Genomic DNA, 82,232 nt, shown 5'->3' on the forward strand with positions numbered 1-82,232 from the left:
CCGGGGCGGCACCGGCACCTGCCGGCGCCTCGCTCGCAGGAGCGGGGGCCTCGGGCTGCGCCGGCGCCGCGGGCGGCGGCTCGGCGGCCGAGGGCGGCGGCGCGTTCGGATCGGCGAGGAGCAGCTCCGCGCCGCAGTGCGGGCAGATCTGGCGGCCGAAGCGGTCGGTCTGGAACGTGCCCTGGCACCGGGCGCAGCGAGCGATCATGCCGCGAGCTTACCGCGGCGCGCGCCGGGGCGGTGAAAGTCGGCCGAGACGCCGTCAGGGACCGACGCTCACTCGCGCAGCGCGCGGACCTCGTCCACGTTCACGCTGCCGCGGGTGCGGTAGATGGCGATGACCACCGCGAGCCCGACCGCCGCCTCCGCCGCCGCGACCGCGATGACGAAGAAGGCGATGGCGTGCCCGCCGATGTTCCCCGACTGCCGCGCGAACGCGAGGAACGTGAGGTTCGCCGCGTTGAGCATCAGCTCGACGCTCATCATCACGATGAGCGCGTTGCGCTTCAGGAGGACGCCGGAGAGGCCGATGGTGAAGAGGACCGCGGCGAGCCAGAGGTACCAGGTGACGGGGACCATGGCTCAGATCCTCTCCTTCGCGACGACGACCGCACCGACGATGGCGACGAGGAGCAACAGGCTCGTCACCTCGAAGGGCAGCAGGAACTCGGTGTAGAGCACCTGCCCTACCGCCTTCACCGTGCCGAAGCGGTCCGGCTGGGCGAGCGTCGACATGGCCGCGTCGGGCACGCGGGCGATGGCGGAGGCGAGCACGGCGAGGAGCGAGACCGCGCCGAGCACGCCCACGTACTGCATCGCCCTGCGGCGCTCGCGCTGCGGGTGCTCCTCGTCGAGCGACAGGAGCATGATGACGAACAGGAAGAGCACCATCACCGCGCCCGCGTACACCAGGATCTGCATGAACGCGATGAGGTGCGCGGCGAGGAGGACGTAGAGCCCGGCCATGAAGAAGAAGGCCGCGACGAGGTTCATCGCCGCGTACACCGGGCTCCGCGCGACCACCACGCCGAGCGCGGTGACGACGAGGGGGATGGCGAAGATCCAGAAGCAGACGAGCTCGGCCGTGATTTGCATCGCCTAGTACCTCACCCCGCCCACCACCGCCGGGCGAGAGGACTGATCGAGACCCCAGCCGTGGTCGCCGTACGGGCAGCGCCGCTCCTCGACGTGGCGCAGGAACTCGTCGCGGAACTTCTTCACGAACGACTGCACCGGCATCGAGGCGGCGTCACCGAGCGCGCAGATGGTCTGCCCGCCGATGTTGCCCGCCACCTGCTCGAGCTTGGCGACGTCCTCGGCGGTGGCGTGGCCGTGCTCGATCTTCTCGACGATGCCCTCCATCCACGAGGTGCCCTCGCGGCAGGGGGTGCACTGCCCGCAGCTCTCCTCCGCGTAGAACTTGGAGATGCGGGCGAGCGCGCGGACCATGCAGGTCGAGTCGTCGAACACGATGACGCCGCCGGAGCCGGACATCGAGCCGGCCGCCTTCACCGCGTCGAACTCGAGCGAGATGTCGATCTCGTCGCCGCGCAGCACCGGGGAGGAGGAGCCGCCGGGGATGACGGCCTTGATCTTCCGGCCGCCGACGACCCCGCCGCAGTCCTCCATGATGAGCTTCTTCAGGTTGTAGGCGACCGGCTTCTCGAAGACGCCCGGCCGGTTCACGTGGCCGGAGACGCCGAAGAGCCGGGTGCCGCCCGACTTGCCCACGCCGAGCGCGGCGAACGCGTCGCCGCCGTTCGCGACGATCCAGGGGACGTTCGCGATGGTCTCGACGTTGTTGATGATGGTGGGCTTGCCCCACAGGCCGACGATCGCCGGGAACGGGGGCTTGAGGCGGGGGTAGCCCTTCTTGCCCTCGAGCGACTCGAGCAGCGCCGACTCCTCGCCGCAGATGTACGCGCCCGCGCCGCGGTGCACGACGATCTCGAGGTCGAAGTCCTTCTTCCCGAGGAGCCGCGAGCCGAGGATGCCGGCCGCGCGCGCCTCCTCGACCGCCGCCTCGAGGATGCGCGCCTGCTTCGCGAACTCGCCGCGGATGTAGACGTAGGCGGCGTGGATGTCGAGCGCGTAGCAGGTGATGGCGATCCCCTCGATCAGCATGTGGGGATCGTGCTCGATGATGTAGCGGTCCTTGAACGTGCCCGGCTCGGACTCGTCCGCGTTCACCGTGAGGTAACGGGGACGGACGTCCTTCGGGAGGAACGTCCACTTGAGCCCGGTCGCGAAGCCGGCGCCGCCGCGGCCGCGGAGGTTCGACTTCTTCACCTCGTCGACGACGGCGGCGGGCTCCATGCCGAGCGCCTTGTCGAGCGCGGCGTAGCCGCCGTCCGCGCGGTAGGTGCGCAGCGCGGCGGAGTCGGGCTTCCCCCAGCGCTTCGTCAGGATGAGCGTCTCGCTCACTCGAGCCTCCCCAGGATCTCCTCGACCTTCTTCGGGTCGAGCCGCTCGTGCATCTCCTCGTCCACGAGCATCGCCGGGGCGGTGCCGCAGGCGCCGAGGCACTCGACCTCGCGCAGCGTGAAGCGCCCGTCCGACGAGGTGCCGCCGTTCGCGACCCCGAGCTTGTGCTTGAGGTACTCGAACAGCCGGTCGCCGCCGGTGAGGCAGCACGAGACGTTCGTGCACACCTCCACGAGGTGGCGGCCGATCGGCGCGGTGTGGAACATCACGTAGAACGTGGCCACCTCCTCCGCGCGCGCCGGCGAGGTGCCGAGCCGGTCGGCGGCGAGCCGCTGAACCGCGGGGGAGAGGTAGCCGAAGACTTCCTGGCCGAGGCGGAGGGCCGGCAGCATCGCCGCGGCCTTTCGATCGGGCGGGTAGCGACGAAGGACCTCCGCGAGCTCACGGTCGAAGTGCTCGACCTTTTCCCGCGGCAGTTCTTCGGCCGTCCCGACGAGTGGTGGATTCGTCATAGAGGTCCGATGAAGGCAGGGCGTAAAGCGCGGGCGAGGCTAGTGAGCACATGTAAGATTGTCAAGGAGATCCGCCGCTGTATACTCGACCGCTCCGGATGGAAATCGGTCGAGAAAAGCGTCGCGATCCCCGCGTCCCGCTCGTGCTCCGTGTGGATTACCCAGGCATGCAGCAGGCCGTCCGGGACGTCACGGAGAACGTGTCGGCCGGCGGGCTCTTCATACGCACGGATCGGTCCCTGCGCGAGGGCGATCGCGTCCCGCTGCAGGTGAGCTTCCCCGGGCTGCTCGAGCCCGTGGAGGTCGAGGTGGAGGTCGTGCGCACGCGCGCCGCCGCCAAGGACCAGCCGCGGGGGGTCGCGGTCAAGATCCCCATCGACCGGGTGGACGACCGGCACAAGCTCGCGCGCATCGCCGAGACCGCCCGCACCGGCAGCGGCAAGGCGAAGCGCACCTACCGCGTGCTGGTGGTCGAGGACAACGCGCGGGTGGTCGAGATGTACCAGTACGCCCTCCGGAAGCTCCGCTCGGAGGGGGACGGCGTGGACGTCGCCGTCGAGTACGCGCCGAACGGCCACGAGGCGCTGGCCCGGCTCGTCGAGCCGCCCCGCGTCGACCTCGTCATGGCGGACCTGTACATGCCGGTCATGGACGGCTTCACGCTCGTCGAGCGGATGCGGGCCGATCCGGCGCTGGCCGGGACGCCCATCGTCATCATCAGCGCCGGCGGGCCCGACGCGCGCGACCGCGCCGCCGAGCTCGGCATCGACGTGTACCTCCAGAAGCCGGTCCAGTTCGCCGACATCATCGCGACGGTCCGCACGCTGCTGCGGATCCGCTGAAGGTCACGACCCTCGCCTGATCCGGCCTCGCGGCGCGGCGCTCACGGCACGAGCCGCTTGCGCATCACCACGTGCGGGATGCCGGCCTCCTCGAAGCGCTCGCCGGCGCGCGCGTACCCCGCCCGCGCGTAGAACGCCTCCACGTAGCACTGGGCGTGCAGCTCGATCTCGGCGAGCCCCTCGGCGCGCGCCCGCTCCTCGAGCGCGGCGAGGAGCTGCTCGCCCACGCCCAGGCGGCGGTGCCCGCGCTCCACCGCCATGCGCCCGACGCGCCCGACGCCGCCCGCCTGCCGCACGAGGCGGCCGGTGCCGACGCAGCGCGCGCCCTCGAGCGCGACGACGTGGAAGGCCGCGTCGTCGTGCTCGTCGCGCTCCAGCTCGACGGGCACCCGCTGCTCGCCGACGAACACGTCGTGGCGCAGGGCGTACGCCTGCTCGCGCAGGGCCGGGGTGTCGGCGGGGACGACGACGACGCTCATCGCTGCTCTCCCTCGGGGCGGCGCCCTGGATTCACGCCGGGTGATGACCGGAAAAAGCGACGCCCGCCGAGCCGCAGGGCCAGGCGGGCGCCGAGGACCTCGATCGAGGAAGGGCTACTTCTTGCCCTTCTTGTTGAAGATGTCCTTCAGGCCCTTGGCGGGCGTGATCTTGATGGCGGTGCGAGCCGGGATCTTGATCTGCTCGCCCGTCGCCGGGTTGCGGCCGATGCGCGCCTTGCGATCGACGAGCTTCACCGCGCCCAGGCCGCCGAGCGGGATCTTCCCCTCGCCCTTCAGCCGCTTCGTCACGACCTCCTCGACCGCCGTGAACACCTGACGGACCTGGGCCTTCGACAGCTGCGCGCCCTCGGCCACCGCCTGGAAGAACTGAGCCTGCGTCATGTTGGAAAGCCCTCCTGTCGACCGCCCGCCCAGGGCGGCGAATGGCTCGGAGATATCGCTTCCCGATCCCCCCGTCAACTTCACGCCGTCACGATCGGCCTGAAAAACGGGCCGATCGTGACGATCGATCCCGCTCCAGGGAGGGAGCCGTGCCACACCCTCAGCGGAAGGCGGCGACGATCTCGAAGACGATGAGGAGGATGATGGCGAGCTCGAGGAGCTCGCTCCGGCTCGTGTCGGCGGCGTCGCCGATGAGGTCGTTCACCTCGGCGAGGAGCCGCTGCTTGCGCAGGACCGTCTCCTGCCAGGCCGGGAGCCGGAAGCGGCGGACCGCGCTCTGGTAGAGCCGCGCGAGGTAGAAGTCCCCCACGATTTTCACTGCGTTTTCGAGCCTTTCCACCATCTCGGAGAGCTCGAGCAGGAGGGCGGCGGTGCGGCGCTGCAGGCCGCGGTACCGGCGGGTGAAGATGTTCGCGACCGGGCTCCCGCCCCGCTCGATCTCGTCGTAGATGAGGTGCAGCTCGCGGTCGAGGAGCGCGTCGTAATAGCGCAGCTCGAGCAGGTGGGCGGTCGCGAACTCCAGCAGGTCGGGGATGTCCTCCACCCCCGAAGGCTCCACCACGAGCGCGCTGTTCCAGTGCACCACCGCGAGGTCGTCCTCCAGGTAGGTGTAGTGGTGGGAGAGCACCTCCTGGCGCTCGGCGGTCGAGAGGCGGACCGGGCTCGTCTCGCCGAGGAGCAGCTCCGCCACGGGGGCGCTGGCGAGCAGCTCCTGGGCGCGGAGGGGTCCGTCCGCGAAGCGGCGCACGAAGAAGATCTGGTAGCTCTCGAGGCCGTCCCAGCGGTGCGGCCGCTCGAGCGCGCCGCCCAGGGCGCGGCAGAGCTCCTCCGCCTCGCGCCGCGCCCCCTGGTCGATCTCCGGCGGCGGCGAGACGAACAGCTCCTCCGCGAGCCCGACGAGCTCCTCGAGCGCGGTGCCGGGCGCGATGGGCAGCTTGTAGAGGATCGAGACGACGCCGTAGTCGAAGACGTGCGCGCTCGCCTCGGCGGTGCGCGCGCCGCGGGAGCGGAGCGGGGCCTCGCGCGCGCCGAGCGCGACGCGCAGCGGTGGGCGCGGCAGCTCGAGCGCGGTCGCGGACTGCGCGCCGGTGAGGCGCGCGCGCGACTTGGGCGCCGCCATCGCCACCTCGACGGCGCGCTCCGCGGCGGCGAGGTCGATCGCGTCCGCGACGTCGAAGAGGCGGTACACGTGGACGCTGCCGTCCGCGATGACGAAGCGCTCGGGGTTCGCCGCCATGCGCGCCCGAGCTTATGCACGCTCGGGCCGCGCGGTGCGCCCGACGCGCGGCGCCGCCCCGATTGAGCGCGCTCACCTCGGGCTTCGGGAGCTCCGGCGGCTCAGGCGCCGACGACGCGCAGGGGCGGCGCGGGGGTGCGCTTCGGGAAGGCGACGAGGTACTCGCCCGAGAAGCACGCGTCGCAGTACGTGGCGCGGTCCTCGCCGATGGCGGCGTAGAGGCCGGGCAGCGAGAGGTAGCCGAGCGAGTCCGCGGTGACGTAGGTCGCGATGTCCTCGATCGAGTGCGTGCTCGCGATGAGCTCCTGCCGCGTGGGCGTGTCGATGCCGTAGTAGCAGGGCCAGGCGGTGGGCGGCGAGCTGATGCGGAGGTGGACCTCCGTCGCGCCGGCCGCGCGGATCATCTTCACGATCTTGCGGCTCGTCGTGCCGCGCACGACCGAGTCGTCCACCACCACCACGCGCTTGCCGGCGAGCACCCCGCGGAGCGCGTTCAGCTTGAGCTTCACGCCGAAGTGCCGGATCGACTGCTGCGGCTCGATGAACGTGCGGCCGACGTAGTGCGAGCGGACGAGCCCCATCGCGAAGGGGATCCCCGCCTTCTCGGCGTAGCCGATGGCGGCGGGCACGCCCGAGTCCGGCACCGGGATGACGAGGTCCGCCGGCACGGGGTGCTCCTCGGCGAGCCGCTTGCCGAAGGCGTGGCGCACCTCGTAGACCGACTTGCCGAACAGCACCGAGTCCGGCCGCGCGAAGTAGATGTGCTCGAAGACGCAGCGGCCGAGCCGGGAGGGCGGCTGGGCGGGGAAGAGCCGCTCGCTGCGGAGCCCGGAGCCGTCGACGATGATGAGCTCGCCCGGCTCCACCTCGCGGACGTACTCCGCCTCGATGAGGTCGAGGGCGGTCGTCTCGCTCGCGAGCACCCAGCTGCCCTTGAGCCTGCCGAGCACGAGCGGGCGGAAGCCCATCGGATCGCGCGCGGCGACGAGCGCCTTGGGCGAGAGGAAGAGCATCGAGTAGGCGCCCGTCACGCGCCAGAGCGCCTCGCGCACCGCGCCGACGAGCTGCTCGACCGAGCCGGGCGCGCCCGGCGCGCGCGCGCGGGCGAGGAGGTGGACGATCACCTCGGTGTCGGTGGAGGCCTGGAAGATCGAGCCGTCGCGCTCGAGATCGGCGCGCAGCGCCTCGGCGTTCACGAGGTTGCCGTTGTGCGCGACCGCGACCGCGCCGCCCTGGTACTGCACGGCGAGCGGCTGCGCGTTCTTCACGTGCGAGCCGCCGGCGGTCGAGTAGCGGACGTGCCCGATGGCGGCGCCGCCCTTGAGGCGCGCGATGGTCTCGGCGGTGAACACGTCCGCCACGAGCCCCATGTCGCGGTGGACGTGCAGGGTCTCGCCGTCGGTCGCGACGATCCCGGCCGACTCCTGCCCGCGGTGCTGCAGCGCGTGCAGCCCCAGGTAGGCGTAGTTCGACGCCTCCTCGGACTGGCCGAGCGCCCAGATCCCGAAGACCCCGCACTCGTCCTTCATCTTGTCGTAGACGGCGTCGTACCCCATGAGGCGCCGGAGTATAACGATGCACGCTTGAAAAAGCTGCCCGCCACCCGCGCGCTGCGCGGCGCCGCGATGGCCCTCGCCATCCCCGTGATCGTGCTGGCGATCGCGTCGCTCCCGTGGCGGCCGGAGCGGCCCGAGGAGCCGGCGCGCATCGCCGTCGCCCCCTGCGGAGCGGGCGCCCTCTCGGCAGGCGTGGGAGAGGCCGCCTTCACCCTTCCGGCCGAGGCGCCCATCGCCGGCTTCGCACGCCTGCGCTGGACGAGCGAGGGAGTCCGCGACCCGGTGGGCGCCCGCGCGCTCGTCCTGGGCGCGCCGGGCTGCAGGATCGCGCTCGCGTCCGCGGAGCTGCTCGTCGTCCCCGAGGAGCTCGAGGCCGCCGTCCGCGCGCGCGTCGAGGACCTCGGCCTCGACGGCCTCGTCCTCGCGGCGACGCACACGCACGCCGGGCCGGGCGGCTACTGGGACAACCTGCTCGGCGAGCGCCTCGGCGCGGCACCCTACGAGCCGCGCATGCGCGAGGCGGTCGTCGCGGGGATCGCGGAGGCGATCCGGCGCGCCGCGGGCGCCCTCACCCCCGTCGAGGTCCAGCTCGCGCGCGGGCGGGCGGAGGCGCTCGTGCGGGGCCGCGGGGGCGGGCCGAAGGACGCGCGGCTCCTCGCCGTGCGGCTCGCGCGGCGGGGCGGCGCGCCGCTCGCCGAGCTGACGGTGCTCGCCGCGCATCCCACCACGCTCGGAAAGCGGAACCGGCTCATCTCCGGCGACTGGCCGGGCCGCTTCCTGCACGAGGACGCGGCGGGCGCGGGCGTGCGGCTCTTCTTCCAGGGAGCGCTCGGGGATCAGTCGGTGGCGCTGCCCGAAGGCGGCCCGGTGACGCCGGAGCGCTACGCGGACGCCCTCTCACGCACGGTGGAGGCGCTCCGCTTCGAGCGCGTCGCCTCCCCGGCGCTCGGCTTCGCGACGGGCGAGGTGGTCCTCCCGGCGCCCGCGCCCGGAGCGCTGCCGGCGATCCTCCGCTCCGCGGCGGGCAACCTCGCCTACCGCGCGGTCCCGGCGCGCGCCCCGCTGTCCGCGCTGCGCCTCGGCCAGGTGGTGCTCGCGTTCGTTCCGGGCGAGCCGGTGGCCGAGGTGGGGGAGGCATGGCGCGCCGAGGCGGGTCCCGGCACGGAGATCGTCTCGCTCGCCGGTGGCTACGTGGGCTACGTGGACACGCCCGAGCAGATCGCGGCGCGCCGCGGCGAGGCGGTGCGCACGTACTACGGTCCGGAGCTCGCCGCGCGGCTCGGCCACGGGATCGAGGCGGCGGTGGCCGCGGTGCGCGCCGATCCTGCCGTGCGGGGCGAGGCGCCGCTGCGGCGCGACGCGGGAGCCGAGGCGGCCGCCCGGGCCGCCGGCGAGCGCTGACTACCTCCGCGAGGAGCCGAGCGCGGGCAGGACCTCGAAGGCCGGGTCCCTGGGCACGCGCCGCATCGCCTCGGCGAGCGCCGCGGGCGCGGGGACGAGCTTGCGGGTGTTGAGATCCATCCACCCGCCCGCGACGATGATGCTCGCGGCCTGCTTGCCGTTCGGCTTCCAGAGGTCGTGGCGGAGCTTCCACTTCGCGCCCTCGGGCGAGAGGCCGAGCTGGACGAAGTCCACCGCGACCGTCTCGCCGGCGCGGATCTCGCGCAGGTACTCGATCTCCTCGCTGAGCAGCACCGGGCCGAGGTGCAGCTCCCCGAAGTGCTCGTAGCTGAAGCCGTTCGCGGTCAGGTACGCCATGCGCGTCTCGATGGCGTACTCGCTGTACATCGTGTTCCGCACGTGGCCGTTCATGTCGCAGTCGCCCCAGCGGACGGTGAAGGTCTGGGTGTAGCGGTCCATGGTGAGCTCCTCCGGGCGCGGCGGAGCCGCGGCGGCGGGCGTTGTAACTCGAGCGCGCTCGGGCCGCGCGCGCCGGGCGGGACGCGGGTCAGAAGCTGAAGGCGACGGCGGCGGGCTCCGGGCTCCGATCCCAGGACATCCAGCCGAGCGCGCCGGCGGCGGCGGCCAGCGCGACGCCGAACCCCGCCGAGACGTAGGCGTTCCGCTGCGCCGCGTCGGCGTCGCGCCTGAGGGCGTAGTAGCGCGCCGGGTCCGCGCCGGACTTGAACGTCGGCGGATCGCCGACGACCATCGCGTCCGCGTCGCTCGACTTGCCCGAGGCCGAGAGGCCCTGCTGGACGGCGACCGCGGCGAGCACCACGGCCGCCGCGCCCGAGGCGATCGCGGTGGGGCGCATCCAGGCGGCGCGCCGCGGCCGGAGGGTGAGGGCCGCGGCCGGCGGATCACTCGAGATCGCCGGGGGAGTGAAGGCGAGCGAGGCGCTCGCGGGCGTCGGCCGCGCGGCCCTCGGGTCGGGCGTCGCGGAACCCAGCGCGGCCACGGGGCGAGCGGGCGATGGGGACGGAGGTGGCGGCGTGCCGCCCTCGAGCGCGGCCGGCTTGCCCGCAGCCGTCGCTGCCGCGGCGGCAGCCCGTTTCGGCTGCTGGGCCGCCGTGACCGGCGCCGGCTGCGGAGCGGGCTGCGCCGCTGCGGATGGCGACGGGGCCGGCACCGGCGCCGGAGACGCGACGATGAGCGGCGCGGGCGGCTGGCGAGGCAGGTCGGGCGTGCGATCCTTCACGTCGCGCGACGACTGGCCGGTGAGCAGGAAAGACGCGAGCGCGCCGAGGTTCACCGCGGGCACGCTGCCGGCCACCATCCGGACGCTCCCCTCGCGCAGGAGCGCCCCGCGACGGACGTCGTAGATGGAGCCGAGCAGGAACTGGGCGCCGCCCTCCACCACGCGGCTCGCGACCACGAGCTTGTCCACGCCGAGCCAGGCGCCCCCGCGGATGATGCCGTACGCCCGCTGTTCGGGCGCGAGCGCGAGGCCCGGCCCGGCGTTCACGCGGATCGCGTCGGCGAGGGCGAAGTCGAGCACCACGGTGCGATCCTCGGCCTCGAGGTCGACGGTGAAGCTCGGGACCCGCAACGCGTCCGCCGCGCCGCCGATCCGGTACGCGCCGGCGGGCAGCGAGACCGCGACGGGAGCCGGCCCCATGTTGCGACCGTTCACGTAGACGACGCCGGACCTGCCCTCGGCGAGGACGGTCAGCCGGCGCTTCGGAAGCGCCCGGACCTTCGCCTTCACCTCCTCGAACCTGCGCCGGTACCCCGGGGAGTACTGGTCGGGATCCGGCTGGAGCGTGGGCTCCATCCGCGCGAGCTTCAGGAGCGCGGCCTGGGCGTCGCGCTCCATCCCGATCGTCGCGGCGGCGTGGGCGAGGCGGAGCAGCGCCCGCGTCCACTGCGCGTAGGCGTCGTCGCTCTCCGGGAGGCTCTCCAGGTCCTCGACGATGGCGCGGAGCGTCCGCACCGCGCTCTCGAACTCGCCGTTCTGGTACACGGCGAGCGCGCCGCCGTAGGCTCGGTCGAGCTCGGAGAGGGTGGCGTTCGACGCCTGGCCGAGGAGCCGCGCGCGCATGGTCGGCACGTCCACCACGCCGCCGATGCGATCGCGGCAAGCGGCGCGGAGCTGGTGCGCGAGCTCGGCGAGGTCGGCGTCCGGCCCGCCCGGCGGATCGGCGACGGAGATGACGCCGAGCCGCTCGGAGGCGCCCGCGCCGAGCGCGAACAGGGCGCCGGCGAGGGCGAGGACCCCGCGCGCGTTCACGGCTGCGTCCCCGCGTTGTTGGTGTTTCGCGGGTCGTGGAATGCCTTCGGCCAGGGCGCGGAGGTGTCGAGCTCGCCGTCCACGATCACGGCGTACAGCTTCCCGTCTGCCCCCGCCACGTAGGCGGTGCTCATCACTGCGCCCGCGGGCTGACCGGGGGGCGTGTAGATGTTGGCTGGCTGGAGCGCCGCTCCCGCGGCGGACAGCTTCACCGACCAGGCGATGCTGCCGTCGGACTCGCGGATCGCATAGAGGCGGCCGGTCGAGGTGGGGACGATCAGATGGGTGGATGGACCGCTCACGACCATTGGGATCGTGGGGACACCCTCTAACGGAGAACTTTCGGCCCACGGGGGCGTCGAACCGCGACTAAATCGTCGCAGCTTCGCGCCCTGGTCGCCTAACACGACGCTTCCATCCCCCAGCACGATCGGGCCTGAAGCGTTCGCACCCGCGGTCGTTACCTGCGCGGTGACCGCCTCAGCGGTCGTGTAGTTAACCTTGCCCGCTGCATCAACAGTCCAGATTCCGTCCAATGCATCAACTGCGGGCGGCGCCGTGACTAGAGATCCCACTGTTGGTTTAGCAGGTGCTGGCGCAACTCCGGTCCAGTTCGGTCGAAGCGAGCCACTGGCGAGAACAGAAAAGCTCTCCAGCACTGATGTCGCGACGACGATTACGTCGCCATTCGTGAGCACAACGGGTGGAGCAGTCACAGACGCTGACGCAGACGGCAAGCTGCAAAACCCTGTTGCATCGGCAACAGCCAGCGTCCCAGCGGGAGTTCCCGCCACCAAGCGCTCGGAACTGCCTTGCACTAGCGCAGGCGAGCTTTGCACTGCGTCACCGGTGGCGCATGAGTTCGGGCGCAGTTCGCCAACGGGATCTGCTGAATACACGACCCCTGCCCACGAGCCGAACCACACGTTTCCAGTGCTTGTTGCGGGAGCGGCGGTGACGAACGCATTTCCAGCAGTGATTGACCATGCTTTAGCGCCATCGCTTCGAAGTCCCACCAGCTGCTCGGTCGTTCTCGAGAGCCCTACGAGGACCAGTCCGCCCTCGTGAACCGCCGCCGGACTCATCGGCACGCCGGCGTCGTAGACCCACCTCAACCTCGTCACCTCCACCGGCACCGCCTCTGCGCTGCCCTCGTTCCGGGCGCCGTCGCGCGCGACGACGCTCACGACCACCGGCCGCGCGTAGGCCTCGAAGGGCCAGTCGCGGAGAGGGAGCTCCGCGACCCAGCGGCCTCCGGCCGCGGTCATCGCGATCTTGCGCGCCCCGGAGTCGAGGTCGAGCGCCGCCTCGACGGTCGCGAGCTCCTTGTCCTCGGTGACCGTGGCCTCGACCCGCAGGACGCCATCGCGCACGCACGGGGTCGTCGCGCACGAGGCGGTGACCAGGGAGACCGCCGGCCGGACCGCGTCCGCCCAGCAGACGCTCCCGTCGGAGGTCCGCGCGCAGTACTGGCCCGACGGGCAGCTCGCGCTGGTGGCGCACGCGGCGCGGTCCTCGACCGAGCTGCACGCGAGGGCCAGCGCCGCGGCGGAGATGACGATGAGCCTCATGGGATGTCCCCTCAGAAGACGAAGCGCCAGGTGAGCCCGGCGGCGATCGCGGCGCCCCCTGCTGCGAAAGAGATGCCGCTCCAGCGGCGCCGGTCTTCCCAGGTCTGGCGCGAGCGCGTGTAGGAGGCCGGGTCGCCGGCGGCGTTCGCCTCGTCCGCCGCGGAGCGGGCGGAGAAGGCGAGGAGGGTCCCGGCGGCCACCGCGGCGACACCGGCACCCACGGTCGTCCACGCGGCGACGCGCGCCGGGCTCGGGCCGGGCGGGGGCGGGAGCGTCCGGACGAGCTCTCGAAGGGCGTTCCGCAGCGGCTTCACTGCGTCCGCGCCCGGAGCCACGTCGAGCGTGCGACGCGCCCGCTCGGTCTCGCTCGCCGCGTCCGCGAGCACGAGGACGTAGCGGCTCCCTTCCGCCCGCCCCTCGGCCCCGGCGGCGATCGCGTAGGGGAGCCCGGCACGGCGGGCGGCGCGGGCGCCCTCGGCGACGTCCTCGCACGCGACCCCGTAGTCGAGGAACTTCCCGGCCTTGCGAGCGGCCTCGGCGATCGCGTCCCCGCGCGCCAGCACCGGGTCCCCGCCCACGCGCGGGCGGCACAGGAGGAGGCGGTCCCCGCTCGCGCCGGCGAGCAGCGCGAGGGTCAGCGTGAGCGCTCCGGACAGAGCCATGTCGGGCGGTGCCTCCGGGGTGGATGAGACGGATCGTGGATTTTCGAGCAGCCGCGCCGCGACTGCAAGTGATGTGCGCCGGGAGTGACGAGCGACCCATCGGCGCGTCGGCGCACCTGTGTCCCCGTGTCGGACCGGACCGGCCGCGCCGCGGACCCTCGCCCCTCGACGAAGCGCGCCGGACGCGGTGCGGGCGCTGGAACGATCGTCGCATTGGCGCGCCTCGATTGAACCCACCCTCGGCGAACCTTTACTCTTCGTCGTTCCAGCCGACGCTCTCCGGAGAACAGAGATGCCGACCCACCGCACAGCGGTCCCCGCGCTCAACGTCGCGCTTCCCCTCGCGCTCGCGACCGCGCTCGCCTGCTCGCAGGGCGGGCCCGCCCCCATCACCTGCGACACGACCGAGTCGTGCCCGCCCGCCTCGCGGTGCCTCGCGCGCGCGTGCGTCGCCGACGCGGCGCCGCTCGCCCGCATCAGCCCGCTGAGCGTCGTCCAGGCGAACGACGTGGTCACCCTCGACGGCTCTCGCAGCTCGGACCCGGACGCGCCGGAGGACGCGGTCGTCGCGTACGCGTGGACGGTCCGCGCCGTGGATGCGCCGTGCGAGCCTCCCGTCGTCGCGGGCACCACCGCCACCACCCCGGTGCGGTTCGCCTGCCCCGGGCGCTACGAGGTCTCGCTCGTCGTGGCGGACGAGCTCTCCGTCCAGAGCGCGCCCGCGAGCGCGCTCGTTGAGGTCGCCCCGCGCTCCGGCGCGCCCCTCGTGACCGCTGGCGCCGACGTCGCGGTGGACCACCGGTGCGAGGGCGAGCCGATCACGTGCCGGCCGGTCACCGAGCTCGGCGGCGCGGTCGCGCTCTCCGCGACCTCGGCCGTCGCCGGCGCGAGCTTCCACTGGACGGTCGAGCCGCCAGCGGGGCACGCGCTCGACGCCCAGCGGCGCGCGATCTTCGAGCCGGGGCCCGACGCCGCCAGGCCCACCGTGCGCATCGAGACGGACGGCACCGCCATCGCGGGTGACTGGGTGCTGCGCGTGGAGGCCCGGGACGAGGCCGGCGTGATCGGCGTCGCGGCCACGCGCCTCAGCATCGGAAACGCGCCGCCGGTGGTGACGGAGGCGATCCCCGTCTTCAACCACGCCTTCGACGCGGCCTCGTCGCGGTTCTCCGCGCATGGCGCGATCGGCGTCCTCGCGGAGGATCCCGACGGCGACCCGCTCGAGGGGCGGACCGTCGCGGGGCATCACGTCGGCGACGGCGCGGCGACGTTCCAGGTCGAGGACCTCGGCGACCGCGCCGCCTTCAGCATCGAGCTGCCGTACACCGCCCCCGCGGACGCGCTCCTCCTCATCGGCGGGGAGGGTCTCGAGCGGGCCATCACGTTCTCGGTTCGCGACGTGAACGGCGCCGAGACGAGCGAGACCTGGCCCGTCGTCATCGGCAACCGGCCGCCCGAGGTCGCCTGGGCCGCGACGGTCGTGTCCCCGCAGCACGTGTACGACGCGGCGGCCGGGGAGTACCGCGCCTCCGCCAAGCTGAGCCAGTGGCGGGATCCGGACGGCGATCCCATGGCGCAGGGAGATCCGACGGGGGACGCGGTCTGCCCGAGCTACGTCCTCGACGCCTCCGGCATGGTGGTGATCCAGTGCACCCTCGCCTCGGCGGTCGCCGCCGTCGCCGGCAACTTCGTGGGCGCGCACGACATCCAGCAGCGGGTCCGGGACCCCTGGGAGTCCGCTCCCGTCGCGAGCGTCGCGCAGATCCAGATCCAGAACCGTGCCCCCGTCTTCACGAAGAACGCCTTCGGCCTCGGCGCCCAGTGCGTCGAGACCGCGACCTGCTGTCGCTGGGAGTACGGCCAGTGCCTCGTCAACGAGCTCGCCGTCTCGAGCGCCAGCGGGACCGTGACGGACTTCGTGACCGATCCGGACGGTGATCCGGTGGAGTGGACCGTGAGCCAGACGGGCCAGACCCAGGTCTGCCTCGCCTCCCAGTGCGCCCTGGAGGTCTCGTTCGCCGCAGGTCAGACGTGCTCGGAGAGCACCAGCCGCACCTACACGATGAGCGCGACCGACGGGGCCGCGACCACGCCGGCCACCTTCGTGATCACCCGCTCGTGCGCGTGGTGAGCCGCTTCCGCTCGAGCACCGCGTCCGCCGCCTCCGCCACCCGCTCCGCCCCGAGCGCCTTCTCGAGCACCTCGTCCGCGCCCGCGGCGCGGAGCCGGGGGGCGAGCTCGGGGTCGGAGCGGCCGGTCACCGCGACCACCGCGAGCTCGGTCTCGCCGCCGGCCTCGCGGATGGTGCGCACGAACGCCTCGCCGTCCATCCCGGGCATGCAGGCGTCGGTGAGCAGCAGGTCGAGGGTGAGGAGCTCGTCGGCGAGCGCCCGCAGGCCCTCCGCGCCGTCGGCGGCGGTCACCACCTCGTAGCCGCGGGCCGCGAGCGCGTCGCCCAGCATCCGGCGGTGGAGCGCGTCGTCGTCCACCACGAGCGCGCGGCGCGGGCGGGCGGTGAGCTGGACGATGGCCGCGTAGAGGCGCGCCTCCTCCGCGGGCTCGAGCTGGAAGCGCACGCCCATGCCCTCGTCGCTCACGTAGGCCACGGTGGCGCGGGTGTGGAGGTCGCCGCCGTCCGGCAGCCGGATCGCGAGCGCGACGGGCGCGCCCACCGCCGCCGGGCTCGCGGTGCGCACGAACGCTCCGCCCTGGGAGAGGTTCTCCACGAAGTCCTGCTCGAGCTCGGCGCCGGTCTCGTAGGCGAGCGTCGCGCAGGCGATGGCGGAGGCCGCCTCGGCCGGGCGGAGCGCGATCCGGCCGAGCACCTTCACCGGCGCGTGGACCTCGAGCCGCGGGGCGGAGCGCGAGATCTCCCACTGCGACGGCGCGGGCGGCGCGACGTGCGCGGCCAGCGCGGCGGCGAGGGCGGGCGGCGCGGGCTCGACCGCGAGCGTGTAGCCGGCGGGCGCCCCGGAGGTGGCCGCCGCCGGGGAGCGCACGGCCGCCACCCGGGCGCGGCCCTCCACCTGACGGGCGAGGCCCGGCACGCGCACGGCGAGGACGAGCTCGTCGCCCTGGGGCGGCGCCATCGGCGAGGGGACGAAGAGCGCCGCTGCGGCGGGGTCGTAGCTCGCGCCCGCGGCGGCCGCGCCGGCGAGGTCGAGCACGAGCGCGGGCCGCTCGCCGGGGCTCCGCCGCCGGAGCGCGGGCGCGCCGGCGTCGGTGAAGAACGCGGCGGTCGCGAGGTAGAGCTCGGCGCCGGCGACGTCGGCGAGCCTGGGCTCGCAGGCGGCGAGGAGCGTCTTCAGCTCGTCGAGGTCGCCGGGCGGGATCTGGCCGATGTCGCTCGCGCGCCCCCCGGCGCGCGCGGCCCAGAACGCGAGCCGCTCGCTCGCGCCGGGAGGCGCGGAGGCCGGCGAGAAGCGCAGGAGCACGATCAGCCGGCGCGAGGAGGGGTCGAGCCCGAGGTCGCAGGCGTCCAGGGCGGCGCCGAGGAGCTGCGGCAGCGCCAGCACGAAGCGCTCGGCGGCGAGGAGCCGCTCGCCGGTGGCGCGCTCGAAGATGCAGAGGTGGTCGGCGGTGCTCATCCGTGCGGGGTCGAGGCGTGGCGCTCCTGCAACCCGGGCGCCGGGTCGAGACGCCCGCGATCCGGGCGTCCTGCCGCGGGTCGCCGCCGCGCGGGGTCGCAGCATACCCGACCCCGCGCCCCGGGGTGCAAGCGCGGACTGATCACCGTCTCTAGCTCAACGGCTCCTGCGGCTCGCGCGCGACGAGCGAGGCGGCGGCGTGGCCCACGTCGCGCCGGAGCACGGCGGGGATGCCGTCGCGCCAGGCTTTGGCGAGCTCGGCGACGGGCACCGAGAGCGCCCCCTGGATCTCGAGCGTGTCGCCGCCCACCGCGCCGAGCCGGATGACCGGCGCGCCGCACTCCTGGGCGAGCGCCACGAAGCGGGCCGCGCTCTCCTTCGGCATCGACACGAGGATGCGGCTCGCGTCCTCGCCGAACAGGACGAAGTCCTTCCGCGCGGGGAACGGCACGCGCACCGCCGCGCCGATCCAGGGCGTCGTCTCGGCGCCGGCGGGCACGCCCTGCATCATGCAGCACTCGGCGAGCGCGACGGCCAGGCCGCCGTCGGAGCAGTCGTGCGCGGACGAGAGCAGCCCCTCGCGGACGGCGCGGCGCACCGTCTCCTGCACCGCCTTCTCCCTCGCGAGGTCGAGCGCGGGCGGGCGGCCCGCCTCCCTGCCGTGCTCGGCGGCGAGGTACTCGGAGCCGCCCACCTCGCCCTGCAGCGTGCCGACGAGCGCGATGACGTCGCCGGCGTTCTTGAACGCGCTCGAGCAGGTCCTCTCGACGTCGGGGACGAGGCCGACCATGCCGATGGTGGGCGTGGGCAGGATCCCCTGGCCCTCGGTCTCGTTGTAGAGCGAGACGTTGCCGGACACGACGGGCGTCCCGAGCGCGCGGCAGGCGTCGCCGATGCCCCGCACGCACTCCGCGAACTGCCACATGATCTCCGGCTTCTCGGGGTTGCCGAAGTTGAGGCAGTCGGTGATGGCGATGGGCTCGCCGCCGACGCAGGCGATGTTGCGGGCGCACTCGGCGACCGCGTGCGCTGCGCCGAGGTGTGGGTCGAGGAAGCAGTAGCGGCCGTTCGCGCCGACCGAGATGGCGACGGCCTTCTTCGCGTGGCGCGCGTCGCCCGTGGCGATCCGCACCACCGCCGCGTCTCCGCCCGGCCGCACCGCGCCGACGAGCCGGACCATGTGGTCGTACTGCTGGTAGACCCACTCCTTGGACGCGATGGTGGGACGGGCGAGGAGGCGGAGCAGCGTGGCGCCGAGGTCGGCGGGCTCGGGGAGCGTCGAGAGGTCGAAGGCGTGCAGATCGGGGAGCGCCGGGTGCGGCTTCATCGGGCGCTGGTACTTCGGCGCGCCCTCGGTGAGCGGGTCCACCGGCAGATCGGCGACGAGCTTCCCCTGCCAGTGCGCGCGCCAGCGGCCGGTGTCGGTCACCCGCCCGACCACGGCGACGTCGAGGTCCCACTTGGTGCAGATGCGGCGGACCACGTCCTCCTTGCCCTCGGCCGCGACGAGGAGCATTCGCTCCTGGGACTCGGAGAGGAGGATCTCGTACGGCGTCATGCCCTCCTCGCGGAGCGGCACCTGGTCGAGGAAGAGGTCGAGGCCGTTGCCGGCGCGGCCGGCCATCTCGACGGACGAGGAGGTGAAGCCGGCGGCGCCCATGTCCTGGATGCCGACCACCGCGTCCGTCTGGAAGAGCTCGAGGCACGCCTCGAGCAGCAGCTTCTCCATGAACGGGTCGCCCACCTGCACCGTCGGGCGCTTCTCCTCGGTGGAGGCGTCGAACTCGGCGGAGGCCATGGTCGCGCCGTGGATGCCGTCGCGGCCGGTCTTGGCGCCGATGTACATGACGGGGTTGCCGACGCCCGCCGCGGTGCCGAGGAAGATCTTGTCGGCCGGGAGGATGCCCAGCGTGAACGCGTTCACGAGGCAGTTCCCGTTGTAGCTCGGGTGGAACATCACCTCGCCCGCCACCGTCGGCACGCCCATGCAGTTGCCGTAGCCGCCGATGCCGGCGACGACGCCCTCGAGGAGGTAGGCGGTCTTCGGGTGGCTGGGATCGCCGAAGCGCAGCGAGTTCGCCGAGGCGATGGGGCGGGCGCCCATGGTGAAGACGTCGCGGAGGATGCCGCCCACGCCGGTCGCCGCGCCCTGGTACGGCTCGATGTAGCTCGGGTGGTTGTGGCTCTCCATCTTGAACGCGGCGGCGAGCCCGTCGCCGAGGTCCACCACGCCCGCGTTCTCGCCGGGGCCCTGGAGCACGCGCGGCCCGGAGGTGGGGAACGTCTTGAGGTGCACCCGCGAGGACTTGTACGAGCAGTGCTCGCTCCACATCACCGAGAACACGCCGAGCTCGGTCAGGTTCGGCTCGCGGCCGAGGTGGCGCTTCACCTCGTCGTACTCGGCCTGCGTGAGCCCGTGCTGGGCGACCACTTCCGGCGTGATCTTCTCGGTCATGAGGCGGCGGATTCTAGACGGCGGTCCATGATTCCGAAACCGTCAAGGAGCGAGGCGTGCCCGCTTCGTGACGGGAGGCGCCCGGGCGCGCCCCGCGGGCGCCCGCCCGGACGGCAGCCGGAGGAGGCGTCGCCAGGATCGGTAGGCGGGCCTCAGGGGGCGGCGGGGGGGCAGCTCACGGTCGCGCCGTCCGTGGCCGTGACCTCGCAGACGCCGCCGCCGACGTTCTCGAGCGCGGCCCCGCCGCTCAGCGTGCCCGTCACCCGCTCGTCCACGTGCAGCTCCGCGCGGGCGCCGCCGCCGAGCTCGACCGAGGCGTCGGTGACGCGGTACTCGCGCGCGTCGAGGTGGGCGCCGCCGCCCTGGCCGCCGGCGAGCCGGACCGAGAGCGCGGCGCCGCCCGCTCCGCTCAGGCGCATGTCCGCGCCGTCGTCGGCGTCCACCGCGAAGGCGTCGGTCGCGGCGCCGCTCACCGTGGCGTAGCAGGAGTCGGTCGCGGCGAGGAAGCGAAACACCGGCACCGAGACCACCACGCGCATCGGGTGGGTGGAGTCGAAGGACGACAGCGTGGAGCGGACCTCGAGCACCTGGCCGTGCACCGGGTCCGTCTTCACCGAGGTCGAGATGTGCTGCAGCAGGTTCTCGTCGCCGCTCACCGCCACGCGCTGGGGAGTGACGCCGGCCGTCACCTCCGCCTGGATCCCATCCTCGACGCGGAGACCCTCGAACCCGCCGACCTGGCGCGTCTCCTCGCGGAGGACGCCGTTGCCTTTCACGTAGGGGTCGCAGCCGAGGAGGACCGCGACGAGCGCCGGCAGGAGGGCGGCAGCACGGCGGGCATGCGGGCGGCGAGCGGGTGTCGCGCCCCGACGACGGCGCGCCCCCACGGCACGCCCCGGGGCGGCGCTCGAGGCGCGCGCGGAGGAAGTGGACCGCGGGATCCCGAGGAGATGCGCGCCAGCGTTCACGATCGACGCTCCCCGGCGGCTCCCGTCGCGCGGGAGCGTGCCGTCTCTCAGGATAGCTGCAACATGCTCGCCGGAGAATTCCTCCTCTGCCCGTCCCCGCGAGAAGCCTCCGGGACGGGCGCACGGCGCGGCGCGAGGTGGGAGCGCGTGGGGAAGCCGATGACGCCGAAAGGAGGCGCGCGGCGGTGGGGCAGGAGCGTCGCGCCGAAGGATCCGCGCGCGGTGCAAGGGATACGCCCCGAGGCGACGGCGAGCGCGGCTCAGCGGGGCGTCGCGGGCTCGCGCACGGCGAGCGGGCGCGCGACCTCCAGCGTCTCGCCCACCGCGAGCACGCGCACCCGCTCCGGCGGGAGGCCTCTCCGGACGCGCTCCGCCTCGACGCGCCGCGGCGGCTCGTCGAGCGGCTCGTCGGCGAGCTTGAAGGTGCCCCAGTGCATCGCGACGAAGGCGCGGGCGCCGAGGTCCTCGAAGGCCTGGAGCGCCTGCTCGGGGTCCATGTGCTGCCGGAGCATGAACCAGCCCGGGTCGTAGGCGCCGATCGGGAGGAGGGCCGCGTCGATGCCCGGGAAGCGCTCGCCGATCTCCCGGAACCCCGCGAAGTACGCGCTGTCGCCCGAGTGGTACACGGTCGCGGTGCTGCCCTCGACGACGAAGCCGCCCCACAGCGTCGCGTTGGTGTCGAGCGGCCCGCGCCGGCTCCAGTGGTGTGCGGGGACGAAGGTGACCCGCACGGCACCGACCCGCGTCGAGCGCCACCAGCCGAGCTCGGTCGCGGGGAGACCGCGCGCCTCGAGCCAGCGCGCGAGCCCGAGGCCGGCGACGACGGGCGCCCCGACCGAGCGCAGCGTGGGGAGATCGAGGTGGTCGTAGTGGTTGTGCGTGACGAGCTGCGCGTCGATGGGGGGGAGGTCCTCGAGCGGCACGCCGGGCGGGACGTTCCGGACGATGCCCCCGAAGATCGCGGGCCGGAGCGCCGGATCGACGAGGAGCGACACGCCGTCGAGCTGGACGAGGAAGCTCGCGTGGCCGAGCCAGGTGAGCCGTGCGGGCTCGCCCTCCGCGGGCGGGCGGGCGAGACGCGCGCGATCGGCCGCGACGGTGAGGACGGAGCCCCGCTCCGGGGCGCGCCTCCGCTTGCCGGTGAGCCGGTCCCAGACTGCCCAGCGCAGGACGGTCGCGAGCCCGACGGGGCGCGAGCCGTCGAGGTTCACGAACCGTCCTGCTCGATCGTGCGGCTGCTCGAAGGCGGAGATGGGCATGGCGACTACATAGCAGCGGACGCGAGCGGGCGACGGCGCTCGAGCCACCTCCTGGGTCCTCGCGCCCGCGCCCCGGGCCCTCGCCTGCCAGCGGCCGGCGGCTCGGGCGAGCGGCGCCGCTACAGGGCGAGCAGGAGCTTCGTCATGTCGTAGCGGTGATCGCCGCGCTCGCAGACGGGCACCGGCGAGGCGGGGAGGCGCAGCCGCTCGATCATCCGGTTGTAGCCCAGGTCCATGAGCGTCCGGAGGTTCACCGCGTCGTGCAGGTTGTACTCGACCAAGGTGCGGAGCGCGGCCGCGTCGCCGCGGAGGTGCAGGCGCCACAGCCGGATGGCGTCGCGACCGTCCAGGCCGTCGAGGCTCGCGGCGCGCCCGACGCCCGTCTCCTTCTCGAGGAGCTTCAGGCCGCCCTTGTGGCCGAGCCGCGCCCAGAGATGGCGGAGGTCCACGTGCGCGCGCGGCGGGCGCCAGCCGGGGAAGGCGCTCCGCAGGATGGGAACGTCGAAGGAGAGGCCGTTGAACGTGACGAGGAGCTTCCACTCCGCCGTCGCGTCGGGGAAGTCGTCGAGATCGCGGCCCGCCAGGAACACGCGCGGGCCGTGGCGATCGAGGATGCCGACGGCGGTGACGGCCTCGCCGTCCGTCTCGATGTCGAGGAACGCCGCGTCGGCGGCGAACGCGGCGTAGAGCCGCCAGCGCTCTGCGCGCGGGAGCATCGCCGCGAGGGTCTCCGCGTCGCCGCGCGCGAGCGCGTCGCGCGCGAGGGCGAGCGCGTCGCGCAGCCGCGCGTCGGTGCGGGCGGAGAGGGCGACGGCGGGCGGCGCGGGGAACTCGTCCCAGGTGCGCACGCCCTTCGTCCAGAGCTTCGACTCGAGCCAGGGGCCGATGCCGGGGGCGAGCCGGAAGGTGCTGCGGATCAAGCGGTTCGGTCCGTGCGAGGGGTTCGGGTGAGGGCCCTCCGCGCCGCAGCGGGCGGGACGCGGAGGCGGGCGAGCTTACGCGCGGAGGCGAGGTCAGTGCAAAGCGGCCGCGGCCGGGAGGACCACGCGGAAGGTGCTGCCCTGGCCGAGCTGGCTCGACACGTCGACGCGGCCCCCGTGGGCCTGCACGAGGAGGCGGGTGATGTAGAGCCCGAGCCCGAGCCCCTCCGGCTGGCGAGCCCCGCGCGCCCGGAAGAAGCGCTCGAACACGTGAGGGACGTCCTCCGGCGCGATCCCGACGCCCCGGTCCGTCACCACGATCGCGACGCCCTCCGGATCCGCCGCGACCTCCAGGGTGACTTCCCCCTGCGGCGGCGAGTACTTGAGGGCGTTCGTGAGGAGGTTCAGGACGATGCGCTCGAGCCGCTGCGGATCGGCCTGCGCGCGCGGGACGTCCGGGTGGACGACGAGCTTCACGCGGTCCGTGTCGAGGGCGCCGCGGAAGCGTTCGAGGAGCTCCGGCACGAGCTCCGCGAGGTCCACGGGCTCGAGGGAAAGGTGCAGCTGCCGGTCCTCGAGCAGGGTCGCCTCGACGAGGTCCTGGATCATGCTGCTCATCCGCTCGCAGCTCTTCAGGATCGCGTTCGTCCGCGCCTCGACCCTCGGGGCGTCCTCGGGGTGCCGGCGGAGCAGGTGGGCCTGGTTGAAGATCGCGTTCAGCGGCGTCCGCAGGTCGTGCGAGATCATCCGCACGAGGTCGTCGCGCGCCTGCTCCATCTCGTGCAGCGCGGTCTCGTCGGAGAAGGTGAGCACCGCGCCGACGATCGAGAGGTCGGGGCCGCGCACGGGGGCGGCGCTCGCGAGGACCCAGACCGACTCACCGCGGTACTCGACGCGCAGGTGCAGGCTGCGGACGGTCTCCCCCCGCAGCGCGCGGGCGACGGGCGTCTCCTCGAGGCGCATGAGCCGGCCGTCGGGGGTGTAGACGCGGAGCGCGCCGAACCGCTCAGCGAGATCCGGGGAGGCCTCGTCGGGCGCGTAGCCGAGCCTCCTCGTCGCCGTCTCGTTCATGCGGACGATCTCGCCGTCGCGGTCGTAGAGGATGAGGCCGTCCGCGATCGCGTTCACGGCCGCGTCGAGCTCCCCGGCGCGACGGAGCGCGGCCTCCGCCGCCTGCTCCGCGGCGAGCCGCGCCTCCCACGCCTCGGAGGTCTCCCAGGCCGAGAGGAGGAGCGCGAGGCCCCGGCGCCACGGGACGCGCTTCACCTGCACCGAGAAGCGCCGCGAGACCCCCGCGAACGGCACCACGTAGTCGTCCACGCACAGGGCGGCGCCGGTCGCGAGCACGTTGTGGAGCGCCGGCACGACGACGGGATCGCCCGTAGGCCAGACGTCCGCGAAGCGCTGCCCGACGGGATCGACGTCGGGCCGCGTGAGCGCGCGGCACGCCACGTTCACGTGATCGACGACGAGCTCCGGGCCGACGAGCAGCATGAGCGCGACGGGCGACGCGTCGAACACCGCCTCGAGCATCGAGACGCTGATCCCGTTCCGGAGGATGTCCCCCAGCGCGGGGACGAGCCGACGCCCCGAGTCCTCGCCCGTCGTCCCCATCGTTCCGTGGCCCCCGCCGAAACCGAACCTATGGCGGCGGGTCGAGCTTGACGCGGCCCCCTGCGGAGTGCGGCGGAGCGCGCAGTTACGGCAATTCCTGCGCGCGCTCCCAGGCGCTGCGCCACGCGCCGCTCGCCTCGGCGTGCGACAGGAACCGCGCGTAGAACGGGTGGCGCGCAACCGTCGCGCCGTCGCCGACCACGACGAGCTTCACGCGCGCTCGAGTGAGCGCCACGTTCATGCGACGCACGTCCGCGAGAAAGCCGACCTCACCGGTCTCGTTCGCCCGCACGAGGGAGACCACGACCGCGTCCTTCTCTCGCCCCTGGAAGCCGTCCACCGTGTCGACCTCGAGCCCGCGATCCAGGTGCGCGGCGAGGAGCTGACGGAGGCGCTGCACCTGCGCGTCGTACGGCGAGATCACCGCCACCTCCGCGGGGTCGAGCCCCCGCGCGAGCAGCGCCTCCACCTCGGCGGCGACGAGCGCCGCCTCGCCCGCGTTCTGCTTCGAGTCGGAGCCTTCCGGCGTCTCCTCCTCGAAGCCGCGACCTGACGTGTCCACGACCTCGAGCGGCGCTCCGTCGATCGCGCGCTCGGCGACGGCGGGGTGCGCGCGCAGGGCCCCACCGTAGAGCGCCTCCGAGGGGAACGCCATGATGCGTGCGTTCATCCGGTGCTGCTCGGCCAGCGTGACCTTGACGGCGTCGCCGTGCACAGCGACAAGCCGCTCGAACAGCGACACGCCGAGCCCGCCCGCCTGCGCCGCCGCGGAGAGCACCGTGGGCGGGAGCTGGAGGTGATCGCCCGCGAGCACCGCCCGCTCGGCGCGGAGGAGGGCGAGGTACAGGGCGGGTTCCACCGCCTGTGTGGCCTCGTCCGCGACCGCGAGGGTGAACCTTCGGCGGGCCAGCGCGGGGGCGTCGAGGCCGGTGAGCGTCGCGAGCACCACGTCGGCGCGATCGAGCACCTCGGCCTCGGCGCGGGCTTCGAGGGCGCGCGCCTCGGCGAACAGGGCGCGCGCGTCGCGCTCCTTCTCGCGCGAGGCGCTGTAGCGGCCGGGGCCGCGCTGCTGGCGCCGCTTCGCCGCCGAGCGCCTGAGCGCGATGGCTTCCTCCACGAGGCCCTTCGCGATGCGCGCGGCCTCGTGGGCCTCCGCCTGCGCCTCCAGCGTGTGGGCGAGCACGGCGGGGAGCACGCGCGCCGGGTGGCCGACCCGCACGCACGCGAGCCCGGCGGCCGCGAGCCGCTCGACGAGATTGTCGACCGCGAGGTTGGAGGGTGCGGTGGCGAGCACCTTCTCGCCCCGCGCCACGGCCCGCCGGATGACCTCGACGAGCACGGTCGTCTTGCCCGTCCCGGGCGGACCGTGCACGAGGGCCAGGTCGACCGCCCGGTCCGCGAGGTCGAGCGCCGCCGCCTGCTCCGCGTTGAGCGGGCCCGGCAGGTCGGGCCCCCGCGCCGCTCGCTCGAATCGCGGGGGCGTTCCCGAGAGCACGCCGTGCCAGCGCCGCCCGGCGGGATCATCCCGGAGGCGCGCGAGGCCGCCGGCGAGCCGCTCCCACGTCACCGGAGAGGGCTCGAGCTCGAGCACCACGCGCCCATCCGTCGCCCAGTCGGGCGGGGGCTCGTCGAACGCCACCGAAAGGGACGCGCGGGTCCGGCGCGCCACCACCCCGCGCGGCGCGTCGGGCCGCTCCTCGCGCCGCAGCGTGACGGACACGAGGCTGCCGACTCCGACGCGCGCGCCGCCGAGCGGGCGCCCCCCCGGGCGGGCGTAGGTGACGAGCGCTCGCCCGGCGAGCGCCGCCTCCTCGATCGCCTCGACGTCCGCGAGGGCGAGCCCGCGCGCCTCCCGTTCCGCGAGGCCGAGGCGGCGGCGGGCGTCGTCGAGGCGGGCGCGCTCCTCCTCGCGCTCGGCAGCGAGGAGGGAGGACAGGTGGTCGAGGTGGTGCGCGAGATCCAAGGCTCTCCTATTATCCGCCGCGATGCCCGCCGACTGCGTCCTCTGGTTCGACGCGCGCTGCTCCACGAGCCGGCGCGCCCTGGAGCTCCTGCGGGAACGGGGCGTCGAGCCCGAGCTCCGCCGCTTCCTCGAGGAGCCGCCCACGGTCGAGGAGATAGGCGCGCTGCTCCGGCTGCTAGGGGCACCCCCTCACGCGCTCGCCCGTACGGACGCCGACGAGTACCAGGCGCTCCGCCTCTCGGAGCGCACGCCGGCCGAAGAGCTCATCCGCGCCCTCGCCCAGCACCCGCGGATCCTCGACCGCCCCATCGTCGTGTCCGGTGAACGCGCCGTGGTGGCGAGGCCGCCGGAGCGGGTCGGGGAGCTCTTTCCCCTCGCCCCCCACGGGGGGTGAATTCGCAACGGGGCTCAACGCACCCGGGTCCGCCTACACCTGCGTGGAATGTCGGATGCGTCGCGGCGAAGCTAGCGGGAGTATTTGAGCATTTCGGCAGGCGTACACCGTCTCCGGCCCGCACCGTTCATGCATCCCAGCCGGGTCGGTGACCGACCCGCTACCCTCCAACGTCCGGCGTCTTCCGGTCGCACGCGCACCGGACCTGCTCATGGGCAACCCGGGGGCGCTGTTCGACGCGCTCTCCGCGGCCTCACCGGACGGTTTCCTCATCTCGTCCGCCGACGGACGGCTGCTCGCGGCGAACGAGCGGCTCTTCGAGCTGTGGGGGATTCCCGCGGGGGAGCGCGCCGAGATCCGCGACCTCGGTGACACGGTGCTGGCCCGCCAGGCGCTGCGACATGCGTTCGCGCGCCGCGCGGCGTCCGAGCTCGATTGCCTGAGCCTTCGCGATCCCACCGCGGCGTACACGGACGAGATCGTGCTCCGCGACGGGCGCGTCCTCGAGCGGCACGTCGCGCCGGCGCTCGGCCCGCACGGCGCGATGGAGGCCCGGGTCGTGGTCTTCCACGACATCACCCGGTGCAGGCGAGACGAGACCGAGCTGCGCGACCGCGTCGCTCAGGAGGCGGCGCTCGCGTCCCTGGGCGAGCTCGCCGTGAACGCCGAGAGCGTCACGGCGCTCCTGCACGTGGTCTGTGCCACGGCCGCGGAGCTCCTCGCGCTCGACGCGGCCGCGGTGGTCGAGGCGGGGCCGGCGGGCACGACGGTCCTCGCCGCCGCGGGGCTCGAGGGCGACGTCCGCCACGTGGCGCTCCCGGCGGCCGACCCGCGGGGCCGGCCGGGCGGCCACCTCGCTCCGCTCGGCTTCGTGGCGGCGCTCGAGGTGGCGCTGCCGGGACGGGACGGACCTGCGCGCGTGCTCGGCGCGTACGCGCGGGCCCCGCGGGCGTTCTCGCTCGAGCACGAGCGGTTCCTCGCCACCGCGGCGAGCGTCCTCGCGTCGGCGCTCGCCCGCTCCGACGCGGAGCAGGAGCTCCTCGCGCAGGAGCGCCAGCTCCGCGCCGTCTTCGACGGCGCGCGGGACCCGATGCTCATCGTGGACGAAGGCGGGGCGATCGTGGGCGCGAACGCCGCGAGCTGCGCCCTGCTCGGCGCGACCCGCGCGGCGCTCGCCGGGCGGTCGCTCGACGAGGTCGCGACGCCCACGGCGTCCCGGGCAGGCGGGTCGGGCTGGCGCGCGCTCCTCGCGGCCGGCGGCGACCGCGGCGAGGCGGAGCTCGAGGCCGGCGGGCGCCGCCGACAGGTCGAGGTCACCGTCACGCCGGGGATCCTCCCCGGACGCGCGCTCGTGGCCCTGCGCGACGTCACCGAGACCCGCCTGCTCCACACCCGGCTCGCGCTCGCGGATCGCCTCGCGTCGGTGGGGACGCTCGCGGCGGGCGTCGCGCACGAGCTCAACAACCCGCTCGCCTACGTGAGCGCGAACCTGGCCTTCCTCTCCGACCGGCTGGAGCGCGTCGGCCGCCTCCTCACCGGCGCGCCGCCGTCGCCGTCCGACGCGGAGCTCGCGCGCCAGCTCCAGGACGCGGTGAGCGAGGCGCGCGACGGCGCCCAGCGCATGCGCGTCATCGTCCGCGATCTGCGCACCTTCTCGCGCGGCGAGAACGACCGCTCCGGCCCGGTGGACCTCGCGCCGGTGATCGAGTCCTGCATCAACATGGCGCGAGCGGAGATCCGGCGGCGCGCGCGGCTCACCCGCGACCTCGCGCCCGTGCCACCCGTCCACGGCAACGCCGCCCGGCTCGGGCAGGTGTTCCTGAACCTGCTCGTCAACGCGGCGCAGGCCATCGCGGAGGGCGCGCCGGAGCGGAACGAGATCCGCGTCGTCACCCGGACGCGCCCCGATGGCCGGGTGGCCGTGGAGGTGCGCGACACGGGCTGCGGGATCGCCGCGGAGCACCTGCCGCGCGTGTTCGATCCGTTCTTCACGACGAAGCCCCCGGGCGTGGGCACCGGGCTCGGCCTCTCCATCTGCCACGGGATCGTGACCGGGCTCGGCGGCGCGCTCGAGGTGGAGAGCACGCCCGGCGCCGGCGCGATCTTCCGCGTCGTCCTCCCGAGCTCGCCCGCGCCTGCTGCTGCGGCGGCGGCGTCCGGGACGCCGGGGACGGCGCCGGGGGTCCGCCCGCGCGCGCGGATCCTGGTCGTCGACGACGAGCCGCTCGTCGCGACGGTGCTCCAGCGCACGCTGCAGCCCGATCACGAGGTGGTCGTGGCGGGGGCCGCGCGGCAGGCCCTCGCGCAGCTCGAGCGCGGCGAGCGCTTCGACGCGATCCTCTGCGACCTCCTCATGCCGGAGATGAGCGGGATGGACCTGCACCGCGCCCTCGTCGCGGCGCGCGATCCGCACGCCCGGCGCATGCTCTTCCTCACCGGCGGCGCGTTCACCGCGTCCGCCCGCGTCTTCCTCGACGCGTCGGGCGCCGACTGCCTCGAGAAACCGTTCGAGCTCGAGGCGCTCCGCGCCGCGATCGCGCGGCTCCTCGCCGGCGCAGCGGCTGCCTGCTGACGGGACGCGATCAGAACGCCACGCGCACGCCGAGCGGGAGCGGCACGAGGGTGACGCGCTCGGGCGTGCCGACCTCCGCGTCGCGCTCGCGCGGGTGCAGGAGGCGCGGGGCGGCGATGCCGATGGCGGTGCCGACGGCGGCGCCCGTGACGACGTCGGACAGGTAGTGCTTGTCCGCGGCGACCCGGAAGTAAGCGACGCCGCTCGCGAGGGCCATCCCCACGCCCCACACCCACGGCGCGCTCCGGTAGCCGCGCAGGCTCGACACCGTCCCCGCCGCGGCGGCGAAGGAGAACGCGAGCGAGCTGTGGCCGGAGTAGAACGAGAGCTGGTCGTCGGGATCGGGCTTCCGCACGGGCTCGGGGTAGTTCCCGTAGCGCACGAAGGGCCGCTCGCGGCCCACCGACAGCTTCACGATCTGGTTCACGTCCGCGGCGAGCGCCACCGCCTCCACCACGAACAGCGCGTCGAGGAGCGCGTCGCGCCGGGAGTCCGCCACGAGCGCGAACTGCGCGAGCGCCGCCGCGGGCACCACCCCGAACGCGAGCACGTCCGAGGCGGTGCGGGCCTGCTTGCCGTAGCCCCACACGAGCAGCTGCCGCGCCTCGCGGTCGAAGGCGGGCGGATCGCACCAGCGGCAGGTGGTGGGCGCGAGGTGCGACTTCGCGAGCTCCGTCCCGAACCAGACGACGCTCGCTCCGGCCGTGAGCGGGACGTCGAGGGCGAGGTCGTAGTGGAGCGCGTGGGGTGCGGCGCGAGCGGGGAGCGGCGCCGCGACGGCGGCGGCGAGCGCGAGGGCGGCGGCGCGGGCGGCGAGCATGCGCAGAGGCTATCATCGCCGGGATCCCCATGCCGCCCACGCCCGACGGCGGCGGACCGCCCGGCGATCCGCCCTTCGACGATCCGGTCCCGATCCCCCTCGAGGGGACGCTCGATCTGCACACGTTCCGGCCTTCCGAGGTCGGCGCGCTCGTCCCCGAATGGCTCGAGGCGTGCCGCGCGGCCGGGCTGCTCGAGCTCCGCATCGTTCACGGAAAGGGAACCGGCGCCCTCCGCCGCTCGGTCGAGGCCATCCTGGCGCGGCACCCGGCGGTCGCCGCCTTCCGCGCGGCCGACGAGGGCGCGGGGGGCTGGGGCGCGACGCTCGTGTCGCTCTCGCCGTCGCCTTCTCGCGCCGATCGCGGCGAGGAGTGATCAGCCCGAGCGGGCGGCGCCGAGCGCAGCCTCGGCCTCGGCGAGCGCCGCCTCGAGCCGGGACCCATCCGGCCCGCTCCCCTGCGCGAGGTCCGGGGCGCCGCCGCCCTTGCCGGAGAGCGCGGCCGCCGCAGCCCGGACGAGCTCCCCGAGGTGCGGGCCCTCGCCTCGGGGCCGCGCGAAGGCGAGGTGCGCGCGACCATCCTCGACGGCGCCGACGAGCGCCACGCGCCCCGACGCCGCGAGCGCCGCCGCCACGGCCTTCACGAACGCGGCGGCGCCCGGCGCGGGCGGGACCACCACGGCCCGCACCACGCCGCCGGCCTTCGCGGCGAGCCGCTCCGCCTCGACCGCGGCGAGCGCCAGCGTGAGCCGCTCCGCCTCCTTGCGCCGCGCCGCCCCGTCCTCGGCCGCGCGGGCCGCCACCGCCGGCAGCTCCGCCGGCGCGCAGCGGAGCGCGCGCGCCGCCTCGCCGAGCCGGCTCCGCGCCTGCGAGAGCGCGGCGACGACGCGCCCGCCGCAGACGAACTCGACGCGCGACCCGGCGCCCCACTTCTGCGAGCCGAGCACCGCGATCGCGCCGACCTCGCCCGTGCGCCGCGGGTGCGTCCCGCCGCACGGCGAGGCGTCCAGGATCTCCCCGCCGGCGGCAGGATCGGAGACGACGACGACTCGCGCACCCTTGGTCGGCGCCTTGCGCAGCGGCAGCGCTGCGAGCTCCTCCGCCGAGAGCTCCCTCGCCACCACCGGCAGGTCGCGGAAGACGAGGTCGTTCGCGGCCGCCTCCACCGCGCGCAGCGCGTCGTCGCCGAGCGCGGCGACGTCGAGGTCGATCGTGCAGGTGACCTCGCCGAGGTGAAACGAGAGCGTGCGCGCGCCGCGCGTCGCCTCGAAGGCCGCCGAGAGGAGGTGCTGACCGTGGTGCTGCTGGACGTGGTCGCGCCGGCGCGCGCCGTCCACGCGGCAGGCGACCGGGCCCGCGGGCGCCGGCCCGTCGAGGACGTGGAGGATCTCGCCGCCGTCGTCCTGCACGTCCACGACCGGCACGCCGCCGATCGTGCCGCGGTCGGCGGGCTGGCCGCCGCCCTCGGGGTAGAAGGCCGTGCGGTCGAGGAGGACGGCGGTGCGCCCCGAGTGCGGGCGGGTGGAGGTGACGGTCGCCTCGAACTCGAGGAGACCGCTGTCGGCGAGGTAGAGGCGCTCGGTCACGGAAGGAGTCTAACCGGGAGGGGCTCCGCGGAGCGGAACGGTGACCAGGGTATGGGCATGAAGCTCTCCATCCACGCGAACCGCATCTCGCTCCCGAAGGACGTCGCCGCCTTCATCGTGAAGCACGTCACGCGCCCGCTCGCGCGCGTGTACGACGACCAGGCCGCGGAGCTCTCCATCCACTTCTCCGATTCCCGTCCGAAGCAGGGCGGCGTGGACAAGACCTGCCGCCTCTCCTTCCGGATGCCCGGCGCGCGCACCCTCCACGTCGAGAGCGTGCAGGAGGATCTCTACAAGGCGCTCCTCGACGCCTCCGAGCGCCTGAAGCGGCACGTGAGGAAGCAGGTCGACCGGATGCGCGCGACCTCCCGCAAGCCGATGCACCGCCCGCTCGGGCGCACCTGGCGCGAGCGCTCCACGCGCGGCGGCGTCACGCCGGACGGCGATCCGGCGGCGCTCTGAAGCAGCTCTGAAGCGAGAGCGTCCTCTCCGCATCTCACCCGAATCCGCGTCGTTTGTCGCGGAGGGCACGCCGTCGTCGTCTTCGTCTGCTGTGCCCCTCGGGCGCCGATTTCGGCGAGGCCGTCCCGCTGAGGATACGGGCGCCGCTCGGCGGCAATTTGCGCAGAAGCTCAAACGCCCGAAAGAGCCACGGCGAACACGCCTGCGGAGCCCTGTTCGAGCAGGTGCGCATGTGCACGCTGCCATACACGGTGAGCGTGCACTTCGCGGGGATGACGACATGATGGAAGGGCCGCGCGCGTGGGGGGCAGCCGCGCTCGTCTTCGTGTGGACGCTCGCGGCGTGTGACGCGCTGCGAGAACCGGCGCAGCGTCCCTGCGGTTTGACCTTGACCGGGCCGGCCTGGGTGGTCGAGGGCGATCCCGTGCGCATCGCGATCGCCTGCGCCACGGGGCGCGAGCTCCCATCCGACCCCGCGATCGCGGGACTTCCGCCGGGCGCGGAGGTCGACGCCTCGGCCGGGGAGATCCGCTGGACGACCGGGCCCGCGGACGCGGGCGTCTACGAGATCGCCGCGAGCGTGCCCATCGAGCCCATTGAGAAGAAGTTCACGCTCGGCGTCGCGGACAGGTTCGACGCTTCCGGGAACACCCCGCCGGACCCCGCGCGCTATACGGAGGAGTACGGCCTTCCGGTGTTCCACCTGTCAGTGCCGGGGGTCATCTCGGATCTGGAGTACACGCCGGCGGTGCTCACGTACCGCGGGCACACCTTCGACGTGCAGGTGAAGTACCGCGGAAACAAGTCCCTGCTCTTTCCGAAGAAGAGCTTCACGATCGATTTCCCGAACGAGCTCTTCAGCGACCCCGTCCTCGGGTTCTTCGATCGCAAGAAGGTGCTGCTCGTCACGACCTTCGACGATCAGAGCTACCTCCGCGATCGCCTCGTGCTCGATCTCTGGAAGAAGCTAGGCGGCCCGATCTGGGTGCAAACCGCGAGCGCGGTGCTCTTCCTGAACGGCGAGTACTTCGGGCTGTACACGATGAGCGAGAAGATCGCCGGACAGGTGCTCTCGAGAGGGGGGCTCGACGGTGACGCGAACCTGTACATGGCGAAGCATCGCACCGCGAACTTCTACCCGTACGACTCCGCCGGGCTGCCGAAGACCACGTGGCACGACGGGTACACAAAGGAGGAGGGATTCCCCCTGGACGGCGAGCCCGGCGCCTACGACGACCTCGACGCGTTCGTCCGGTTCGTGGTCGAGTCCGACGACGCGACGTTCGCGGCGCTGCTTCCCGGGCTCATCGATGTCGACGAGTACCGCCAATGGTGGGCACTCGTGATGCTAACCCTTGCTATCGATTCAGCAAACCACAACAGCTTCCACTACCACGACCCAGCGGGAGGGCCTTGGCGCACGGCGGTGTGGGACTGCGCGCAGGCCCTGGGAGGAATCCTCCGGTTTCCGCCGAGCACGGCCACCGAGTTCACGCCCGACAACAACCTATTCCGGCGCCTCCTGCTCCCTCCCTTCGAGCAGGCGACGCGGGCGCGGCTCGGCGACCTCGTGCAGCAGGTCCCCGTCACTGACGTGCTCGCCATGATCGACGACTACACTCATCAGCACGACGAGGCCGCGCGGCGGGACCAGTTGCGCTGGAACGCCGAGCAGGTGGCGTACTTCAGCAGCGTGTACGGGCGGACGGGCTGGGGGTACGACGAGGAGATCGCCTACGTGCGGCAGTGGGTGCGTGATCGATGGGCATACCTGCAGTCGACGTACTGAGGATCGCGACGGGTCCCGCCGCTACGCGCTCGCCTTCGCCGGCCCGAGCAGCCGCCGCACGTGCCCGAGCAGCGCCTCGCTCGTGAACGGCTTCTGGATGAGCTCCACGTCGCCGTCGCGGAGCCGGTCCTCGACGAGCGCGTCCTCGGTGTGGCCGGTCATGAAGAGCACCTTCAGGCCCGGCTGCTCGCCCTGGAGCACCTCGGCGAGCTCCGCGCCGGTCATGCGCGGCATGACGAGATCGGCGAGGAGGAGATCCACCCGCGCGCCCCGGGCGCGGGCTGCCTCGAGCGCCTCGGCGCCGTTGCGACCCGCGACCACGTGATAGCCGCTGCCGACGAGGACGCGCCCGAGCAGGACGCGCAGCGCGTCCTCGTCCTCGGCGAGCACGACGGTCTCCCCGAGCCCGCGCGGCGCCGCCGCCGCGACCGGAGCGTGCGCGCGCCCGACCTGCTCCACGCCCACCGGCAGGAACACGGTGAACGTGGCGCCCCGGCCCGGCCGCGACTCGACGCGGATCGCACCGCCCGCCTGGCGCACGATGCCGTAGACGGTGGCGAGCCCGAGCCCGGTGCCGGTCTCCTTGGTGGTGAAGAACGGGTCGAAGATCCGCGAGCGGACCTCGTCGTTCATGCCGCAGCCGCCGTCCCTCACCGAGAGCGTCACGTAGCGTCCGGCCGGGATGGGGAGATCCCGCGGCGCCTCCGCGAGCTCGGCGTTCGCGGTCTCGATGACGAGCGGGCCGCCTTCGGGCATCGCGTCGCGCGCGTTCACGGCGAGGTTCAGGAGCACCTGGGCGAGCTGGTCCGCGTCCGCGAGCACGGGCCAGGGGGCGTCCTGGAGCCGCGTCGTGAGCTCGATCCGCTCGCCGATGGCGCGCGAGAGGAGGCGGCCGAGGTCCTGCACGACCTTGTTGAGGGAGAGGACCTCCGGGCGGAGCAGCTTCTTGCGCGAGAGCGTGAGGAGCTGCCGGGTCACCCCCGCCGCGCGGTGCGCCGCCTCGATGATCCCCTCCGCGCTCTCGCGCGAGCGCAGGTCTCCGGCGGGGAGATCGCGCATGAGCAGCTCGGAGTAGCCGAGGATCACGGCGAGCACGTTCGAGAAGTCGTGCGCGACGCCGCCCGCGAGCCGCCCCACCGCCTCCATCTTCTGCGCCTGGCGCAGGTTCTGCTCGAGCGCGCGGCGCTCCTCCTCCGCGCGCTCCCGCTCCGAGACGTCGCGGATCGAGAGCACCCGCAGCGCGCGGTCCTGGAGGGGAAGCTCACCGGCGGTGAGCTCGACCGGGAGCTCGGAGCCGTCGGCCCGGCGGTGGCGCGACGGGACCGAGCGCGCGCCGGGCGCGGGCAGCGCCGCCGGGTCGCCGCCCTCCGCCGCGAGCAGCTCCGAGAAGCGGCGGGCGCGCAGCGCGTCGCGCGCCTCGCCGTAGAGCCGCTCGGCGGCGGGGTTCGCGTCGTCGATCTGGCCGCTCGCGCTGTCCACGAGGAGGATCGCGTCGGAGGACGTCTCGAACACGCCGCGGTGGAGCGCCTCGCTCTGGACCAGCCGCACGAGGAGGTCGCGCTGCTCGCGCCGCATCCGGCCCTTGTCGATCGCGTTCTGCACCTTGAGGTTCAGCGCGTCGTAGTCGGAGACCGGCTTCGTCACGTAGTCGAAGGCGCCGATCTGGACGGCCGCGATGGCGGAGTCGATCGAGGCGTAGCCGGTGACGAGGATGACCTCCGCATCGGGCTTCGCCGCCTTGAGGCCGCGGGCGACGTCGAGCCCCGAGCCGTCGCCCAGGTTCTTGTCGATGATGGCGACGTCGATCTCGCGCGCCTCCCGGGCGATGGCGAGCGCCTCGCGCACGGAGCCGGCGAGCAGGAGCCGGCGGCCCTCGCCCTCCAGGAAGCGCCGGAAGACGTCCAGGATCACCGGCTCGTCATCGACGATCAGGATCGTCGCCATGCGACCTCTCCCGGCCGAGCCGGACTCCCACGGAGAACGTGAACGCCGGCAGGGCGCCGCGCCCCGCCGCGAGGAGCGCCGCCTCCACGAACGGCATGCCCCGCTGCTGCGGCCTGCCCAGGCCGAGCGAGAGCCTCCCGCCCGGCGCCGCCCCGGCGTCGCCCGGACGCGACGACTCGAGCACCAGGCCCGCGCTGCCGGCGACCCAGGCGGTGAGGCCGCCGAGCTCGCGCCGCGCGCTCACGCCGGCGAGGAGCCCGCCGGCGCTGGAGGTGATCTCGACCTCCTCGCCGTCGCCCGCGAGCTCGCGCCGGCGCCGCTGGCCCATCCACTCGGCCTCGAGGCGCAGGGACAGCAGGAGCCCGGCGGGCGCGCTCGCCAGGTCGCGCTCGAGCGCGAGGCCGACCCGGGGCCCGAGCGCGCCCCCGCGCCCCGCGGCGACGCCGGCGGCGAGGAGGAGCCCGTCGCGGCCGCGCGGCGGGACGAGCACGAGCGTCTTGCGAGAGCGCACGTCGCCTGCCGCGAACGCGAGGGAGTCCTCGCTGCGCGCCGCCACCATCGGCGGCAGGTAGCGCACGCGGTAGACGCCCTCGCCGGCCGGCGCGACCTCGAGGACCTTGCCTCGCGCGGCGGTGACGACGGGCGCCTGAGTCACCGGGTTCCCGTAGCGATCCTGCACGGTGGCGCGGAGCGTCGCCTCGCGAACCCCGTCGGCCACGATGACGCGTTCCTCGACCCGCGCGCTCGCCGGCGGCCCCGGCAAGAGCGGGAGGGCGCGCGAGCCGGAGAGCCCCTCCGCCTCGGCGCGAGCGGTGACGAGCACCTCGCGGCGGCTCCCGAACTTCTGCGGCACCTCGAGCCGCGCCTCGTGGACGCCGGGGGCGCGCTCCACCGGGCGGGAGATCGTTCCGCCCTCGGCCCCGAGGGTCACGGCGCCGCCCGGGGTGGGGTTCCCCGCCGCGTCGACCATGCGCGCGGTGACGACCACCTCCGCCGGCGCATCCCCGTCGGCCACGAACGCCTCGCGGTCGAAGGCGAGCGCCACCGCGGCGGCGCGCCCGGGCACGACCCCCACGCGGACGAGCGCCTTCGACGCGGGCGCCCCTGCGAGCCGCACCGCGAGCCGCTCCTCGCCGGCCGGGCCGGGCGGGAGCGTCCAGAGCACCTCGTACGCGCCGGCCTCGCGCGCCGACACCGACACCGAGCCGCGCGACGGCTCGACCACCGGCACGTCCCCTCGCCGCGCCGCGCCGTGCGGCGCGACGACGTACGCGACGACGCGCACCTGCTCCTGCCGGTCCGCCTGCACCGTGGCGCGGAGCGCGACGGCGTGGACGAGCGGCGTCTCCGGGACGTGCAGGTCGATGGGCCGGAAGCCGTGGTGCGCCTCGTGCACGCCGGGCGGCACGACGACCGGGATGACGGCGAGCCCGTCCTCGCCCACGATCCTGGGGCCGAAGGCGCGGTCGCCGATGCGCAGGGTGATGCTCTGGCCGGGACTCGCCCGTACCTTCGCGTCGCCCTGGCCGTAGAGCGGGAGCGCCATCCAGCCGTCGAGCGGGCCGGCGGCGCCGCGGGCGGTCGCGGCGATGATCGCGACCTGCGGGAAGCGCTCGGCGGGCGGACGGTAGCGCGCGGCGAACCCGCCGTTCGGGAGCCGGCGAACCCCCTCCACCCGCCCGGCGCTCGCGCTGAGGGTGAGCTCCTCGACCTCCGGCGGCGCCCAGATCCGAAGCTCCGCCGTGCCGTCCTGCCCGAGCACGAGGCGGGTCGGCCGGACGCTGAGCTTGAGCGCGCCGCCGCCGGCCGGGGCGCCTCCCTCGGCGGCGCGCGCACCAGGCGCCGCGCGCGCGGGTGCCGCCGTCGCGAGCAGCACGCTCGCGACCACCCACAGGAGGGCGTGCACCCCCGGCTCAGCGCGTCGCGGGAGGGCCATTCCAGTCGATCTCGACCGACTCGATCCCTTCCTCGGGTGGGCAGCGCGCCGCCTTCGGCTCGGCCCGCGCGCCCTTGCGGCCGTGCTTCTCGGTCGCGGAGGGCTCGCGGCTCGTCCTGCACCCGCGCGCAGCCTCCGCCCGCTGCGACGCGACCTTCGCGAGCACGCCGGCGGTGACCTCCTCCGGCGCGCCCTCCGGCGCGTGCCAGCGGGCGGGCGGCTCTTCCGGACGCGGTCCGCTCGGCGCGGAGGCCGTCGCAGCGGGGGCCGTCGCGGCGGGCTGCTCCGCCACGGCGGTCGCGGGCTCGACCGTCTCGGTGAGCCGCGCGACCCCCACCACCATGCCGGCGAGGGTCGCGCCGGCGGCGAAGCCCGCCATGACCCGGAGGGCGGTCACGGCGCACCTCCGCCGGCCGAGGCCGGCACCACCACGCAGAACTCGGTCACGGCCCAGGGCAAGCGGGCGGGATCCTCCTCAGGCACGAGGTACACCCGTCCGCCGTCCTGCGCCATCAGGCTACGCGCGATGTGGAGGCCGAGCCCCGTCCCCTTGCCCGGCGCCTTCGTGGTGAAGCGCGCCTCGAAGATGCGCGGGCGCGCCTCGGAGGGGACGCCGGCGCCTTCGTCGGAGACGCGGACCTCGACCGCGCTCGCGCCCTGCTCCAGCACGCGCACCTCGACACGCGCGCCCGGGGCGTCCTCGATCGCGTCGAGCGCGTTCGCGAGGAGGTTCGTCGCGGCGTGGACGAGGGCGGTGGGGCGACCGAAGCCCGCGAGCCGGCCGGGCCCGAGGGCGAGCGCGAAGCGCGGCCCGAGCGGCCGCACGCGGTGGGCGAGGAGCTCCACCGAGCGGCCCACCACCGGGCCGACCTCGAACGGCTCGGGCACTGACCCCTGCGGCCGCAGGAGCTCCTCGTACCCGCTCACGATCTCGGCGATGCGCGCGACCTGCCCGCGCAGCATCCGCCACTCCTCGACGGCCTCGAGCGAGCTCCCCAGGCTCCGCTCGAGCAGCGTCAGGGCGGCCTCCGCGCCCATGAGCGGCTGCTTGAGCTCGTGCAGGAGCCCGGGCGCGAAGAGCTCCGCGTCGAGGCCCACCACCACGTCGTCCGTCCCGCGTGGCATCGAGCTCCTTCAGGCGAGGTGCGCCGCCGTGGCGGCCGGGAGGAGGACGGTGACAGCGGCGCCGGCCCCCTCCTCGCTCTCGACGAGGATCTTTCCTCGGTGCGCCTCGACGATGCTGTGCGACACCGATAACCCGAGACCCACGCGGCCCGCCTGGTCCTTCGTGGTGAAGAAGGGATCGAAGATCCGCTCGCGGAGGCCGGCCGGGATGCCCTTTCCCGTGTCCGCGACGCGCAGCCGGATGGCCTCACCGTCGATCGAGCCGAGCGACACCTCGAGCGTGCCGCCGCGGGGCATGGCGTTTATCGCGTTCTCGACGAGGTGCGCGACCACCTGCTGGAGCTGGACCACGTCGCCCTGCGCGTCGGGGAGCGGCTCGTCGAAGCGGGCGCGGACCGCGATGCCGGCCGCCCGCAGGCGATCCTCGTAGAGGTCGAGCGCGGCGCGCACCGGCCGCACGAGCGAGAACCGCTGGCCCTGGGCGGACCGCTCCTGGTCCGCGAAGCTGCGCAGGTCCTCGATGACGCGGGCGACGCGCGCCGCCTGCTCCTGCGCGTTCGCGATGAGCTCGCCCTGGGGGGAGCCGGGACCGAGCTGCTTCCTCACGATGGCGAGGTACCCGGTGATCGCGGTCATCGGGTTGTTGAGCTCGTGGGCGATGCCGGCGCCGAGGGAGCCCAGCGCGGCGAGGCGGCGCGTGCGGAGGATCTGATCCTGCGCGGCCTTGAGCTCGGCCGTGCGCTCCTCGACCCGCGCCTGCAGCTCGCGGTTCCAGCCGCGGATCTCCTCGTCGCGGCGCCGGATCTCGGCGGTCATCCGTCCGAAGGCGCGCCCCAGCTCGGCGATCTCGTCTCGGCCGCGCGCCTCGACGGGCGTGCCGTAGTCGCCCGCCGCGATGGCCGCGGCGGCGGACGAGAGCCGCTGCACCGGCCGCGTGACCCGCCGCGCGAGGAGCGTCCCCACCGCGAGCGCGAGCAGGATGGCGAGGCCGGCGATCGTGACGGTGTAGGCGCCGAGGTTCTGCGCCGCGGCGAAGGCGACGGTCGCCGGCTGCGCCACGACCGCGCCCCAGCCGTACGTCCCCACCGGCGCGAAGGCGGCGAGCCATCGCCGGCCGTCCGCGCGCTGGACGAGCCGCGAGAGGGCGCCGGTCCGCGCGGATCCGAGCTCGGGCAGCGCCTTCTCCTCCCGTGCGATGCGTCCGTCCGGCTCCCCGTGCGCCAAAAGCTCCCCGCGCCCGTCCACGAGGTAGGCGACGCCCGCGCCCTTGCGCGTGAGCGCGGACACCCGGGTCGCGACGTCGGTGAGGACGATCTCGGCGGCGAGGGTGCGCGTCGGCTCGAGGCGCAGCGCGACCGCGAGGCGCGGGACGCCGTCCGCGCCACGGTAGGGCTGGGACAGCTCGAGCCTCCCGACCTCGGCGGGCGGCGCGGGCAGGCGCCGCGCGAAGGAGTCGAGCGCGTCGTCCGTGACCTGGACGCGGCCCGCGAGGGGCGCATCCTCGGGACGGGCGTCGGCGGGCGAGCGCGGGACCGGTACGAAGATGGGCCCGGCCACGGGGGACTTGTCGTCGTCGACGATGGCGAGGATCGAGAGGAACGGGAGCTGCCGGTACTGGAGCCCGAGGATGTTGCGGAGCTCGGAGCGCGAGTAGACGTCGAGCGGCAGCACCGCGCTCGTGGAGAGCCGCAGGTTCTCGAGCGCCCCCGAGACGAACCGCTCGGTGAAGAGGGCCAGATCCTCCGCCGACTGCTCCTGCATGCGCCCGACGGTCCGCTGCAGCTCGGCCCGGCTCACCGTGTACGAGGCGATGCCGAGCAGGGCGACCGGAAGGACGCCAACGGCGAGGAGCAGGAGGCCGATCTTGGCGGCGAATCGCATGTGCGGTGACAGGCCCTCGGGTGAGCGCGTGCGCGCCCGGGTCGGGAACGCGAGGCGGAGCGATCCTGTTCCGGCGTCCCGCCCTCCCGGGACGTCCAATATGAAAGGTCACCGCACGAGCGAGCAAGCCTCTGGGTGGTGGGATGGCCTACATGCGGCCACTCATCCCCGGAAAAACACTCGGTTTCCCGCTTCAGAACCACCCCGTTAGGGGGATGATGTTTTGAGCGCCAAGGGCCGGGCGCGGCACGGCTCCGTTGGACTGCCGTGCGAGGTCGAGTATGGTTCGCGCGCCTTGCCGCACCCCGGAGCCCTTCCATGACACTGCTCGAGAAGCTGATGCCGAAGTCGGACGACTTCTTCTCCGACTTCGAGGCCCAGGCGGCCACCGTGGTGGAGGGAGCGAAGCTCCTGAAGGCGCTCCTCGACGACTTCACGGACGTGCCGGCGAAGGTCCAGGCCATCAAGGACGTCGAGCACCGCGCGGACGACATCACCCACCGCGCCTTCGCCCGGCTGCACACCCAGTTCATCACGCCCTTCGATCGCACCGAGATCCACCGCCTGCTGTCGCGCATCGACGACGTGCTCGACCTCGCCGACGCCGCGGCGGAACGGCTCGGGCTCTACGATCTCGACCAGGTGCTCCCCGACGCGCGCGACCTCGCCGCGGTGCTCGTCGCCCAGTCGGAGAAGATGCGCGAGGCGGTGGCCGGACTGCGGGACATGAAGAAGAACCCCGGCAGGATCCTGGAGGCGTGCAAGGAGATGAACGTCCTCGAGAACCAGGCCGACACGCTCACGCGCCGCACCATGGCGAAGCTCTTCAAGCGCGGCAACGACCCGCTCACGGTCATGAAGTGGAAGGAGATCATCGATCTCATCGAGACCGCCACGGACCGCGCCGAGGACGTCGCGAACGTGCTCGAGGGCGTCGTCCTCGAGCACGCCTAGCGCAGAACGCCGCACGATCAGCCCCCCTCCATGCTCCTCCCCATCGTCGTCGGGCTCATCCTCGTCGCCCTCGCGTTCGACTTCCTCAACGGCTTCCACGACGCCGCGAACTCGATCGCGACCGTCGTCTCGACGCGCGTGCTCTCGCCGCTGTGGGCCGTGGCGTGGGCCGCGTTCTTCAACTTCATCTCCGCGGCGCCCGTGCTGTGGGGCGTCGAGCTCAAGGTCGCCGCGACCATGGGCAAGGGCATCGTGCAGTTCGACCAGCTCCGCACCCACGGGACGCCCCTCGTCCTCACCGTGATCTTTGCCGCGCTGATGGGCGCGATCGTCTGGAACCTCCTCACCTGGTGGTGGGGGCTGCCGTCCTCGTCCTCGCACGCGCTCGCTGGCGGCATGATCGGCGCCGCCCTCCCGCCGCTCGGCGTCGGGGGCCTCATCGGCTCGGGCATCGCCAAGATCGCGGCGTTCATCGTGCTGTCGCCGCTCATCGGCATGGTGCTCGGCTCGCTGATGATGGTCCTCACCGCCTGGGTGGTGCGGAAGAGCACGCCCGCGCGCGTCGACCACTGGTTCCGCCGGCTGCAGCTCGTGTCGGCCGGCATCTTCAGCTACAGCCACGGCACGAACGACGCGCAGAAGGTCATGGGGATCATCTCGGTCGTGCTGTACGGCACGATCTGGGCGGACCGCGTCTCGGCCGCGGACGTGGCGCACAAGTTCCCGGTGCCGTTCTGGGTCGTGCTCGCCTGCCACGCCGCCATCGCGCTCGGCACGATGTTCGGCGGCTGGCGCATCGTGCGGACGATGGGCCACAACCTGACGAAGCTCCAGCCCATCGGCGGCTTCTGCGCCGAGACGGGCGGCGGCGTCACCATCCTCGCCCTCGCCCACTACGGCATCCCGGTCTCGACGACGCACACCATCACCGGCGCGATCGTCGGGGTGGGCTCGACGAAGGGCACGCGGGCGGTGCGCTGGGGCGTGGCCGGGCGGATCGTCTGGGCCTGGATCCTGACCATCCCCGCCTCGGCGGTGGTGGCCGCGATCGTCTTCTTCCTGACGCACGCGATCGTCAGGGCGCTCTCGTAGACGACGTCTCCGCGCGGCACCGGCAGCCGGTGCCCGCCGCGGCGGCGATCCCGCTCGGCGGATTTCGCCTCAGCTGCGCGATCGCGAGGCGAGCATGCCGCACGCGGCGTGCTCGTCCTGCCCGCCCGAGTAGCGCCGCACGATGGGCTGCCCCGGCAGCGCGCGCCCGAGCGCGTCGCGGAACGCGTTCCACTCCGCCTCGTCGGGCGGGCGGTAGCGTCCGCTCGCGTCGTTCACGGCGATGGGGTTCAGCCGCACCGGGATGCCGGCGAGGAGCTGGCCGAGCGCGGCGGCGTCCTCCTCGCCCGTGTTCACCCCGGAGATCATGACGTACTCGAGCGTCACGCGGCCGCGCCTCGCGGCGTGCTCGCGGATCGCCTCCACGAGCTCGTCGAGCGGGAACCCGAGCTCGATGGGCATGAGCGCGCGCCGCTTCCAGGGGATCGCGGCGTTGAGCGAGACGCACAGCCGGAACTTGTGCCCCTCCGCCGTGTAGCGGCGGATCATGGGCACCACCCCGGCCGTGGAGATCGAGATGCGCCGCGCGTCGATGCGCCCGCCGGCCGGGTCGCACAGCGTGTAGGCCGCGTCGAGCACCGCGTCGTAGTTGAGGAACGGCTCTCCCTGGCCCATGAAGACGACGCCGGTGACGGGGCGGACGGCGTCCGCGCGGACGTGGAGGAGCTGCGCCACGATCTCCCAGGCGCGCAGGGAGCGCACGAGCCCGAGCGCGCCGGTCGCGCAGAAGGCGCAGGCGAGGGCGCAGCCCGCCTGGGAGGAGAGGCAGACCGTGTGGTGCGTGTCGTAGAGCGGGATGCGCACCGCCTCGACGCGCGCGCCGTCCGGCAGCTCGAAGAGGTAGCGGCGGAAGCCGTCCCTGGCGTCGACGGTCGTGACGCGGCGCAGCTCGCCGGGCGTGGTGAGCGCCTCGACCCGATCGAGCACCGCGCGCCGGACGTTGCGCGCCGAGCGGAGCGGCGCGCCCCGGCCGATCACCGCGCCGGTGATGCGCCGGGCGTCGTCGAGGGCGATGCCGGCCCGCGTCGCGAGGGCGCGGCTGTCCTGGCCGAGGAGGTGGAGCACGCGGCGCACCATAGCCCAACTCCGGCCGGCGGGAGCCCTCGCCCGGGCGAGAGGTCTCCCCCTCGGCGGCTCGTGGCTTCCGGCCGGCGGACCGATCCCGGACGCGGGGCGAGGACACGCTCAGGGCCGCCCGCGGCGGACGCTCCGCCACGCGCCCGGCGCGCGGCTCACGAAGGCGTTCCCCTCGAGGGCGAAGCGCCACGGCCGCTCCGCCCACGGGCCGGCGTAATCCACGTTCACGCGGCGCGCGGCGATGATCGGCTCCCGGGGCGACGGCGCGTCGAGCACGAACAGGTCGTCTCCGGTGAGCTCGCGGCCGTTGTCGTGCTCGCGCCGGATGCCGAGGGCGCGGCAGAGGTTGCCCGGGCCGCGCGTCGAGTGGAGGCAGCCCTCGACCGGCTCGCCCGCGCGGAGCAGCACCGCGGAGGGGAACCCCTCTCCGCCGGTGACCACGTTCATGCAGTGGCTCGTGCCGTAGATGAGGTAGACGTAGGCGACGCCGGGCGGCCCGAACATGACAGCGGCGCGGCGCGTCGGGCCGAAGCGGGCGTGGGATGCCAGGTCGTCCGGGCCGTGATACGCCTCGGTCTCCACGATGCGCGCGGCGCGACGCACTCCGCCGTCACAGTGGACGAGCACCTTCCCGAGCAGGTCGCGCGCCACCTCGCGCGTGTCGCGGGCGTAGAACTCCCGGTCGAGCTTCATCAGGTGCGCCGACGGTACCAGCCCGGGACCGGCGGGCGTCAAGCGCCCCCCGCGGATGACCCGGCGACGTTCGGGTAGAGCCCGTCGCGAGGCGCACGATGGCCTCGCCGAGGGCAGAGGCGTGCGCCGCAGCAGGGATCACCCCAAGCGGACAGCGCCGCTACTTTCCCGGGACGGCTCCGGTGGTGCGCGCTAGGCTCCCTCCTCGCCGTGCGGCCCCTCGCGATCATCCTCGTCGTCGCGGCTCTGGGAGCCGCCGGGAGCGCCCGCGCCGAGCGCGATGGCCCGAGCGCCGCCCGGGCCGGGCCGGCGCCGGCCGCGGGCCTCTCGCAGGAGGAGCCGCAGCCGCAGCAGCCGCCGTCCGAGCCGCCGCCGGCGAGCGGCGAGACCTACGTCACCGGCGACGACCGGGACTTCGAGCCGGAGGTGCCCGCGCGCTCGCTCGCGCTCGGCCCCGTCCCCCGCGGCGGGATGATCGCGTCCCTCGATCTCGGCTGGCTCCGCAGCGGTCTCCGCGCGGACATCGGGCTCGCGAGCTGGCTGAACCTCGTGCTGCGCGCCGACTCGCTCCTGCTGTACGAGCGGTTCGGCGGCCAGAACGGAATCTACGCCGGCCTGCGCACGTCCTTCACGCCGCAGGGGACGGTGCGCGGGAGCGCGGAGCTCACCGTTGGTCAGATATTCGTCCCGGCCGACGTCGCCACGGCCAACCTGACCGCGATCCGCGGCTCCGTCGCCGCGGGGCTGGTGCTCGACTGGGCCACCTTCTACGGGCGCGCGGACGTCCGCTGGCTGTCCGGCACGCAGCGGGCCGGGCCGGGCTGGGTCCACGACGCGGAGCTCGGCGTGGGCGTGGAGCGCGCGATCGGGAGGTTCATCCTTGGCGCCGAGGGCTTCGTGTGGGCCAGGCCGGGCCTCTCGAAGCTCGGCCAGTGGAGGCTCCGTGCCGGGTTCGCGATCTAGCGCCGCCGCGCTGTCCCTCGGCCTGGCCCTCGCGGCCTGCCAGACGCGCGACGTCGAGACGAGGCCGTTCCACGTGGAGGTCGCGCGCTCGGACGCGGGGAGCTTCCTCCTCGACGCGCGGGCCGCCTTCCGCTTCACCGGGACCGGCGCGCTGCTCGAGCCGACGGTGCTGCGCGTGGCGGGCGTCGTGCCGGAGGGGGGCGGTGAACCCTTCGACGTGACGCTGAGCTTCCGCGCCGACGCGACGGGCGGGCTCGCGTACCCGGCGCAGTTCGACGGCGCGCAGCTCACGGTGACGCTCCTCTCCGATCCCGCCGGCAAGGGCCCCGTGGGCGAGCCGCTCAACTACCCCGGCTTCCGCATCGAGACGACCGGGGTCCTCGCGGCGGACGTGCGCCAGTTCGCGGTCGTGGAGTCCGCCTACGAGGGCGAGAGCGGCACGGACGCGATCCTCGTCGGGCCGCTCGAGATCCGGGTCCGCGACGACTGGACCGAGTTCGAGCCCGCGGAGTGCGGCCCCGTCTACTACGACTTCCTCGAGGTGACCGGCGACGACGAGGTCATCAGCCTGAGCCGTGGGGAAAGAGGCGACCTGTCGATCGCCGCGCCGGACCCGGAGCGGTGGACCGTCCTGCACGCCCTCTCCTGGCACCGGCGCGGAACTTGCGGGAACCAGGCAGAAGCCTGGACGCAGTTCGCCGCCTGGCGCTAAACGATGTCCCCATGCGCCGCGCCAAGATCGTCGCCACCCTAGGTCCCGCCTCGTCCGATCCCGACGTCCTCCAGCGCCTGCTCGGCGCGGGGGTGGACGTCGCGCGGCTCAACTTCTCGCACGGGCACCACGAGGATCACGCCCAGATGCTCGATCGCATCCGCACGGCCTCGCGGCACCTCGGCCGCGCGGTCGCGGTGCTGCAGGATCTCCAGGGCCCGAAGATCCGCACCGGCCCGCTCGCCGTCGGGCGAGAGGGCGTCCGGCTGGAGCCCGGGGCGGAGATCGAGATCACCACCGAGGCCGAGGTGAAGGGCGACGCGCACCGCGTCTCCACCACGTACTCGCACCTCGCCGAGGACGTCCGGCCGGGCGACCGGCTGCTCGTGGACGACGGCCTCATCGAGCTGCGGGTCCTCGGGACGGACGGCGTGCGGGCCCGCTGCGAGGTGGTGGAGGGCGGCATCCTGCGCGAGCACAAGGGCATCAACCTGCCCGGCGTGACGCTGCGTGCCGAGGCGCTCTCCGACAAGGACCGCGCCGACATCGCCTTCGGGCTCGCCCACGGCGTGGACGCGGTGGCGCTCTCGTTCGTGCGCTCCGCGGACGACGTGCGCGCCTGCCGCGACGAGATGGAGCGCGCCGGCCGCATCGTGCCGGTCATCGCGAAGATCGAGAAGCCGGAGGCGCTCGGGGCGATCGACGCGATCATCGAGGCCGCCGACGGCGTCATGGTCGCCCGCGGCGACCTCGGCGTGGAGATCCTCCCCGAGCGCGTGCCGCTCCTCCAGAAGGACATCTGCCGCCGCGCCAACATCGCGGGGAAGCCGGTCATCATCGCCACGCAGATGCTCGAGTCCATGATCGAGCACCCCCGGCCGACGCGCGCCGAGGCCTCCGACGTGGCGAACGCGGTGTGGGACGGCGCGGACGCGGTGATGCTCTCGGCCGAGTCCGCGAGCGGCCGCTTCCCCGTGAACGCCGTGCAGATGATGGACCGCATCGTGCGCGAGGCGGAGACGAGCCCCTCGACGACCGGGGTCTTCGACGTCCCGCGCGGCCCCGCGCCCTTCAACCTCGTCACCTCCGCCGCCGCCTGCGAGGCGGCCGAGGCCGCCGGCGCCGTTGCGATCTGCTGCTTCACCCTCTCCGGCACCACCGCGCGGCTCCTCTCGCACTTCCGGCCGCGCGTGCCGATCATCGCCTTCTCGCCCGACCAGTCGATCCGGCGCAGGCTCGCGCTCTACTGGGGCGTCGTGCCGCGCATCATGGAGCCGGTGAAGAGCGCGGACCTCATGGCCGAGCTCGTCTCCGACCGGCTGCTCGAGGAGGGCGTCGTGAGCCCCGGCGACCGCGTCGTCCTCGTCCACGGCTCACCGCTCGGCATCACCGGCGCCACGAACTCCATCCGCCTGCACGAGATCACGCACCCCTCGGACCGCGGCCCGGCCCAGCGCTACCGCGTGCCCATCTAGCACCCAGGGAGATCCTCGACGACATGGCCTCTCCGACCCCCGCCGCGCCCATCCCCGCCGCCGGCCTCCCCGCCCTGCAGCGCGCGCTCGCCGAGGCGAAGCTCGACGCCTGGCTGCTCTACGACTTCCACGGCCAGAACCCGACCGCGGTGAGCGCGGTGGGGCTCGAGGGCCACATGCTCACCCGGCGCTGGTTCTACCTCGTGCCCGCGGCGAGCGAGGCCGTGGCGCTCGTGCACGCCATCGAGCTCGGCTCCTTCCCACCCGAGATCCCCGGGCGGCGCGAGAAGTACGCCTCCTGGGCCTCACTGCTCGACGCGCTCGGGCGGCTCCTCGGGGCCCTTCGGCCCGGCGCGCGCGTGGCGATGGAGTACTTCCCGAAGGGGGCCATTCCGTACCTCTCGCGCGTCGACGCGGGGACGCTGGAGCTCGTGCGCACGTTCGGCGTGGAGGTCGTCTCCTCGGCGGAGCTCGTCCAGCGCTTCCTGTGCCGCTGGGACGCGGCGCAGGTGGAGAGCCACCGCCGCGCGCTCGCCGCGATCGACGCCGCGAAGGACGCCGCCTTCGCGCGCATCGGCGAGGCGCACCGCGCCGGCGAGACGCTGCTCGAGACGGACGTGCAGGCGTTCCTCATGGAGCGCTTCGCCGCCGCCGGGCTCGAGACGGACCACCCGCCCATCGTGGCGGTGAACGCCCACGCGGGCGATCCGCACTACGAGCCCTCGGAGCGGACGCCGACGCCCATCCGCCCGGGCGACCTCGTGCTCATCGACCTGTGGGCCCGCGGCACGGGCCCCCGCGACGTGTACGCGGACATCACCTGGGTCGGCTACTGCGGCGAGCGGCCCCCGGAGCGGCTGGAGCGGATCTTCCGCGTCACCGCCGACGCCCGCGACGCGGGGCTCGCGGCGCTCGAGCGCGCCCACCGCGAGGGCAAGACGCTGCAGGGCTGGGAGGTCGACCGCGTCGTCCGCGATCACATCGCCGCTCAGGGCTTCGGCGAGAAGTTCGTCCACCGCACGGGACACTCCATCGGCCTGTCGGTCCACGGCGACGGCGCGAACCTCGACGACCTCGAGACCCACGACACCCGCCCGCTCGTGCCCGGGCTCGGCTTCTCGATCGAGCCCGGCATCTACCTGCCGGAGGAGGGGCTCGGCGTGCGCAGCGAGATCGACGTGTTCCTCGCCGACGACGGGCCGAAGGTGTTCTCCAAGATCCAGCGGGAGCTCGTGCGGATCCGATGACCGCCTCGCCCGCCTCCGTCGCCACCGCGGTCGTCCTGTTCCGCGACGGGCCCGCCGGCCGCGAGGTGTTCCTCGTGCGCCGCGGCGTGGAGCGGCGCTTCGCGGCGGGGTTTCACGCGTTCCCGGGCGGGCGGCTCGATCCGGAGGACACGGAGCTGGAGGTCCCCGGGCACGCGGGCGAGGCGGCCGCGCTCGTCGCCTGCGCGGCCCGCGAGCTCTTCGAGGAGACGGGGGTGCTCCTCGCGCGCCGCGCGGGCGAGGCGCCGTCTCGGGCGGAGCTCGCCGAGGGACGGCGCGCGGTGCTCGACGGGACGCTCCCGTTCCGCGCCTTCCTCGAGCGGCACCGCCTCGCCCTCGACCCCGCTCGCCTCGCCCCCGCCGGCCGCTGGATCACCCCACCGCACCTGCCGCTCCGCTACGACGCGCGCCTCTTCCTCGTCCGGCTCGCGTCGCACGACGCTCCGGAGGTGTGGGCGGGCGAGCTCGCGGCCGGTGCGCTCGTCCCGGTGGCGCGGGCGCTCCGCCGCTGGGCCGCGGGCGAGCTGCTCCTCCACCCGCCGAACCTCCACGCGCTGCGGGTGCTCGCGCGCCCGGGCGAGCCGTCCCTCGCGGCGCTCTCGGCGCCGCCGCACTGCGACGCGTTCGTCTCCCGGCGCATCGAGTTCCAGGAGGGCTTCTTCCTCGCCGCGCTGCGCACGCCCACGATCCCGCCGGCGACGCACACGAACGCCTGGCTCGTCCCGGCCGGCGACGGGCTCGCAGTCGTCGATCCCGGCGCGTCCGATCCGGCGGAGCAGGCGGCGCTCCTCGCAATGCTCGACGCGCTCGCCGCGGAGGGGCGGCCGCCGCGCGCGGTGTGGCTCACGCACGTCCACCCCGACCACACCGGTGCGGTCGCCCGCGTGGCGGAGCGCTACGGCGTGCCCGTCCTCGGCCACCGGCTCGCCGCCGGGCGCGTGCCGGGAGGCGTCGAGGTGCGCCCGGTGCGCGACGGGGAGCTGCTCGGCGGCCGCTTCCGGGTCCTCGAGACGCCCGGCCACGCGCGCGAGCACCTCGCCTTCCTCGACGAGGACACCGGCGCGCTCGTGTGCGGCGACATGGTCTCGACCCTGTCGACCATCGTCATCGACCCGCCGGAGGGCGACATGGCCGAGTACGAGCGGCAGCTCGAGCGGCTCCGCGCGCTCGGGCCCCGCACGCTCTACCCGGCGCACGGGCCGCCCGCGCCCGCGGCGCCGGAGCGGCTCGGCGCCTACCTCGCGCATCGCCACGCGCGCGAGGCGCTCATCGCCGCTGCGCTCGACGAGGCCCCTCGCTCGCTCTCCGCGGTCACGGCGCTCGCCTACGCGGACACCCCGCCCGCGGCGCTCCCCCTCGCCGAGCGCAGCTGCCTCGCCGCGCTCCAGAAGCTCGCGTCCGAGGGGAGGGTCACGCAGACGGGGGAGGGCTGGCGGAGAGCCTGATCGCGGATTTCCGAGCGGCACCTCGGGAATGCCACGCGCACCCACCGCCAGAATTCCCCAAACCCCCGAAATTCCGCACGGGGGAACGGGCACGTGCGTTGCAGCCGGACGGTCCCATGCTCCCCCGCGCGTCAGCCGCCCGCGTCGGTCTCCTGCTGGTGTCGGCCTTCCTGGTCGGCGGCGCCTCGACAGAGGTGGCGGTCCGGACACACGGGGCGATCGCCCGCGCCCGCGCCGAGCGCGAGATCGGCTCGGCAGGCCAGCTCGTCGCGCTGGAGCTCAGGGATCCGAGCGGCGAGGTCGTGGCCCGCCCGCGGATCATCGCCCCCGCCGGCAAGGCCGCCGAGGTGGTGCTTCACGAGCCCGGCGAGGCGGGCGCGGTGCGCGTCGCGTTCCGGGTCGAGGCGGTGCGGGACGCGACGGGCGACATCTCGCTCGCGTACGCCCTGTGGGTGCCGGGACACGACGTGAAGGCGAGCGGGACCGTGCAGCTCACGCCGGGGGTCGAGCAGCGGATCGCGCTCGCGGACGGCGCGCTCGTCGCGACCTGGCTCGCCGTGCCGGTCCCCTCGGCCGCGCTCGACGCCTACCTCGAGAGCGAGTCCGCGCCCCGGCGCGTGACGCGCAGGGATAGCTGAGCTTCCGGTAGCGAGGGCGCGGCACGGCGGCGGCTCGAGCCGTCGCCGGCGCATCCGTCGGGGAGAGGTGCCGCGGTCACGGACCCGCGGCCCCGGAGAGATCACACCCGGGCGGCGGAGGATGGCGCTGTTCGCGGGGTGATCGCCAACCGCCGACCCTCGTTCAGCGCTCGCCCTCGATCGCCTTGGCCTCGCTCTCGAGCTGCGCCGCGTCTGCGAGCACGAGGCGGAGGCGGTGCGCGAGGAGCTGCCGCTGCTCGACGAGCACGCGGAGCCGGCGGTGGCGCTCCGGATCCTGCCCGGTCGTGAGCGAGGCGCCGAACTGGGCCATGCGCAGCTCGTTGCTCGCGGTGGTGATGCGGATGTCGAGCGCGTGGATCGCCGCCGCGAGGCGGTCGGCCTCGTCGCGGGCGGCGTCGGCCCGCTCGCGCAGCTCGTCGGGAGAGGGCGGCAGCGCCGTCGGCAGCGCGCCCTCGCGCTGGAGCTCCGCCTCGATGGCGCCGGCGACCTCCTGCGCGCGCACGAGCAGCCGCTCCAGCTCGCGGCGCACGTTCTCGCCGTGGATCTGGCGGAGCTTCAGCTCCTGGATCCGGCCGGCGAGGGCGTCGAGCTCCGCGCGATGCGCCTCGAGCTCGGGAGGCGCGCAGAGGAGCAGGGCGAGGGCGAGGCCTTCGAACATCCGCGGGTCTGGAGAGCAACCCACGTGCCCGCGCGCGTCTCGCCCCGGATCAAGCACTTACACGCCGCGCGCGGGGCCGGAGTTGCGCAAAGCCGTCGGAAGCCTCGGAAATCCGTCACGCACCCGTCACGCGCCCGGGGGATGCCGGGGCGCCTCGTCCGCGCCTCGTCAGGGCGTGAGCGACGGCACCCCGTACTCGCCGCTGCCGACGAGGCTCCCGCGCTCGTCCCAGCTGCGCCAGGTGCCGCACTGGACGCCGCCGCAGCGGCGGCCCTCGGTGCGCTTCGCGCCCGACGGCCAGTAGGCGACGAAGCGCCCGTGCGGGACTCCGTCCCGCCACTCCGCCTCCTCCTCGCGCGCGCCGGAGGGGCCGAACACCGTCCAGAGCCCCGTCTTCGCGCCGTCCGCGTAGCTCCCCGCGACCGCCACACCCCCGCCGCGGTGATGCTCGACGAAGGCGCCGTCGCGCTTGCCCGCGCGGAACCGCTCCTCGACCCACAGCCCGCCGTCGTCGTAGTAGCGGCGCGCCGGCCCCTCGCGGCGCGGCTGCCCCGCCGCGTCCTTCGCCTCGCACCACTCCTCGAAGCCCTCCGGCGGCGCGAGGCCGCGGTGCTCCGCGCCGGGCGGACACTCGAGCGGCGCGGCGGCGAGCGCGAGCGCCAGGGCGAGCGCGGTCACTTCAGAGCTCCTCGGCCTTCTCGCCGGCCTTCACGATCCCGTACTTCTCGAGCTTGTAGTAGAGCGCCGAGGGCTTGATGCCGAGGAGCCGCGCGGTCTCCGCCTTCACGCCGCGCGCCTTCTCGTAGGCGGCGAGGATGAGCTGCCGCTCGAGGTCCTCGAGGATGTCGGTGAGGCTCCGATCGCCGCTCGGCACCGGGAGCGAGGGCGCGGGGGGCGCACGGCGCACGCCCTCGGGGAGATCGCGCGGCCGGACCACCTCGCCCTCCGCGAAGACGAGCGCCTGCTCGATGACGTTCTCGAGCTCGCGCACGTTGCCCGGCCAGCGGTGGCGGCGGAGCAGCTCCACCGCCTCGGGCGCGAGCCCCGTCACGGCGCGGCCCATGCGCGGCGCCAGCCGGCCCACGAAGAACCGCGCGAGCTCCTCGACGTCGCCGGGCCGGTCGCGCAGGGGCGGCAGCACGATGGGCACCACGTTGAGCCGGTAGTAGAGGTCCTCGCGGAACCGGCCGCTCTCGACCATCTGCGCGAGGTCGCGGTTCGTGGCGGAGACGACGCGGACGTCCACCTCCACCGTCTCCTCGCCGCCCACCCGCTCGAACTGGCGCTCCTGCAGGACGCGCAGGAGCTTCACCTGCACGGCGGGCGGGATCTCGCCCACCTCGTCGAGGAACAGCGTGCCGCCGTTCGCGAGCTCGAACCGGCCGAGCTTGCGGCGGATGGCGCCGGTGAAGGCGCCCTTCTCGTGGCCGAACAGCTCGGACTCGAGCAGGCCCTCGGGGATGGCGGCGCAGGAGATCGACACGAACGGCTGCTCGCGGCGCGGGCTCCCGTCGTGGATGGCCCGCGCGACGAGCTCCTTGCCGGTGCCGGACTCGCCGAGCACGAGCACCGTCGCGCCGGTGGCGGCGACCTTGCGCACCTGATCGAGCACGCGCCGCATCGGCTCGGAGCTGCCCACGAGGCCGTGGGAGCGATCGCGCCCGAGATCCTCCTCGAGCGCCTCGGCCCGGGCGCGGGCGTTGCGCGCGCCCTTGCGCTCGCGCGCGATCTCGATGGCCTTCTCCACGCGGGCGCGGAGCACCTCCGGCGAGAACGGCTTCTCGATGAAGTCGATCGCCCCTTCGCGCATCGCCTCGACCGCGACGGCGATGGTGCCGTGCGCGGAGACGACGAGCACCGTCGCGTCCGGATCCGCCTCCCGCAGCCGGCGCACCACCTGGATCCCGTCCACCGGGACCATGCGCAGGTCGGTGACCACCACCTCGGCGGGCTTCTTGCGGTAGGCGGCGATCGCCTCGGCGCCGCCGCGCACGGCGAGGACGTCGTGGCCCAGGCGCGAGAGGGCGATCGCCATGCCCTCGCGGACCGCGTCGTGATCGTCGGCGATGAGGATGCGAGCCATCGGGGGCCAGAGTGTAACCGACGCTCCCCCAGGGACGCTCGCTCGCTCGCCCTCGTTTTTCCGAAGGTCTGGCTGCGACATTTCGTGTTTGTCATCGCCCGCAGGGTGGTTACGGATCGGGAGACGCCGCATTTGGCGGCGGGAGCCCTCGATGCCCCTCGACAAGAAAACCACCAGCTTCAACCTCGGCTACGTCCTGCTCGCCGCCCTCGGGGTCATGCTCCTGCAGAACTGGTGGTCCCAGTCTCAGGCGGTCCAGACCCTGCCGTACAGCGAGTTCCAGAAGCTCGTCCGCGAGGACAAGGTCGTCCGCGTGGTGGTCTCGCAGGACGACGTGCAGGGCGAGCTGAAGGAGCCGCTCAACGGCAAGACGCGCTTCGTCACCACCCGGGTCGACCCGGAGATGGCGAAGGAGCTCGACCAGCACGGCGTCGTCTACGCGGGCCGCTTCCAGAACGAGCTCGTCCCCCTCATCTTGTCCTGGGTCCTCCCCATCGCGCTCTTCTTCGGGATCTGGGTCTTCCTCGGGCGCCGCATGGCGAAGCAGCTCGGCGGGCCCGGCGGCGGGCTCATGGCCATCGGCAAGTCGAAGGCCAAGGTGTACGTCGAGACCGACACCAAGGTGACCTTCGGGGACGTGGCCGGCGTCGACGAGGCGAAGGCGGAGCTGAAGGAGGTCGTCGAGTTCCTGAAGGACCCGAAGCGCTACGGCCGCCTGGGCGCGCGGATGCCGAGGGGCGTCCTCCTCGTCGGGCCGCCCGGCACGGGCAAGACGCTCCTCGCGAAGGCGGTCGCGGGCGAGGCCGGGGTCCCCTTCTTCTCCATCTCCGGCTCGGAGTTCGTGGAGATGTTCGTCGGCGTCGGCGCCGCGCGCGTGCGCGATCTCTTCGAGCAGGCCCGGCTGAAGGCCCCCGCCATCATCTTCATCGACGAGCTCGACGCGCTCGGCCGCGCCCGCGCCTCCATGCCCGGCATGATGGGCGGCCACGACGAGAAGGAGCAGACGCTGAACCAGCTCCTCGTCGAGCTCGACGGCTTCGACCCGTCGGTCGGCATCGTGCTCATCGCCGCCACGAACCGGCCGGAGATCCTGGACCCGGCGCTGCTCCGGGCCGGGCGCTTCGACCGGCAGGTGCTCGTCGACCGGCCCGATCGCGTCGGGCGCGCGCAGATCCTGGAGGTCCACACGCGCAAGGTGAAGCTCGCCCCCGGCACGAAGCTCGACGAGGTGGCGGCGCTCACGCCCGGCTTCACCGGCGCCGACCTCGCGAACCTCGTGAACGAGGCGGCGCTCGTCGCGACCCGGCGCAACGCCGACGAGATCACCATGGAGGACTTCAACGTCGCGATCGAGCGCATCATCGCGGGCCTGGAGAAGAAGAACCGGCTCCTCAACCCGCGCGAGCGCGAGATCGTCGCCCACCACGAGCTCGGCCACGCCTTCGTGGCGCAGGCGCTGCCCGGCACCGACCCGGTCCACAAGATCTCGATCATCCCGCGCGGCATCGGCGCGCTCGGCTACACCATCCAGCGGCCGACCGAGGACCGCTACCTCATGACGCGCGAGGAGCTCGAATCGAAGATGGCCGTGCTCCTCGGCGGCCGCGCCGCGGAGGCGGTCGTGTTCGGCCACTACTCCACCGGCGCCGCCGACGACCTCGCCAAGGTGACCGACATCGCTCGCAACATGGTCACCCGCTACGGCATGGACGGCTCGCTCGGACCGGTGACCTACGAGTCCGAGCCGGAGGGCTTCCTCGGCCAGGTGACCGGGACGCGGCGGCTCTACTCCGAGGAGACCGCGCGCGAGATCGACGTCGCGGTGCGCGAGACGGTGGACGCCGCCTTCCAGCGCGCCCGCGCGATCCTGCTCGACAACCGCCCGCTCCTCGAGGAGTCCGCGAAGGAGCTGCTGCGCCGCGAGACGCTCGCCGGTGACGACCTCGCCGCGACGCTCGGCCGCGTCCGCGCCGAGGGCACGCGCGTCGCCGCGGCGGCGCCGGTAGTCTAGCGGGGGACTGCGTCCCCCGCCCCGCCGACGGCTGACCGCCGTCGTCGGGGCCCCACCCCCGCTCGGCGGGGCCCGTGAACGGTCGCGCCCGCTTCGCGGGTTCGCGACCGTTCCCCGCCGGGAGGGATTGCATCCCTCCCCGTCGCTTCGCGACGGGGCCCCTCCCTGCGAGCTGCGCCTGCGCTCGCGCGACCCACAGTGCGCGCCTCGAGCACCGCGTCGTCGGGGACCATCCTGATCTCTGCACCCGGTTTGGGGGCGTTCACCGCGGGCGCACACGTTCGGCCCCCGACCGTCCCTCGACCGCGGCGTCGAAGGATGCTTCCATCGACGATCGTGCTCGAGGAGCTGTGGACCATCACCGCGGCGGTGTTCACGCTCGTGATCGCGCTCGTCGCGAGCGGGCACGCCGTGCTCCACAAGCGCGACGTGCGCGCCGCGCTCGGCTGGGTGGCGTTCATCTGGCTCGCGCCGGTGGTCGGCGGCGCCGCGTACCTCGTGTTCGGCGTGAACCGGATCCGCCGCCGCGCCAAGGAGCTGCGGCTGCCCGAGCGCCGCGCGCGCGCGCCGGGGGACGAGGCCGCGCCCGCGGCGCCGCTCGCGCCGGAGGCGGCGCACCTCGCCGGCCTGCACGCGCTCGGCGACGCGGTCGTGCGCCGGCCGCTCCTCGCCGGCAACTCCGTGGAGCTTTTGCCCGGCGGCGCGGTGGCCTATCCGGCGATGATCGCCGCGATCGAGTCGGCGCGGCGCTCGGTCACCTTCTGCACCTACATCTTCGACCCAGGCGTCGCGGGCGAGGCCTTCGCGGAGGCGCTCGCGCGGGCGCAGGCGCGGGGCGTCACCGTGCGCGTCCTCGTGGACGCCGTCGGGGCGCGCTACCGGTTCCCGCCCGTGCACACCCGCCTGCGCCGGCGCGGCATCCGCACCGAACTCTTTCTCCCGCGGGTCACCCCCGCCTTCCTGCCCTTCGTGAACCTGCGCAACCACCGCAAGATCCTCGTCGTGGACGGGCGCGTCGGGTTCACCGGCGGGATGAACGTCCGCGACGACTTCCTCCCGCCGCCGGGCGGCGGACCGCCGTTCATGGATCTGCAGGTGAAGGTCGAGGGGCCCGTGGTCGCGCACCTGCAGGGCGCCTTCGCCGAGGACTGGCTCTTCACGACGGGGGAGTCGCTCGAGGGCGACGCGTTCTTCCCGCCCATCCGGCGCGCGGGGGAGGTGGTGGCCCGCGGCGTGGCGGACGGCCCCGACGAGGACTTCGAGGCGATCCGCTGGGTGCTCCTCGGCGCGCTCGCGACGGCGCGGCGGAGCGTGCGGATCGTGACGCCGTACTTCCTGCCCGACCCCGGGCTCATCACCGCGCTCTCGGTGGCGGCCATGCGCGGGGTGGCGGTGGACGTCGTGCTGCCGGAACGGGGAAACCTGCCGCTCGTGCAGTGGGCGCAGACGGCGCAGCTCTGGCAGGTCCTCGACCGCGGCTGCCGGGTGTGGATGACGCCGCCTCCGTTCGATCACACGAAGCTCATGGTGGTGGACTCCGTCTGGACGCTCGTGGGCTCGGCGAACTGGGACCCGCGCAGCCTGCGGCTCAACTTCGAGCTGGCGGTGGAGTGCTACGACCCGAACCTCGCCGCCCGGACCGAGGCGCTCGCCGAGGAGCGCATCGCGCGCGCCCGCGAGGTGACGCTCGCCGACGTGGACGCCCGTACGCTGCCCGTGAAGCTGCGCGACGGCGTGGCCCGGCTCCTCTCGCCTTACCTGTGACCCGACGCCGCTCCCGCGCCGGGAGGTGCCCCGCGGAGGCGGAGCCGGCGACCGGGGAGGGCCCTTATGCTCCGGGCGCATGTCTCGAGCACGCGCCGCCGCGGCGGGCCTGGCGCTCCTCGCCGCCTGCGCCCACGCGCCCGGTCCCGGGGCGCGCTTCGTCTGCCCGGCGCGGGGCGGCCCGCCGTGGAGCGAGCTCACGACGGAGCACTTCGTCGTCTCCTCGGACGTCCGCCGGGGCGAGGCGGTCGAGCTCGCGCGCGAGCTCGAGGAGGTGCACGCGTGGGTCGTGGCGGCGCTCTTCCCCCGCGACGCGCCGAGGCTCGAAGGCCTCGTGCGCGTCGTCGCCTTCCGCACCCCGGAGGAGCTCGACGAGTTCGCGCCGCCCGGCCTGCGCGCGCTCTTCTCGCACAACGGCCTCGGCGAGCCGGTGATCGTCCTGCCCGGCGCGCTCGGCCCCGCGGCGCGGCTCCTCGTCGCACACGAGCTCACGCACGTCGTGGCGTACCACGCCTACCCGCGCCAGCCGCGCTGGTTCGGAGAGGGGCTCGCCGGGCTCGCCGAGGCGGAGCGGGACGAGACGGGGCGGCCCGTGTTCGGGCCGCTGCCGGCGCACCGCGCGCGCGGGTTCCTCACGCACCCGGTGAGCGTGCCCGAGCTCTTCACCTGGGACGGACGCCCTCACGACGGGCGCTACCACGACACCGCCACCGTCCTCGTGCACTACCTCCTCGCGCGCGAGCCGGAGCGCCTCGCGGAGCTGCGCCGCCGCCTCGCGCGCGCCGAGGAGCCGGCCCGGGCCTGGCGGGAGGTGTTCCCGGCCTGGGATCCCGCCGGCGGCCACCCCGAGGCGCTCGATCCGGCGCTCCTGCAGCACGCGCGGGCGGCGCTCGCGCCCGGGGGCGAGCGCCCCCGCATCGCCGTCCCGGTCGACCCGGTCCGCGCCGCTCCGCGCGCGCGCACCCTCTCGCCCGGCGAGGTGCACGCCACGCGCCTCGCGCTCACGCGGTTCTCCCGCGGCGACGCGCGCGCCGGCGCGGCGGAGCGGGCGGAGATGGAGGAGGCGCTCGCCGAGGATCCCGATCACGTGCTGGGACTTCAAGTAAAGGCCGCGCTCGACGGCCTCGAGCCGCTCCCCCTCGCGCGGCGCGCCGTGGCGAGCCACCCGGAGGACGTACGCGCCTGGCTCTGGCTCGCCGCGGCGGCGCGCCCCGCGGGCCTCGAGGCGGAGCGGTTCCACGCGCTCGAGCGGGCGGTGGAGGTCGCGCCCAAGAGCGCGATGGCGGCGAACAACCTCGCCTGGAACCTCCTCCTCCGCGGCGACGCGCGCGCGGCGCTGCCGCTCGCCGAGCGGGCGGCGGCGCTCTCTCCCGGCGACCCCATGATCCTCGACACGCGCGCGGGCGTGCTCGAGGCGCTCGGGCGCTGCCCCGAGGCGCTCGAGACCGCGGAGCGCGCGCTCGAGCTCGTGCCCGAGGACGCGTCCGACGTCGCGCGCGCGCCGTGGCTCGAGCGCGCGGAGCGGCTGCGCGGGCGCTGCGGCGCGGCGCCGGTGCCGGTCCAGAATCCCGCGCGCTGAGGCGCGCGTGCGCGGCCGCGCGCAGGAAGCGGGCGTCGCCATCGCGCGCCGGGCCCGCTCCCGCGGTGGTACGCTCGCCTCCGCGAAGGGGGCCACCATGGAACGAACATCCCGGGGGTTCCGCGAAGGGCTGCGGCGGGAGCTCCCCGCCTGGCGCACGGAGGGGCTCGTCAGCGACGAGGCTGCCCGCGCGCTCGCGGCGCGCTACGACCTCGCCCGCGCGGAGCCGGGCGGGCCGAGCTTCCTCGCGGTGTACGTGCTCGGCGCGCTGCTCGTCGGCGCGGGCGTGGTGTCGCTCGTCGCCTGGCACTGGGAGGCGATGAGCGCCGCCGCGAAGCTCGCCACGCTCGGCGTCGCGATGGCCTCCGCGCACGTCGCCGGCTTCTGGCTGTGGAAGAGCGGCCGCTCGGAGCGGCTCGGCCACGCCCTCACGGTGCTCGGCACACTCGTGTTCGGCGCGAGCATCGGGCTCGTCGCCCAGATCTTCCAGGTCTCCGGCGCCTGGTGGGGCGCCTTCGGCGCCTTCACCGTGGGAGCGCTCGCGGCGGCGCTCCTCTACGACAGCGTCCCGCAGCTCCTCCTCGCCGCGGTGGGCGGGCTGTGGCTCTTCGGGCCCGGGCTCGCCTCCGATCACGGGCTCTGGGGGATCGCGCTCGGCCACGCCGGCGCCGCGGCGGCCGCGGGCCTCGCCTGGCGGGCGCGCTCGCGCGCGCTCCTCGTCGTCGGCGCGGTGGGCGTCGCGCTCACGCTCGCGAGCGCGCTCGACGCGCTCCACGCCGACGCGGCCGTCCTCCCCTTGATCGCTGCGCTCGGCGCCGCGCTCGCGGCGGCGGCCCTCGTCGTGCGCGATCCGGCGCGGCTCCCGCTCGGCGCGGCGGCCCGCCTCCTCGGGCGGCTCGCCTTCTACGGCGCGGCCTACCTCCTGTCGTTCCACGAGCTGGCGAGCCACCTGCAGCTCGAGCAGGGCGTGACGCGCGACCTCGCGCTCGGCGTCGTGCCGCTCCTCGCGGCCGCCGGCGCCGGGCTCGCCGCGGGGCTCCGGCGCGACGACGTGGACCCGCTCGCCCGGGGCGAGGCGATGCTGCTCGCCGCGACCGTGCTGGCGGTGGTGGCGGGGCTCTCGCTCGAGGCCGGCCGCGGGGCCACCCTCGTCGCGAACCTGGCCCTCGCGTTCCTCGCCATCGGCCGCATCGTGCGCGGGCTGTCCTGGCTCGCGCGCGGGCCGTTCTGGGAGGGCATGGCGGTGGCGGGCGTGCTCGTGGCGAGCCGCTTCCTCGAGATCGAGACGCGCCTGTGGCTGAAGGGCGCCGCGTTCATCGCCTGCGGCGTCCTGGTCCTCGTGGCCGGCGTCGCGTTCGAGCGGCGCCGCGCCCAGCGCGAGGAGGTGGACCATGCGCTCGCGTAGCCCCCTGCGGCTCGCCGCCGTCCTCGCTCTGCAGGTCGCCATCCTGGCGGCGATCCCGCTCCGCCAGGTGCGCGCGCGCCTCGACGGCACGGTGGTGACGCTCGAGACCGTGCCCTTCGATCCCTTCGACGTCCTCTCCGGCTACTACGCCACCCTCCGTTACGCCGCGGAGTCGCCCCCCGGGCTCGTCGAGGCGAAGCTCGCCCCGGGTGACACGGCCTTCGTCGTGGTGGAGCACGCCGTGCCCGCCTGGCGCGCCGTGGGCGTCGCGCGCGAGCCGCCGCCCGCGAGCGCGAGCGGGCGCGTGGCGCTCCGCGCGGTGATGACGCGGCGCGGGCTCGAGATCGTCTCGGCGGGGCGTTTCTACGTCCCGGAGAGCCGCCGCGCCGCGGTGGACGAGGCCCTGCGCGCGCGCCGGGGGAAGGCCCTCGTCGACCTGCGGGTGGACGGGGCGGGGAACGTCGCGCTCCTCAGGCTGCGCGACGGCGAGCGCGTGCTCGCCGAGTGAGCCGCAGCGAGGACGTTCAGCCGTGCGCCGCCCCGGCCCCGCGGTGGGCGCGGCCGGTGAGCGTCCGCGTAGCGGTGGGCTCCGCGGGGATCGCGAGCCGCGCCACCGTCCCGCCCCCCTCGCGCTCCTCGAGCGCGAGCGTCCCGCCGTGCGCGTCCGCGACCTTCTTCGCGAGCGCGAGGCCGAGGCCGGTGCCCTTCTCCTTCGTCGTGAAGAACGGCCGGAACAGGCTCGCCCGCGCGTCCGGGGCGAGCCCCGGCCCGCGATCGCGGATCTCGATCGTCGCCTCGCCGTCGGCGGCGCGGGCCACGAGCTCCACCTCGCTCGCAGCCGGCGCGGCCTCCACGGCGTTCCGCACGAGGTTCACCGCCGCGCGCCGGAGCTGCTCGCGGTCGGCCTTCGCCTCGCCCTCGCCGTCGAACGAGACCGACACCTGGCGCTGCGCCGCGAGCGGGGCGGCGAGGTCCGCCACCTCGGCCACGAGGAGGCGCAGGTCCACCGGCTCGCGCAGGGGCGGCCTGGCGCGCGCGTAGTCGAGGAACTCCTCGACCACCTTGGAGAGCGCGGCGAGCTCGCTCTGGATGCGCGAGACGTGCGGCGCCTGCGGGCCGCCCTGGAGCTCCTCGGCGAGGAGCCCGGCGAAGAGGTCGAGCGCGCCGAGCGGGTTCCGCACCTCGTGGGCGATCCCGGCGAGCAGGGTCTCGCGCTCCTCGTCGCGCGCGCGGAGCGCCCGCCGCATCTCCTCGAGCGTGTCGCGCAGCGTGCCGATCTCGTCGTGCCGCTCCCGCCGCCACAGCGGGGTCTCGAGGTCGCCGCGCGCGATGCGGCGGGCCGCCTCGGTGAGGCGCGTGAGCGGGCGGGTGACCGAGAGCGACGCGAGCGCGGCGACGAGCGCGCCGAGCACCGCGCCGGCGATGGCCACCGTGCCGAGGAGCCGGCGGAAGCGGCGCAGCGTCACGAAGGATGCGGCGTTGCCGTCCGCGCCCACCACCGCGAGGACGTTGCCCGCCTCGTCGGCGAGCGGGGCGTAGCCGGTCTTGTAGAGCCGCCCATCCGAGCCCTCGAACAGGATCTGGCTCGCCATCGCCCGCCCGGCGGCAGCTTCGGCGATCTCGAAGCGATCTCGCTCGAGCGCGGGGACGGGCTCGCCGATGGGGATCCGCCCCTCCGAGTCCACGAGCGCGGTCCGGTCCGGGCGAACCACGAACAGGCGCGTCCCGGTCGCGCGCGCCACGGGGAGGAGGCGCGCGCGGATGTGGCCGTACGTCCGGGTCGACTCCTGGCCGGCCTCGAGCCGGGCGACGCGGTCGGCGGGCAGCGCGGCGGCGGCGGCGCGGGCGGCCACCACGAGGCGCGCCGAGAGCTCGTCGTCGAGCGCGCGGCGGGCGAGCCGGTCGGCGACGAGCGCCATCACCGCGAGGGAGAGGAGCGCGGGCAGGAGCGCGGCGAGGGCGAAGCGGAGGCGCACCGGGCGATGCTACCCCGGCACGGGCGCGGCAGACGACCGCCCCGCCACGCCGCCCTCGGCGGGAAGCGCGCCGCTCTGCTCGAGGAGGAAGTCGCGCACCATCGGGAACACCACCTCCGGCGCGTTCCGTCCGAGGAGCACGTCGCCGTGACCGTAGTCCCGGCCGCAGCTCCAGTAGCGCTTCGGCCCGGCCCAGCGCCGGAAGGCGGCCTCGACCACGGCGGGTGGCGCGAGGCCGTCCTTCTCGGCGGAGACGAAGAGCGCGGGCTGGCGAGCGCTCGCGAGCAGCGCGCGGTAGTCGCGACTGCCGTCCATGGAGCGGAACGAGTCCTCGCGCACGAAGGCGGCGAACTGGGCGAGCACGCCGGGCTGCAGGTTCTCGATCGCGTTCGCGAGCATGCGCCGGTAGACGGGCCGCTCGACGTTCCGCATGTTGATGGCGAGATCGGCCGCGGCGGGGTGCCAGTAGCCGGAGAACGGCGCGAGGAGCCGCGAGCCGAGCCGCAGGAACCCGCCGAGCGGCAGGTGGCGGAGCTTCACCACCGCGCGGAGCCGCTCCTGGACGTCGAAGTGGGCGGGCGCGGCGAGCGCCACGAGGGCGGCGACCCGCTCCGGGAAGAGCGCGCAGGCGGCCATCCCGAGGAGCGCGCCCTGGCTGTGGCCGACGAACAGGACCTGCGCCTCGCCGGTGGCGTCGCGGATCGCGTCCAGGGCGGCGGGCACGTCCTCGCGCAGGTAGGTGTCGAGGTCCCAGCGCCGGGTCGGCCCCCGGCGCGAGCCGCCGTGGCCCCGGAGGTCGAGGGCGAAGCAGTCGAAGCCGGCGCGGGAGAGGAACGCGGAGAGCGAGTAGCGCTCCACGCCGAAGTCGAGCGCCTGCCGGTTCATGGCGATGCCGTGGACGAGCAGCACCGGCGGGCGCCGCGCCGGGCCGCGCGGGCGGCGCCGGCCGAGCGCGAGCGTCCAGCCGTCGCCGGTGCGCGCGGGGACGACCTCGTCCTCGCCCGTCGGTGCGGCGAGACGCCACTGCCAGAACGCGTAGTGGAGGGCGGTGAGGACCGCGAGCGCGGCGACGGCGAGCAGCGCGAGGAGAGGGCCGGACATCGGGCGCGGATTGTAGCCGGGAGCGCGGCGGGGCGTGGCCTGACGGTTGCAGCCCAGGCTCCCGTGGCCCTCGCTCGAACGGTCGAAGCTCTGCACTCGGCCGTCTCTGCGTGGGACGCGCGAGGAAGCGAAGCCGGTGAGAAGATTGCTGTCTGGTTCTCGTGCAGCAGCCTGCTCGAATTCCAGGCAGCACGCCCGCAGGGTGAGCAGGCGGGAGCCGTTCCGTCGGGCGCGTTGACCGGCGGCCAGGGCCGGGCGTAGCGTGGAAAAACAGACACTTACCCACAGGGGTGCGCCGTGAAGAAGGTCGAGGCGATCATCAAGCCGTTCAAGCTGGACGAGGTGAAGCAGGCTCTTTCCGAGGTGGGCGTCGCCGGCCTGACCGCCACCGAGGTGAAGGGCTTCGGCCGCCAGAAGGGGCACACGGAGCTGTACCGCGGCGCCGAGTACGTCGTGGACTTCCTGCCGAAGGTGAAGGTCGAGGTCGTCGTCTCCGACCAGCTCGTCGGCCGCGTCGTCGAGGTCATCGAGCGCGCCGCCAAGACCGGCCGCATCGGCGACGGCAAGATCTTCGTGCTGCCCGTGGAAGAGGTCATCCGCATCCGCACCGGCGAGCGCGGCGACGAGGCGCTGTAGGCGGGAGCTTGTCCCGGAACGGCAAGGCTCCCCCGCTGCCGGCGGCGCTCGCCCGCGCCGCGGTGGACTCGATCGCCGACGCGGTGGTGATCGTGGGCGCCGACGGCGGGGTGGTGCACCTCAACCCCGCCGCGGAGGAGCTCTTCGGCCGCAGCCGCGAGCGCGCCGTCGACCTGCCGGTGCGCGCGCTCCCCGGCGGCGCGCAGCTCGCGATCCTCTCCGAGCGCGTGCGCATCTCGCAGGAGAGCCAGTCGATCGACTACCCGAGCCCGCAGGATCCGGGCATCGCGGTGTCGGTCGAGGCGGGCCCGCTCCTCGACGGCCCCGCCTGCGTGGGGACGGTGATCGTGCTGCGCGTGCCGCGCGCCTCCGAGCGCGCGCTCGACTTCGAGGCGCTCGCCGCCGGCCTCGCGCACGAGATCCGCAACCCCCTCGCCGGCCTGCAGGGCTCGGCCGAGCTCCTCGCCCGCGAGGCGGAGGGCCCGGCGCGCGAGTACGCGGCGGTGATCGCGCGGGAGGCGAAGCGCGTCGACGGGCTCGTGCGCGAGCTGCTCGACCTCGCCCGCCCGGCGGCGCTGCAGACCGGGCCGGTCGACCTCCACGACGTGGTGGGGGACGTCCTCGTGCTCGCTCGCGGCATCCCGGGCGCCGAGAAGGTCACGTTCGTCGAGCGCTACGACCCGTCGCTGCCCAAGCTGCACGGCGACGCCGAGAAGCTCACCCAGGTGATGCTGAACCTCGTCCGCAACGCGCTCGACGCGGTGGCCGGCCGGGCGGGCGCCCAGGTGGTGCTCGAGACCGCGGCCTCCTCGCTCCGGCTGCGCGCCGCGAGCGGGCGCACCCGGCCGCTCGCGCGCATCTCCGTCCAGGACAACGGCCCGGGCATCGCCGAGGCGATGCTGCCCCGGCTCTTCACGCCGTTCGCCACCTCGAAGCCGCACGGCACCGGGCTCGGCCTCGCCGTGTCGCGCCGCATCGTCGAGGCGCACGGCGGCCGCATCGAGGTGAAGAACCGCGCCGCCGGAGGCGCCGAGGCGAACGTCTACGTGCCGCTCGACGTCTGAGGGCGCGCGAGGGGGCGGCCGCCCGGCGCGTGGCGCGCTGGCCCCGTCCTTGCTTAAGCCAGGCGGCAGATCCTGACCGGAGGCGTGGTGCGCAAGGTCCTCATCGTCGACGACGAACCCTCCGTGAGGTTCGTGCTCGCGCGCACGTGCGAGCGCGCGGGCGTGCCGTTCGAGGAGGCGGGCAGCGCCGAGGAGGCGCGCGACAAGCTCCGCGCGCTCGGCGGCGGCCGCAACGGCGTCGGCCTCGTGCTCCTCGACGTGAGGCTGCCCGGGGACGACGGGTTCAAGCTGCTCGGCGAGATCGGCGGGCGCTCCGACTCCCCCTTCATCGTGGTGATGACCGCCGAGGACACGATGCGCTCGGCCGTCGAGGCCATGAAGCGCGGCGCCGCGGACTACCTCGGCAAGCCCTTCGACCTCGCCCGCGTCGAGAAGCTCGTGCGCGACCTCGCGGCGGCCGAGCCGGAGGGCGCGAACGGCCACGAGGTGGCCGAGCCCGGCGGGCTCGAGCGCCACCTCGACGCGAACGCGGAGCCGCGCCGCTACAGCGAGATCGCGCTGCCGGAGACCCTCATCGGCCGCTCGGCGGCGATGATCGAGGTCTACAAGGAGATCGGGCGCGTCGCGCGCACCGAGATGACCGTCCTGCTCATGGGCGAGTCGGGCACCGGCAAGGAGCTCGTCGCCCGCGCCGTCCACGCGAACTCGACCCGCTCGCGCGGGCCCTTCATCACGGTCAACATGGCCGCGATCCCGAAGGACCTCATCGAGAGCGAGCTGTACGGCCACGAGAAGGGCTCCTTCACGGGCGCGGTGGAGCGTCGGCCCGGCAAGTTCGAGCTCGCGAGCGGCGGCACGCTCTTCCTCGACGAGATCGGCGAGATGCCGATCGAGCTGCAGGCGAAGCTCCTGCGCGTGCTGCAGGAGCGCGAGGTGGATCGCGTCGGCGGCACCCGCCCCCTCGCGGTGGACGTGCGGATCGTCGCCGCCACGAACGCCGATCTCGCGCGCTCCGTCGAGGAGGGCCGCTTCCGGCGCGACCTCTACTACCGGCTCGCGGTGGTGCCGATCCGGCTCCCGCCGCTCCGCGAGCGCGAGGGCGACGTCATCCTCCTCGCCCGCCACTTCGTCGCGAAGTACGGCGAGCAGCTGAAGGGGCGCCCGGTGGCGCTGGGGCGCGACGCGGAGCCGCTCCTCGCGGGCCACCCCTGGCCTGGCAACGTGCGCGAGCTGCAGAACGTCGTCCAGCGCGCGCTCCTCAAGCTCGCCGGTCCGCGCCTCGGCGCGAAGGACCTCGCCGGCCTCTTGCCCGCCGCGGCGGGCCAGGAGCGCGGCCTCAACGGCCTCGTGGAGACGATCCTCGACGCGCCCGCGCCGGAGGGCGGCCGCTACCACGCCGCCCTCGCCACGCTCGAGGCGCCGCTCCTCGCCGCCGCGCTGGCGCGCACGAACGGCAACCAGCTCCGCGCCGCGGAGCTCCTCGGCATGAACCGGAACACCCTGCGCGAGCGCATGCGCGCGCTGGGGATGAAGGCGAAGTAGCCGTCCGCCCGCCTGCCCGGACTCGCCGAGGGCGGCCCCGGGGAAGGCGCCCGCCCGCCGGGCCCTCGTGGAACGGCGCCCGGGAACGGGGCAGACTGCGGCCCGCTGCCCGAGATCCGGGCAGCACGCTGCCCAGCGGGCACGCAGGAGGAGGCGGGCCCCGCCTGGATCAGGGCTGCCTTCGCGATCCGGGGCGTGGCATGCAGCGTGCTATCCCCCCGCCCGTTCCCCCCACCGACTCACGGAGAGAAGACCCGATGCCGAAGATGACGCCGAAGCAGGCCCTCGACCTCGCGAAGGAGAGAAAGGCCACCTACGTCGACCTGAAGTTCATGGACTTCGTCGGCATCTGGCAGCACTTCTCGATCCCGCTCTACGAGCTGTCCGAGGAGGTCTTCGAGGCCGGCCTCGGGTTCGACGGCTCCTCGATCCGCGGCTGGCAGGCGATCCACGCCTCCGACATGCTCGTCATGCCGGACGCCGAGACCGCGGTGATCGACCCGTTCATGGCGGAGCCCACGCTCTCGCTCATCTGCAACGTGGTCGACCCGATCACGAAGGAGCCGTACTCGCGCGACCCGCGCAACATCGCCATCAAGGCCGAGAAGTACCTGAGGTCCACCGGCATCGGCGACACCGCGTTCTTCGGCCCGGAGCCGGAGTTCTTCATCTTCGACGAGGTCCGCTACGACCACGGCGTGAACCACGCCTTCTACAAGGTCGACTCGGGCGAGGGGCAGTGGAACACGGGCCGTGAAGAGGCCGGCGGCAACCTCGGCTACAAGCCCCGCTACAAGGAGGGCTACTTCCCGGTCGCCCCGACCGACTCGCAGCAGGACCTCCGCACCGAGATGTGCCGGGTGATGGAGTCCGTCGGCATCCACGTGGAGCGCCAGCACCACGAGGTCGCCACGGCCGGCCAGGCGGAGATCGACATCCGCTTCGAGTCGCTCGTGAAGTGCGCCGACAACCTCCAGTGGTTCAAGTACATCATCAAGAACGTCGCCCGCCGTCACGGCAAGACCGTGACGTTCATGCCGAAGCCGCTGTACGGCGACAACGGCTCGGGCATGCACGTGCACCAGTCGATCTGGAAGAGCGGCAAGCCGCTCTTCGCGGGCGACGGCTACGCGGGCCTGTCGGATCTCGCCATGTGGTACATCGGCGGCATCCTGAAGCACGGCCCGGCGCTCGCCGCGCTCTGCAACCCCGGCACGAACTCCTACAAGCGGCTCGTCCCGGGCTTCGAGGCGCCGGTGAACCTCGCCTACTCGGCGCGCAACCGCTCCGCCTCGATCCGCATCCCGATGTACTCGCCCTCGCCCAAGGCGAAGCGCATCGAGTTCCGCTCGCCCGACCCGTCCTCGAACGGCTACCTCGCGTTCGCGGCCATGCTCATGGCCGGCCTCGACGGCATCGAGAACAAGATCAACCCCGGCCAGCCCCTCGACAAGGACATCTACGGCATGTCGCCGGAGGAGCTGAAGGACATCCCGAAGATGCCGGGCTCGCTCGACGAGGCGCTCGAGTGCCTCCGCCGCGATCACAAGTTCCTGCTCAAGGGCGACGTCTTCACCGAGGACGTGATCGAGACCTGGATCCAGTACAAGTACGACAAGGAAGTGAACCCCGTCCGGATGCGCCCCTCGCCGATGGAGTTCGCCCTCTACTTCGACATCTGATGCGCGCGCTGCGCGCGCGCGTCAGATGTCTCAGACTTCGACGGTGTCTACGTAGGGGGGCGTTGCCCCCCTACACCCCCCGGCAAGTCACGGCCGCCCGCGAGGGCGGCCGTTCTCTTTTGCGGGCCGCACGCGGGGTGACGGTGTTGCCTCCCTCTGCTACACCTCGCGCCTTGGCCTCCCTCCGGAACAGGCTCTCCCACGCGCTCGGCGGCCTCCCGGCGACGTTCTGGATGCTCTTCACCGGCATGCTCGTGAACCGGCTCGCGAGCTTCGTCGGGATCTTCCTGGCGCTGTACCTCGTGCGCGAGCGCGGCCTCTCCCCGAGCGCGGCGGGGCGGATCGTCTCGCTCTTCGGCGTGGGCGTGCTCGTCGCCGGCCCCCTCGGCGGAACGCTCGCGGACGCGATCGGCCGGCGCGCGACCATGCTCCTCTCGCTGGGCCTCGGGGCGCTCGCGGTGGGCTCGATCGGCTTCTTGCGCGCGCCCTGGCTCCTCGGGCTGTTCGCGTTCCTCGCGGCGGCCACGAGCGAGCTCTACCGGCCGGCGATGAACGCGGCGATCGCCGACCTCGTGCCGCCCGAGGACCGCACCCGTGCGTACGGGCTAGTCTACTGGGCGGTGAACCTCGGCTGGAGCATCAGCCTCGCCTTCGCCGGCCTCGTCGCCGAGCGGAGCTTCCTCCTGCTCTTCCTCGCCGACGCCACCACCTGCCTCGCCTTCGCCGCCCTCGTCTTCCTGCGCGTCCCGGAGACCCGGCCGGCGGGTGCGCAGGCGCACTCGCCGCTCGCGGGCCTCTCCATCGCGTTCCGCGACGGGCAGCTCGTCACGTTCCTCTTGCTCCACCTGCTCGGCCTCGTGGTGTTCCTCCAGTTCCAGCTCGCCGCGCCGCTCGACATGGCGGCTCACGGGATCGGGCCGAAGGGCTTCTCCCTGCTCATGGCGATGAACGGGTTCGGGGTGGTGCTGCTCCAGCCGCTCCTCGGGCCCGCGCTCCAGCGGCGGGACGGCGCCAACCTCCTCGCCCTCTCCGCGCTCCTCTTCGGCCTCGGCTTCGGGGTGAACGCCGCGGTCGGCACGGCCCTCGGCCAGGCGGTGGGTCCACTCTTCGTGTATGGTTCCGGCGTCCTCTTCTGGACGGTGGGCGAGGTGGTGGGGTTCCCGACCGCGAACGCGCTCGTCGCGAACCTCGCGCCCGCCGCGCTGCGCGGTCGCTACCAGGGCGCGTTCTCGATGGCGTGGGGCGTCGCCTTCACGCTCTCGCCGCTCGTCGGCGGCGAGGTGCTGACGCGCTTCGGCGCGCGAGCGCTCTGGCTCCTGTGCCTCGCGCTCGGGTCGCTCGTGGCGGCCCTGCACCTCGCCGCGGCGGGCCCGCGCCGCCGCCGCCTCGCCGCCCTCCGGGCGCACGCACCGCCGCCCGGCTGAGCGGCTGCTGTCGCCCGTGCTGCCCCTCCACCGGGGAGGCGACATCGGCCGACCGTCCGCAGCATGGGGATCGGAGGAGGCCGGCATGGGCGCGCGACGGACCGGGATCGACGGGCTGTTCGAGGAGCTCGAGCGCGTGCGCGGGAGCGCGGTGAAGCGGTGCGCTCCGTACGTCCGGGCGCTCGAGCTGTTGCCCGAGGCGCTCGCCGGTCCTGCTGCCCGGTTCCTGGCCGCCGCCTGGGAGCGGCGCACGTTCCACGTCTACTGGGAGCGGCCGCTCCTGCTCCTCGCCGCGCTGCGCCACGATGCGATGAAGGAGGGCGAGGGCCACCCGCTGTTCGCCGCCTTCGCGGCGCCCGCGCCGAGTGCCGCCGCGGTCACCGTCGACGCGCTGCGCGCCGCCCTCGACGGCACGCGCGAGCGGCTGTTCGACACCCTCGCGGAGCGGAGCCTCCAGACGAACGACACCTCGCGGGCGGTCGCGTGGCTGTGGCCCGCGGCGCTCGCGGGGCTCTCGAACGGCGCGCGCCCCTTGGCGCTCGTGGACGTCGGCGCGAGCGCGGGCCTGAACCTCGTCGCCGACGCGCTGCCCGCGATCTGGACGGACGAGGCGGGCGCTCCGCTCGAGGTCGCGAAGGGGGTCGCCGCGGTGACGCGCCTCGGGCTCGATCCCGCGCCGCTCGACGCGACGAGGCCGGAGGACGCGGAGTGGATCCGCGCGTGCATCTGGCCCACCGACGCCGAGCGGCTCGCCCGGCTCGAGCTGGCGCTCGGGGCCTACCGCCTCGCGCTCCGACGCCCGGACGCGCCCGTGCTCGCCCCCGTGGCGGCCACGGCGGTGCCGGCGCGGCTCGACGTCCTCTCCGCCGCCGAGCGCGGCGCGCTCGTGCTCGCCTATCAGACGGTGATGCGCGACTACCTTCCGCCGCAGGAGCGCGCCGAGTACGCGGCGGGGATGCGGGCCTGGCTCTCGGCCCAGCCGCCCGGCCAGGCCCTGTGGGTGGAGCTCGAGGCGGCCGGGCCGGAGGCCGGCCCCGAGGAGCCGGCCGCGATCATCGCGCACGTCCGGTCCCCGGCCGGCGCCGTGAAAGACCTCGTCCTCGCCGGCTGCGGCTTCCACCCGACCCGCATCGCGCGGCGCACCGGGGCGGTCGCCGAGCTCGCAGCGCTCCTCGCGCGCGAGCCCGCAGCCGCGCACCCTTGACCGGGCGCCCAGAGCTCCTCCTCGCCGCCGCCCTCCTCGCGACCGCGGAGCCTGCCGCCGGCGCGGAGTGGGGCGTGCAGCTCCTCGTCGGCGGACCGCTGAACCTGCGCACGCCGCTCACGATCCGTCAGCGCGGCGAGCCCGACCTGCACCTGCGCGCCCGCTGGGCGACGCGGCCGTTCGAGAACCCGATCTATTACGGCATCGGCGGCTTCCGCCGCGAGGGCGGGCGCGAGATCTCGCTCGAGTTCCTGCACCACAAGATCTACCTGCAGAACCCGCCGCCCGAGGTGCAGGACTTCTCCGTCTCCCACGGCTTCAACCTGCTCGTCGGGTCCTACGGGATCGAGGTCGCCCGTGGCGTCTGGACGCGCCTCGGCGGCGGCCTCGTCCTCGCGCACCCGGAGAGCACCGTCCGCGGGCAGGCGCTCGACGAGCGGCGAGGTCTCTTCGGCCTCGGGTTGCACCTCGCCGGGCCGTCGCTGTCCGCCGGGATCGAGGGGCGGCTGCCGCTCGGCACCGATCGGCTCCGGCTCACGGTCGGCGGACGCGTCGTCGGCGCCTACGCCGGCGTCCCGATCGCGAACGGGAGCGCGCGCATCCCGAACGTCGCCTTCCACGCGACGGCGGGGCTCGACGGCGTGCTCGTGCGGTGAACGCGCCGGGAGCGACGCCGCCCACGCCGTGTCCGGCGGTTCACATGGCGAGGCCGCCGTCCACGTCCACGCACCGTCCGTCGAAGTAGTCGCACTCGACGATGAAGCGGAGCGCCCTCCAGATGTCCTCGGGCGTGCCGATGCGGCCGACCGGGATCGCCGCGACGAGCGCGTCGCGGGCCTTCGCGTTCATGCCCTGCGTCATCGGCGTCTCGATCATGCCCGGCGCGATCGCGCCGACACGGATGCCGAACGGCGCGAGCTCGCGCGCCCAGGTGACGGTGTTCGCCGCGAGGGCGGCCTTGGCCGCGACGTAGTTCGACTGGCCACGGTTCCCGTGGCGCGCCACGGACGACATGTTCACGACGACCCCCGGGCGCGTGCCGGCCCTGGCCAGCGTCGCGGCGACCTCGCGCGCCATCAGCGTCGCGCCGGTGAGGTTCACGCCGATGACGGCGTCCCAGTCCGCCCGCGGGAGCGTGGTGATCTCGCCGGTGGCGCGATCCCGCTTCACGAGCAGCCCGTCACGGATGATGCCGGCGTTGTTCACGAGCGCGTTGAGGCCCCCCATCGCCTGCGCCGCCCACGCCACGAACGCCTTCACGTCCTCCTCGTCGGAGACGTCCAGGCGGCGGCGGTGGACGCCCGCGGGGAGCTCGGAGAGCTTCGCCTCGTTCACGTCGCCCGCCGCGACCACCGCGCCCGCCTCGGCGAGCCGGTGGACGAAGTGGGCGCCCATCCCCTGCGCACCACCGGTGACGATCACCTTCAGCTCTCTCAGCTCCATCGGCGCGTTCTCCCATCGTTGACGTCGTTCAGCCGCTCCCGCCGTCCCCGCCCACCGCGGCGCGTCCCCACCGTCGACGTCGTACGCTCCGTCGACGGCGCCGGCGCGCGGAGGCGTTTGACGCCGGCCCGCCTCTCCGGTTATGCGCCTTGGCCCCATGGCCACGCACCCCAGGCTCGCAGCGCCAGCCCTCCCGGAGCCAGCGCACAGGAGGGGCCCTCCGGGCCGCGGCGCCTGGTGGCGAGAGCCGACCCGCCCGCAGTGGCTCTCGTTCCTCGCCGCCTGGCTCGGCTGGGTGCTCGACGGCTTCGACTTCACGATCTTCCTCCTCGCCATGCGCGACATCGCGAAGGAGTTCGGCGTCACCTACGTCGCGACCGCCGGGAGCATCACCCTCACCCTGCTCGTGCGGCTCGCGGGCGGGCTCGCGGCCGGCGCGCTCGCCGACCGGGTCGGGCGGAAGCTCCCGCTCATGATCTCGATCGCGTGGTTCGCGCTGTGCGACGGCGCGGTCGCCTTCGCGCCGTCGTTCGGCTGGGTGCTCGTCTTCCGCACGCTGTTCGGGTTCGGGATGGGCGCGGAGTGGACGGCCGGCGCCGCGCTCGCGATGGAGAGCTGGCCTGTGCGGAGCCGCGGGATCGCATCGGGCCTGCTCCAGGGGAGCTGGGGGGTTGGCTTCATCCTCGCGGGCGTCGCACACGCGTGGGTGGTGCCGGCCTTCGGCTGGCGCCCGCTGTTCCTCCTGGCCGCGCTTCCGGCGCTGCTCGTCATCCCGATCCGGCTCCTCGTGCAGGAGAGCGCGGAGTGGCGCCGCGCGGCGCGGGAGCGCCCGCGGACCTCGCTCGCGGAGCTCGCGCGCGAGGGGGTGCTCCTGCGGATCGCCTGGGCGAGCGCGCTCCTCGGGATGAGCTTCTCCGTCTACTACGGCCTCACCGGGCTGTGGCCTGCGCTCCTGCAGGGCGAGCTCGGCCGGCCTCCCGGCGACGTCGCCGGGCTGGTCACGCTGTTCAACGTGGGGATGATGGTGGGCGCGGTGGGCTGCGGCTGGCTCGCGAGCCGCGCAGGCGTGGTCCCCGCCCTCGCAATTCCGCTCGTCCTCCTCCTGCCGGCGCTGCCGCTCCACGTCGGCCTCGCTCCCGGCCTCCTGTGGGCGGGTGCGCTCCTCGCCGGCGTGCTCGGGGCGGGCACCTCCGGCGTGACGCCCATGCTCTTCACGCTGCTCTTCCCCCCGCACGTGCGCGCCCGCTCGATGGGCGTCGCCTACCACGTTGGCGCGCTCGTCGCCGCGGTCACTCCGACCCTCGTGGCCGCGCTGCACGAGGACGCGGGGGTCCCGCTCTCCCGCGCCATCGCCGGCGTGGTCGCCGCCGCGGCCGCGCTCACGCTGGCGGTGCTCTTCCTGCGCCCGCGCGGTGCGCTGGCGGACGGCGGGGCGCCGCTCCCGGAGGGCACCGCGCGCTGACGTTCAGCGCAGCGCCGCGGGCCAGAAGCGCCAGGTGCACGCGGTCTCGCTCTCGAGCGTGCCGGCCACCTCCTGCACGAGGGTGCCGTCCGGACCGATCCACGGCGCGGGCGGCGCGCGCCAGGGGAAGCGCTCGCAGGCCGCCGCGCCCGGGAGGGCGAGCGTGCCGCACACCTCGCCGTCCGGCGCGACGATCTCGAGCGTCTGCGCGCAGGCGCCGCTCCCGTCGGGCGCGCTCCGCGCGAGCGCGTAGGCGCGACCCCCGAGCACCCGGTGCAGCGCGGCGCCGCCCGCCGCGGCGAGCCACGCGGGGACGGGACCGCCAGCGAGCTTGCCCGCCTCGAAGCGCCGCACGAACGCGCCCGCGCCGTCCTGCAGGGCGAGGCTCCCGTCGAGGAGCGCGACGAGCGTCCCCGGCGCGGCGACGCCCGCGTCGAACGGCGGCCCGAGCGGCGCGCCGTCTGCGTCGAACCAGCGCGCGGCGACCGCGCCCGGCGCGCACGGCGTGACGCCCGACCAGAGGACGAGGATGTGCCCGGCGGGGTCGGCGCCGACGGCGAGGGCGACGGAGGAGCGGAGCACCGGCGCGTCCGCCTCGCGGCGCGAGACCTCGACCGTGAAGAACGCGCGCAGCGCGCCGCGGGCGTCGAAGCGCGCCGCGTAGATCCCGTTCTCACCCTCCGCGTCCCCCGGCCCGGCGGAGACGACGAGCGCGCCGCCCGCGCCGTCCGGCGCGACCGCGTAGGGTCCCGAATAGCCCGCCCGCTGCTGCAGGAGCGTGAAGCCGGATGGCCATGGATCCGCCGAGACCGGCGTCGTCCGCCCGTCGGAGGTGAAGGTCGCCGCGCCCGAGGCGTGGCGGTACGCGAGGAAGCCGGAAGGCCCGCCGAACACCTCGGCGCCCCCGAAGAGCTTCGCGGGATCCGCCGCGTACCAGGCCTGCGTGCCGTCGGCCCTCCAGACCGCGAATGCGCCGGTGGCGTAGGTCGGCCCGTAGAGCAGGCCCGCCGCGACCGCGCCCGTGCCATCGGTGGTGGCCGCCGTGCACACCGCACCCGCGCCGAAGGCGGGAAGGCTCGCGTTGATCGCGGGGGGAAGCGCCGGGACGGTGATCCCGGCGCACGACCCGCCGGTGGGCGCCGGCGCGGGTAGCTCGGGAGCCCTCACGCAGGTGAGGCGGGTCACGTCGGCGTCCGAGAGGCGGCTGCTGCCGGTCCCGACGCCGTCCTTCGCGCCTGGATTCCCGCACGCCGACAGAACGACCACCGCCAGGAGCACGTTCGCCCGCATCGGGACCTCCGCGGCGAAACCTACGTGCGGTGGGTCGGCCAGGCGACGCCCGTCCGGCGCGCCCCTCGGGAGGCTGGACGCGACACCGACGCTGCTTCGCTCGGGCGGCTTGGTGCATCGGGGGGGCCGTGATCCGTGCAAATACGGCGGTCCCGATGAGGCTCGGCCCGGCTGAGGAGGTTCACACTTTCACACAAACAACTACCTGTCCGCTCGGAGGCTGTCCGAGCGATGACCCGAGCGCTGCGTTCCACCTCGCCGGTGCTGGTGCTAGTCGCGGTCGCCTCGGTCGTAGCGTGCTCGCGGGAAGCGCCGGAAGCGGGGCTCGATCCGGTCGCTCCGCCCCCTGCTCCGCCTGAGTGCGAGATCACGCTCGCGGGCCCTCCCTGGATCGTGGAGGGGGAGCGGCTGCAGCTCTCCGTGGGGTGCAGGAACGGCGCTGCTCCGCCGGCTGACCTCGTGCTGGAGGGGCTCCCCGCGGCGGCGCGGCTCGATCCTCTCGCAGGAGAGATCGTCTGGCAGACGGGGCTCGCCGACGCGGGGGTGTACCGTGTCAGCGTTCGCGTGCCGGGCAAGATCGGGGCGCAGCTCCAGCTCGGGATCGCTGACCGCTGGAACGCGACCGCGAACACTCCGCCGGACCCGGCCCGATACACCGAAGAGTACGGGCTTCCCGTGTTCCACCTGCAGGTGGATGAGGCGGCACTCTCGGACGTGGACTACGTTCCGGCGATGCTCACGTACAGAGGGACGAATTATTCACTGGACGTGAAGTATCGCGGCGCGATTTCGCTGAATTACCCAAAGAAGAGCCTCACCCTCTCGTTCCCGGGTGGAGCGTTCTCGGACCCCGTCCTCGGGTTCCCACCGCGCAAGAAGATCCTGCTCGTCACGACCTTCGACGATCAGACGCTCATCCGGAACCGTCTTGCCCTCGGGCTCTGGTCGCTCGTCGCCGACCACCCCATCGACGTGCGCACCGCGAGTGCCGTCCTCTACCTCAACGGCGAGTTCCGGGGCGTCTACATGATGAGCGAAAAGATCGCGGGCCAGGTGCTCGAGGAGCACGGCCTCGACGGCGACGGGAACCTGTACTTCGCGATGTCCTGGTTCGCAAACTTCCGCGAGACGGGGCCGGAGGGCCAGCCGAAGGTCACGTGGCACGACGGGTACGAGAAGGACGAGGGCACACCGCTCGAGGGGGAACCTGGCGCTTTCGACGACCTCGACGCCTTCGTGCAGCTCGTCGCGACGGCCGATGACGCGACCTTCGCGGCGGCGCTCCCGGAGACGGCTGACGTGGACGAGCTGCGCGACTGGTGGGTGCTCGCGATGCTCACGTACTCGACCGATTGCGTCGGAAAGAACACGTTCCTCTATCACGATCCGCGAGGTGGCCCATGGCGAGCGACGGTGTGGGACTACTCGGGGAGCCTCGGCCGGAATTGGCAGACCTTTCTAAGAGGCCCGGAGAACTCGACGGAGTTCACTGACAAGAACCACCTTTTCGAGCGCCTCCTCGCGCCTCCCTTCGACACGGGAACGCGCGCACGGCTGGGCACGGCGCTGCGGGAGCGGGTGCCCGTCGAAGCGGTGATCGCCGAGTACGATCGGCTCGTCGCAGAGACGGCTGCGGCCGCGTGGCGCGACGACGCGCGCTGGGGGAGCGAGCAGCGCGCGTTCTTCGAAAACTGGGGACGGACGGACTGGCACTCGTATGAAGACGAGGTCGCCTACGCGCGCGAGTGGATCGCAGCGCGCTGGGCGTACCTCGCAGAGCGCTACTAGCAGCCTGCGGCATTCCCCACTCCTCTGCTGAAAGGCCCGCAGGGCGCACGCCCTCGGGACCGTCCGCTTGACCGGACGGCCCGCCGTTATCTAGGATGTCCGTTATAACGGACGTCCGGCCGTTCGGCCGTCACGCAACCCAGGGGAGTGTCATGACGAGAGGGGAATCGAAGCTGTGGAGGAACGCCGCCGCGGCCGCGCTCATAGCAGTCGCGCTCGGCGCGGCGCCGGCACGGGCCACGGAATCGGCGGGGGGCGAGGCGAAGCTGCTCAACGTCTCGTACGACCCGACCCGCGAGCTGTACGACGCGGTCAACAGGGCGTTCGCCGCCAGGTGGAAGGCGAAGACCGGCCAGGACCTCAGCGTGCGGCAGTCGCACGGCGGCTCCGGCAAGCAGGCGCGCGCCGTCATCGACGGGCTCGAGGCCGACGTGGTCACCCTCGCCCTCGCCTACGACGTGGACGCGATCGCCGCGCGGGGGCTCCTCCCCGCCGACTGGCAGAAGCGCCTGCCGGAGCGCGCGTCGCCTTACACCTCGACCATCGTCTTCCTCGTGCGCAAGGGGAACCCCAAGGGCCTGCGCGACTGGGACGACCTCGTGAAGCCCGGCGTCCAGGTGATCACCCCGAACCCGAAGACCTCGGGCGGCGCGCGCTGGAACTACCTCGCCGCCTGGGCGCACGCGGTGAAGAAGAGCGGCGGCGACGAGGCGAAGGCGCGCGAGTTCGTGAGGTCCCTGTACCGGAACGTGCCGGTGCTCGACTCGGGCGCCCGCGGCTCCACCATCACGTTCGTGGAGCGCGGGCTCGGCGACGTGCTCCTCGCCTGGGAGAACGAGGCGTTCCTCGCCGTGGAGCAGCTCGGGAAGGGGAAGTTCGAGATCGTGGTGCCGCGCTCGAGCATCCTCGCGGAGCCGCCGGTCGCGGTGGTGGAGCGGAACGCCGACCGGCACGGGACCCGCGCGCTCGCGCAGGCGTACCTCGAGTTCCTCTACACGCCCGAGGGCCAGGAGCTCGCCGCGAGGAACTACTACCGGCCCCGCGATCCGGCGGTCGCGGCGCGCCACGCGGCCCGCTTCCCCAGGCTCGAGCTCGTCACCATCGACGCCTTCGGCGGCTGGCAGAAGGCGCAGGCCGCGCACTTCGCCGACGGCGGCGTCTTCGACCAGATCTACACGCCCGGCCAGTGAACGGCGTTCCCTAAAGACCTCCCGGAGAAGACCCATGAGCTTCCGCCTCTCGCTCGCCGCGCTCGCGGCCGTCGCCACCCTGCTCGCCCCGCCCGCCCGCGCGCAGGAGAAGACCTCCCCCGTGTTCTACGGCGTGCTCAACGTCCAGGCCTCGCGCCTCGACGCGCCCACCCCCGGCGCGACCACCTCGACCGTGGAGCTTCGGCGCGCCCGCATCGGCGCGCGCGGCGAGGTGACGCCGCACGTCGCCTACTCCTTCCTCTTCGACGCCGCCGACGCCTCGGTGAAGGACGCCTACGCGGCGCTCCAGGGCTTCTCGCTCTTGCCCGGGCTCGAGCTGCGTGCCGGCCAGTGGAAGACGCCCTTCGGCTACGAGCAGCCGGAGAGCGACACGAAGCTCCTGTGGGTGACGAGCTCGTACGTGGTGGCGGCGCTCGCGCGCTCCACCACGACCTCGAGCCTCACGGCGAGCTCCGACGCGCGCGACCTCGGCCTCGGGGTGGTGGGGCGGTGGAGCATCGCCGGCGGGCTCGGCGCGGACCTCGCCGCCTCGGTGGTGAACGGCGCGGGCCCCAGCCGGCGCGACGATCTCGACGAGAAGAACGTGTGGGGCCGAGCCGGGCTCTCGCTCGCGGCCGGCAGGACGACCGTCCGCGCGGGAGGGTCGTACGGCTACGGGCGTCAGCTCGCCGGCCTCGGCGCGAACGGCCGCTTCGACGGCGTCGGCGCCGCGGTGGACGACACCTCGTTCTACTTCCTGACCTACGGCGCGGACGCGACGCTCGACACCCCGTATCTCTTCGCGGCGGCCGAGCTCATCCAGTCGGAGCGCGACGTCTTCACCGCCGCGACCGGCGCGCGCTCGGACGCGCTCGCGCGCGGCTGGTACGCGGGGGTGTACGGGAAGACCCCCTGGAACGTGGGCCCGGTCTTCCGGGCGGAGCGCTTCGACCGCAACCGCACGACCGCCGGCGATCGCAACGAGCGCTACACGGTGGGCGCCTACGTGGACCTCCTGCCGATCAAGGCGCGGCTCATCGCCAACTACGAGCTCGATCAATCGCAGAAGGCGGTGCGGACGGGAGATCGGGCGGTCCTCTTCGGGCAGGTCATCTTCTAGGGCGGGGCGGGGCCCGGGCCCCGGCGGTCGGATCGACGCCGGGGCCGACTCTCCTTCGCGCGAGCGCGGGGCGTGCCCCGCCTCCGGAGCGAGCGATGCGGCCGGTAGGCCGCGCGGCCACACCGGCGCACGCGTTGATCCGATGTGCCCCCACCGGTATCGTGCCGGGACCGTGCGGCCGAAGATCCTCCTCGTCGACGACAACGCCGAGCTGCTCTCCCTGCTGGCCCGCCTGATGGAGGCCGAGGGGTGGACCCCCATCGCCGTCGGCAAGGGCCACACCGCCATCTCCAAGGTCGCGACCGAGAAGCCCGCCGCCGCGGTGGTGGACGTCCTCTTGCCGGACATGATGGGCTACGACGTCGCCCACGCGCTCCGGAACGCGAGGGTGCCGTTCGTCTTCATGACGGGCGTGTTCAAGGGCGGCCGCGCCGCCACGGACGCGCGCACCCAGCACGGCGCGGCCGAGTACTTCGAGAAGCCGTTCGAGGCGCACAAGCTCGTGCTGGCGCTGCGCGCGCTCCTGCCGGCGACGACGCCCGCGCCCACGCGCACCCCGGCGCCTCCGCCGCTCCACGGGAACGACTTCGACGTGGAGGTCGCGGTCGAGGCGGACGAGCCCCTCGAGCCGATGGAGCTCACCGGCAAGGTGGTCCTCACCGAGGACGGCAAGGTCTCGGCGGTGCTCCGCGGCGAGACGGTGACGGCCGCGTCGGTGGGGAGCCCCGCGCGTCCGCCGCCCCGCCCCGCCCCGCCGCGCCCGCCTCCGAGCCGCCCGGGGCCCGACCTGTCCCGCACCGAGGGACGGCTCGAGGACAACGTCCCCGAGCTCATCACCGCCTTCCACCTCGCGCAGCAGACCGGCGAGCTGACCCTGCAGAAGGGCAAGGTCAAGAAGACGATCTACTTCGAGAAGGGGCGGCCCTGCTTCGCCATCTCGAACCTCGTCACCGACCGCTTCGGCCCGTTCCTCGTGCGCGTGGGCAAGATCACCACCGCCCAGCTCGAGGAGTGCCAGGCCGCCGCCGATCGCTCCGGCCGGCGCACCGGCGACATCCTCGTGGAGATGAAGCTCCTCAAGGACACCGAGAAGCTCTACTACCTCGCCCAGCAGGTGAAGGCGATCGTCTACTCCGTGTTCGGCTGGGAGGAGGGCGAGTACCGGATGCACTTCACCGACCGGGCCGCCCAGGAGGCGATCAAGATCGACCTCCACCCGGCGAACCTCATCGTCCGCGGCGTGAAGAAGCTCTACAAGCCGGAGCGGCTCTTCCGCCTGCTCAGCCCGGAGGACCGGCTCATCCCGAGCCCGCAGCCGGCCTACGGGCTGCACGAGGTCGAGCTCGAGCGCTGGGAGGCGGAGACGCTGCCCAGGGTGGACGGCACGCGCACGGTCGCCGAGATCGTCCACCACGCCCAGCGGCCCGAGCACGCGGTGTACGGCTTCCTCGTCGGGATGTTCGCGCTCAAGATCCTCGACCGGAGCTGAGGCCCGGGCTCGTTCCCGCGGTCGGCCCCACGCCGCTCGCCCGCTCGCTTCGTCCGTCCCGGCGCGGGCCTCCCACGATTACAGCTTCCCGCGATCGACCGCTCGCCCCGCCGCCCGTGGGGGCGCGCGTCGGCGCGTCCCGCACTATCGTTTTTGCGGAGCGCGACCATGCATCTCTTGGATCTCATCTTCGGCGTTGCGATCCGGGGACACCATTTCTTCGAGGACGGCTGGGGTGATCGCGCGATCTGCGCGTCCGCCGATCCGGAGCTGTTGCTCCGGCGCAGGACGCGGCCCATCGACGTCCGGCTCTCACCGAGCAGGCGTGCGCACGGCGGGATCGTCCGCGACGGGACGTTCGAGAGCCCGGAGGAGCGGCTGCCTCCCTGCGCGCGCACGGCGCGAGTGAAGCTCCTCCTCCCCGAGGGCGAGCTGCGCGGCGTGTTCGTGCACCTCGCCGCCTCGGGCGACCAGGGCTTCGGGATGCGGCTGCGCTTCGCCGAGCCGCTGCTCGCGCACGGCGTCGGCGCGGCGGTGCTCGAGAACGCGTACTACGGCGCGCGCCGTCCGGAGGCGCAGCTCCGTCACGCGGTCCGCTCCGTCGCCGACATGCACCTCATGGCGGCCGCGACCTTCCTCGAGGGCCGCGCGCTCCTGCGCTGGCTGCGCGACGCGGTCGGCGCCGAGCGGGTGGGCGTGACGGGCTACAGCATGGGCGGCCAGCTCGCGGCGATGGTCGGCGCCGCGGCGTCGTTCCCCGTGGCGGTGGTGCCGGTCGCGCCGGCCTGCTCGCCGGACTCGGTCCTGCGCGCGGGGGTGCTCCGGCACGTGCCCTCCTGGCCGAAGCTCGCGGGCGAGGGCGAGAGCGAGGAGTCCGTGCGCGAGGCGCTGCTCGCCATGGCCGCGCAGTTCTCGGTGACCTGCCTGCCGGCGCCCGTCTATCCCGAGGCGGCCATCGTGGTCGGCACCGCCTCCGACGGCTTCGTGCCGCCGTCGGAAATGCGGCGCATCGCCGAGCACTGGGGCGCCGAGCTGCGCTGGTTGCCCGCCGGACACGTGAGCGCCATCCTCCGCCACCAGGGCGCGATGCGGCAGGCGATGCTCGACGCGCTCGAGCGGCTCGACGCGGCCCCGCTGCCGAGGCGCCGCCCGCGCCGCGAGGCGCTGCGCGAGGACGCGGTGAAGACGGCGCCCCCCGCGATCGCCGCCCGCCCGGGCCGGCGCGACCGGCCGCGCGGCGCTGCGCTGCGCCAGCGGCGGCCCGCGACGCGCAGGCCC

At 74.2% G+C, this 82,232-nt stretch carries 68 protein-coding genes and 2 pseudogenes; 34 read left to right on the top strand and 36 right to left on the bottom strand.

Features of this window, described 5'->3' with window-relative positions; translation table 11 throughout:
* The 5 genes and pseudogenes from MNY60_RS07860 to MNY60_RS07880 form a co-directional block, all read right to left on the bottom strand.
* A pseudogene (locus MNY60_RS07860) lies at positions 1-208 on the bottom strand (YIP1 family protein); the annotation flags it as partial.
* Between the two features lie 68 nt (positions 209-276).
* On the bottom strand, positions 277-579 hold the full coding sequence (nuoK, locus tag MNY60_RS07865) for an NADH-quinone oxidoreductase subunit NuoK (protein ID WP_242337083.1): 303 nt from the start codon (positions 577-579) through the stop codon (positions 277-279).
* Positions 580-582: 3 nt separating this feature from the next.
* Positions 583-1,095 carry an NADH-quinone oxidoreductase subunit J gene (locus MNY60_RS07870; RefSeq protein ID WP_242337080.1) on the bottom strand — a complete coding sequence of 171 codons (513 nt, stop codon included), beginning with the start codon at positions 1,093-1,095 and terminating at the stop codon, positions 583-585.
* A gap of 3 nt (positions 1,096-1,098) precedes the next feature.
* The gene (gene nuoF / locus MNY60_RS07875; protein ID WP_242337078.1) at positions 1,099-2,424 is read right to left on the bottom strand and encodes an NADH-quinone oxidoreductase subunit NuoF; all 1,326 of its coding nucleotides are present in this window, start codon (positions 2,422-2,424) and stop codon (positions 1,099-1,101) included.
* Positions 2,421-2,936, bottom strand: coding sequence for an NAD(P)H-dependent oxidoreductase subunit E (locus MNY60_RS07880; RefSeq protein WP_242337075.1), 516 nt, complete (start codon positions 2,934-2,936; stop codon positions 2,421-2,423). Before MNY60_RS07880 ends, nuoF begins: the two co-directional genes overlap by 4 nt.
* 98 nt (positions 2,937-3,034) lie before the next feature.
* On the opposite strand from MNY60_RS07880, the gene MNY60_RS07885 reads away from it, so the two are divergent.
* Entirely contained in the window at positions 3,035-3,778 is a 744-nt protein-coding gene (locus tag MNY60_RS07885) for a TIGR02266 family protein (protein WP_374109397.1), read from the top strand.
* Positions 3,779-3,819: 41 nt separating this feature from the next.
* Here MNY60_RS07885 and MNY60_RS07890 read toward each other — a convergent pair whose 3' ends face one another.
* The 4 genes from MNY60_RS07890 to purF form a co-directional block, all read right to left on the bottom strand.
* Positions 3,820-4,257 (bottom strand): GNAT family N-acetyltransferase, encoded by a 438-nt coding sequence (locus tag MNY60_RS07890; protein ID WP_242337068.1) that lies wholly within the window; start codon positions 4,255-4,257, stop codon positions 3,820-3,822.
* Between the two features lie 114 nt (positions 4,258-4,371).
* On the bottom strand, positions 4,372-4,659 hold the full coding sequence (locus tag MNY60_RS07895) for an HU family DNA-binding protein (RefSeq protein WP_242337065.1): 288 nt from the start codon (positions 4,657-4,659) through the stop codon (positions 4,372-4,374).
* Between the two features lie 160 nt (positions 4,660-4,819).
* Positions 4,820-5,956 (bottom strand): hypothetical protein, encoded by a 1,137-nt coding sequence (locus MNY60_RS07900; RefSeq protein ID WP_242337062.1) that lies wholly within the window; start codon positions 5,954-5,956, stop codon positions 4,820-4,822.
* Between the two features lie 101 nt (positions 5,957-6,057).
* A complete protein-coding gene (gene purF / locus MNY60_RS07905) occupies positions 6,058-7,512 on the bottom strand; it encodes an amidophosphoribosyltransferase (protein ID WP_242355414.1) in 1,455 nt (484 codons plus the stop codon).
* Positions 7,513-7,539: 27 nt separating this feature from the next.
* Between purF and MNY60_RS07910 the strand changes: the two genes are divergently transcribed.
* Positions 7,540-8,913, top strand: coding sequence for a neutral/alkaline non-lysosomal ceramidase N-terminal domain-containing protein (locus MNY60_RS07910; protein ID WP_242360320.1), 1,374 nt, complete (start codon positions 7,540-7,542; stop codon positions 8,911-8,913).
* On the opposite strand, the gene MNY60_RS07915 is transcribed toward MNY60_RS07910, so the two are convergent.
* The 4 genes from MNY60_RS07915 to MNY60_RS07930 form a co-directional block, all read right to left on the bottom strand.
* The gene (locus tag MNY60_RS07915) at positions 8,914-9,372 is read right to left on the bottom strand and encodes a thioesterase family protein (protein WP_242337053.1); all 459 of its coding nucleotides are present in this window, start codon (positions 9,370-9,372) and stop codon (positions 8,914-8,916) included. It lies immediately after the preceding gene.
* An 88-nt stretch (positions 9,373-9,460) separates the two neighbouring features.
* Positions 9,461-11,185 (bottom strand): hypothetical protein, encoded by a 1,725-nt coding sequence (locus MNY60_RS07920; RefSeq protein ID WP_242360321.1) that lies wholly within the window; start codon positions 11,183-11,185, stop codon positions 9,461-9,463.
* Positions 11,182-12,756: a pyrrolo-quinoline quinone gene (locus MNY60_RS07925; RefSeq protein ID WP_242360322.1), complete on the bottom strand. Its 1,575-nt coding sequence runs from the start codon at positions 12,754-12,756 to the stop codon at positions 11,182-11,184. Before MNY60_RS07925 ends, MNY60_RS07920 begins: the two co-directional genes overlap by 4 nt.
* An 11-nt stretch (positions 12,757-12,767) precedes the next feature.
* Positions 12,768-13,418 (bottom strand): hypothetical protein, encoded by a 651-nt coding sequence (locus MNY60_RS07930; RefSeq protein ID WP_242360323.1) that lies wholly within the window; start codon positions 13,416-13,418, stop codon positions 12,768-12,770.
* Positions 13,419-13,710: 292 nt separating this feature from the next.
* On the opposite strand from MNY60_RS07930, the gene MNY60_RS07935 reads away from it, so the two are divergent.
* The gene (locus MNY60_RS07935; RefSeq protein WP_242360324.1) at positions 13,711-15,549 is read left to right on the top strand and encodes a PKD domain-containing protein; all 1,839 of its coding nucleotides are present in this window, start codon (positions 13,711-13,713) and stop codon (positions 15,547-15,549) included.
* Here MNY60_RS07935 and MNY60_RS07940 read toward each other — a convergent pair.
* From MNY60_RS07940 to MNY60_RS07970, 7 genes are all read right to left on the bottom strand, one after another.
* Complete coding sequence (locus MNY60_RS07940; protein WP_242360325.1) at positions 15,527-17,005, bottom strand: response regulator; 1,479 nt, start codon at positions 17,003-17,005, stop codon at positions 15,527-15,529. The genes MNY60_RS07935 and MNY60_RS07940 overlap by 23 nt on opposite strands.
* 151 nt (positions 17,006-17,156) lie before the next feature.
* On the bottom strand, positions 17,157-19,460 hold the full coding sequence (gene purL, locus MNY60_RS07945) for a phosphoribosylformylglycinamidine synthase subunit PurL (RefSeq protein WP_242360326.1): 2,304 nt from the start codon (positions 19,458-19,460) through the stop codon (positions 17,157-17,159).
* 152 nt (positions 19,461-19,612) lie between these two features.
* A complete protein-coding gene (locus MNY60_RS24200; protein WP_242360327.1) occupies positions 19,613-20,236 on the bottom strand; it encodes a GIN domain-containing protein in 624 nt (207 codons plus the stop codon).
* Between the two features lie 452 nt (positions 20,237-20,688).
* Positions 20,689-21,687 (bottom strand): MBL fold metallo-hydrolase, encoded by a 999-nt coding sequence (locus MNY60_RS07955; protein ID WP_242360328.1) that lies wholly within the window; start codon positions 21,685-21,687, stop codon positions 20,689-20,691.
* A 119-nt stretch (positions 21,688-21,806) separates the two neighbouring features.
* A complete protein-coding gene (locus MNY60_RS07960) occupies positions 21,807-22,607 on the bottom strand; it encodes a ribonuclease H-like domain-containing protein (RefSeq protein WP_242360329.1) in 801 nt (266 codons plus the stop codon).
* Between the two features lie 93 nt (positions 22,608-22,700).
* Positions 22,701-24,221 (bottom strand): PAS domain-containing sensor histidine kinase, encoded by a 1,521-nt coding sequence (locus MNY60_RS07965; protein WP_242360330.1) that lies wholly within the window; start codon positions 24,219-24,221, stop codon positions 22,701-22,703.
* A gap of 85 nt (positions 24,222-24,306) precedes the next feature.
* Positions 24,307-26,184: an AAA domain-containing protein gene (locus tag MNY60_RS07970; RefSeq protein ID WP_242360331.1), complete on the bottom strand. Its 1,878-nt coding sequence runs from the start codon at positions 26,182-26,184 to the stop codon at positions 24,307-24,309.
* A 22-nt stretch (positions 26,185-26,206) separates the two neighbouring features.
* Here MNY60_RS07970 and MNY60_RS07975 point away from each other — a divergent pair, with 22 nt between their 5' ends.
* Both MNY60_RS07975 and MNY60_RS07980 read left to right on the top strand, forming a co-directional pair.
* Entirely contained in the window at positions 26,207-26,578 is a 372-nt protein-coding gene (locus MNY60_RS07975; protein WP_242337017.1) for an ArsC/Spx/MgsR family protein, read from the top strand.
* Between the two features lie 211 nt (positions 26,579-26,789).
* Positions 26,790-29,150 carry an ATP-binding protein gene (locus MNY60_RS07980; RefSeq protein WP_242360332.1) on the top strand — a complete coding sequence of 787 codons (2,361 nt, stop codon included), beginning with the start codon at positions 26,790-26,792 and terminating at the stop codon, positions 29,148-29,150.
* A 10-nt stretch (positions 29,151-29,160) separates the two neighbouring features.
* Here the strand turns inward: MNY60_RS07980 and MNY60_RS07985 are convergent, their stop codons facing one another.
* Positions 29,161-29,970, bottom strand: coding sequence for a phosphatase PAP2 family protein (locus MNY60_RS07985; RefSeq protein WP_242360333.1), 810 nt, complete (start codon positions 29,968-29,970; stop codon positions 29,161-29,163).
* A gap of 29 nt (positions 29,971-29,999) precedes the next feature.
* Between MNY60_RS07985 and MNY60_RS07990 the strand changes: the two genes are divergently transcribed.
* On the top strand, positions 30,000-30,344 hold the full coding sequence (locus MNY60_RS07990) for a Smr/MutS family protein (RefSeq protein ID WP_242360334.1): 345 nt from the start codon (positions 30,000-30,002) through the stop codon (positions 30,342-30,344).
* On the opposite strand, the gene MNY60_RS24205 is transcribed toward MNY60_RS07990, so the two are convergent.
* Positions 30,345-31,553: a DHHA1 domain-containing protein gene (locus MNY60_RS24205; protein WP_242360335.1), complete on the bottom strand. Its 1,209-nt coding sequence runs from the start codon at positions 31,551-31,553 to the stop codon at positions 30,345-30,347. It lies immediately after the preceding gene.
* Between the two features lie 57 nt (positions 31,554-31,610).
* On the opposite strand from MNY60_RS24205, the gene MNY60_RS08000 reads away from it, so the two are divergent.
* A complete protein-coding gene (locus tag MNY60_RS08000) occupies positions 31,611-32,015 on the top strand; it encodes an HPF/RaiA family ribosome-associated protein (RefSeq protein WP_242360336.1) in 405 nt (134 codons plus the stop codon).
* A gap of 388 nt (positions 32,016-32,403) precedes the next feature.
* Positions 32,404-33,804 carry a CotH kinase family protein gene (locus MNY60_RS08005; protein WP_242360337.1) on the top strand — a complete coding sequence of 467 codons (1,401 nt, stop codon included), beginning with the start codon at positions 32,404-32,406 and terminating at the stop codon, positions 33,802-33,804.
* A gap of 21 nt (positions 33,805-33,825) precedes the next feature.
* Here the strand turns inward: MNY60_RS08005 and MNY60_RS08010 are convergent, their stop codons facing one another.
* From MNY60_RS08010 to MNY60_RS08030, 5 genes are read right to left on the bottom strand one after another with little or no spacing between them, the layout of a single operon-like run.
* On the bottom strand, positions 33,826-35,748 hold the full coding sequence (locus MNY60_RS08010) for a response regulator (RefSeq protein WP_242360338.1): 1,923 nt from the start codon (positions 35,746-35,748) through the stop codon (positions 33,826-33,828).
* Entirely contained in the window at positions 35,723-37,684 is a 1,962-nt protein-coding gene (locus MNY60_RS08015; RefSeq protein WP_242360339.1) for an Ig-like domain-containing protein, read from the bottom strand. The genes MNY60_RS08010 and MNY60_RS08015 overlap by 26 nt, the downstream gene beginning before the upstream one ends.
* The gene (locus MNY60_RS08020) at positions 37,662-38,081 is read right to left on the bottom strand and encodes a hypothetical protein (RefSeq protein ID WP_242360340.1); all 420 of its coding nucleotides are present in this window, start codon (positions 38,079-38,081) and stop codon (positions 37,662-37,664) included. The genes MNY60_RS08015 and MNY60_RS08020 overlap by 23 nt, the downstream gene beginning before the upstream one ends.
* Positions 38,078-38,809: a sensor histidine kinase gene (locus tag MNY60_RS08025; RefSeq protein WP_242360341.1), complete on the bottom strand. Its 732-nt coding sequence runs from the start codon at positions 38,807-38,809 to the stop codon at positions 38,078-38,080. The genes MNY60_RS08020 and MNY60_RS08025 overlap by 4 nt, the downstream gene beginning before the upstream one ends.
* A 9-nt stretch (positions 38,810-38,818) precedes the next feature.
* Positions 38,819-40,690, bottom strand: a complete 1,872-nt coding sequence (locus MNY60_RS08030; RefSeq protein ID WP_242355791.1) for an ATP-binding protein — start codon at positions 40,688-40,690, stop codon at positions 38,819-38,821.
* Between the two features lie 318 nt (positions 40,691-41,008).
* On the opposite strand from MNY60_RS08030, the gene MNY60_RS08035 reads away from it, so the two are divergent.
* Together MNY60_RS08035 and MNY60_RS08040 are read left to right on the top strand one after the other, a co-directional pair.
* A complete protein-coding gene (locus tag MNY60_RS08035; protein WP_242355789.1) occupies positions 41,009-41,644 on the top strand; it encodes a DUF47 domain-containing protein in 636 nt (211 codons plus the stop codon).
* A 30-nt stretch (positions 41,645-41,674) separates the two neighbouring features.
* Complete coding sequence (locus tag MNY60_RS08040) at positions 41,675-42,736, top strand: inorganic phosphate transporter (RefSeq protein WP_242360342.1); 1,062 nt, start codon at positions 41,675-41,677, stop codon at positions 42,734-42,736.
* A gap of 69 nt (positions 42,737-42,805) precedes the next feature.
* On the opposite strand, the gene MNY60_RS08045 is transcribed toward MNY60_RS08040, so the two are convergent.
* Positions 42,806-43,819: a radical SAM protein gene (locus MNY60_RS08045; RefSeq protein ID WP_242360343.1), complete on the bottom strand. Its 1,014-nt coding sequence runs from the start codon at positions 43,817-43,819 to the stop codon at positions 42,806-42,808.
* Positions 43,820-43,899: 80 nt separating this feature from the next.
* Positions 43,900-44,524, bottom strand: a pseudogene (locus MNY60_RS08050) (DNA-3-methyladenine glycosylase); the annotation flags it as partial.
* 210 nt (positions 44,525-44,734) lie between these two features.
* Here MNY60_RS08050 and MNY60_RS08055 point away from each other — a divergent pair.
* The 6 genes from MNY60_RS08055 to MNY60_RS08080 all read left to right on the top strand — a co-directional run bounded on the left by MNY60_RS08055 (position 44,735) and on the right by MNY60_RS08080 (position 51,022).
* Positions 44,735-45,487, top strand: a complete 753-nt coding sequence (locus MNY60_RS08055; protein ID WP_242360345.1) for a hypothetical protein — start codon at positions 44,735-44,737, stop codon at positions 45,485-45,487.
* Complete coding sequence (locus MNY60_RS08060) at positions 45,468-46,199, top strand: hypothetical protein (RefSeq protein ID WP_242360346.1); 732 nt, start codon at positions 45,468-45,470, stop codon at positions 46,197-46,199. Before MNY60_RS08055 ends, MNY60_RS08060 begins: the two co-directional genes overlap by 20 nt.
* Before the next feature lie 11 nt (positions 46,200-46,210).
* Positions 46,211-47,674, top strand: a complete 1,464-nt coding sequence (pyk, locus tag MNY60_RS08065; RefSeq protein WP_242355778.1) for a pyruvate kinase — start codon at positions 46,211-46,213, stop codon at positions 47,672-47,674.
* 23 nt (positions 47,675-47,697) lie between these two features.
* Positions 47,698-48,921 carry a Xaa-Pro peptidase family protein gene (locus MNY60_RS08070; protein WP_242360347.1) on the top strand — a complete coding sequence of 408 codons (1,224 nt, stop codon included), beginning with the start codon at positions 47,698-47,700 and terminating at the stop codon, positions 48,919-48,921.
* Positions 48,918-50,384: an MBL fold metallo-hydrolase gene (locus tag MNY60_RS08075; RefSeq protein WP_242360348.1), complete on the top strand. Its 1,467-nt coding sequence runs from the start codon at positions 48,918-48,920 to the stop codon at positions 50,382-50,384. Before MNY60_RS08070 ends, MNY60_RS08075 begins: the two co-directional genes overlap by 4 nt.
* A 116-nt stretch (positions 50,385-50,500) precedes the next feature.
* The gene (locus tag MNY60_RS08080) at positions 50,501-51,022 is read left to right on the top strand and encodes a hypothetical protein (protein ID WP_242355772.1); all 522 of its coding nucleotides are present in this window, start codon (positions 50,501-50,503) and stop codon (positions 51,020-51,022) included.
* A 163-nt stretch (positions 51,023-51,185) separates the two neighbouring features.
* Here MNY60_RS08080 and MNY60_RS08085 read toward each other — a convergent pair whose 3' ends face one another.
* From MNY60_RS08085 to MNY60_RS08095, 3 genes are all read right to left on the bottom strand, one after another.
* Complete coding sequence (locus MNY60_RS08085) at positions 51,186-51,701, bottom strand: hypothetical protein (protein ID WP_242360349.1); 516 nt, start codon at positions 51,699-51,701, stop codon at positions 51,186-51,188.
* A 168-nt stretch (positions 51,702-51,869) separates the two neighbouring features.
* Entirely contained in the window at positions 51,870-52,379 is a 510-nt protein-coding gene (locus tag MNY60_RS08090) for a toxin-antitoxin system YwqK family antitoxin (protein ID WP_242355768.1), read from the bottom strand.
* A gap of 1 nt (position 52,380) precedes the next feature.
* Complete coding sequence (locus tag MNY60_RS08095; protein ID WP_242355766.1) at positions 52,381-53,784, bottom strand: sigma-54 dependent transcriptional regulator; 1,404 nt, start codon at positions 53,782-53,784, stop codon at positions 52,381-52,383.
* Positions 53,785-53,935: 151 nt separating this feature from the next.
* Here MNY60_RS08095 and ftsH point away from each other — a divergent pair, with 151 nt between their 5' ends.
* From ftsH to MNY60_RS08120, 5 genes are all read left to right on the top strand, one after another.
* Positions 53,936-55,795, top strand: coding sequence for an ATP-dependent zinc metalloprotease FtsH (ftsH, locus tag MNY60_RS08100; RefSeq protein ID WP_242355764.1), 1,860 nt, complete (start codon positions 53,936-53,938; stop codon positions 55,793-55,795).
* Positions 55,796-56,113: 318 nt separating this feature from the next.
* A complete protein-coding gene (locus MNY60_RS08105; RefSeq protein ID WP_242360350.1) occupies positions 56,114-57,559 on the top strand; it encodes a phospholipase D-like domain-containing protein in 1,446 nt (481 codons plus the stop codon).
* 79 nt (positions 57,560-57,638) lie between these two features.
* Entirely contained in the window at positions 57,639-59,138 is a 1,500-nt protein-coding gene (locus MNY60_RS08110) for a hypothetical protein (protein ID WP_242360351.1), read from the top strand.
* A 97-nt stretch (positions 59,139-59,235) separates the two neighbouring features.
* Complete coding sequence (locus tag MNY60_RS08115; RefSeq protein ID WP_242360352.1) at positions 59,236-60,543, top strand: DUF2157 domain-containing protein; 1,308 nt, start codon at positions 59,236-59,238, stop codon at positions 60,541-60,543.
* Positions 60,530-61,051 (top strand): GDYXXLXY domain-containing protein, encoded by a 522-nt coding sequence (locus MNY60_RS08120; protein ID WP_242335485.1) that lies wholly within the window; start codon positions 60,530-60,532, stop codon positions 61,049-61,051. The genes MNY60_RS08115 and MNY60_RS08120 overlap by 14 nt, the downstream gene beginning before the upstream one ends.
* Before the next feature lie 16 nt (positions 61,052-61,067).
* Here the strand turns inward: MNY60_RS08120 and MNY60_RS08125 are convergent, their stop codons facing one another.
* Both MNY60_RS08125 and MNY60_RS08130 read right to left on the bottom strand, forming a co-directional pair.
* Entirely contained in the window at positions 61,068-62,519 is a 1,452-nt protein-coding gene (locus MNY60_RS08125; protein ID WP_242354696.1) for a PAS domain-containing sensor histidine kinase, read from the bottom strand.
* Positions 62,520-62,528: 9 nt separating this feature from the next.
* Complete coding sequence (locus MNY60_RS08130) at positions 62,529-63,620, bottom strand: alpha/beta fold hydrolase (protein ID WP_242360353.1); 1,092 nt, start codon at positions 63,618-63,620, stop codon at positions 62,529-62,531.
* 297 nt (positions 63,621-63,917) lie between these two features.
* Here MNY60_RS08130 and MNY60_RS08135 point away from each other — a divergent pair, with 297 nt between their 5' ends.
* The 7 genes from MNY60_RS08135 to MNY60_RS08165 all read left to right on the top strand — a co-directional run bounded on the left by MNY60_RS08135 (position 63,918) and on the right by MNY60_RS08165 (position 71,828).
* Positions 63,918-64,256, top strand: coding sequence for a P-II family nitrogen regulator (locus MNY60_RS08135; RefSeq protein WP_012099225.1), 339 nt, complete (start codon positions 63,918-63,920; stop codon positions 64,254-64,256).
* Between the two features lie 8 nt (positions 64,257-64,264).
* Positions 64,265-65,320, top strand: a complete 1,056-nt coding sequence (locus tag MNY60_RS08140; RefSeq protein ID WP_242335494.1) for a nitrogen regulation protein NR(II) — start codon at positions 64,265-64,267, stop codon at positions 65,318-65,320.
* A gap of 87 nt (positions 65,321-65,407) precedes the next feature.
* Complete coding sequence (locus tag MNY60_RS08145) at positions 65,408-66,862, top strand: sigma-54 dependent transcriptional regulator (protein ID WP_242360354.1); 1,455 nt, start codon at positions 65,408-65,410, stop codon at positions 66,860-66,862.
* A gap of 257 nt (positions 66,863-67,119) precedes the next feature.
* The gene (glnA, locus tag MNY60_RS08150) at positions 67,120-68,544 is read left to right on the top strand and encodes a type I glutamate--ammonia ligase (RefSeq protein ID WP_242335500.1); all 1,425 of its coding nucleotides are present in this window, start codon (positions 67,120-67,122) and stop codon (positions 68,542-68,544) included.
* 173 nt (positions 68,545-68,717) lie between these two features.
* Positions 68,718-69,968, top strand: coding sequence for an MFS transporter (locus MNY60_RS08155; protein WP_242360355.1), 1,251 nt, complete (start codon positions 68,718-68,720; stop codon positions 69,966-69,968).
* 85 nt (positions 69,969-70,053) lie between these two features.
* Entirely contained in the window at positions 70,054-71,172 is a 1,119-nt protein-coding gene (locus tag MNY60_RS08160) for a DUF2332 family protein (RefSeq protein ID WP_242335505.1), read from the top strand.
* On the top strand, positions 71,169-71,828 hold the full coding sequence (locus MNY60_RS08165; protein WP_242360356.1) for a hypothetical protein: 660 nt from the start codon (positions 71,169-71,171) through the stop codon (positions 71,826-71,828). The genes MNY60_RS08160 and MNY60_RS08165 overlap by 4 nt, the downstream gene beginning before the upstream one ends.
* A 40-nt stretch (positions 71,829-71,868) precedes the next feature.
* Here the strand turns inward: MNY60_RS08165 and MNY60_RS08170 are convergent, their stop codons facing one another.
* Complete coding sequence (locus MNY60_RS08170; protein ID WP_242360357.1) at positions 71,869-72,615, bottom strand: SDR family oxidoreductase; 747 nt, start codon at positions 72,613-72,615, stop codon at positions 71,869-71,871.
* Positions 72,616-72,772: 157 nt separating this feature from the next.
* Between MNY60_RS08170 and MNY60_RS08175 the strand changes: the two genes are divergently transcribed.
* A complete protein-coding gene (locus tag MNY60_RS08175) occupies positions 72,773-74,077 on the top strand; it encodes an MFS transporter (protein ID WP_242360358.1) in 1,305 nt (434 codons plus the stop codon).
* Positions 74,078-74,080: 3 nt separating this feature from the next.
* Here MNY60_RS08175 and MNY60_RS08180 read toward each other — a convergent pair whose 3' ends face one another.
* Positions 74,081-75,367: a hypothetical protein gene (locus tag MNY60_RS08180; protein ID WP_242360359.1), complete on the bottom strand. Its 1,287-nt coding sequence runs from the start codon at positions 75,365-75,367 to the stop codon at positions 74,081-74,083.
* Between the two features lie 231 nt (positions 75,368-75,598).
* On the opposite strand from MNY60_RS08180, the gene MNY60_RS08185 reads away from it, so the two are divergent.
* The 5 genes from MNY60_RS08185 to MNY60_RS08205 form a co-directional block, all read left to right on the top strand.
* Positions 75,599-77,155 (top strand): CotH kinase family protein, encoded by a 1,557-nt coding sequence (locus MNY60_RS08185; RefSeq protein ID WP_242360360.1) that lies wholly within the window; start codon positions 75,599-75,601, stop codon positions 77,153-77,155.
* A 152-nt stretch (positions 77,156-77,307) separates the two neighbouring features.
* On the top strand, positions 77,308-78,345 hold the full coding sequence (locus MNY60_RS08190) for a sulfate ABC transporter substrate-binding protein (RefSeq protein WP_242360361.1): 1,038 nt from the start codon (positions 77,308-77,310) through the stop codon (positions 78,343-78,345).
* A gap of 34 nt (positions 78,346-78,379) precedes the next feature.
* Entirely contained in the window at positions 78,380-79,465 is a 1,086-nt protein-coding gene (locus MNY60_RS08195) for a porin (protein WP_242360362.1), read from the top strand.
* 172 nt (positions 79,466-79,637) lie between these two features.
* Complete coding sequence (locus MNY60_RS08200) at positions 79,638-80,954, top strand: response regulator (protein ID WP_242335532.1); 1,317 nt, start codon at positions 79,638-79,640, stop codon at positions 80,952-80,954.
* A gap of 168 nt (positions 80,955-81,122) precedes the next feature.
* On the top strand, positions 81,123-82,232 hold a 1,110-nt coding region (locus tag MNY60_RS08205), incomplete at its 3' end, for an alpha/beta hydrolase family protein (RefSeq protein ID WP_242360363.1).

Origin of the sequence: Anaeromyxobacter sp. SG17 (assembly GCF_022690695.1) — a bacterium.
GTDB lineage: Bacteria > Myxococcota > Myxococcia > Myxococcales > Anaeromyxobacteraceae > Anaeromyxobacter > Anaeromyxobacter soli.

Excerpts from the sequence above, each read along its gene's own strand:
- nuoK (WP_242337083.1), bottom strand. The coding sequence starts at position 579 with ATGGTCCCCGTCACCTGGTACCTCTGGCTCGCCGCGGTCCTCTTCACC.
- MNY60_RS07870 (WP_242337080.1), bottom strand. The coding sequence starts at position 1,095 with ATGCAAATCACGGCCGAGCTCGTCTGCTTCTGGATCTTCGCCATCCCC.
- MNY60_RS07880 (WP_242337075.1), bottom strand. The coding sequence starts at position 2,936 with ATGACGAATCCACCACTCGTCGGGACGGCCGAAGAACTGCCGCGGGAA.
- MNY60_RS07885 (WP_374109397.1), top strand. The coding sequence starts at position 3,035 with ATGGAAATCGGTCGAGAAAAGCGTCGCGATCCCCGCGTCCCGCTCGTG.
- MNY60_RS07890 (WP_242337068.1), bottom strand. The coding sequence starts at position 4,257 with ATGAGCGTCGTCGTCGTCCCCGCCGACACCCCGGCCCTGCGCGAGCAG.
- MNY60_RS07895 (WP_242337065.1), bottom strand. The coding sequence starts at position 4,659 with ATGACGCAGGCTCAGTTCTTCCAGGCGGTGGCCGAGGGCGCGCAGCTG.
- MNY60_RS07900 (WP_242337062.1), bottom strand. The coding sequence starts at position 5,956 with ATGGCGGCGAACCCCGAGCGCTTCGTCATCGCGGACGGCAGCGTCCAC.
- purF (WP_242355414.1), bottom strand. The coding sequence starts at position 7,512 with ATGGGGTACGACGCCGTCTACGACAAGATGAAGGACGAGTGCGGGGTC.
- MNY60_RS07915 (WP_242337053.1), bottom strand. The coding sequence starts at position 9,372 with ATGGACCGCTACACCCAGACCTTCACCGTCCGCTGGGGCGACTGCGAC.
- MNY60_RS07925 (WP_242360322.1), bottom strand. The coding sequence starts at position 12,756 with ATGAGGCTCATCGTCATCTCCGCCGCGGCGCTGGCCCTCGCGTGCAGC.
- MNY60_RS07930 (WP_242360323.1), bottom strand. The coding sequence starts at position 13,418 with ATGGCTCTGTCCGGAGCGCTCACGCTGACCCTCGCGCTGCTCGCCGGC.
- MNY60_RS07935 (WP_242360324.1), top strand. The coding sequence starts at position 13,711 with ATGCCGACCCACCGCACAGCGGTCCCCGCGCTCAACGTCGCGCTTCCC.
- MNY60_RS07940 (WP_242360325.1), bottom strand. The coding sequence starts at position 17,005 with ATGAGCACCGCCGACCACCTCTGCATCTTCGAGCGCGCCACCGGCGAG.
- purL (WP_242360326.1), bottom strand. The coding sequence starts at position 19,460 with ATGACCGAGAAGATCACGCCGGAAGTGGTCGCCCAGCACGGGCTCACG.
- MNY60_RS07955 (WP_242360328.1), bottom strand. The coding sequence starts at position 21,687 with ATGCCCATCTCCGCCTTCGAGCAGCCGCACGATCGAGCAGGACGGTTC.
- MNY60_RS07965 (WP_242360330.1), bottom strand. The coding sequence starts at position 24,221 with ATGGGGACGACGGGCGAGGACTCGGGGCGTCGGCTCGTCCCCGCGCTG.
- MNY60_RS07975 (WP_242337017.1), top strand. The coding sequence starts at position 26,207 with ATGCCCGCCGACTGCGTCCTCTGGTTCGACGCGCGCTGCTCCACGAGC.
- MNY60_RS07980 (WP_242360332.1), top strand. The coding sequence starts at position 26,790 with ATGGGCAACCCGGGGGCGCTGTTCGACGCGCTCTCCGCGGCCTCACCG.
- MNY60_RS07985 (WP_242360333.1), bottom strand. The coding sequence starts at position 29,970 with ATGCTCGCCGCCCGCGCCGCCGCCCTCGCGCTCGCCGCCGCCGTCGCG.
- MNY60_RS07990 (WP_242360334.1), top strand. The coding sequence starts at position 30,000 with ATGCCGCCCACGCCCGACGGCGGCGGACCGCCCGGCGATCCGCCCTTC.
- MNY60_RS08000 (WP_242360336.1), top strand. The coding sequence starts at position 31,611 with ATGAAGCTCTCCATCCACGCGAACCGCATCTCGCTCCCGAAGGACGTC.
- MNY60_RS08010 (WP_242360338.1), bottom strand. The coding sequence starts at position 35,748 with ATGGCGACGATCCTGATCGTCGATGACGAGCCGGTGATCCTGGACGTC.
- MNY60_RS08015 (WP_242360339.1), bottom strand. The coding sequence starts at position 37,684 with ATGGCCCTCCCGCGACGCGCTGAGCCGGGGGTGCACGCCCTCCTGTGG.
- MNY60_RS08025 (WP_242360341.1), bottom strand. The coding sequence starts at position 38,809 with ATGCCACGCGGGACGGACGACGTGGTGGTGGGCCTCGACGCGGAGCTC.
- MNY60_RS08030 (WP_242355791.1), bottom strand. The coding sequence starts at position 40,690 with ATGCGATTCGCCGCCAAGATCGGCCTCCTGCTCCTCGCCGTTGGCGTC.
- MNY60_RS08035 (WP_242355789.1), top strand. The coding sequence starts at position 41,009 with ATGACACTGCTCGAGAAGCTGATGCCGAAGTCGGACGACTTCTTCTCC.
- MNY60_RS08040 (WP_242360342.1), top strand. The coding sequence starts at position 41,675 with ATGCTCCTCCCCATCGTCGTCGGGCTCATCCTCGTCGCCCTCGCGTTC.
- pyk (WP_242355778.1), top strand. The coding sequence starts at position 46,211 with ATGCGCCGCGCCAAGATCGTCGCCACCCTAGGTCCCGCCTCGTCCGAT.
- MNY60_RS08070 (WP_242360347.1), top strand. The coding sequence starts at position 47,698 with ATGGCCTCTCCGACCCCCGCCGCGCCCATCCCCGCCGCCGGCCTCCCC.
- MNY60_RS08075 (WP_242360348.1), top strand. The coding sequence starts at position 48,918 with ATGACCGCCTCGCCCGCCTCCGTCGCCACCGCGGTCGTCCTGTTCCGC.
- MNY60_RS08080 (WP_242355772.1), top strand. The coding sequence starts at position 50,501 with ATGCTCCCCCGCGCGTCAGCCGCCCGCGTCGGTCTCCTGCTGGTGTCG.
- MNY60_RS08085 (WP_242360349.1), bottom strand. The coding sequence starts at position 51,701 with ATGTTCGAAGGCCTCGCCCTCGCCCTGCTCCTCTGCGCGCCTCCCGAG.
- MNY60_RS08095 (WP_242355766.1), bottom strand. The coding sequence starts at position 53,784 with ATGGCTCGCATCCTCATCGCCGACGATCACGACGCGGTCCGCGAGGGC.
- ftsH (WP_242355764.1), top strand. The coding sequence starts at position 53,936 with ATGCCCCTCGACAAGAAAACCACCAGCTTCAACCTCGGCTACGTCCTG.
- MNY60_RS08105 (WP_242360350.1), top strand. The coding sequence starts at position 56,114 with ATGCTTCCATCGACGATCGTGCTCGAGGAGCTGTGGACCATCACCGCG.
- MNY60_RS08110 (WP_242360351.1), top strand. The coding sequence starts at position 57,639 with ATGTCTCGAGCACGCGCCGCCGCGGCGGGCCTGGCGCTCCTCGCCGCC.
- MNY60_RS08115 (WP_242360352.1), top strand. The coding sequence starts at position 59,236 with ATGGAACGAACATCCCGGGGGTTCCGCGAAGGGCTGCGGCGGGAGCTC.
- MNY60_RS08120 (WP_242335485.1), top strand. The coding sequence starts at position 60,530 with ATGCGCTCGCGTAGCCCCCTGCGGCTCGCCGCCGTCCTCGCTCTGCAG.
- MNY60_RS08130 (WP_242360353.1), bottom strand. The coding sequence starts at position 63,620 with ATGTCCGGCCCTCTCCTCGCGCTGCTCGCCGTCGCCGCGCTCGCGGTC.
- glnA (WP_242335500.1), top strand. The coding sequence starts at position 67,120 with ATGCCGAAGATGACGCCGAAGCAGGCCCTCGACCTCGCGAAGGAGAGA.
- MNY60_RS08160 (WP_242335505.1), top strand. The coding sequence starts at position 70,054 with ATGGGCGCGCGACGGACCGGGATCGACGGGCTGTTCGAGGAGCTCGAG.
- MNY60_RS08170 (WP_242360357.1), bottom strand. The coding sequence starts at position 72,615 with ATGGAGCTGAGAGAGCTGAAGGTGATCGTCACCGGTGGTGCGCAGGGG.
- MNY60_RS08175 (WP_242360358.1), top strand. The coding sequence starts at position 72,773 with ATGGCCACGCACCCCAGGCTCGCAGCGCCAGCCCTCCCGGAGCCAGCG.
- MNY60_RS08180 (WP_242360359.1), bottom strand. The coding sequence starts at position 75,367 with ATGCGGGCGAACGTGCTCCTGGCGGTGGTCGTTCTGTCGGCGTGCGGG.
- MNY60_RS08185 (WP_242360360.1), top strand. The coding sequence starts at position 75,599 with ATGACCCGAGCGCTGCGTTCCACCTCGCCGGTGCTGGTGCTAGTCGCG.
- MNY60_RS08190 (WP_242360361.1), top strand. The coding sequence starts at position 77,308 with ATGACGAGAGGGGAATCGAAGCTGTGGAGGAACGCCGCCGCGGCCGCG.
- MNY60_RS08195 (WP_242360362.1), top strand. The coding sequence starts at position 78,380 with ATGAGCTTCCGCCTCTCGCTCGCCGCGCTCGCGGCCGTCGCCACCCTG.